The organism is Rhodococcus sp. T2V, assembly GCF_029269925.1.
GTDB classification, from domain to species: domain Bacteria; phylum Actinomycetota; class Actinomycetes; order Mycobacteriales; family Mycobacteriaceae; genus Rhodococcus_F; species Rhodococcus_F koreensis.
The window spans coordinates 1-113,933 of the sequence record NZ_JARJBD010000014.1 but is presented as its reverse complement, the minus strand read 5'-3'; the positions used below and the strand labels follow the sequence as shown (position 1 = coordinate 113,933).

Genomic DNA, 113,933 nt, shown 5'->3' with positions numbered 1-113,933 from the left:
GAGCCGAGTTCGTCGTCCCGGCCGAGCACCCGGGCCCCGCCGAGCGTGGCGAGTTCCAGCGCGGTGCGCACCGTCATCTCGCGCGGGCCGCCGCGGGCCCGGGCGAACAGCACGGCGTGGCGGGCCTCCTCGAGCATGTTGCAGGCCTCGTTGCTGGCGGCGCCGTCGACACCGAGCCCCAGCGGAACCCCGGCCGCGTGGAGGTCCCGGGCCCGGGCGATCCCGGCGCCGAGGCGGGCGTTGGACGTGGGGCAGTGGGCGACACCCGTGCCGGTGCCGGCCAGGGTGGTGATCGCGACGTCGTCGAGGTGGACGGCGTGGGCGTACCAGACGTCGGGGCCCACCCAGCCGAGTCGCTGCAGGTACTGCACCGGGGTGCAGCCGAACCGGTCGAGGCAGAAGTCCTGCTCGTCAACGGTTTCCGCGAGGTGGGTGTGCAGTCGCACGCCGGCGGACCGGGCGAGGGCCGCGGCCTCGGTCAGCAGGTCGGCGGTGACGGAGAACGGGGAGCAGGGCGCCACCGCGACCCGCAGCATCGAGTCGGGCGCCGGGTCGTGCCAGCGGTCGACGACGTCCTGGGTGCCGGTCAGGATGTCGTCGAGACGCTCCACCACGGAGTCCGGTGGCAACCCGCCCCGGCTGTGGCCGAGGTCCATCGACCCCCGGCTGGGATGGAACCGCAGACCGACGGTCCGCGCGGCCTCGATCTCGGCGCCGAACACGTCGCCGCCGTCGCGGGGCACGACGTAATGGTGGTCGGTGGTGGTCGTGCACCCGTGTTTCGCCAGCCAGGCGAGACCGCCGGTGGCCGCGGTCCGGACGGCGTCGGCGTCGATGCCCGCCCAGATCGGGTAGAGGGTGGTCAGCCAGCCGAACAGGTTGTCGTCGGCGGCGAGCCCGCGGGTGATCCACTGGTACAAGTGGTGGTGGGTGTTCACCAGTCCGGGTGTCAGCAGGCAGCCGCGTCCGTCGACGACCCGTGCGCCCTCGATCACCGGCGCGGGACCGGCACCGACGTCGACGATGCGGTTGCCCCGCACGACGACGTAGCCGTCCGGATGCTCGGTACCCGACGTGTCGACCGTGGCGACGTACGCGCCGGCGACGACGACCGCGCCGGGGACGTCGGACATCAGCTGAGCCACCCCGCGTACGCGGACCACGCGGGCCCGGGGTCCGGGGCGTCGGAACGCTGCACCGTGGCCTGGATCAGGCCGTACGGGCGGTCGGCGGCGTGGAAGACCTCGTTGTCGTTCTCCACGCCGAAACGCGCGAGGTCGTGGGCGAAGTGGTGCTTGTTCGGCGCGGACAGGCGCACCTCCGCGAGCATGGGGTAGCGCTCCAGGATCGCCTTGCCGATCTCGTACAGCGTCTGCTGCAGGGCGAGCGAATGGACGGTCGCGAACGTCGCGACGATCTGCTCCTTGATGCCGGCGTAGACGCTGTTCCAGTCCACGTCGGTGGTGACGAACCGCCACTGCACGACCAGCGACGTCGCCATCACCCGGTCGTGGGTCTCCTCGAGGATCGTGTACTCGTCCTTCAGGAATCCGAAGAATTCGCTGCCCGTGGACTTGAGGATCACCAGATCCTTCAGCCCGCCGACCACCCACGTGCCGTCGGCGTCGACGGTGATCGCCGCGGTGCGCACCTCCTCGCCCTTGCGCACCCAGGTGTGGTCGTGTTCCGCCCCGTCGACCACCGCCCGCTGCCAGGCGTACTCCTCGATCTCGATGCGGGCACCCTCGACCGGGGCCACGTCGTCCACGAAGTGCCGTGCCAGCGTGAGCCCGTACTCCTCGATGGAGTCGAGTCCCTTCTCCTTTGCGTAGGAGTACGCCGTCTGCTTCTGGGTGTCGGTGGGCAGCACCGAACTCTGGTCGCCGGCGAGGTGCGCGGCCGAGAAGTCGCCGCGCAGGCACGTCGACACGCTCACGTCCCGGATTTCGTGCCGCGGGGTGTCGCGGTAGATCCGCACGATGCGGTTCTCGGCCTTGCCGTACTGGTGCTCGCCCAGGACGATGGCGCCGGTGAGGTCGGTCATTCTTCAGCTCCCGCGGTAGGTGGAATAGGCGAACGGGGACAACAGCAACGGGACGTGATACCCCCGCTGCGGGTCGTCGAGGACGAACGTGACGGTCACCTCCGGGTAGAACGTCTCCCGGCCGCGGGCGGCGAAGTACTCGCCGGTGGCGAAGACCAGCGAATAGGTGGCCGCGGTCAGATCGTCCGGCGCGATCTCGGCGATGCGGCCGTCCGAATCGGTCGTCGCGCTCGCGAGGACCTCGCCGTCCGGGGACACCAGTTGCACCTGCACCCCCGTTGCGGGTGTGCCGTCGGTGGCGTCCAGCACGTGGGTGCTCAGGATCTTGGACATCAGGGGACCGTGTCTCCGATCTCGCCGAGAAGGCGTTCCAGGCGCAACCGGTTGATGGCGGCCAGTTCGGTCCGCAGGATCCTGCGCTCCGTCGCGGCGTCGTTGCCGAGACGCGCGTGCAGCACGTCGAGCAGTTCCTGCGCCGACCGACCCGACGCGCACACCAGGTAGACGTGCCCGAACTTCTGCTCGTACTCCTCGTTGCCCGACCGCAGGCGCGCGCGGACGTCGTCGTCGGCGGACGCGACCGCCGACTGTTCGCGGGCCGACGACGGGTTGTCCGCGCGGTCGCCGATCCGCGGATGACCGGCCAGGGCCGCGTCGACCTCGGACTCGGTCAGGTCGGCCAGGACGTCGTCGGCGGCGGTGTGCAGCGCGTCGGCGGACGGGAACGGCCGGCCGGCGGCCATCCGCTGCGCCCACACCGTCGACGCGCAGCACTGCACCAGCAGGTCGGCGGCCCGCGCGTCGCTCAGTGCGTTGAACGCGATCAGGCCGGGCGGTTCGGTCATGACGGCTCCTCGCTCGTGCGCCTTTTCGGTACCTCTGGCTACCACTATGGCGCACAGGGCGCAGCCATTCGGGGTCAGCGACCGAAACCCTCGAGCAGTCCGGTGTACTTCTTGGGCAGGGGAGCCGCGAACTCGCCGCGCGCGCCGGTCCGCAGACCGAGCGTCACGAGGGACTGCACCATCAGGGTCGCGGCTGCCACGCCGTCGACCACCGGCACGCCGAGTTCCGCCGAGACGACCGCGCACAGGTCCGCCATGCCCGCGCAGCCCAGCACGATCGCGTCCGAACCGTCCCGGTCGAGGGCGACGCGGCAGGCCTCGGTGATCACCTTCACCGCGTCCGGGTCGCGGTCGAGGTCGAGGACGGCGATCTCGCATGCGTGCACCCCGAGGCAGAAGCGTTGCATGCCATACCGTTCGGCGAGTTCCCACGCCCGCCCCCGGGTGCGGCTCAGTGTGGTGACGACGCTGAACCCGCGACCGAGGAAGCTCGCGGTGTGCATGGCCGCCTCGGCGATGCCGAGCACGGGGCCGGAGGCCAGTTCCCGGGCCGCGTCGAGGCCCGGGTCGCCGAAGCAGGCGATCACGTACCCGTCCACGCCGGCCTCCTCGCCGCGCGCGATCTCCTCGAGAAGCCCGGGGACACTGAGTGCTTCGTCGTAATGACTCTCGATCGAGGCGGGGCCCATCTGCGGGCTCACCGCTTCGACAAGCGTCCCGGGCCCGGCGACGGAGCGGGCGCAGTCGCCGATCTTGTCGGTCATCGCCCGGGTGGTGTTGGGATTGACGATCTTGATGTGCACGTTCCTCGACCTACACCTCGGCCGGGGCCGTGCGGTGCGCACGACGCGCGCCGGTGGACAGCGCGAAATAGCAGAGGAATCCGATGCCCATGCCCAGGAACCACGAGTACTGGGCGGCGCCGGCCATGCCCCACACGTCGAGTCCGAACGGCTGGGCCTTGAGGATCACGGGAACCATCGCGACGAGCGCGCCGACGACGGTGGAGATGATCGCGGCCGGGTTGTAACCCTTCTTGTACCAGTATGTTCCGTCGTGCGACATGGTGAACATGTCGTCGAGGATGATCCGCTGCCTGCGCACCAGGTAGTAGTCCGCGATGAGGATTCCGAACAGCGGCCCGATGAAGGCGCCGAGTGTCTCGAGCGTGTAGTGGATCACCTCCGGGTTGTTGTACAGGTTCCACGGGGTGATCAGGACGGATCCGACGGCGGCGATCATTCCGCCCGTGCGCCAGCTGATGCGCTGCGGGCTGACGTGCGAGAAGTCGAAGGCCGGGGACACGAAGTTGGCGACGATGTTGATGCCGATGGTGGCGACGATGAAGGTGAGCAGGCCGAGGACGACGGCGAACAGGTTGTCCATCTGCGCGACCGTCTCGACCGGATCGGTGATCAGGCGGCCGTACACGGGCAGGGTCGCCGACGCGGTGACGACGGTGAGGATCGAGAAGAACAGGAAGTTCACCGGGAGGCCGAGGAAGTTGCCGCGCTTGACCGCGGCGAACGTCTTTCCGTACCGGGAGAAGTCGCCGAAGTTGAGCATCGGGCCCGAGAAGTACGACACGACAAGGGCAATCGCGCCCAGTACCACGGGCACCGCCGACCAGCCGGTGTAGTTCACTTCGCCGAGGTTCAGGCTGATGTTCGACCAGCCGGCCTCGCTGATCAGGTAGATGGCGAGCATCAACATCACGACGTAGACGGCGGGGCCGCAGAAGTCGATGAACTTGCGGATGCTTTCCATGCCGCGCCAGAAGACCAGCGCCTGCAGGACCCACATCGTCATGAACCCGGCCCAGCCGAGCGCCGACAGTCCGAGGAATCCGTGCTCGTGCACGTCCGCCCAGGGCGCCAGGCCCGGCCAGATCTTCAGACCGAGGATCACGAACGCGTGCGACGCCAGGTAGGTCTGGATTCCGTACCAGGCCACCGCGATGAGGCCGCGGATGACGGCCGGGACGTTCGCGCCCAGGACGCCGAAGGCGCTGCGGCACATGACCGGGTAGGGGACACCGGTGACCTGGCTGGGTTTGGCCACCAGGTTCGCGAACACGTTGACGATCGCGATGCCGACCACGAGGGCGACGAGGACCTGCCAGCTGGTCAGCCCGAGCGCGAACAGGCTGCCCGCGGTGACGTATCCGCCGACGCTGTGCACGTCGGACATCCAGAACGCGAAGATGTTGTACGACGACCACGACTGGGTCTTCAGCGGCGCGAGGTCGTCGTTGGTCAGTCGCGGGTGGTAGCCGGGTTTGATCAGCCCGGCGCCGGCCAGGTGTGCACCGGGGACGGTTTCCCCTTCGGAGGAGGAGGGCGCTGTCTGAGTCATCGTTTTGCTCCCTGGTGCAGTCCGGAGACGACTGCTTCGACGTGAGGGTGCCTCGGTGAAAAGCACACCACCGAAGCGCTGGGAGCAAAAGTAGTTTTCGGATATTTCCTGACTGTGACGGCGAAGATATATTCTCGCGGGCGCCCGGTCGGGCCGAGAATATATCTTGCCGCGCGGCCTACCCGGGCGTGTCCCGGAAGATTCCGGTGTCCGTGGGCAGGGCGGCGATCACCGTGTCGAGTTGTTCGTTGTGCCGATCGGTGGCCGCCTTCAGCGCGGCGGCGTCCCGGGCGAGGAACGCCGCGAGCATGTCGCGGTGTCCGAGGTGCAGCCGCAGCCGCTCCGGGGTGTCGACCTGCGACATCGGCTGCACCGGCTCGGTGATGTTCCACGCCGCCTCGAACATGTGCAGCAGCCGCTGCATCCGGCACGGCGACGCCAGGGCGAGGTGGAAGTTGCGGCTCTCCCGGTGGTACGCGGTCAGGTCGTCCTCGAGAACCGCGCGGTCGAGCGCCGCGTACGTCTCCCGGGCCCTCGTGTCGTCGGCCTCGTCGGCCAGGGTGATGGCCACCGAGTGCGCCGCCGACTCGAGGACGCCCCGCACCAGGTAGAGCTCCTCGAGTTCGTCGACGGTCAGCCGGGCGACGGTGTACCCGGCGTTGGCCCGGTGATCGACGAGACCCTCGCCGATCAGCGTCTTCAGCGACTCCCGGATCGGGATGCGGCTGACACCGAAATGCTCGGCCACCTCGTCCACCGGAATCGGGGTGCCCGGCGGGGCGCCGCCGCTGAGGATCACCCGGCGCAGTTCCTCCAGGATCACGGTCTGCGAGCTGCCGGGATCCCGGTTGGCCAGGTTCGTGACCAGCAAGGACGGTCTTCGCGGGGGCATCGGGCCGTCCTCAGGCCGGGTGGACGGCGCGCCAGTGGCGGGCGATCTCGATGCGGCGGGCGACCCAGACGTCGTCGTGGGACTGCACGTGGTCGAGGAAACGCTCCAGCGCCGCGGTGCGGGCGGGCCTGCCGACGATGCGGCAGTGCAGACCCACGGACAGCATCTTCGGCGCCCCGGCCGTGCCCTCCGCGTACAGAACGTCGAAGGCATCTCGCAGGTGCGCGAAGAACTGCTCGCCGCTCGGGAAACCGCCGGGCGACGCGAACCGCATGTCGTTGGTGTCGAGGGTGTACGGCACCACCAGGTGGTCGACGAGGCCCTTCCCGGGGGCGTCGACCTTCACCCAGTAGGGCAGGTCGTCGGCGTACGAGTCGGAGTCGTACTCGAAGCCGCCGTGCTCGACCACCAGTCGCCTCGTGACCGGGGAATCGCGGCCGGTGTACCAGCCCAGCGGCGCCTCGCCGGTGAGGTCCCGCAGGATCTCCACCGCCTCGGCCAGGTCCCTGCGTTCGGCGTCCTCGTCGGACAGCTGGTACGACTTCCACCACAGGCCGTGGCAGGCGATCTCGTGACCGAGTTCGCGAAAGGCGCTGACGGCCTCCGGGTTCCGCTGCATGGCCTTGGCCACCGCGAAGATCGTGAGCGGCAGTCCGCGCCGCTCGAACGCCCGGAGCACCCGCCACAGTCCGGCGCGGGAACCGTATTCGTAGATCGATTCCATGCTCATGTGCCGGTTCGGGAACGGCTGCGCACCGACCATCTCGGACAGGAACGTCTCCGACGCGTCGTCGCCGTGGAGGACGTTGTTCTCGGCGCCCTCCTCGTAGTTGAGGACGAACTGGACGGCAATCTTTGCGCCGCCCGGCCACTGCGGATCGGGCGGGTGCGGCCCGTATCCGACCAGGTCACGTGGATAGCTGTCGTCGAAACCGTGGGTCATGCCGTCAACCCTGCCCGACCCGCCTCGGTCAGGGAACCCCACAACCGCAACCGCGCCATGCCGCCGTCCGGGAAGATGTCGAGCCGGGCCTCCGTGACGGGCCGGTCGCTGTCGATGACGAAGCGGTGCCTCGTGTCGGGCTGCAGGCGCGTCCGCGGCAGCAGTTCCGTCCACTCGCCGTCGCCGTCGCCGTCCCGGCCGAGGAGGCTCGCCTCGCCGGGGGCATTGCCGAGGAAGTAGGAGGTGTCGAGTTCGGCCAGCGACACCGTGCCCTGGGCGGCGAGCCGGATCTCGACCCAGTCGTTGCCGTCGTCGCGGCGGCGGGACGTCTCCCAGCCGTCGCCCATCACCCGGGCGAGACCGGGGAGCAGCATGTTCTGCGGCGACCCGTAGAACATGTTGGAACAGGACGTGACTCGGGCGCCGTTCTCGAGCGCCGCGAGATCGACGGGGCCCGCGTCGAGGAAACGGGGGTCGGGACGGCCCTCGCCGTGCACCCGGAGCCGGGCGACACCGCCGTCCGGGTGCATCGTGAGCTTCACGTGCGTCCACCGTGCGCCGGAGTCGACCGCGAACGGATTCTCGGTGTCACCCTGAACGGGGCTGCGCTCGACGATCGTGGTCCAGTCGGCGGCGACCAGTTCGTCGGCGGACGGGTAGCCGTCGACGGCCGCGGCCTGCACGGAGATCTCCGGCGGGAAGTTGCCCTTGAACCATGCGGTGTCGACCACGACGCCGCGCACCACACCGGGAACCCCGAGCCGGACGATCGCCTCGTCCGTGCCCGCCACCCGGCGACGGCGGGTCTCCCAGCCGTCGTACACCTGACCCTTGTGCCCGAACGTCGCCGGCTGGTACACGGCGGCCGTCGGGCGGATGAGGTTCTCCCGCTCGGCGAACAGCTCGTCGTTGGCCCACACGACGGCGCCGCCGAGGGTGCGTACGGCCAGGTCCGGCAGACTCCGGAAGCTGGGCGGGGTCAAGGCGTTCGGGGTCACGGGTGCTGGTACCTCCTGATCGGGCGTGGGGCCAGTGTAGGACCTCGGAGGGGGTGGTGCGGGTGGTCCTCGTGGGCGAGGAGGCGCTCAGATCTCCGGAACCACCGCCCGGGTGAGGAGGTCGCGGAGCGTGTCCACCGTGCATCCCGGGGCCTGCGCGCGGACCGCGTCCTCGTCGAACGCTCCGCACGCCAGCCCGCGCAGCACCACCGTCGCGAGGGCCTGCGCGGTGGCCGGTTCGTCCATCACCCCGCCGCCCTGGCGGTCGAGGTAGGCCTGCAGGCGGGTGGCCGCGGCGGGCAGGGCGTCGCGGTAGAAGTCGAACGTCGCGAGCCAGCGGGTGACCAGATGCCCGGGATGCATGTCCCATCCCTGGTAGTACCCGCGTTCGAGCGAACGGGTGACGAGCCGGTAGTGCCGGGCGAGTGCCGCGCGGATCTCCTCGTCGCTGCCCTGCGGGACCACCTGGGTGGATCCGTCGCACACCCACACCCCGGTTTGCGCCGCCGCCACCAGCATCACGGACTTGGCGTGGTCGGCCACCGGGTGCTCGAGCGACTGGAACCGGGAGGCGATTCCGCAGGCCGCGCTGTAGTCGTAAGTGCCGTAGTGCAATCCGGTGCAGCGACCTTCCGCGAGCTGGATCGCCTTCGCGGCGGTCACGGTGCCGTCCGGACCGAGGACGGCCTGCGGGCTCTCGATCTGCAACTCGAAGCGCAGCGACCCGTCGGGGAGCCCGTACGCGCTCTCCAGTTCCTCGCACAACGCGACGACGGCGGTGACCTGCTGGGCTGCACGCAGTTTCGGCACGGTGAACACGAAGCCGTCGGGAACCCCACCCGCGCCTTCGAGGACGAGTTCGAGCGTGCGGATGCCGCGGCGGCGCTCGTGCGGCGCCAGGCCCTTCGCGCGGATCCCCAGCGACCGCGGTCCGGACAGGTCGGACGACAGCTGTCGCAGCGTGCGACCCGTCTCCAGTGCGGCCGCGTCCTCGACGTCGTCGCTCCGCCAGCCGTAGCCGTCCTCGAAGTCGATCCGCAGATCCTGGATCGGACTGCGCCCCAGCGTCGCGCGCACGTCGGGAAGTGCACCGGTCGTGCCGATTTCGGACAGTGCTTCGGCGTACCTGTCCAGCAGTTCGACAGCCTGCTCACCCCACACCCTCGGGGTGTCCGGGCCGGCGTCCGCCGCGCTCACGTAGACGGTGTGGATGGGCTGCGGTTGCTGCCGATCACCCGGAAACGCCGCCGCGAGGTCGTCGTCGACGGGCGCGAGGAGTGCGTCGACGCGGTCGAAACCGCTGTCGGGGAGACGGCTGAGGTACTGGGGGTTCACGTCACGATCTTCGCAGAAATGCGGGCTTCTCGTCGCCTCACTTGCCTGCTTCGGGCCGTCGCGCCGCGCAGTCTCCCTCCTCACATCTGCTTGTCGCCCGAGACCCTCCGTTCGTAGTGTCTCCTTCCGTGGATGTAGAGGTTCTGCTGGACGACGCGCAGCGCTCGGCCGCGGCAGTCCTGGACGAGACCGCCGACGGCCTGGCGCAGGGGAGACCCGGGGTTCGCGGCGTGTACCTGTGGGGGCCCGTCGGACGTGGCAAAACCTGGCTGCTGGATCGCTTCCACGCGGCTTCCGAGGTCCCGAAACGGCGCGTGCACTTTCACTCGTTCTTCCGGGGCCTCCACGCCGACACGCACGCGCTGGGGTCCATCGACCTCGCGATCGACGCGGCGCTCGGCGACGTCCGGCTGCTGTGCTTCGACGAGTTCCACCTCCACGACGTCGGGGACGCGATGCTGGTGGCGCGGCTGCTGAAGGCGCTATTCGCCCGCGGCATCACGCTGGTCGTGACGTCGAACTATCCGCCCGAAGGCCTGCTGCCCAACCCGCTCTTCCATCACCTGTTCGCGCCGACGATCACCGTGCTGGAGCAGAATCTGACCGTCGTGAGGGTGGCCGGACCCGTCGACTACCGCACCGCGGGAGCGCGGGATGCCGGATTCGCTGCCGGCCGTTTCGTCAATGCGTCCGAAGTGGAGGTTCCGGCCCCGTCCGAGCGGGTCGCCCTGACCGTCGGCACGCGGTCCGTGACGGCAGCGGCGGTACGCGACCGGACGGTCTGGTTCGAGTTCGCGGCGCTGTGTGGTACCCCGACCGCGCCCGCCGACTACCTCGACCTGTCCGAGCGGTACGGCTGCTGGGTGATCACCGGTGTGCCCCGGCTGCGGGAGGCCGGCACGGACACCGTGCGACGGTTCGCGAACGTCGTCGACGTGCTGTACGACCGCGGCACCGCGCTGACCGTCTTGGCGGACGCGCCGTGGGAGGGCATGTTCAGCGGACTCGCGGGCACCCTCGACGTCGACCGCCTGGTGAGCCGATTGTCGGCGCTGAACCGGTGACCGCCGAGGCCGACCCGGTGGTCTGCCTGGGCGGTCATGGATCGATCAGACGTACCGGCTGTACGCGGGCAGATCCAGCTGGCCGTTGCCGGACAGTCCGATGACCACGACCTCCGGTTCGGTGACCGTGCGGGCGTGCGCGATGGCCGCGGCCACACCGTGCGTGGATTCCGGCGCGGGAATGATGCCTTCGGCGCGGGCGAACAGCAGGCCCGCGGTGAGTGCGTCGTCCTGTTCGATCGCGGTCGCCTCCATCAGTCCGAGGGCGACGGCGTGCGAGACCATCGGCGACATGCCGTGGTACCGCAGGCCGCCGGCGTGGATCGCGGGTGGAACGAAGTCGTTGCCGAGTGTGTACATCTTCAACAGCGGAGTCAGACCGGCGACGTCGCCGAAGTCGTAGCGGTACTCGCCCTGCGTGAGTGACGGGCAGGCCGCCGGCTCACACGCGACGAGGCGGGTGGTGGTGCCCTCGCGCAAGTTGCGGCCGAGGAACGGGAAGGTCAGACCCGCAAGGTTGGAACCGCCGCCGGCGCAACCGAATACCGTGTGCGCGACCGGCTCGCCCGCCTCCTCCAGCTGGGCCATCGCTTCCTGGCCGATCACGGTCTGGTGGAGCATGACGTGGTTGAGCACACTGCCCAGCGAGTAGTGCGCGCGCGGGTCCTGGGCGGCCACCTCGACGGCCTCGCTGATCGCCATGCCCAGCGAACCCGTCGTGTCGGGGTGCTCGGCGAGAATCGCCCGGCCCGCCTCGGTGAGGTCGGACGGCGACGGATGGCAGATGCCGCCGTACGCCTCCATCTGGAGCCGGCGGTAGGGCTTCGCGTCGTAGGACGCGCGGACCTGCCACACCTCGACGTCGAGACCGAGCAGCGCACCGGCGAACGACAACGACGCGCCCCACTGGCCGGCGCCGGTCTCGGTGGTGAGCTTGGTGGTGCCCTCGAGGGCGTTGTAGTAGGCCTGCGCGACAGCCGTATTCGGCTTGTGCGAGCCGACCGGGCTCACACCCTCGTACTTGTAATAGATCCGCGCCGGGGTGCCGAGCGCCCGCTCGAGCCGATGAGCCCGCACCAGCGGCGACGGGCGCCACATGCCGTAGATCTCTCGAACCGTCTCGGGGATCTCGATGTAGCGGTCGGTCGCGACCTCCTGCTCGATCAGGCTCGCCGGAAACAGCGGCGCCAGGTCCTCCGGTCCCAGCGGCTCGCGAGTGCCCGGATGCAGATGCGGTGGAACGGGTTCCGGGAGATCCGCCGCCAGGTTGTACCAATGAGTGGGGACGGCCGAGGGAACCGCAACCCCCAGAGGTTCCAATGAACGAGCCAGTTCTGCTCCGGTTACCGGGGACATGGTCGAGTAACTCTCCTTCGTCGATGGGTGCGTCCGGAACGTGCTGCGCTGCAATCGGTGCCCCGACGGATGAGCCTGCTGGATCACCGTGCGGGCGCCGGCCGGCACGGTGACGCGGGTGGCCGTCAGCGATAGGGCCACCAGATAGCCGCCGGCAGGTTCACAGCCCAGATCGTACCCGTCGACTTGCCGCAGGGGCCTGAATGCTCATCCGGGCACCCGCGCATTCTCCCAGTGCGGCGTGCGCAGTTCCCGTTTGAGGATCTTGCCTGCCCCGGACATCGGTAGTGCGTCGACGAACGCGATGGAGCGGGGCACCTTGTAGCCCGCGATTCGTTCCCGGCAGTGCTCCCGCAATCCGTCCGGGCTCGCCTTTTCGCCCGGGTGAACCACCACGACGGCATGCACCCGCTCGCCCCAGCGGGTGTCGGGCACGCCGATCACCGCACACCCCGCCACCGCGGGGTGCTCGGCCAACGCGTTTTCCACCTCGACCGAGTAGACGTTCTCGCCCCCGGTGATGATCATGTCCTTGAGACGGTCGACGACGAAGACGTATCCGCGGTCGTCCATGTATCCGCCGTCGCCGGTGTGCATCCAACCACCCCGCACAGCGTCGGCGGTGGCCTCGGGTTTGTTCCAGTACCCACGCATGACGTGGTCGCCACGCGCGACGATCTCGCCGATCGTTCCTCGGGGCACCTCGTTGTCCTCGGTGTCGACGATGCGTACCTCGGCGTGGGGTACCGCGCGTCCCGTTGCGCGGCGCAGGGCCGGGTCGTCGTGGTCGGAGGGTCCGAGCAGGGTGGTGATCGGCGAGAGTTCGGTCATGCCGTATGCCTGGGTGAATCGGGCGGTGGGAAAGAGTGTGCGGGCACCGTCGAGTAGTGCTTCGGAGATCGGTGAGGCGCCGTAGACGAAGTGCTCGATGCTGGTGAGGTCGATGTCGGACCCCGACGGGTCGTCCACGAGCATCTGGATCATGGTCGGTACCAGTAATGCATCCGTGATGTGGTGTTCGGAGATGGCGTTCAGGGTGGCGGCGGAGGTGAACGTCGGGATGATGACGTGGGTGGAACCGGCGAGATTGCCGATCGTCCACATCGCGATGTCGGCCATGTGGAACATCGGGGCGGCGTGCAGTATCCGCCCGCCGTGTGTGACCACCTGGCCGGTCGCCAGAGATCCGAGCCCCGACGTGACGAGGTTGTCGTGGCTCACCATGACGCCCTTCGGGTGCCCGGTTGTTCCGCCCGTGTAGAACAGACCCAGCAGTGAGTCGCCGCCGGTCCGCGTGTCCTCCACCGCGTCACTGCCCCCGATCAGGTCCTCGTATCCGAATGCCGTGTCCGGGACTTCGCCCTCCCCGGCGAAGATGACGATCTGCAAGTGTTCGACCTGATCCCGAAGCGCTGGAACAATTTTCGCGAAGGCATCATCGACCAGCAGGACACGTGTGCCCGAATCGGTCAGGGAGTAGGCGATCTCGGCGGGGCTCCACCGGATGTTGACCGGGTTGACCACGCCCCCGATCCACGGCACCGCGAACAGATACTCGTGGTAGCGATCGGAGTTCAGACCGAGAAATGCGACGCGGTCGCCGGCCTGGACTCCGAGTGACCGCAACGCCCCGCCGAGTCGGGCGATGCGATCGACCGACTCGGCGACCGTGCGGACCCGGTCCCGGAAGATCGTGGCGATGCGGTCGGGCTCCTGCTGAAGCGCGCGGTGCAGTGATTGGGTGAGATACATCGTGGATTCCTTCGGGAAGTGGGCGTCGGGTGTCCGGGTCACGGCCGCGGCCTCGGCCGTTCCGATCGATCAGCTGGTGGCCGGTGCGCACCAGTCCAGCGCGAGCGCCGCATAGGTTCGCGCGGCTGTGTGCACCTCGTCGAGCAGGCAGTATTCGTCGTCCGCGTGCGAGACCCGGAGATCACCGGGGCCGTAGCTGATGGCCGGGACGCCTGCGCGGGTGAGGAAGGAGCAGTCCTCCACGGCGCAGAATCCGGTGACCGTCGCCGGGCCGGCGTAGGGGGTGTCGCCCGCGGCGGCGACGTGGGCGGCCGAGACCGCCGCGGTGATGTCGACGGCGGCCTCGCCGGGATCGTTGGCGGGCCAGTTGAGCTTCCACGCGACTGTGGGCGGGTGGTCCCGCAGCCAGCCGTCGGTCTGCGCGATTGCTGCGATCTGGGCTTCGATCTCGCGTTTGACGTCCTCCGGGTCGTCCTGCGGTGGATACCAGACGCAGTACTCGGTGGTCATCGACTCCGACAAGAAGAACGGCACCTGGACACCGTGAGGTCCCCCGGCGACGACTCCCGGATGGATGGTGAAGTGTCCCGGGGCGAACAACGGATGGGTTTTCGTGAACGCCCACTCCTCCTCGAGACGCTGAATGGCCTGGTAGACGAGGAAACCCTTGTCGATGGCGTTCACGCCCACGCTGGACCCGCCGCCGCCCGCGCGGATGGTCTGCCCGCGCATCGAGGAGTGGGTGGTCTTGCCGCCGACCGTGACCGAGAACCACAGCAGGCCGGGACTGACCGGAATGACGCCGAGCCGGGTCGGGCCACTCGGTTCCGCGACCACCGCGGCGTCCGCACGGTAGCCGCGCTCCAGGGTGGACGAGATTCCGCACTCGTGGTCCATCACCTCCTCCCCGACCACGGCTTGGATGATCAGGTCACCCTGTAATAGAACTCCGGCGCGGGCAAGGGCTTTCACCGCGAAGGCTTGCGCCACCAACCCGGCTTTCATGTCGCTCGCACCGCGGCCCCAGATGCGGTCGTCGTCGATTCGGCCGGAGAACGGCGGTCCCGATTCCCACCGGTCGGAGTTGCCCGGCGGAACGACGTCGACGTGACCGTTGAATATGAGGGATCGACCGGGGCCGCCGCTGCCGAAGATCGTGCCGACCGCATTCGTCCGCCCCGGCTCGACTGCCCATTTCTCGACGTCGGCACCGGCATCCTGGTAGATCTCGGCGAGCACTTCACTGACACGCCCCTCTTCACCGACGACGGCGTCATACACCTGACCGGGATATTTGGGATTGACGCTGGGAATCGCGATCACGTCGGACAGCACGGAGACCATGTCGTCGCGCAGAGCATCGACCGCATCGAAGACGGCGTTCAGCTGTGTTCTTCCTGTCGGTTGCCGGGACATTGCGATCTCCCTCATTCCGCGATCGGTGTGCGTGCGGGCGCCGGTGCCAGCACGATCGCCACACCACCCGCGATGAAGGCGAGAATCCCGATCAGTACGAGTGCTGCCCCGAGGAGGAGATCGGCGTACAGCGCGGCTACCGAGCGGGAGACGGCCCGGACGAGAAGGGCCGCGGTGCCCGCGAAGGCGCGCCGGGTCGCGGCGCCGGCCTCCGCATTCGTCGGTTCTGCACAGATTGCGTTCATCGCGTGAAACCTCTCTGGTTGGGTGTGCTTCGCTGTCTCAGCGTGCCGACGACGGACTCCGAGCGGAATCCGTCATCGTGCGGATCGCATGCGGAGTTCGGAGTTCGGCGCACTTGCATCCGGTGGTCCGAGCGCGCGAATCCGTAGCCGGATACGTACAACGACCGATGGCAGGCAGGCAGCCGCGTCCGAGAATGTGAAGTGCCAGCCTGAACCGATCCCACGGGAGTGCATCGCCATGACGACGATCTCCGAGCCCTTCGACCAACGGACCCTGCGAACCTTCTTCGGACGGATCCCGAGCGGCGTTCTCGCGCTCGGTGCGATGGTGGACGGTGAACCCGTCGGCATGGCGGTGAGTTCATTCACCAACGTCTCGCTCGACCCGCCGCTGATGGTCGTGTCCATCCGCAACGAATCTGCCACCTGGCCGCTGATCGCCCGGGCGGAGGCGATCGGCGCGAGCATCCTGGCCGAGTCGCAGGGCGCGTGCGGGCTGCAACTGTCCGCGAAGGAGGCGGACCGGCGCTTCGACTCGGTCGGTTACCGCGTGACAGCCTCGGGGGCGGTCGTCATCGACGATGCGTCCGCATGGTTCGAGGCCACGGTGTCGGAGGCCATCCCCGCCGGCGACCACTTCCTCGTACTGCTGGCGCTGCGCCGTATCTCCAACGGTGTCGACCGGTCGCCCCTGCTGTTCTTTCGCAGCACATTCGCGGCGGTGCGCCATGCCTAGTCAGGTGTCCACTGCGCGTCGAATCGCAGTGTTCGTCGTGGGCCGCCACGCCGATCCGGTGTTCACCTCGACCGGTGCGGCCTGCGACCACTATCCGCACCTCCTGGACGCGGACAACCTGCGTGAGGCGGCGCTGGACACCGGCAGGCTCGAGCCCGACGAGACCGGGAGAACCCCGCTGCCGCTTCTGCGCATCGACACGACGGCTTCGGTACCGACCGGCCCGTACCGTCCCCTCGACGACCGGGCTGTTCCCTTCCCGGATTCGCCGCGGCTGCTGGCCGGCCTGATCGCGGACGCGGTACGGGTGGGTGTGGCCTCCGGCGCGCTGATCGCGGTGGACGGCCCGCCGGCTCGGCAACACCGACTGCGGGGCGCCGTCGTCGAGTACCTCCGCCACGCGGGCTTCGATGTCGTGCTCGACCTCCCCGGCTGGGTCCTCGAAGAGGGGCTCCTCGCGCGGACGAGCTGAACTGACCGGCGCCGATATCGAATCCAGTCGATCGTTCCCGAGCAGGAATAAACTCGGATGACCGGGATCGCCGACCGATGCACACCTTCGCCGAGCAGGGGACGGACATGGCCAATGGATGACGTCGACCCGCTGGCCACTCAGCGCGGATCGGCGGTCGATATCGCCGCCGAACTCGCTGCCGACGGTTTCTGCAATGCGCGGGAGATCGCACGTGGCGGCTTCGGAGTCGTCTACCGCTGTGAGCAGACGCCACTCGAACGCACAGTGGCAGTCAAGATTCTGACCGCGGATCTCGACGAAGAAAGTTTCGAACGGTTCATCGAGGAACAGCACGCGATGGGTCGACTGTCCGGACACCCGAATATCGTCACGATCCTCCACGCAGGAGCAACCGAAAGCGGCCGGCCCTACCTCGTGATGCCCTACCACCGGCAGGAATCGCTGGAGACACACATCCGCAGGCACGGCCCGATCGGATGGACCGACGCGCTCCGGCTGGGCGTGAAGATTGCGGGTGCGCTCACCGCCGCACACCGCATCGACATTCTGCATCGCGACGTCAAGCCGGGAAATATCCTGCTGACCGAGTACGGCGAACCTGAGCTGACCGACTTCGGGATCGCGCGGATCACCGGCGGATTCCGCACCGCCGCCGGCGTCGTTCTCGGGTCGCCGGCCTTCGCCGCGCCCGAAGTGCTCCGCGGGCAGCCGGCCAGTGCCGCATCCGATGTCTACGGTCTCGGAGCGACGCTCTTCAGCGCGGTAACCGGCCATGCCGCGTTCGAACGCCGCAGCGGAGAGGACCTCGTCGCGCAGTTCCTGCGTATTACGAACGAACCGATTCCGCCTCTGCACGAGTACGACATACCTGCCGACGTCGCCGCCGCGATCGAGCGTGCCATGGCGCAGAAACCGGAGGATCGCCCCGTGTCGGCGACGGAGTTCGGTGACGAACTGCGGAACATCCAACGGCGCCACGGACTGCCGGTCGACGAGATGGCGACGCCCAGCACGCTCGGTGTCACACCACGGCCCGCCGCGGCGCCGTCCCGCGACACCCGTGCGAAAGACGCCGGGAAATCACCGCTGCGCCGACACAACATCTCCGCCGACGTGACGAGCTTCGTCGGCCGGAATCACGAACTTCGCGAGATTCGAGAACTGTTGCGGCGGGCACGATTGCTGACGTTGACCGGTATCGGGGGCGTGGGCAAGTCACGGCTCGTGAAATCCGCGGGCCTCGGATTGCAGCGGGCGTTCCGAGACGGGGTGTGGCTGACCGATTTCAACTACGTCCAGGACGGCAGATTCGTCCAACAGGCAATTCAGGACTCGATACCGGGGCCCGGCACCGTGTTGTCGCTCGCCGAGCAACTCGGCGACAAGAACACCCTGCTGATATTCGACAACTGCGACACCCTCACCACCGAGATCGGGGACATATCGGCGAGCGTGCTGGCACAGTGCCCCAATGTGAAGATCCTCGCGACGTCGCGAACCTCCCTGGGCATCAGCGCCGAATTCGTATTGACGGTACCGCCGTTCGCCCATTCCGGTCACTCGGACGCCGAGAACGACGCCGTCGTGCTGTTCCGGGAACGCGCGCAGGCGGCAGGCGGGTGGGGGCAGGGAACCTTCGATGAAAGCTCCGTCGTCGAGCTGTGCAACAGACTGGACGGCCTGCCGCTGGCCATCGAGCTGGCCGCACTGCGGACCCGGACGATGTCGATCGAGGACATCGGCACCCGGCTGGCCGATCGATTCGGGCTTCTCCGTGGCGGTCCCCGCGACGTGCACCCGCGCCATCGCAGCCTGTGGACGCTACTCGAGTGGACCTGGGATCAGTGCAGTACCGCCGAGAGATCCCTGTGGGCCCAGTTCTCCGTCTTCGTCGGTTCGGCCTCGCTGGACGCGGTGCACAGCGTCTGCACACTGGATGGTGGCGGCGACATCGCCGATGCCGTCGACGGTCTCGTGCAGCAGTCCATTCTGTCGCGGCGGCAGGCGGGGCACGTTCTCCGATTTCAGATGCTCGACACCATCCGTGAATTCGGCCAGTTGATGCTCGAGCGGGAGGCGGCGTCCCTCGGACTCACCGCGCCACATGCTGATCTGCGTGATCGACACATGCGGTTCTATTCGGCGTTGGCGAAGAGTTCGGAGCACGACTGGTTCGGCCCGGAGCAACACCGAGCCAGTTCGACGGTGTCCGAAGAGATTGCGAACATGCGCGCCGCCTTCGAATGGGCGCTCGAAACCAGCGAACACTGTGGGACCGGCGCCGCGATGGTCGCGGATCTCTGGTTCTACTGGCTCGGTTGCGGGCATTTGAAGGAGGGCCGGCTGTGGTCGGAGCATGCGTGGGACCGCGTGCACCGCCTCGGCATACCGCACGAAGCCAGGTCGCTGTGGACGCTGGGATGGAATCTGCTGATCACGGGGGAAATCGATCGTGCGGAACAGCACCTGCGGGAGTGCCTCGCGCAGGCCCGGCAGCAGGACGACGCACGCGCGGCCTCCTTCGGCAGGGCGATGCTGGGTGCGGTGTACTTCTTCCGAGACGATTTCGACGGGGGCGTCGAGCTGTACCGGACCGCGATTTCGGAAGCGCGGCAACGCGGCGACGGACTCGCCACCGCCATGTTCGCGTATCAGCTGGGGGAGGCGTATTGCCTGTACCGAGAGTTCGATCTCGCGGAGGAGTGCTGCCGGGACTGCATCGCGGTCTGCGAGAAGAACGGTGACCACTGGTGCATCTCGTACGCCCGATGGGTGCAGGCCCTCGCCGCCTACCTGCAGGGATCGTACGAATACGCCGCGTCGATCGCGAAACACGCGCTGGCGGCGATGGCGACCATCGACGACCAACTCGGGATGGCGCTGATCGGCGAACTGCTCGCCTGGCTGGCCGCGGAGGACGGCAGATACCTCGAGGCGGCGCGAATTCTCGGTGCGACGCAAGCGTACTGGTCTGCGAGCGGTTCCTCCGTGATGGGATTGCACCGGTTGATGCAGCACCGCGACGCCTGTGTCGCGAAAGTCCGGGCTCATCTCGCCGAGCGCGACGTCGCGGACGCCACCGCGAGCGGTGCCGCACTCGGGATCGAATGGATCGCTACACTGCCCGGTGCGGACGCCGCCGACTCCGCGGCGGCCGATCGCGGCGGCCGGGTTCCGGAGGTGGATGCGAGATCTGCGGTCCTTCAGCACTTGACGAATCGGGAGCGGGAGATCGCCGGCCTCGTGGCACGCGGGATGACGAACAAGGAGATTGCGGCCCAGTTGATCATCGGAAAGCGCACCGTGGATACCCATGTCGCGCACGTCCTCGCGAAATGCGGTCTGCGCCGGCGGTCGGAGATTGCCTCTCTGATGGCCGCGAATCCGGAAATGCCGTGATCCACTGCCACCGGTGAGGCAATCTCCCACCTGACCACTCACTTCCAGCGGATGTGGGCGCGCACCCGGCCGCTGCCGGAGTCGGTCCACCCCTTTCCCGCGGCATAATCGACCATCGCTGCGAGAGCGGCGTTCCACTCGTCGGTTCCGCGCCCACGCCCGCGGAGAAAGTCGACGTCGATCCAGAGATGATCGCCGTCCACGGCGCCCGCTCCCGTCGACACGGCGACTGCGGTCACCGCTTCCCGCGACAGCCCGACCGCGTCGACCGCCAACTCCGTGAAGTTGTCCCTGTCGTCGAGTCGGATCACTCCGTCACGACGTGCATCATCGGTGGTGACGACGACGATCATGACCCCTCGCTCAGATTCGTCACGTGCAGCGCCGGTCGACGCTCGGCCCACGGTCGCGCCTGCTCCAGTTGCGCCGCGAGACCGAGCAGGAGGTCTTCCCGGTACACGTCGGCGCCGAACTGCACGCCGACAGGTAAGCCGTCGCTCGTGGTGCCGAGCGGCAGGCTGATCGCCGGCGCACCCGTGACGTTGTACAAGGCACACACCGGATGCGGTGTGATGACGTGACGCACCCACTCCTGCGCGGAGAACGATGCGTCGTTCGCGTCGAACGTCCCGAGATCTACCGGCGGCGTGATCGCGGTCGGTGTGACCAGGATGTCCCAGTCCGCCATGAACGCCGCCACCTGCCGGCTCACCCGGTTGTTCGTCGCGAACGCGCGGGCGAGGTCGACCGGTGTCAACGCGCGGCCGGCCTCGGCGCACGCGATCGTCGTCGCCTCGAAGTGGTCCGGGCTCAACCCGACACCGATCGCCTCGCCGAGCGGTATGACGTCCGCTGCGGTTCCCGCACAGAACGTGGTGGTCAGAGCGTCGAGGAACTCCTCCCACGTCAACGTGGGCGTGACGACATCCACCTCGTGCCCGAGGTCGGACAGCAACTCGATCGTCGACGTCAACGCGCGCCGGACATCTTCGTGCACCGGGCGGTCGCTCCACGAATCGAGGCACACCGCGATGCGCAGCGGCGATCGTGGTCCTCGCATCTCGTCGCGGTAGGGCCGGACCGGACCGGGCGCGCCGTACTTTTCCCCGGGGAGGTTCCCGTGCACGGCATCGAGCAACGCCGCGGCGTCGCGCACCGACCGGGTGACGGCGAACTCCACCACGTTGCCGTAGAAGGCCTCCTGGATGCCGGGACCGATCGGGATCCGCCCGCGACTGGGTTTGAGGCCGACGGTGCCGGTGTGACACGCCGGAATGCGGATCGACCCGGCACCGTCGTTGGCGTGCGCGATCGGGACCGCTCCCGCCGCCACCAGCGCGGCAGATCCGCCGCTGGATCCGCCGGGACTCTTGGCCGGATCCCACGGGTTGTGGACCACCCCACCGAACTGGGGCTCGGTGGTGGGGCACAACGCGAACTCGGGGATCTTCGTGCTTCCGACGGCGGCGAGTCCGGCGCGACGGAACCGGGCCATCAGTTCGGAGTCGTGGTCGAGCACGATCCCCGCCGCGAGTGCCCGGCTGCCCAGGTGCAGCGGCACCCCGGCGGCGTGGCAGCAGAGGTCCTTGAGCACGAAGGGAACTCCGGCGAACAGGCCATCGGTGGACGCGTCCAGCGGCGAATCCCACGGCCCCTCCACGGTGGCGTGCAGCCGCTCGTTCGCGAGTTCGACTGCCTTGATCCCCGCCTCGTGAATCTCCGCCGGCTCGACCTCACCGGAACGCACCAGGTCGGCCAGCCCGGTGGCGTCGTAGGACGCGTATTCCTCGATCGTCACCATCAGTACGACACCTCCGCGGGCACATCTGCTCCGACGTGAGTCCAGATGTCGCGGTGCATCAACCACGATCCGTCGTCCTGCCGGACGTGGACGACGAGGTAGTTGCTGTGCACCTCGGATCCGGCGGCGAACTCGCCGATCGCGCGGCCTTCCTCGACTGCGACGGTGTCGCCGATGGTCAGTTGGACGTTCTCGAGGGCCTGCGTGACGAGCCCCGCCCTCAGCCAGTTGCCGAACTCCTCGGCGATCGCGTCGCGCCCGTGTACAGATCGCCCGTCGGGCGTCAGCAACCTGCCGTCGCTGGTGTACAGCGACGCGAACAACGCCGGGTCGCGATCCTCGATGGCACGGACCACGCTGCAATGGAGGTCGGCCAATTGCTCACGATCGAACGTCGACATGCTCACCCCGCCAGTTCTTCGGCGGTGTCGATCTCGTAGCTCGGACGCTGCCGCGGGTCGCCGGGAAGCAGACCGACCGGCCCCGTGCGGACCACACCCGCGGGATTGCCGAAGTACGGAATCACGTACCTGCCGAAGTTTTCGATCGACTGCATCCGCTCGTCGTGGGTGCCTCCGTCGATACGCAGCACGATCTCGTCCGCCCCCATGTCGGCGGTGCGCTGAACCTGCTCGACGCAGTGCTGCGGATCGCCGACCAGGACGGTCGGGCCGCAGGTACGCAGCCAGTCCGCGTCGTCGGCGTGCTTGCGCAGCAATCCGATCCGGGAGAATTCGCCGTACTGTTCCGGTGACCGTTCGGCGAGCTGCACGTAGACGTCGTTGATGATCATCTGCGCGAACTTCAGCAGATCGGCCTCCGCGTGTGCGAGTGCCTCGTCGTTGGTCTTGGCGCATCGTGCTGACATGACGCTGCTGGCCGCCGACTTGATCGCGTAGCGGCCGATGGGCGAGACCTCGTCCTCGGACACCGCGTTGTAGGCGTCGAGGTTCGCTTGCAGAACCTCCCAGCCCAGGTAGGCGTCGGAGGTGATCATGCCCAGGCCCTTGCGCCGGGCGTCGGCGGCAGACTCCACACTCTGGACGATCTTGTACAGCGGCGGGTGCGGCTCCTGCAGAGACTTGGGGCTCAACCGGCGCTCGGGGATCGTGCCCCAGTGCGGGCCGTCGTGGCTGAATGTGTCATCGCTCAACGCCCGCACGATGAGGTCGAGTGCCTCCTCGGATCGGTCGCGGGTTTCCTCCAGGGAGACGCCGAACGCGTCCAACTGCAGCAACGTATTTCCACGGGCGGTGGTCAGCTCGACGCGGCCGTCCGACAGCAGGTCGGTGGTCGCGGTCTGCTCCGCGACGAGGATCGGATGAATCACGGAGGTCAGCCGGCTCATGTACCGCAGACGAATCCGGTTCGTGCGCATCGCGACAGCGGTGAACAGACATTCCGGCGCGGATGTGACGCACATGTCGTTGAAGAAGTGGTGCTCGGAGGTGCCCCAGCCGTAGAAGCCCATCTCCTCGGCGAAGACGGCTTCGTCCACCATGTCCCGATAGCGCCGGTGGTGCGTGGTGCCGGGCTCGGTTGCACATTCGCTCATCATGATGAATCTCATCGCGACTTCCTTCGGTTCGGGGGAGTGCCTCTGTCGGCACGTTCCAGCGTCCGCCATCGAGTCCCACCGCAAATCCGTCATCATGCGGAGGAGATACCGAACTTTGCTGCGCATACGGCGTCGTGACATCGAACCGCGAGGTACGTGTTGCTGCGCTGCCTGCCGCCGTGAACGAGTGATTTTCGCGGTCTCCGCGTGTCACGATGGAGGGGCAACTCGGGAGTGAGGATGCCGGACCGTCGGGTGATGAAGAGGGTCGTCCACACGGTCGCCCTGCTGGCGGCCGTCGTGACGGTCACCCTTGTGGTCAGGGCGGTCCCCGCAGCAGACACCCCCGCCACAGCGGCCGAGCCGGGTGCGGGGGCGACGCGGGCGCTGGTCGTCCTGTCCGCGATCGCCGTCGTCGTCGCGGCCGTGGCGCTCGCGTCGGCCGTGCGCGGCGGACGGCCACGGGTCGCCCCCGACCCGCCGACGGTCGGGCCGACCGGGAACACCGGGTCCTCGGTCTCGCGCCGGCACGTGGTCGGATGGGCGGTGTTCGCCTCCCTTCTCGTGGCCGCGGCGTTCCTCCTCGGATCCGTCCGCGGCGACGAATCCCCGGGCCGTCAGCGCTCGACGACGACCCAGACCGCCGACGAGGGGGCCGACCGCACCGACCGGGTGGTGCCCACCGAGACGGTCCCGCCGCCCGACACGGTCGCCGAGGCCCGCGAGGATCTCGCGGAATTGTGGACCGCGGCAGCCATTGTCGGACCGATCCTGGTGACGGTGCTGATCCTCGGCGCCGTGGCGCGGCGTCCCCTCAGGTCCCGGGTCGGCGCCTGGACCGCGGCGAGTTCCCCCGACGCTCCGGCAGGCGCGCACTCGCTGGCCCGGGCCGCGGAGGAAGGTCTCGCCGTGGTCGTGGCCACCGGTCTGCCGCCGCGCGAGGCCATCATCGCCAGTTACGCCGCGATGGAGGACGCGTTGCGGACGGCGCCGGGCGCCGAGCCGCGGGATTCGGACACACCGTCCGAAGTGCTGGCTCGCGCAGTGCAACTCGGAGCGCTGCGATTCGAGGCAGCGGCGCCGCTGGTGCGGCTGTTCTCCGAGGCGCGGTTCAGCCTGCATCCGATGGGCGAACAGCACCGCGACGAGGCCGCGAACCTGCTCCGGCGCGTGCTCGACGACCTGGGGAGCGACGCGTGCTCGCCGTCGCGGTAATCGGGGTCGGAGTGGTACTGGCCGTGGAGGTCCCGCTGGTGGCCGCGGGCCGGTACGGCGCAGCCGTGCTGATCGCGGGGGCGGTGACGGCGCTGGTGCTTTTCGAGATTCGGCGGCGGATGGCACCCGCAGACGTCGACGGCGACACGTCGGGTCCGGAAGCGGAACGGGCCGAGGCGACGGCCCGCTGGATGGCGCGGACGGAATCGTTGATCAGCTGGGCGGACGGCACCCGCGGCGACTGGGATCACCACCTGCGTCCGTTGCTGGCGCGCGAATTCCAGCAGTCCACCGGACAGCGGCAGGGACTCGACCCCGCCGACACCGCCGCCGCGGGTGAAGTGTTCTTCGGCGACCTGTGGCGGTGGGTCGATCCCGACGGCGTCCAGCGCGTCGACAGGACGGAGCCGGGTCCGGGCCGAGACGTCCTCGACCGGATCCTGCAACGACTGGAGCAGCTGTGACGATGCCCGCCGAGGTCACCACCGCGCGCGCCCACGCCGTGCTGGCGGAGGTCGAGCGGGCGGTGGTCGGCAAGCACGACGAACTCACGTCGATTCTGCTCGCCGTGCTCGCGGGCGGACACGTGCTCATCGAGGATCTGCCCGGGCTCGGAAAGACGTTGGTGGCCCGCTCTTTCGCCGCCGCGCTCGGGCTCGACTTCACACGCGTCCAGTTCACCCCCGACCTGCTGCCCGCCGACCTGCTCGGCGCCACCATCTACGACATGCCGTCGGGACGGTTCGAGTTTCGTCCGGGCCCGATCTTCACCAACCTGCTGCTGGCCGACGAGATCAACCGCACCCCGCCCAAGACCCAGGCCGCTCTGCTCGAGGCCATGGCCGAGGGTCAGGTCAGCGTGGACGGCACCACCCGGATCCTGCCGCGTCCCTTCGTCGTGCTCGCCACCGACAACCCCATCGAATACGAGGGCACCTACCCACTGCCCGAGGCGCAGCTGGACCGGTTCACGCTCCGCCTGAGGCTGGGGTACCTCACCGAGACCGACGAGCACGAGATGCTGCGCCGCCGGCTGGACAGGGGATCCGCCGCCGTCGTCGTCCAGCAGGTGGTCGATGCCGCCGACCTCTTGGCGATGCGGGAGTCGCTCGAACAGGTCAGTGTTCATCACGACGTCCTTGGGTACGTCGTCGCACTCGCGAACGCCACCCGGCATCACCCGCAGGTGGAGGTCGGGGCCAGTCCCCGCGCGGAACTCGACCTCGTCCAACTGGCGCGGGCACGCGCCCTCCTCTCCGGCCGGGACTTCGTCATTCCCGAGGACATCAAAGCGCTGGCCGTTCCCGCTGTCGCGCATCGCATCAGCCTGCGGCCGGAGATGTGGGTGCGCCGTATCCGCAGCGACGACGTCCTCGCGGAACTGTTGCGCCGCCTCCCCGCGCCGAGGGCACGATGACGCCGAGAGCACGATGACCGAGCACCCGCTGACGTGGCGGGCGTCGCCGGCGGCCCTCGCCCTGGCGACCTGCGCGGCCGTGGCACTGACCGTGGGCGTCGTGGGGCGGTGGTGGGAACTGATGGTGTTCGCCGCCCCGATGCTGGGCGCGCTCGGCGCGCTGACGTGGTTGCCGCGACCGGCCACCGGAGTGCGCGTCGACAGTTCGGGCGGCACGCTACGGTGCTTCGAATCCGAGTCCGTGCGGTTCTCGGTGGACGTGACGACGTGCGGCGGCGCGGCGGAGCTGACGGTGACACCGGTGCCGTCCGACAGCTACCGGGTCGAGCAGACCGGCGTCGGCGAGTACCTGGTGTCGGCGGACCGGTGGGGTCGATACGAACCCGCACTGATCGTCACGGCGCGCGCGGGCGGCGGCCTGCTGACCGCGACGGCGCGGGTTCCCGTCACGGAACTGCGGATCTTTCCGCTCGCACCGCCGATGCCGACGCCGCTCCCGCACGCCCCGCTTCCGGACCGCATCGGCGCGCACCGCACCCGCCGATTCGGATCGGGAGTCGAATTCGGCGACATCCGGCCGCACGCCCCGGGAGATCCGCTGCGCAGCGTCAACTGGCCCGTCAGTGCCCGCCGCGGCAGGCTCCACGTGACCGAACGGATCATGGACCGCGCCGCCGACGTCGTCGCCGTACTCGACACCACCCCGCAGGCGCCCGGACCGGCGTCGGAGAGTCTGCACCGCACCGTCCGCGGGGCGACGCAGGTGGTGCAGACGGCCCTGCAACGCGGCGATCGGGCCGGGGTCGTCGCCCACGGTCTGCGGCTGCGGTGGCTCGGCGCCGACATCGGGCGCAGGCAGTTCTACCGGATCCTCGACACCGTCCTCGACTCCGAGGAGGGCGCGTCCGAAGGCACGCTGGTCCCGCGGGTCGCGTTGCCGCCGCGGGCGGTGGTCATCGCGTTCTCCACCATGCTCGACACCGGGTTCGCGCTGTCGCTGCTGGAATTGCGGCGGCGCGGTCACGTCGTCGTGGCCGTCGACGTCCTCCGCGGTCCGCCGTTCGAGCACGAACTCGATCCGATGACCGGCCGGATGTGGCGGCTCGAGCGGCGGAACATGTACCGGAACATGGGGGTCCTCGGGGTCCCGGTGGTCGCGTGGGAGGACGATTCCGCACTGGATCTGGCACTGGCCCTCGCGGACCGGGCCCGCAGGCCGTCGGGAGCGCACCGATGAGGTGGGTTGCTGTGCTCGCGGTGCAGGGGGCGCTGGTGGCGCTCGTCCTGGGGGACGCGTCCGCGCCCGCAGCGGCCGCTGCCGGGGTGGCGGCGACGGCACTGCTGCTCGTCGCCTACGTCGGCCCCGCCCGGGGAATCCCGACGCTCCTGCTGGGAGCCGTCGCCGCCGGCGCCGTGGCCGTGCCGGCGGCGGCACTGCCGGATGCGCCCGCGTGGGCGGCCCTGCTCGGACCGGTCGCGGTGGTGATGCTGTTCGTCGTCGCGGTGTGGCCCTACGTCGGCGACCGTCAGAACCGGCGGATGCTGTAGATGTGGAACTGCGACAGCGGCGCCAGACCCACCGGCACGCCGCGCCCGTACGCGTTGAAGACCTGACCGAAGCCCGCGTAGATACCGATGTGCGACGCGTCGTCGTTGAGCACCACGATGTCGCCGGGAGCCAGCGCCCACAACGGAATGGGGGCACCGACCTCGGCCTGCTCCCAGGTGGTGCGCGGCAGGTTCACCCCGGCCTGCCGGAATGCCCATTGCACCAGACCCGAGCAGTCCCACGCGTCTGGACCCGTCCCACCCCACAGATAGGGCTTGCCCGTCTGGGTCGTCGCGGCCGCGAGCGCGGCCAGCCCCGTCGGAGTGGGAATGGGCGTCGGGAGGACGGACGAACCCATCGAACTGCCGCCGGTGCTGCCGCTGTCGGAACTGCCCGCCACCGGTGCGGCATTCGCGGGAAGAGCGACGAGAGCGGTCGCACAGAACGCGAGAGCACCGGCAACGGCGGCACGGCGCACGGGACGGAGAGGTCTGCGCTGGGACACGAGGTCCCCCCTTTGTTCGCTACTGCTCGTGAAGAGCCGTGGAACCGCCCCGACCATCGGTTGACACGTCTCGATGAGGTCACGGACAGCGTACAAAGTGTTGCGGCGTCGTGCCTGAGAATTGCGAATATCCGCCCGAACTGGGCGAATTCGGTCAAGTTTCGGTAACTGTCACCCCTCGGCCAGGGTCAGGACCACGTCGGTCAGGGCCGGGGCGTGATCGCGCTCGGGGACCGTCGCCGAGATGAGGAGTCTGCCCTGTTCCTTCCAGATCCGCGTGTGCAGGGTCTCGCCGGGGAACACGACGCCGGCGAACCGGACCCGGAATCCCGCGACCCGCGCTGCGTCCGAGTCGAGGACCGCGTCCACGGCCGCCTTGCACACCATCCCGTACGTGCACAGGCCGTGCAGGATGGGGGCGGGAAACCCTGCGGCGGAAGCGAACTTCGGGTCGGAATGCAGGGGGTTGCGGTCACCGCACATCCGGTACAGCAGTGCCTGCTGCGGAAGGACGGGGGTGTCGACCTCGGCGTCGGCGGGCCGGTCGGGCAACGCGACGGACTGGGACGGTCCACGCTCACCGCCGAAACCGCCTTCGCCGCGGGCGAAGATGGACGACCGCCCGGTCCACAGGGGAGTGCCGTCGAGGTCGGTGGTCGCCGATTCCTGCACGATGACGGCGGCCTTGCCCTTGTCCCACACTTCGGCGATGCGGGTGGTGGTGCGGGCCTTGCCCTCCGGCGGAATCGGCCGGTGCACGGTCACTTCCTGGGTGCCGTGGACGACCTTGGCGAGGTCGATCTCGACTCCCGGGAACGACACGCTCGGCGCCTCGGTGGCATGGAAGTTCGCCGCGACCGTGGCGAACGTCGGAAGCACCTGCGGTGTCCCGTCGGTCAGGTAGCGCAACTCCTTCTCGTCGAGCGGACGCGACCCGGCGCCGAGAGCGAGGTGGTAGTGCTGGACGTCGGAACTGGTCCAGGAGAACTCCTGGGTCGGCAGTTCGGCCCCGATGGCGATGTTCGGATCAATGGGCATTGGTGGCGTCTCCGGTCAGTGACGTCGGCGAGTCGGACTGGGCGGACTTGTCGAGGATATCGAGAACCGCGAGGTAGCCGAACGTCATCGCCGGACCGATGGTCGCGCCGGGGCCGGCGTAGGTGTGGCCCATCACCGGACCGCTGGCATTGCCCACCGCGTAGAGGTTCTCGATGGTGCTGCCGTCCGCCCGGAGCACGCGGGCGTTGCGGTCGGTGCGCAGCCCGCCCTTGGTGCCGAGGTCGCCCGGAACCATCTTGACGGCGAAGAACGGCGCCTTCTCGAGCGCGCCGAGGCTCGGGTTCGGTTTGTTGCGGGGATCCCCGTAGTAGTGGTCGTATCCGCTCTCGCCGCGGCCGAAGTCCTCGTCCTTGCCGCTGCGGGCGAAAGTGTTGAAACGCGAGACCGTTTCGGTGAGTGCGTCGACGGGCACGCCGATCTTCCCGGCCAGCTCGGCGACGGTGCCGGCCTTGACGATGACACCGGCCTTCAGCCAGCGGCCGGGGAACGGAGACCGCGGGGTGACGCCGGCGAACGCGTACCGGTCGCGGTACCGCTGGTCGAGGACGAGCCAGCACGGGACGTTCTCACCCGGTCCGTCGCCCTGGCCGTACGTCCCGCCGTACATCGCGTGCGTCGCCTCGACGTACGGTGCCGATTCGTTGACGAAGCGCTTGCCGGACTCGTTGATCATGATGCAGCCGGGCAGGCTCCGCTCGGACAGCGCGAACCACGGCCCGCCGGTGAGCGGGATGGACGGCCCCCACCACGCGTCCTCCATCAGATCGAGCGCGGCACCGAGCTTTTCGCCCGCCCAGATGCCGTCGCCGGTGTTGGCCTTCGCGCCGACGGTCCACTCGGTGCCGATCGGCGCCCGCTGGTACTTCTTGCGGGCCTCGTCGTTGTGCTCGAATCCGCCCGACGCGATCACCACGCCGCGGCGCGCCCGGAACACCTGCGGCTGTCCGTCCACCGTGGCGTTGACGCCCCTGACCACTCCGTCTTCCACGTACAGGTCGGTGAGCGGGGTGTCGAGCAGGATCGGGACGCCGGCGGCCTTCAGTCCGGCCTGCAGTCCGGCGACGAGGGCCTGACCGCGGACGAGCAGGCGCTTGCCGGTGAGTTTGGCGCCGAGGAACCGGAGCCCGACCCGGGCGGCCCGCAGCGGACCGCGCGGGTTGCGCATCAGCAGGTTCAGCCAGCGGTAATCCGCCTGGGTGATCACGAAATTCGACGGGGCCTTGACGTAATCGGGTTCGAGCTTCGCGAGGTCGGCGCCGAGTTTCCTGCCGTCGAACGGGGTTGGCTCGACGGACCGTCCGCCGAGCCGTCCGCCGGGAGCCTCGGGGTAGTAGTCGGAGTACTCGGGCACCCACTGCAGTTTCAGCGGGCTGTTCTTCAGCACGAACGACAGCATTTCGGGGCCACGGTCGATGTAGGCGTCGATCCGGTCCTTCGGGACGACGTCGCCGATGATGCTGTGGAGGTAGGTCCGCGCGGCGTCGGTGGTGTCCTCGACGCCCGCGGCGATCAGCGCCTCGTTGTTCGGGATCCACACGCCACCGCCGGAGCGCGCGGTGGAGCCACCGAAGTGCGCTGCCTTTTCGAGGATGACGACGCTGAGTCCCTTGTGGGCCGCGGTGAGGGCCGCGGTCATTCCACTGGCACCGCTACCGACGACCACGATGTCGTATTCGTGCTTGCTCATGTAGAACACGTTATAGAATGATGGGGTTGTCAGTCCATCGTTTCTGCCAGGAAGTATTACTGACGCCAACGAAGAAGAACGAAACACGTTGCAGTAGAAACCGGTGGTGTGCGCACGCACACGAACTTCAGGGAAGGCCTCACACCATGCTCTCGACGCAACTACGCACCGAGTTGGCGGATCGGCTCGACACCGCCGAACGCGGCCGCGCTCCCATCGGCCCCCTGACCGCGGACCATCCCGACATCGACGTCTTCGATGCCTACGAGATCCAGCTCATCAACATCCGCCGTCGGCTCCGGGACGGCGCGAAGGTCGTCGGGCACAAGGTGGGTCTGTCCTCCCTCGCCATGCAGCAGATGATGGGCGTCGACGAACCCGACTACGGCCACCTGCTCGCCGACATGGAAGTGTTCGAGGACCAGCCCGTCGACACCGCCCGGTTCTGCTTCCCGCGCGTCGAGGTGGAGGTCGCGTTCGTACTGGGCGCCGACCTCCCCGGTGCAGGCTGCACCGAACAGGACGTCCTCGACGCCACCGTGGCGTTCGCGCCGTCCATCGAACTGATCGACAGCCGGATCACCGACTGGAAGATCACCCTGCCGGACACGATCGCCGACAACGCGTCGTCCGCCGGCTTCGTGCTCGGCAAGAACCGGGTGCGGCCGGCGGACATCGACATCACGGCCATCGACGCCGTCCTGACGAGCAACGGCGAGACCAAGGCCGAGGGCCGCAGCGACGCGGTGCTCGGCAACCCGGTGACCGCCGTCGCCTGGCTCGCGCAGAAGGTCGAGAGCTTCGGCGTGCGGTTGAAGGCCGGCGACATCGTGCTGCCCGGCTCCTGCACCCGCGCCATCGACGCGCACCCGGGCGATCACTTCCGCGCCGAGTTCAGTGGGCTCGGCACCGTATCCCTGCAGTTCAAGTAGGAGTTTGTTCATGACCAAGGCAAGTGTGGCGATCGTCGGCTCGGGCAACATCAGCACCGACCTGCTCTACAAGCTGCAGCGATCCGAGTGGCTCGAACCCCGCTGGATGATCGGGATCGACCCCGAGAGCGAGGGCCTGGCACGGGCCCGCACGATGGGACTGGAGACGTCCGCCGAGGGCGTCGACTGGTTGCTGAACCAGCCGGAGAAACCCGACCTCGTCTTCGAGGCCACGTCGGCGTACGTGCACCGGGAGGCCGCGCCGAAGTACGCGGCCGCGGGAATCCGCGCCGTCGACCTCACTCCCGCCGCCGTCGGACCGGCCGTGGTCCCGCCCGCCAACCTGCGCGAACACCTCGGCGCACCCAACGTCAACATGATCACGTGCGGCGGGCAGGCCACGATCCCGATCGTGTACGCCGTCTCCCGCGTCGTCGACGTGCCCTACGCCGAGATCGTCGCGTCAGTGGCGTCCGTCTCCGCGGGCCCGGGCACCCGCGCCAACATCGACGAGTTCACCAAGACCACCAGCCGCGGCATCGAGACCATCGGCGGAGCGCGGCGCGGCAAGGCCATCATCATCCTCAACCCCGCCGACCCACCGATGATCATGCGCGACACGATCTTCTGCGCGATCCCCGAGGACGCCGACCACGCCGCCATCACGGAGTCCATCCACCGCGTCGTCGCGGACATCCAGCAGTACGTCCCCGGCTACCGGCTACTGAACGAACCCCAGTTCGACGACCCGAGCGTCGTGTCGGGCGGGCAGGCGACGGTCACGACGTTCGTCGAAGTGGAGGGTGCAGGCGACTTCCTGCCGCCGTACGCGGGCAACCTCGACATCATGACCGCGGCGGCAACCAAGGTGGGCGAGGAGATCGCCCAGAAGCTCCTGAGTGTGGAGGCATGAGCACTATGGTCCATTTCGAAGGGGCGAGCGGAGCGACGGGAAATATGCGCAGCAGCTGGGACATCCGCGTCACCGACACCTCCCTGCGGGACGGTTCGCACCACAAGCGGCACCAGTTCAGCGGAGAGGAGGTCCGGGCCATCGTCGGTGCCCTCGACGGCGCCGGGGTCCCCGTCATCGAGGTGACCCACGGCGACGGACTCGGTGGGTCCTCGTTCAACTACGGATTCTCGAAGGTGCCGGAGCAGGAACTCATCTCGATCGCCGTCGACACGGCGAAGAACGCGAAGATCGCGTTCCTGATGCTGCCCGGGCTCGGCATCAAGGACGACATCATCGTCGCCCAGGACAATGGTGCGTCGATCTGCCGCATCGCCACGCACTGCACCGAGGCCGACGTGTCCGTCCAGCATTTCGGGCTGGCCCGCGACCGCGGACTCGAGACCGTCGGCTTCCTGATGATGGCGCATTCCATCCCACCGGAGAAGCTCGCCGAGCAGGCCCGCATCATGGCCGACGCCGGCTGTCAGTGCGTGTACGTCGTCGACTCCGCGGGCGCCCTCGTGCTCGAGCAGGTGTCGGACCGCGTCGAGGCGCTGGTGCAGGAACTCGGCTCGGACGCGCAGGTCGGCTTCCACGGTCACGAGAACCTCGGCCTCGGCGTGGCCAACTCGATCGCCGCGATCAGGGCGGGTGCCAAGCAGATCGACGGCAGCACACGACGATTCGGTGCCGGTGCCGGAAACGCGCCGGTCGAGGCAATCGTCGGCGTGTGCGACAAGATCGGTGTCAAGACGGGCATCGACTTCTTCGCCATCGCCGACGCCGCCGAGGACGTGGTGCGTCCCGCGATGCCCGCCGAATGCCTCCTCGACCGGCAGGCCCTGATGATGGGGTACGCGGGCGTCTATTCGAGCTTCCTCAAGCACGCCGAACGCCAGGCCGAGCGGTACGGCGTCTCGTCCGCCGAACTCCTCGTCCGCGCCGGCAAACGCAAACTCGTCGGCGGCCAGGAAGACCAGCTCATCGACATCGCGCTCGAACTGCAGCGGCTGCGCCGCCCGTGAGTACTTCTTAACGTCGGGCGGTTAACAAGTACTCACGGGTCAGCGGGCGGTCTCCCACAGCCCGACGACGTTGCCCTCGGAATCGGTGAAGTACGCGGCGAAACCCATGTTCCCGACGGGGGTCCTGCCGGTGACGGTCTTCCCGCCGAGGGATTCGATCCGTTCGAGGGCGGATTCGATGCTCTCGACGTCGACGGTGACCACGGGGGAGGTCACCTCCCCGCGCTGCATCATGCCGCCGTTGATGTAGCCGGGCTCGTCGGGCATGCCGCTCTCGCCGACGGGGCCGGTGGTGACCATGCTGTATTCCATGTCGGGGATCTCGGCGATGGCCCACCCGAATGCGTCGCGATAGAACGCTCGTGCGCGGTCACCGTCGTCGAAGGGGATCTCGAAGTGCACGATTCGGCCTGTCATGGCACGCCTCCGGTGGTTCGGCTGACGCCGCCGCGTCCGACGGCACATTCCAGCCTAAGCGCCCGATGTGACATTCGTGCAGCTCCTGACTGCACGAATGTCACATCGGGCGATCTACCCGGGCGCGCAGGCGCCGGCGACTATTCGACTCGATCTCGCACGTCGATGAACCCCTCCATCACCGCGTGATCGATGCTGTCCCACAGCCGCGGGCACCCTTCCCGGAGCGCGGTGGACTTTCCCTCGCCGACGGCGTCCCGGAAGGTCGGGCACGTCTTCGCGGGGTCGTCCGTCCACTGGACGCTTGTGTGCTTGAGGCTGTTCTTGCGCACCAGCACACAGGTTCCGCACGTACGGCACTCGACTTCGTTCATGCCGTCGTCGAGGTAGGTGGCCTTGTCTGCCACCGTCTGCGCATGAATGGCCTCGAGCCGAGCAGGCTGCCCGGCGAAGTCGGGAGCTTTGGCCCATTCGGTCGAGGCACTCATGATCAGACCTGCGCTTCCCTGCTGTCGGACCGCGCCGCGGTCGTATTCACGGACCCCTCGGCAGTCGCATTCTCGGACCCCTCGGCAGCCTCACGTTCGGCCTTCTGCCGGGCCAGGTTCTCGTCGACCTCGTGCTGCCAGGCCTCGTTGGCCTTGGTGGTGTCGACCTCGAACTCGAAGCGCTGCGTCATCTTGTCGGTGACGTCGGCGACGTCGACGTAGAACTGGTCGTACCAGCGTCGCAGCTGGTAGACCGGACCGTCCTCGTCGCAGAGCAGGGGATTGTCGATCTTGGTCTTGTTCTTCCAGATCTCGACGTCCTGCAGGAAGCCCTCGGCGATGCCCTCGGTGAACTTCGCGGCCAGCTTGTCGGCCGCCACGTCGTCGATGCCGGTGGGTTTCTTGACGGTGACGCCGTACTGGAGCACGAACGAATTGTTCGTCACCGGATAGTGGCAGTTGATGAGAACGCTCTCGACCTCGTACCCGCCGTAGCTGTTCCACAGCGGATTGATCATGTAGGACGGGCCGTAGTACGCGGCCTCGGAGCGCAGCAGCGATTCCATGCCGTACTGCGTCGCCATTCCGACGTCGGGGCGGCCCTTCGTGTTGAGGTACTGCGTCGCGATGTGGCCTTCGAAGACGTTCTTGAAGTACGTCGGAAACGCGTAGTGGATGTAGAAGAAGTGGGCCATGTCGACCACGTTGTCGATGATCTCGCGGCAGTTGGAGCCCTCGATCAGCATCGAGTTCCAGGTCCAGTCGGTCCAGTCGTCGCTGTATGCGCCCTCGATGCGGGGGATGGTGACGTTCTCCGGCGGGGGATTGCCCTCCGGGTCGTTCCAGACGAACAGCTGACCGTTCTGCTCGAGCGTGATCCATGCCCGGGTGCGGGCGATCGGGGGAACCCGGCGCGCGTAGGGAATGCTGGTGCACTTGCCGTTGCCGCCCCAGCGCCAGTCGTGGAACGGGCAGGCCACGGAATCGCCCTTCACGGTGCCCTGCGACAGGTCCCCGCCCATGTGCCGGCAGTACGCGTCCAGAACCTTCAGTTCGCCCTTGCTGTCGGCGAAGACGACGAGTTTGGTGCCGAATGCCTCGATCGAATGCGGTTTGCCGTCCTTGAACGTCTTGGTCAAACCGAGGCAGTGCCAACCACGCGCGAAGCGCGTCTGGACCGTGCCCACATCGATCTCGCGAATCTGCGCCATTGTGCCCTCACATCCCTTCATGCTGTTAGTAGAACACGTTATAGAACTTCGACACGATCCGCCAGATTTTCTGGGGCTTTCTTCCAGACCCGGGCCGTCAAACAGCACCTTTGCCGGTATCTCGACATAAATGGGAACGTGTTCTAATCTCAGAAGGCAAGTGAACCATCGAACGAGACAGGAGCGTCCTGTGGGTGACCATGACAGTCACGAGGTGATGCAGCGGCTCGACGCACTACTGCCGACGCTGCGAGAGCGGGCGCAGGAGACCGAGGATCTCCGTCGTATCCCCGACGATTCCATGAAGGCGCTCCAGGAGGCCGGATTCTTCCGGCTGCTCCAGCCCGAACAGTGGGGTGGTTACCAGGCGGATCCGGTGCTGTTCTACTCCGCGGTGCGGAAGATCGCGAGCGCGTGCGGTTCCACCGGGTGGGTCTCGTCGATCATCGGTGTCCACAACTGGCACCTCGCGCTGTTCTCTCAGCAGGCGCAGGAGGACGTGTGGGGCAACGACACCGACGTTCGCATCTCGTCGTCGTACGCGCCGATGGGTGCAGGGCAGGTCGTCGACGGCGGATACACGGTCAACGGCGCGTGGGCCTGGTCGTCCGGCTGTGATCACGCCACCTGGGCGGTGCTCGGCGGTCCCGTCATCAAGGACGGCCGCCCCGTCGACTTCGTCAGCTTCCTGATCCCCCGCGAGGACTACCGGATCGACGACGTGTGGAACGTGGTGGGGCTCCGCGGAACCGGCAGCAACACCGTGGTGGTCGAGGACGTGTTCGTCCCGCGGCACCGCGTCCTCAGCTTCAAAGCGATGAGCACTCTCACCGCGCCCGGGCTCGAGCGCAACACCGCGCCCGTCTACAAGATGCCCTGGGGAACAATCCATCCCACCACTATCTCCGCGCCGATCGTCGGGATGGCCTACGGCGCCTACGACGCCCACGTCGAGCACCAGGGCAAGCGGGTTCGCGCGGCGTTCGCCGGCGAGAAGGCGAAGGACGACCCGTTCGCGAAGGTCCGCATCGCCGAGGCCTCGAGTGACATCGACGCCGCGTGGCGCCAGTTGTCCGGCAACGTCGCCGACGAGTACGCGCTGCTCGTCGCCGGTGAGGAAGTGCCGTTCGAGTTGCGACTGCGGGCGCGCCGCGACCAGGTGCGCGCCACCGGCCGCGCCATTTCGTCCATCGACAAACTGTTCGAGAGCTCGGGGGCCACCGCGCTGGCCAACGGCACCCCGCTGCAACGGTTCTGGCGGGATGCGCACGCCGGACGCGTCCATGCGGCCAACGATCCCGAGCGCGCCTACGTCATGTACGGCACAGGCGAATTCGGGCTGCCCATCACCGACACGATGGTCTAGGAGAACACGTGACGACGACCGAAGAAGCCCTCACGTTCGAGTCCACCTCGAAGTTCGCCCAGGTGCGGCCCGACCTGACGTTGCACTACCACGAGGCCGGCGTCGGCAACGACACCACGATCGTGCTGCTGCACGGTGGCGGTCCGGGTGCGTCGTCGTGGTCGAACTTCGCCAGGAACATCCCGGTTCTCGCCGAGAAGTTCCACGTGCTGGCCGTCGACCAGCCGGGGTACGGGTTGTCGGACAAGCCGACCGAGCACCCGCAGTACTTCGTGCACAGTGCGTCCGCACTGAAGGACCTGCTCGACACCCTCGGCATCGGCGGACGCGTCCACCTGCTCGGCAATTCTCTCGGTGGCGGTGCCGCAGTGCGTTTCGCGCTCGACTATCCGGACCGCGCAGGCCGGCTGGTGCTGATGGGACCGGGCGGGTTGAGCGTCAACCTGTTCGCCCCGGACCCGACCGAGGGCGTGAAGAACCTCGGCAGGTTCGGCTACCAGCCCACCCGCGAGAACCTCGAGGCGTTCCTGCGCATCATGGTGTTCGATCAGAAGCTGATCACCGACGAACTGATCGACGAACGGTTCGCCGCCGCGAGCACCCCCGAGTCGCTCGCCGCGGCGAAGGCGATGGGAAAATCGTTCTCCTCGGCCAATTTCGAACTGGGCATGCTCTGGCGCGACGCCTACAAGCTGCGCCAGCGGGTGCTGCTGATCTGGGGCCGTGAAGACCGGGTCAACCCGCTCGACGGGGCGCTGGTGGCGCTGAAGATGATCCCGCGGGCGCAGCTGCACGTGTTCGGCGGGTGCGGACACTGGGCGCAGCTGGAGAAATTCGACGAGTTCAACCGTCTGGCAACCGATTTCCTCCTGGACGGGGGTAAGTGATGAGTATTCGTTCTCTGGCGTACATGCGCATCGAGGCCACCGACATGGCCGCGTGGCGCGAATACGGCCTCAAGGTGCTCGGCATGGTCGAGGGCAAGGGTTCCGACCCGGACGCTCTGTATCTGCGGATGGACGATTTCCCGGCTCGTCTCGTGATCTTCCCGGGGGAGCACGACCGGCTGTCGGTGTCGGGCTGGGAAACGGCGAATGCGGCGGAGCTGCAGGAGGTTCGCGACAACCTGTCGGCGGCCGGCGTCGCGTTCAAGGAGGGCACGGCGGAACAACTGCAGGACCGCAGGGTCGACGAGCTGATCACGTTCGAGGACCCGTCCGGCAACACGCTCGAGGCGTTCCACGGCGCGGCCCTCGAACATCGGCGGGTGGTCAGCCCGTACGGCCACAAGTTCGTCACCGGTGAGCAGGGGCTCGGGCACGTCGTCCTCTCGACGACGGACGACGACGCGTCGCTGCACTTCTACCGCGACGTCCTCGGCTTCCGCCTGCGCGACTCGATGCGGTTGCCCCCGCAGATGGTCGGGCGACCGGCCGACGGCAAACCGGCGTGGTTGCGGTTCTTCGGCTGCAATCCGCGGCACCACAGCCTCGCGTTCCTGCCGATGCCCACACCCAGCGGCATCGTGCACCTCATGATCGAGGTCGAGAACTCCGACGACGTCGGGCTGTGCCTCGACCGCGCACTCCGCAAGAAGGTCAAGATGTCGGCCACGCTCGGCCGTCATGTCAACGACCTGATGCTGTCCTTCTACATGAAGACGCCCGGCGGGTTCGACGTCGAATTCGGTTGCGAGGGGCGTCAGGTCGAGGACGAGAGCTGGATTGCGAGGGAGAGCACGGCCGTCAGCCTGTGGGGTCACGACTTCAGCGTCGGGATGCAGCCGTGAGCGAGGTGACCGGGGACGGGGCCGTCGCGGCCGAGGCGATCGATCCGCGACGGTTCCGGACGGTGCTCGGCCAGTTCTGCACCGGTGTCACCATCATCACGACCGTCGACGACGGCGAACCGGTGGGGTTCGCCTGCCAGTCGTTCGCCGCGCTGTCGCTGGAACCGCCGCTGGTGCTGTTCTGCCCGACCAAGTCGTCGCGGTCGTGGGCGGCGATCGAGCGCAGCGGCGTGTTCTGCGTCAACGTGCTCGCGGAAGAACAACAGTCGACGTGCGCCCGATTCGGGTCCCGCGAGCCGGACAAGTTCGCCGGAATCGACTGGACGGCGTCGCCGCTGGGATCGCCGATCCTCACCGGTTCACTCGCCCACATCGACTGCTCGCTCGAAAGCGTGCACGACGGCGGCGACCACTGGGTGGCGTTCGGCCGGGTCTCCTCCCTGAGCGAGATCAAGGAGGAGCGGCCGTTGCTGTTCTACCGCGGGCAGTACACCGGCATCGAACCGGACAAGACCGTGCCCGCGCCGTGGCGCGACGACCTCGAGGCGTTCCTCACCACGTCGTCGGAAGACACCTGGTTGTAGATCTGCGGTCGACTGCAATCGAGAACCATGCAGGCCAATCGACAATTCAGACCGGGTTCAGGTCCCGCCAGGATCATGATGGTGGCGAGGAGTTGAAATGCGAGTACTGGTGGTCGACGACGAGAGACGGCTTGCCACTGGCCTACGCAGGGGTCTCGAGGCCGAGGGATTCGCGGTCGACGTCGCCTACAACGGGACCGATGGCCTGTGGATGGCCCAGGAGAACGACTTCGATGCCATCGTTCTCGACGTCATGTTGCCGGGGCTCAACGGCTATCGGGTATGTGCGGAACTGCGCACCCAGCATATTTGGACGCCGATCCTGATGTTGACGGCGAAGGACGGCGAGTGGGACGAGGTAGAGGCGCTCGACACCGGCGCAGACGACTACCTCACGAAACCGTTCTCGCACGCGGTGCTGGTTGCCCGGTTGCGGGCGCTTGTTCGGCGCGGTGCACCCGAGCGGCCCGCGACGCTGTCGGCCGGCGATCTGTGGCTCGACCCCGCAGCGAGACGGGTCCGGCGGGGAGATGTGGACGTCCCCCTGACCGCTCGCGAGTTCGCACTGCTGGAGTTCCTGCTTCGCAGATCCGGCGAGGCGGTGACCAAACAACAAGTACTGGCACACGTGTGGGACGACAATTTCGAAGGGGATCCGAACATTGTCGAGGTGTATGTCGGGCGGCTGCGCAACAAGCTCGACCGCCCGTTCGGTCGTGCTGCGATAGAGACGGTCCGGGGCTTTGGCTATCGTCTGGTGTCCGATGGCGGATGACCGTGGTTCGGTCCTGCGAAGGCTTCGTGCGCGGCTCGGCACGGTTCGGTTCCGCACCACCCTGGCAGCGGTCGTCATCGTCGGTATCGCACTGCTCGCCGGTGCGATCGTGCTGGTCGCTGCGCTGCGGAACACGCTGATCGCCGAGGTCGTCGATGTTTCCGGGGAACAGGCTCAGGAGTTCGCGTCAGCGCTGGAATTCGGCCTCGGCCAACCTGACCTCGATATCGCGGCGGCGGACGAACAGCTGGTGCAGGTTCTCGACGCGTCCGGCGCGGTGGTGCGATCGAGCCGAGCCATCGCCGGTGAGCCCGCCGTGGCACGGTTGCAGCCTGGCGCGTGGACACGATTCACGCCGTCGGTAGACGAGGACGAGTTCATCGCCGTCGCCGCACCGGCGAATACTACGGACGGTCCTCTCGTCGTCATCGTCGCCAGGCCTCTCGTCGGGGTCTCGGAGACGACGAGGCAGGTTGAGCGAATGCTTCAGATCGGCCTCCCGGCGCTGCTCGCGCTCGTTGCAGCAACGACCTGGTACATGAGTGGGCGGGCGCTGGCGCCGGTGGAACGCATACGGAGTGATGTCGACGAGATCTCTGCGGCGGCGTTGCACCGCCGGGTGCCCGTACCCGCGGGAGGAGACGAGATCGCTCGTCTCGCCGCGACGATGAACCGCATGCTCGGCCGCCTCGAGCACGCGGCGCAGACCCAGCACCGGTTCATCTCCGACGTCTCTCACGAGCTGCGGTCACCCGTTGCCGCCATCCGGCACCGTGCCGAGGTGGCACTGGCCCACCCGGACAAGACCGACGCCACCGAATTCGCCGAAACGGTGCTCGCCGAGAATCTGCGCGTACAGCGCCTCGTCGAGGACCTCCTGTTGCTTGCCCGCGTGGACGAGAACGCATTGCGCCTGCATCGTGAACCAGTCGACCTCGACGACCTGGTGTTCGAGGAAGCCGATCGGCTCCGGTCCGACACCGGCATCGAGGTCGACACCAGCGGCGTATCGGGTGGACAGCTCATCGGCGACAGCGCCGCCCTGCGCCGGCTGCTGCGCAACCTCGGGGAGAACGCGACACGTCATGCTCGTCACAGGGTTGCGCTGCGCGTCGTCGAACACGGCGGCACGGTGCGGCTCACCATCGACGACGACGGTCCGGGGATCGCCGAAGAAGACCGCGGGCGGATCTTCGAACGATTCGTGCGGCTCGATGACGCGCGGGCTCGCGACGACGGCGGTAGCGGACTCGGTCTCGCGATCGTCGCCGAACTCGCTCGCGCACACGGCGCCGAAATCACCGTCGGGCGTAGCGATCTGGGGGGAGCACGGTTCGAGCTCGTGTTTCCGGCCGCGACCTGAATCCCGTCGGCGGCATTCAGCTTCTGGTCAGCACAGGCGGAGCAGACTCGGAGCCGACCGCCGGACCTCGGCGATTCTTCAGCAGAGGAGCGCGTCATGAAGCGAACGACCAAATGGGTCGTCGGGGCGGTGGCCTCAGTGGCCATCGCCGCCGGGAGCGTGGGCATCGCTGTCGCCGGCGGCGACGACAGCGAGACGCCCATTCCGCCCGGAACGGCGCTGGATCAGGCCACTGCGGCGGCGTTGGCGCACACCGGTGGCGGCACCGTTACCGCTACCGAGATCGGGGACGAGGAAAGCCAGTACGAAGTGGAGGTCACTCTGGCCGACGGCAGGCAGGTGGACGTGCAACTCGACGCCGCGTTCAACGTCGTGGGCGACAAGACCGACGCACCGGGCGCGGACGAGGAAGCGCCGGGCAACTGAGCCGTGGGCAAGGGTCATCTCGCGAGCGCATCAGGGAGTCCCGTCACATCGCGACACCGATGTATTTGGTCTCGAGGAACTCGTCGATGCCGGTGGTCCCGCCCTCGCGTCCGAGCCCGGATTCCTTGACGCCGCCGAACGGTGCGGCCGGGTTCGACACCACACCCTGGTTGAGTCCGACCATGCCCGACTCCAGCGCCTCGCACACGCGGATGCCGCGCTTGAGGCTCTCGGTGTACACGTAGGCCACCAGCCCGTACGGGGTGTCGTTGGCGCGCTCGACGGCCTCGGCCTCGGTCTCGAACGTGCTGATCGCGGCGACCGGGCCGAAGATCTCGTTGTGGCACATCTCGGCGTCGTCGGGGACGCCCGTCAGCACCGTCGCCGGGTAGAAGTTGCCCGGGCGGTCGAGTGCCTCGCCTCCGGTGAGTACGGTGGCGCCGCGGTCGATCGCGTCCGCGACGAGGCTGCTCACCTTGGCGACGGCGGCCTCGTCGATCAGCGGTCCGACGACGACGCCGTCCTCGGTGCCGCGCCCGACGGGCAGGGCCTCCATCCGCTGCGTGAGCTTGCGGGTGAATTCCTCGGCGACCGAACTGTGCACGAGGATACGGTTGGCGGCCGTGCAGGCCTGGCCGATGTTGCGCATCTTCGCGGCCATCGCGCCGTCGACGGCGTCGTCGAGATTCGCGTCGTCGAACACGAGGAACGGCGCGTTGCCGCCGAGTTCCATGGACGTGCGCATCACGGTGCGGGCGCACAGTTCGAGCAGATGCTTCCCGACCTTGGTCGAACCGGTGAACGAGAGCTTGCGGGCCCGGCCGTCGAGGATGAGGGGGGTGATGACCTCGTCGGGGCTGGACGTGGTGACGACGTTGACGACGCCGTCCGGCAGCCCGGCCTCGGTGAGGATGTCGGCGAGCGCCAGGATCGACAGCGGCGTCTGGGCGGCCGGTTTGATGACGGACGTGCACCCGGCGGCGATCGCGGGCCCGATCTTGCGGGTGCCCATCGCCATCGGGAAGTTCCACGGGGTGATGAGCAGGCTCGGACCGACGGGCTGTTTGGTGACGAGGAATCGCGATCCGCCGCCCGGCGCCGTCGTGTAGCCGCCGTCGATGCGGACGGCTTCCTCGGCGAACCAGCGGAAGAACTCTGCGGCATAGGCGATTTCACCACGGGCTTCCGTGAGCGGTTTGCCCATCTCGAGCGTCATGACGAGCGCGAGCCGGTCGACGTTCTCGAGCAGCAGACGGTGCGCGTTCATGAGGATGATGCTGCGTTCGCGGGGCGTGGTGGCCGCCCACGACGGTTGCGCGGCCACCGCGGCGTCGAGCGCCTCGCGGGCCTCCGCGGCGTCGGCGTCGGCGACCGTGCACAGGAGTTGTCCGGTGGACGGGTCGTGGACCGGCATGGTGCGCGCGCTGTCACGCCACTTGCCGCCGATGAACAGGCCGGTCTGCACCGATCCGATTGCTGCGTCCTCGAGCATGATTTTTCCCCGTTCTCCGTTGCCGTAGGGACGGTCCCCATGTTATACAGATTGTCAACAATCTGACAATGCACTTGCCGACATTCGAAGGCATCTACGCGTGGGAGGGTTACCCGTGACTCGGCTATCTCCACTGCTCGCTCAGGCCACACCCGTGACGGTCGATCACGGTGAAGGTTGTTACCTCTACGGCACCGACGGCCGCCGCTATCTCGACTTCACCGCGGGTATCGGCGTCACCAGTACCGGGCACTGCCACCCCCACGTCGTCGAGGCCGCCCGCAGGCAGGTCGGCTCCCTGATCCACGGCCAATACACCACGGTCATGCACCAGCCGATGCTCGAACTCGTCGACCGCCTGGGGTCGGTGCTGCCCGAAGGGCTCGACTCGCTGTTCTTCGCGAACTCCGGAAGCGAGGCCGTGGAGGCGTCGCTGCGACTGTCCCGGCAGGCGACCGGCAGGCCCAACGTGATCGTCTTCCACGGCGGATTCCACGGACGCACCGTCGCGACGGCGACGATGACCACGTCCGGTACCCGGTTCTCGGCCGGCTTCAGCCCGCTGATGGGCGGCGTGCACGTGGCACCGTTCCCCAACGCGTACCGCTACGGCTGGTCCGAGGAGGAGGCCACCGCGTTCGCGCTCAGGGAACTCGACTACATCTTCGCGACGCTCACCGCGCCGAACGAGACGGCCGCGTTCGTCGTCGAACCGGTGCTCGGCGAGGGCGGGTACGTGCCCGGCAACACCACGTTCTTCCAGGGGCTCCGTGAGCGCGCCGACCGCTACGGCATCCTGCTCGTCATCGACGAGATCCAGACCGGGTTCGGTCGCACCGGCGAGTTCTTCGGGCACCAGCACTTCGACGTCCGCCCCGACATCATCACCATCGCCAAGGGTCTGGCCAGCGGCTTCCCGCTGTCGGGTATCGCGGCGTCCGAGGAGCTGATGTCCAAGGGCTGGCCGGGGTCGCAGGGCGGGACGTACGGCGGCAACGCCGTCTCCTGCGCGGCCGCGATCGCGACGCTCGAGGTGATCGAGAAGGAAGACCTCGTCGCCAACGCCGCTGCCCGGGGCGCGCAGTTGCTCGACGGTGCCCGCCGGAAGGCCATCGACGGGATCGGTGACGTCCGCGGCCTCGGGCTGCTCGTGGGCAGCGAGTTCACGGCCGCCGACGGCACCGCGGACCGTGCGAAAGCGGCTGCGGCGCAGCAACTGGCAGCGAAGAAGGGGCTGCTGCTGTTGACCTGCGGCGCCCACATGAACGTGGTACGGATGATTCCACCGCTCATCGTGACGGCAGACCAGATCGAGGACGCCCTGAAGATCTGGTCCGAGGTGCTCGACGAAGTGTGACCAGCACCCGTGAGTACTTGTTAACCGCGGGCGGTTAACAAGTACTCACGGGCTCCGAAGGAGGCATACATGGCTCGCTACATCACCATCACCCTGGACAAGCGCGGCGTCACGTGCCGCGCCCGGCTTCTCGACGAGGACGCACCACTCACGTGCGACGCGGTGTGGGACGTCCTTCCGCAGAGCGGCGACGCGTACCACGCCAAGTACGCGCGCAACGAGGTGTACACGCTGATCCCGCGGATCACGGCGGCACCGCGGCGGGAAAATCCCACCGTCACACCGATTCCCGGTGACGTGTGCCTGTTCGACTTCGAGCCCTGGGAGATCGGCAATTCCGCTTACGGGTACGAGCCCGGCTCCGAGGCGCACGCCGCACAGGGCGCCACCGACCTCGCGATCTTCTACGGCCGCAACAACCTGCTGCTCAACGGCGACGTCGGCTGGGTGCCCGGCAACGTGTTCGCCGCCATCGAGGAGGGGCTGCCGGAACTGGCGGCCGCGTGCAACGACCTCTGGATGCGCGGCGTCGAGGGCGAGACGATGAGCTTCGCGCGGGCCTGACTCGACCGGTCCAGCGTCTGCGGGATGGCCCTCGACGACGTTCGGGGGCATCCGCCACCATCGGACGGTATGAAGCTGGACATCCATCAGATCGACGCGTTCGCCGCCGGACCGTTCGAGGGCAACCCGGCGGCGATCATGCCGCTGACCGAGTGGCTGGACGACGCGGTTCTCCAGCAACTCGCCGAAGAGAACAATCTGTCCGAGACGGCGTTCTACACCGCGCGCCTTCCCACGGACGCGACGCCTCACGACCCGGAACGTCCGGCGTATCACCTGCGGTGGTTCACGCCGGCGGTCGAGGTGGATCTGTGCGGTCATGCGACGCTCGCCGCCGCCGCGCAGATCCTCGAGGACGTGCATCCGGACGCCGACCGGATCCAGTTCTGGACGCGCAGCGGCTGGCTGACCGTCGATCGGGGACCGGACGCCACGCTGGTGATGGATTTCCCGGCCGAGGCGCCGGTGCCGACCGCCGCCGATCCCCGGGTCGTCGCAGCACTCGGCATCCCGATGCGGGAGTGCCTGAAGGCCACCGACCTCGTGTTCGTCGCGGAATCCGAACACGACATCGCGTCGATGACCCCCGACTTCACCGTGATCAGCCCGCTGAAGGTGCGCGGCGTCGTCGTCACCGCGGCATCGGACGCGGGCGGGGTCGACTTCGTGTCGCGATGGTTCGGTGCCGCGGCCGGCGTGAAGGAAGACCCGGTGACCGGTTCCGCGCACTCGCAGATCGCGCCGTACTGGGCTGCCACGCTGGGGCGTGGCAGCCTCGTCGGACGGCAACTGTCGGCGCGCGGCGGAACCGTTCACTGCGACGTGCGCGGCAACCGCGTCCACCTGTCCGGGGCGTACCGGCGGTACCTCAGGGGCACCGTCGAGTTCTAGCGCTGGCTGAAGACCTCCGCGTACAGCGTCTCGATCTGCTCGGCGGTGGGCGCGACCGGGTTGTTGCCGGGTGATCCGGACGCCAGCGCCTGCTCTGCCATCAAGGGGACCAGGCCGTCCCAGGCGTCGCGATCGATCCCGTATTCGAGCGGGGTCGGCACCTTCAGATCGTGACACAGCGTGCTCAGCGTCTCGACGAGGAACTGCGCGGCCACGGAATCGCCGGCCGATTCCGATGCGGCGCCGAACGCCCGCGCGCAGTCGGCGTAGCGGCTCTCCGCGCCCTGCACGGAGAACGCCGTGATCGCGGGAAGAAGCATGGCATTCGACAGTCCGTGTGCGACATGGAAATGCGCACCGATCGGCCTGCTCATCCCGTGGACCAGCGCCACGCTCGAGTTGGAGAACGCCATGCCGGCCTGGGTGGACGCGACCATCATCGCTTCTCGCGCGGTGCGGTTCTCACCGTCTGCGTAGGCCGTGCGGATGTGCTTGCCGATGGTGTGGATCGCGGCGAGAGCGAGCCCATCGGTGAACGGCTGGGCCTTCTTGCTGACGTATGCCTCGATGGCGTGGGTGAGTGCATCGATTCCGGTGTCGGCGGTCAGCCGTGGTGGCATCGACATCGTGAGTTCGAAATCCACGATCGCGGCGATCGGCAGGAACGACAGTCCCGGACACAGCATCTTCTCGTCGGACGCACTGTCGCTGATGACGGTGAACTGCGTCGCTTCGGAGCCGCTCCCGGCGGTGGTCGGGATCGCGATGATCGGTAGCGCCTTCCCGGTGTACACGTGAGGTGCCTTGTACGAGCGCATCTCGCCGCCGTTCGCGGACAGCACGGCCAGCGCCTTCGCGGTGTCCATCGGACTGCCGCCACCGAATCCGATCACCGAATCCGCCCGGTGTTCGGCGACGATCCTCAGCCCGTCCGCCAAGGAATCGGTGGTGGGGTCGGGCACCGTGCCGTCGAACAGGGCCGGATCCTTGCCCGCCGACCTCAGGAGGGCCATCACCCGGTCGGCTGCGCCGGTGCCGACGAGGTAGGAGTCGGTGACGAGAACCGGTCTCTGCAGACCCAATTGGTCGACGACCGAGCCGATCTCGTCGACTGCTCCGGCCCCGATCCGGGCGAACCGGGGGAGTGAGAGGTGTGCGCTCATGCGAGAGGTTCCTTACGCGTTCTGGGGGAATCCGAGGTTGAGTCCGCCGTGGCTGGGGTCGAGCCAGCGGGTGGTGACGACCTTGCCGCGGGTGAAGAAGTGGACGCCTTCGGCGCCGTGGGCGTGGGTGTCGCCGAACAGGGAGTTCTTCCAGCCGCCGAAGGAGTAGTAGGCCATCGGGACGGGGATGGGGACGTTGATGCCGACCATGCCGACCTCGACCTCGTTCTGGAATCGGCGGGCGGCGCCGCCGTCGTTGGTGAAGATGGCGGTGCCGTTGCCGAACTGGCTGGAGTTCACCAGTTCGAGGGCCTCGTCGTAGGAGTCGACGCGGATGACGGACAGGACGGGTCCGAAGATTTCGTCGGTGTAGACGGACATGTCGGTGGTGACGTGGTCGATGAGGGTGGGTCCGAGCCAGAACCCGTCCTTACCGCCGTTCGGCTGGACCTGTCGGCCGTCGACGACGATGGTGGCGCCGGCGCCTTCGCCGGCATCGATGTAGGAGGCGACCTTGTCGCGGTGCACCTTGGTCACCAACGGGCCCATGTCCGAGTCTTTGGTGCCGTCGCCGATCTTCAACGTGTTGGTGCGCTCTTCGATCTTGGCGACGAGTTCGTCGGCGATGTCGCCGACCGCGACCAGCGCGCTGATGGCCATGCACCGCTCACCCGCGGATCCGAAGCCGGCGTTGACCATGGCGTCGGCGGCGAGGTCGAGGTCGGCGTCGGGCAGGACGATGGCGTGGTTCTTCGCCCCGCCCAATGCCTGGACGCGCTTGCCGTGGGCGGTGCCGGTGGCATACACGTACTGGGCGATGGGGGTGGACCCCACGAAGGAGATCGCCTTGACGGCGGGGTTGGTGAGGAGTTCGTCGACGGACGTCTTGTCGCCCTGGAGGACGTTGAACACGCCGGCGGGGAGTCCGGCTTCGGCCCAGAGTTCGGCCATCCAGATGGCGGCGGTGGGGTCTTTCTCCGACGGCTTCAACACCACCGTGTTGCCGGTGGCGATGGCGATGGGGAAGAACCACATCGGGACCATGGCGGGGAAGTTGAAGGGGGAGATGATGCCGACCGGGCCGACGGGTTGACGGATGGAGGCGACGTCGATGTTGGTGGAGGCGTTTTCGGTCATGCCGCCCTTGAGCAGGTGCGCGATGCCGCAGGCGAATTCGACGACCTCTTGACCGCGGCTGACCTCGCCGAGGGCGTCGGAGACGACCTTGCCGTGTTCGGAGGTGATGATCTCGGCGAGTTCGCCCTTGCGTTCGTTGAGCAGTTCGCGGAATTTGAAGATGATCTGGGTGCGCTTGGCGAGGGAGGTGTCGCGCCAGGTGGGGAAGGCGGCGGCGGCGGCGTCGATGACGGTGCGGGCGTCTTCGACGCTGGCCAGGGCGACCTCACCGGTGACGGCACCGGTCGCCGGGTTGGTGACCGGCGCCGTGTTGCCGCTGGTACCGGGGAAGGTCTTGTTGTCGAACCAATGGGAGATGACGGCCATGGGATGTACTCCTGGAAAGGTGGGGTGACCACGAGTCTGCTGGGCAACAATGCCTGCGTCAACGGGTAAAATGGCACTTCGGACTGCAGATTTGCACGAGGGTGAGGGCGATGTTTACCGCAGACAACATGCGTTACCTCCTGGAGTTGTCGAGAACCGGTCGCCTCGCCGACGCGGCGAAGCGGCTCGGTGTCGATCACACGACCGTCTCGCGGAGAATCACCCGCCTCGAGAAAGACACGGGCACGAGGCTTTTCGACCGCGGGGTGTCGGGATGGCAGCTCACCGAAGCGGGCAGACGGCTGGTACCCCACGCGGAAGCGGTGGAGACCGCGGTGCTCGCCGCACTCGACGAGACGTCGTCGCGGGGCGGGCTGACGGGTACCGTCCGGATCATCACGCCCGACGGTTTCGGGTCGTTCGTGCTGGTGCCGGGTCTCGCGGCGGTGCGGTCCGAGCACCCCGATCTGTTCACCGAACTCGTCACGTCGACCACCCACGACCTGCTGACCGGGCGTGACTTCGACATCGCCGTCACCCTCGAACGACCGTCGCCGCGGTCCGTCGTGGTCCGCAAACTGGCGGAGTACGACCTCCGCCTGTACGCGTCACGGCACTACCTGAGCGAGCACGACCCCATCACGGCCCTCGAGGATCTGCGCCATCACACGCTGATCTGGTACGTGGACGCGTTCCTCGACGTCGAACCGCTGCGCATCCTCGACGCGCTGATTCCGGATTTCCAGGCGCAGATCCAGACCAACAACATCGCCGGCCACTACCAGGCGGTGAAGCACGGCGTGGGGATCGCGCCACTGCCGAGTTATATCGGGGCGCTCGACGAGGATCTCGTGCCGATCCTCACCGGCGACTTCATCGCCCACCGCACCTACTGGCTGGTGGTGCCGCGGGAACTGACCCGCCTGGCCCGGGTCAAGGCGATCACCGAGGCGCTCTACTCCATCGTCGACGGCAATCCCGAACTGCGCGGCGCAGCAGGGTAAGTAGCCGGTGGCGCACGAACGACTGGTCCGCGACGGCGATGCCGAAGACGCGGGCCAGGTCGTGGAGATCAGCCCCAGCGGGGTCGCGTCAGCGGCCGCTGGCGTAGTTGAGCAGTCCCCGCGGGCTGATGCCTGCGCGCATCTGGCCGTCCCTGGTTCGGGTCACGGCACTGGTCATTCCGAGTGACCACTCTTCGGAAACATCGATGATGTGGCCGCGTCGTTCGAGTTCGTTGCGAGTGGCGAGCGGTATCCGAGCCTCGACGCGCACGACCTTGGGGCTGGAGGCTCTCGCCATGAACGAAGAGGGGAAATGCAGACTGTTCCAGGTGGGGGAATCGACGGCCTCCTGCAGGTTCATGCCGTGGTGGATGTGATTGAGCAGGAAGATGAGGGGCCATTGGTCTTGCATGTCGCCGCCGGGCGTACCGAATGCCATGTACGGCTCGCCGTCGCGAAGCGCGAGCGAGGGTGAGAGTGTGGTGCGCGGGCGCTTTCGGGGTTCGATGGAGTTGGGGAGCCCGGCCTCCAAGTTGAAGATCTGTCCGCGGATACCGACTGCGAAGCCGAGGTCGGGAACGAGTGGTGCGCCCCACAAGAATCCCCCGCTGGGCGTCACCGAGGCCAGATTGCCCCACCTGTCTACGACGTCGATGTGTACGGTGTCGCCGTTGGTCCGACCTGAGCCGGGAACGATGTACGGGATAGGGAGGTGCTCGCCGCCCGGGTCGAGTGGTTCGTGAACGAACCGGGGCAAGCGGGGAATCTTCCCGTTGATCCGCCCTGGAACCAGTTCGCCGCTGGCGGTGCCGGTGATGAGACGTCGACGGTCGTCGTTGTAGGCGGCGCTGAGTAGGTGATCGATTGGGACATCGGTGAAATCGGGGTCACCGTAGTACGCCTCCCGATCTGCGAAGGCCAGCTTGGCAGCCTCGACGAACGTATGGATGAAGTCGGGCCCCAGCGGATCCATCGCAGCGAGATCGAAACCCCGGAGCAGCGCGAGCTGTTGGAGCAACACGGGCCCCTGGCTCCACGGCTGAGGCTTGGCGAGGGTGTAGCCGTGATAGTCGTAGGTGACGGGCCGTTCGATGGTGGGTTGCCATTCGGCGACGTCTTGGCCGGTCAGGAAGCCACGGTGCTCGGTGCCGGTACTGTCCATCGCCGGCACCGAGAGGTGCTTGTCGATGGCATCGGCGACGAACCCGCGATACCAGATGTCGCGGGCGGCGGCGATCTGGCCGTCGCGATCCGGGGTGCGGGCTTCTGCCTCGTGCAGAACACGTTCGAACGTCGCGGCGAGCGGCTTGTTGGTGAAACGCTCACCGGCAGCGGGGACCCGGCCGCCGGGCAGGTAGACCTCGGCGGTGGAATGCCAATGCGTACGGAATCGATCCTGGGCATCGTTGATGACCAGCGAGGTGAGCGGGGTGGTGGGGAACCCGGCGCCGGCGTATCCGATGGCATAGTCGAGGACATCGCGCAGTCGCATCGTGCCATAGCGCTCCAGCAGTAGGGTGAGCGTGCCGAACATGGCGGGAACGCACGCGGGAAGGTGGCCGTCCTGTGGGACGTAGCCGACACCGAGATCGCGGAGGGCATCACCGGTCAAGGTGGCAGGGGAGGGGCCCTGGCCGTTGACGACGAACGTGTCACCGGTAGCGGCATGGTGGGCGACAATCGGCACTTCGCCGCCCGGCCCGTTCTGGTCGGGTTGGACTACTTGCAGCACGAACGCGGCCGCGACGGCGGCGTCGAAGGCGTTTCCGCCGCGCTCGAGGACGGCCATGCCAGATTGTGAGGAGAGCCAATGGCTGGCTGTGACCATGCCGAGAGTGCCGGTGAGTTCGGGGCGAGTGGTGAACACGATGATCCTTTGGTCGGCGGTTCGATGGGAGCGCGCTGAGCGGACGATGACGGCTAGAGGGTCACGGGTCGGCCGTGAAGTTCGGCGTTGAGGTCGCGGCCCCGCACCTCGGGCAGGAGCAGAACGGAGCCGACGTTGAGTACGCCGAGCACCGCAAGAAATCCGGCGAGCAGCCACGGCTCACCACCGGTGGCGGCGACCATCGCGGCGGCGATGAAAGGCATCGCCCCACCGAGGATGGTCTGCATCTGATAGACGAAGGAGATTCCACTGCAGCGAATTGCGGTGGGAAACAGCTCGGTCAAGGTGGCGGGCATCGGACCTTCGATGAGCGCGCCGGCGATCGGCCAGGCGATGATGACTCCGAGGATGATCGAAGGACCGGTGCCGAGGTGCATGAGGGTGAAACCGACGGTCGGCGAGATGGTCATGATGGCCGCTCCGGCGAGAAGGACCGGTCGTCGACCGACGCGGTCCGACAAGGTCGCTGTCAGGGGCATCAGGGCGAACAGGACGGCATTCGCGATCAGACCACACAGCAGTGCGACAGTGCGTGAGCCGCCGATCTCGGTGGTCACGTACGACACAGCGAAGACTGTGAATACATTCGCCACGGGTGCGTCCACTAGGCGCGCACCCAGCGCGCGCAGCATGAGCCATTTGTGGTGACGCATCAGTTCTGCGACGGGGACATGGTCGGGCTCGCGGTGCATGGCCTCTTTGAAGACATCGGAGTCGTCGAGCTTGCGGCGGAAGTACAGACCGAAGCCGACCACGACGATGCTGAGCAGGAACGGGATTCGCCATCCCCAGTCGAGGAACTGCTCTTCGGGCATGGCAGCGAAGGCGAAGAACACCAGCGATGAGAGCACCGATCCGGCGGGGCCACCCATGATGGCCGAACTGGACCAGAAGCCGCGGCTGCGAGCGGGTGCTTCCTCTGCGGCGATCAGGGCTGCTCCGCCGAATTCCCCTCCGACCGCGACGCCTTGGATCACTCGGCACAGCACCAAGGCGACGACGGACCAGATGCCGATGGACTCGTAGGTGGGCAGGAGACCGACCGCGACGGTGGCAACGCCCATCAGCGCCATGGTCAACAGCAGCATGCTCTTGCGTCCGACTCGATCGCCGATGTGGCCGAAGACCAGACCGCCGAGCGGGCGTACGACGAAGCCGATGCCGAAGGTGGCGAATGCCGCCAAGAGCCCGACCGTTGTGCTGCTGGAGGCGAAGAAGAGCGGCTGGAAGACCAACGAGGCGGCCCAGCCGTAGAGGCCGAAGTCGTACCACTCGAGCAGCCCACCCATGAAGGCGCTGAAAGAGTTGCGGCGCATCAGTCGCCGGGTTTCGTCGGGGCTTCTTACGGTCGTGCGAGCTGCGTCGGGTGTGTCGGTCACGGGAGCGCTCGGCGGTGAGTCTGGCATGGTTCACTCCGTTCTGAGACCTCCGCCACATCGGGCGGGGTGAATGCAACTCTTGATCACCACCGTCTATGCGTCAAATGAGCATTTTTGAGATATACATGCATCATGCGCATGGAGTTGGGTCAGGTCGAGGCAATGGTGGCGGTCGTGGAGCACGGCTCCTTCTCTGCAGCGGCCCGCGCGCTGCATCTGACTCAACCCGCGTTGTCGCGACGGATTGCCTCATTGGAGTCGGCTACCGGTTTGCGTCTTTTCCACCGTGTGGACCGCACTGTGCGGCTGACCGCAGAGGGACAGGCGCTTCTCCCTTTTCTGCGCCGGATCATGGGTGTGCAGATCGACGCCGAAGCAGCAGTCGCGGCGTTGCACGGTGGCGATTCGGGTGAGTTGCAGGTGGCGGCATTGCCGTCCATGGTGGTGACCGATATGGCGCCGATCGTTGCGGCGTTTCATCGTGCGTACCCTCAGGTGGATCTGCAAATCAGTGCCGTGACCGACACCGATGAAGCCGCCAAACTGGTCGCCGAGGCGCGCTGTGACGTGGCGCTGTCCGACCTGGAAGTCCCCTACCCGGGGCTGGCGACCGTGCCACTGCGCCGAACAACCCTGATGGCTGTATTTCCGCCCGGCACCACGCTTTCCGGGGCCGGGGCCGGGGCAGGCTCAGGCCCGCCTGTCGTGCAAGCAGTGGATCTGCAGAAGCACACCCTGGTGACATTGCCTTCCGGGACACTGACGCGGACGATCACCGACATGCTGTATCAGCATGTCGGAGCAACCCCGCCGCGCGTGGTGACCACCTCCCAGCGGGATGCCTTGGTCTCGTTCGCCCTGCACGGCGTAGGCGTCACCTTTGTCCCCGACGTCATGGCTGCGAGCGCCGCGGCGGCCGGTGCGGTGGTGGCGGTCAGCGACGCGGGTGTGACACGCACCGTGGGACTGGTGTATCGAGCAGAGGGCCTCGCCCCGACGTTATCCGCCTTCCTGGAGGTGGCGGCCCGCGCGATTGCACCTTTGCCGGGCAGTATGGTCGCGCCCTCGCCCGGTGGATCCACCGCAGACGCCGATCGCGAGGCACCACCTCGCGAGTCGCCGCATCGCCGGCTACCGTGATTCGCAACGCACGCGGCGCATGCCGGGACGACACCATCGCGAATTCGCCTCTCGTTATCCGCGCGCGCCTGTCCGGGCAGGCGGCGTAGCCTCGTTCGAGGTCGTGCAGTGCTCGCGGCGGATTCGGCGGGCGTGCCGGCGTCGATCATTCTCGGTCATGCCTCCCCAGATACCGTAAGGTTCGCGTGTTGACAGAGCGTGATCACGGCACGACCTCAGCACCGGGCAGTTGCGACAAATCTGCTGCGCCCTCTTCTCTCGCTTCTCGCGGTCCTGACCCCGTTCTTGGTCGGGGGAGAAGAAGACGGTCGATTCGAGCCCGCGGCATGCGGCTGTTTGTCGCCAGTCACCCGGCGTCGATGGTGTGCGTGCGGGCCGCGAGACGGATTCTGCGGTCAGCATGGTTACTCCTCATGTTCGGGAGGCAAACAAGATGGGCGCGGTCGCTCGAGCGGAGGCGGCGAATTAAGTGTTGCCTGTGAAAATTGCTCTGCAATAACGGCTTTTGGTGCCGGGCCGGTGGTGGAACGGACCACGAGTTCGGTGGGCAGTGTGACGTCCCGACCCGTGGCGCCGCCGATGATGTCGAGTAGTAATTGTGCCGCTTCTCGTCCCTTATCGACGAGAGGCTGCCGAATGGTAGTCAGCCCCGCGGCTTTCGCGGATGGGATATCGTCGAATCCGACCACCGACAGGTCCTCGGGCACCCGCAGTCCGCGTTCGTGTGCGACGTCCAGAGCCGCCAGCGCCAGCAGGTCCGATGCGGCGACGATCGCCGTCACCGGCGCAGTGTCCAGCAGCGTTTCCGCAGCCGTCCGCGACAGCTCGTCGTCGAACCCACCGGCCTCGACGACTACAGTGGTGGACCAGGGGACGTCGAATTTTTGGCAGGCGGATCGGTATCCGGTGAGTCGTTCTCGCATCACATGATCACGGGTCATTTCGAAACGCGCAGCATCGACAAGTCCGCCTGTGCCATCGGGGACGAGCCGATCGACGAGGAAACCGATGCGTCGATGATCGAGCGCGAGCAGGTACTCCGTAGCCTGCTGGGCCGCCTCCCGATCGTGAATGCCGACCCGTGGCAGGTCGCCGGGGTTTGGGCCGTCGATGACCACGAGGGGGAGATTCCTACTGAGCACCGTCCGCATTCCTGGGTGTCCTTCCGGCATGGCGTAGGCGAGAAAGCCGTCGACCGCGCCGCGCACCAGCACCCCGGAACCTTCCGTTACCCGGGATGATTCGAGAGGGCATGGCAACAGCGACAGTGTGACCTCGGCCAGTTCGCCGATCTCGGAGATACCCTTGAGCAGTTGAGAAGTCGCCGGGTCGTCGAAGGCGTACCGGAGCGAATCGGTGATCATCAGCCCCAACGCACCCACCTGACCAGTCCGCAGATTCCGTCCGGCCGGATTGGGGCCGGCGTACCCGAGGCTTGCGGCAACCTGGAAGATGTGGGCTCGACGGGCCGCCGACAATTTGTGCGGTTGGTTGTACGCATACGAGACCGCAGCCTGAGAGACACCAGCCACTCGTGCGACGTCGCGCATCGTGGTCACCAACGCAGGTCCCTTCCTTGCGCGTCCGGCGTGGTTCAGCAATGCCCGAGTGCCGTCCGACCCCCGGTGAGGAGGGGCCGGACGGCCGAGCGCAACTCGTCGTCGGCACGAATGTCGGTTCAGGACCAGACGCGAGTCGCGAGATCACCCGCGGGGCCACGGACGTCGTTGTCCGCTCCCCATGATGCGGGCGATCAGGTCGGTGATCTTTTCGGGCCTCTACCGTGGATCAACGGGTCGAAGGCGCCGGGACAAGGGGCAGCGAGACAGAACGTGTCAGATTTCCGGGATGCATGACGCTGTCGAGTTGCTCCTTGGTCAGCAGGCCCCGCTCGAGCACGAGTGCGGCGACCGTGCGACCGCTCACAAGCGCCTCGGCGGCGATCGCGGTGGCCGCGGTGTACCCAATGTGCGGGTTGAGTGCGGTCACGACTCCGATGGACGCCTCCACAGTGCGCGCGAGATGCTCGACGTTCGCCTCGATCCCGGCGACGCACCGCTCACGCAGCACGGTGCATCCGCGGGTGAGCAACTCGATCGTTTCGAACAGGCTGTGCGCGATGATCGGCTCGAACGCGTTGAGCTGCAGTTGCCCGCCCTCGGCCGCCATCGTGACGGTCAGGTCGTTTCCGATCACCCGGAAGGCGATCTGGTTCACCACCTCCGGGATCACCGGATTCACCTTGCCCGGCATGATCGACGAGCCGGCCTGCACCGGCGGCAACGTGATCTCGCCGAACCCGGCGCGGGGGCCCGACGACAGCAGCCGTAGGTCGTTGCAGATCTTCGACAGCTTCACCGCGGTGCGCTTGAGCACCCCGGATAGTTGCACGAACGCGCCGACGTCCTGCGTAGCCTCGACGAGGTTCGACGCGGTGATCACGTCGAGTCCGGTGATCGCCGCGAGGTGATCACGCACCCGCCGCGCGTACTCCGGATGGGCGTTGAGGCCGGTGCCGATCGCCGTGCCGCCGAGGTTGATCTCGGAGATGAGCAGTGCCGCCTCGCCGAGTCGCTGGGAATCCTCGTCGATCATCAACGCGAACGTCGCGATTTCCTGCCCGAGGGTCATCGGGACGGCGTCCTGCAGTTGGGTGCGCCCGATCTTGAGAACGTCGGCGAACTCGGTCGACTTCGCCGCGAATTCCTCCGCGAGTTCGGTCATCGCCGCCCGCAGCCGGGTCAGCGCCACCTGCAGCCCCACCTTGAGTGCGGTGGGGTAGACGTCGTTGGTGCTCTGTCCGAGGTTGACGTGCTCGAGCGGGTGCAGGTGCTCGTAGCTGCCGCGGGCGTGGCCGAGCAGTTCGAGCGCCCGGTTGGCGACCACCTCGTTGGCGTTCATGTTGCTGGAGGTACCGGCACCACCCTGGACGACGTCGACAACGAAATGATCGTGCAGGGCGCCGCCCCGGATCTCCGCACATGCTTGGGCGATCGCTTCGGCTTCGCGTGGCGGCAGCAACCCTAAATCGGCATTAGCTTGTGCTGCTGACTGTTTCACTGCAGCCAGCGCCACCACCATATCGGGATGGTTCGACAGTGGAATGCCGGTGATCGGAAAGTTCTCCGTTGCGCGCAGGGTGTGGATCCCGTAGTACGCGTCGGAGGGCACCTCCCGATCACCGAGCAGGTCGTGCTCGAGGCGGCTCATCGGTCCGAGGTCACCCGGGTCGGGATGTTGCCCCACGGCAGCGGCGCGTTCCCGAACTTGGCGGCGCGGAGGTCGCCCGATCGGGCATGGCCCTCGAACTTCTCCAGTCGCGAGACCCGGCCGCAGACCTCGCCCAACTGGGCGCTGGTCTCGAGGTTGCGGACCTCCTGGTAGGTGAGCGTCTTGAGGAACTTGCCCACCCACAGACCGCCGGTGTAGTTGGCGGCTCCCAGGGTGGGGAGGACATGGTTGGTGCCGATCAGCTTGTCGCCGTAGGGGACGCACGTGCCCTCGCCGAGAAACAGCGCGCCGTAGTTCCGCATGGCGGTGAGCGCCTCGCGGGGCTCTTCGGTGAGGATCTGGACGTGCTCGGACGCGAACTTGTCGGCCAGTGCGTACGCCGACGCGAGATCATCGACGACGTGCACCTGGCCGTGGTCGCGCCACGCGGGGCCGGCGATGGCATTGGTCTCCAGGCCGGGAAGCAGTGCCTCGATGTGGTCGAGCGTCGCGCGCCCCACTGCCTCGGACGTGGTGATCAGCACGCACGGTGAATCGGGGCCGTGCTCGGCCTGGCTGAGCAGGTCGACGGCGATGGTGAACGGGTCGGCGTGGTCGTCGGCGACGATGAGCGTCTCGGTCGGTCCGGCGAAGAGGTCGATCCCGACCTCACCGAACAGCTGCCGCTTGGCCTCGGCCACGTACGCGTTGCCGGGGCCGGTCAGGATCGACACCGGGGCGATGGTTTCGGTGCCGAGCGCCAGGGCGGCGATCGCCTGCACGCCGCCGAGGACGAAGATCTCGTCGGCGCCGGCGAGGTGCATGGCGGCGACACTGATCGGCGGTGCCTCGCCGGCGTTCGGCGGCGTCGTCGCCGCGACCCGCTCGACGCCGGCGACCTTCGCGGTCAGAACCGTCATGTGCGCAGACGCGGTGAGTGGGTAGCGCCCGCCGGGCACGTATGCGGCCGCGGCATCGATCGGGACGTTGCGGTGGCCGAGGAAGACGCCCGGCAGGGTTTCGACCTCGATGTCCTGAATCGAATCACGCTGCGCCTGAGCGAAGCCCCGGATCTGCCGCTGCGCGAATCGCAGGTCGTCGAGGACCGTCTCCGGAACCGAGCCGATGATCGAGCGAACCTGATCCTCGCTGAGACGGAACGATTCCGGGGACCAGCCGTCGAACTTCTCGGAGTACTTGCGCACGGCAGATTCGCCGTTGGCACGAACGTCGGCAATGACGGCCGCGACGGTGTCGACGACGGCGGAATTGCTGGACCGCTGTGCCGGTTCGCCGACGGCGGCCTTGAGAACGAATGACATGGATGCTTCCTTGGCGTCGCGGGGATGGAACTGCTTGGTCCAAGCATCCTGGTGTGACACCGAACGCAACAGGCGCAAAGCGGGCACACTTTGTGGATGGAAGTGCACATTGTGTTTAGTCTCGACGCCAGGTGCCCTCGCCTGAGCCGGAATTGGATGTACCGCCTGCTCGGGATTCTGGGTAATCTCGGCCGCACGAGCGCCGATGCCGTCAGCCGAGGGCAACGTCTCGGCTGCCATGGTGCGCGGTCCGGGGATCAATGCGCGCAACCATTCACCTCTGCGCTGCATACTCTGTGCATTCAGTGGAGGCGTGACCTCTCCTACTCTGTGAACTGATGGCGCGGCCCGGACGAGCGCAAACTCGGCCATTCGACCCAGGAATATGCATCACACCGCCCGTGGGACCGCGCTGACCTCGACACCACAACGTAGGGATGGATATGAAAGTGGATGCTGCGCGTACGCACGCCCGGTCCGGAATCGACTTCACTGCCGCAGGTTTCGGCGGCGCCCCGATCGGAAACTTCAACCATCCGTTCACCGATACCGCTGCGCGCGACACCGTGGTCAACTCCTGGAACATGGGGATTCGGTACTTCGACACCGCCCCCGGCTACGGAAACGGCCTCAGCGAATACCGGCTGGCACACGCTCTGCGCGAGTACGACAGGTCCGAGTATGTGCTGTCCAGCAAGGTCGGACGGGTGGTCAGTCCGCGACTCAACGCGCCGACGAGCGACGGCCAGTACAAGGACATCCCGCCCTTCGTCGCGGAGTTCGACTACAGCTACGACGGCGTGATGCGTTCAGTCGAACGGAGCATGCAGCGCATGCTGTGCGACCGTTTCGACATCCTGTTCATCCACGACGTGGATCGTTACACCCACGGCGCGGCTCAACCGGAATTGTTCAAGCAGGCAATCGAAGGCGCCTACCCGGCGCTCGAGTCACTGCGCGATCAGGGGGTGGTCAAGGCGATCGGGTTCGGGATCAACGACACCGATGTCATGACCGACGCAGTACGCAGCACCGACGCCGATCTTTACCTACTTGCAGGACGTTACACCCTCCTCGAGCAGGAACCGCTGGACGAAGTGCTGCCGCTGTGCGAAAAGCGGGGTATCGGCATCGTCCTGGGAGGCGTGTACAACAGCGGAATTCTGGCCACCGGGCCGATCCCGGCTGCACGGTTCAACTACGCGCTCGCACCGGAGTCGGTGAAGGAGAAGGCGGGCCACCTCGAACGTATCTGCAGCGACCACCACGTTCCACTGGCCGCGGCCGCACTGCAGTTCGCGTATGCGCACCCTTCGGTCCTGAGCATCTGCATCGGCGCCCGCAATGTCGAACAGCAGAAGCGGAATGCCGAACTCTTCGACACTGTGATCCCGCAACAGCTGTGGACGGATCTGCGCGAAGCCGGCCTGGTGCGCGACGACGCGCCGACACCCGAGTCCTGATCTGAACGAACGGCCTCCGCACAGCGCCGCCGAGTGGTGAACGCTGTGCGGAGGTCGTTTTCGTGTGTGCGGAACCCTGGATTCCCGTTCCCGATGTCCTACGTCGTCAGGTGTGGTGCCTTGAAAGGTGTCATGGCCCCGGCGTCGATGACCTGAGCTGTGCCGGTGATGTACCGTCCATCGTCCGAGGCCAGGTAGACGACGGCGTTGCTCACATCGACGGGGTCGAGGAAGGGAACCGGCAGCGCGTGCATGGCCTGCAGCGCCGGGAGCGCGTCGGCCTGGGTAGCGCCGGCTTTGCCACCGGCGAACATCTGATTGTACTCGGGGTTGTTGATCATCAGGGTGTTCACGTTGGTCGGGTTGATCGAGTTGACACGGATCCGATAAGGCGCCAGTTCCCCCGACAGCGTGCGCATCAGCCCGTTCACGCCATGTTTCGATGCCGAGTAGTGCCCGACGTTCAGTTCGGCGGTCAGGCCGGAGATGGAGCTGATCAGGATCACCGAACCGCCGTTGCCGCGTTCGAGCAGCGCCGGGACCGTGGCCTTGATCGTCTTCCAGACACCGGTCAGATTCACATCGATCTGATCCTCGAACTGGCGCTCGGTCAGTTCCCACATCGGTGCGACACCGTTGAGAGTGCCCGCATTCGCGACGACGACGTCGAGCCCGCCGAGCTCCGATACACCCTCCTGTACCGCCTTTTCAAGGCTAGGAAGGTCACGGACATCGACCGACCGGGCGACGATGCGTCGACCGAGTCCCTCGACTAGGGCCACCGTCTCGCCGAGATCGTCGGGGGTCGACATCGGATAGGGGACGGTGTCTATCTGGCCGCACAGGTCGAGCGCAATGATGTCAGCGCCCTCCTCGGCAAGTCGGCGGACGTGGGATCGCCCCTGGCCGCGTGCGGCACCGGTGACGAGCGCAATTTTTCCTACTAGACGTGACATTGAGTCCTCTGCTTTCGAGTCGCACTGGGGTGGGTGGGGTCTCGTGCGCGGAACCCCGGAAACGAAAACCGCCGCCGCGGGCGAAAACCCACGGCGGCGGTTCGAGGAACTACTGGTGCTGCTCGTTCGCGCGTGCCTCGCGGTACTCGTCCGCACGCTCATCGGTGATGTGCGGCAGCGGTGGGAAGTCGAGCCATCCCGGCACGAACGGGCTTGCGAGGTCGCGGTCGGTCGGAACCTCGACGAGCACGGGGGCCTTGGCGTCGAATGCCCGCTTGAATGTCGGCTCCAGGTCGGCGGGGGAGTCGACGCGGAAGGACTCGAGTCCGAAGGACTTGCCGAGATCCTTGAAGCTCGGGCTGTACGGCGTTCCGTCGGGACGGTTGAACTCGGTGCCGATCATGCGGTCCGTGGCGTTCCGCTGCCCGCCGCGGATCGAGATGTAGCCCGAATTGTCCTGCACCACAAACACGACAGGGATGTCGTGCTGGATCGCGACACCGATCTCCTGCGCCGTCATGAGGAAGTCACCGTCACCGGTGATACACGCGACCTGGCGTTCGGGTGCAGCGAGCTTCGCGCCGAGCGCGGCAGGCACCGGCCAGCCCATCGCGGAGAACCCACCGGTGGTGAGGTGGGTGCGGGGCTCGTACACCGGGAAGGTCTGTTTGACCGCTCCCTGAGTGTTGCCCGAACCGACGAGCACGATGCCGTCGCGGTCCATGACGTTGCGCAGTGCACCGAGCGGGCGCTGGAGCGTGAACGGGAAGCGGTCCGACTCACGGCGGGCGGAGAGCTGCTCTTCCCAATCGGCCTTGCGCTCCGCGATCTCGGCCACGTACTCGGAACGAGCCGGGGTGGAGGAGGGGAGGCTGTCGACGATCGCGGCAACCGTGGGCTTCGCGTCGGCGACGATGCCGACCTCCGCCGGGTAGATCTTGCCGATCTCGTGGGGGTCGATGTCGATATGGATGAGCTTCGCCGGCGGGAAGGAGAAGGACTTTCCACGGCTGTAACTCGAGGCGGACCAGTCGGTGAAGCGGCAACCGATGGAGATGACGACATCGGCATTGGCAGCGAGGTAGTTGCCGTGGATCGTGCCCGTCTGTCCGACGCTGCCGACGAAGAGCCGGTGATCCTCGGGGAAGGCGCTCTTGCCGTTCCAGGTCGTTGCTACCGGGATGTTCTGGGCCTCGGCGAGCGCGAGAACCTCGTCGGTCGCGTTGGCGCTGATGGCGCCGCCACCCACGACGATGACGGGCCGCTCGGCGCCGGCGAGCAGCGCTGCGGCTCGGTTGACGGCCTCGGGATCGGGGTACTGCAGACCGACGGGAAGCCGGCGCGCGAGATCATGGAAAGACACGTCGGCGGTCTCCGCGTGCAGGTCCCACGGCACCTCGATGTGCGCAGGACCACGGCGGCCGGTCAGCATCGCACTGAACGCGCGGTGCATGATGAACGGCAGATCCTCGATGCTGTTCGCCACCCAGCTGCGCTTCGAGACGGCCTCGGCGACCTGCGGGAAGCCGTTGTCCTTCTGGCGGTCGAGTTCCTGCAGCACTCCGCGGCCGCGCATGTGGCGCGGCGGACCGCCGGTGATGACGAGAACGCTGGTCGAGTCGCTGTATGCGGTGGCGAGACCGAGAACGGTGTTGGATGCGCCGGCGCCGATGGACGTCACAGCCGCCATCGGCTGACCCGAGGCACGGTAGAAGCCGTCGGCGAGATGCACGGCGCTCTGCTCGTGGTACGTCTGGATGAAGGGAATCTTCGATTCCTCTTCGTTGAAGGCATCCATGAGCCCCCAAATTCCATGGCCGGGGATGCCCGCGACGTAGGGCACCCCGTACTGCTTCAGAATTCGGCCGATGACTTGTCCGCCGTTGAGCCTAGGCATTGAAAATCCTCTCTAATGGGTAGTTCCGCACCGTTGTCGGCGGCACAGAGTCCCTTCGCTTGCATCTATTCGGCTGAATTCCGTGCCGGACGCCGCGGACGGTGGCCGGTGCGGACGCCGGTCCGGGGCGACGCACCACAGCGCGGGCGCGCGTCCTGTCGACATCAGTTCAGTGATGTGACCACCTTCACGGGTAAGTGTGCACCGGCGTAGATTGCATTTAGAAGATGCATCGTGTGCAACAGTTACGGTTACTTGTTCACAGTCTGTACTGCGAAGGTGGCGACGCCGATGACAATGACCGTTCGAGCAGCCCTCGGCCTCGAGGTGTTTCGCCGTACGAACCTGAAGGTGTACGCCGGGGAGGCCGCGCTGAACCGGGTGATCCGCTGGGTCCATCCCACAGAGGTCCCGGACATAGCCCGGTTCCTGAGCGGCGGCGAGATGCTCCTCACGGCGGGTCTCGGTATCGGCGCTTCGCCGGACCGGCAGCGTCAATATATCGAGGAGGTTGCGAAAGCGGGAGCAGCGGTTCTGGTGATCGAGCTCAGCGGCCGGGCATTCGACCACATGCCCCAGGCGCTGATCGACACCGCACAGGCGATGAACTTCCCGCTTGTGGGACTCGATGGTGAAGTCCCCTTCGTGGAGGTCTCCGCTCAGGTCCACGAGTCCATCGTCGACCAACGAGTGGTGGACCTCATGGCCTACGAACGACTGAACGCGGCATTCATGCAGCTGCTCCTGGCCGGCCGCGACTACGTGCATTTCACGGATACCCTTGCGCGCGAAGTGCAGTGCCCGGTCGTGCTGGAGGATTCGACACGGCAGGTGATCGCGTACTCGGGCATAACAGATGTTGCGGACCGGATGCTGTCGGACTGGGAGCGTCACTCGCGGATCGAACACGACCAGCCGGGCACCGGCAGCTCGAACGAGGCGGCGAACTGTACGCGTCGCGCCGTTGTGCTCCGTGGTGAGCGGTGGGGATGGCTCCACGTCCTCCACGAGGGAGCGACTTTGGCGGGCACCGGTACGTATGCCTTGGATCGCACGGCAGACGGGATCGCCATTGCCCTTCTCGGTATCCGCGAGAGCGGTGCCAAGGCCGCCCAACGGCAGAACGCCCTGGTGAGTCGACTGCTTCTCGGAGACATCTCCGGCGACATGTTCGTCCAACGTGCCCTCCGCATCGGCCGTGACCTCCGTGATCGCGCCCTGATCGCAGTCCTCGTCCTCAAAGAGACGCCGCTGGGAGCGACGAGCGAAGACGCGATGGACGATTTCTGTCGAACACTGCACGTCCCGGCGGTGGTGGCCGACCTCGGCGAATACACGTTGGCTGTGATGGGCCTGACGAGGCCTGATGTGGAGAAACAGATCATCGATCGACTCACGGAGCTGGGAGTCAGTGCGGGGATCAGCCGGCAGGTCGAACCTGCGCAGCTGCCGACCGCGATCGAACAAGCGCGAAGCGCGGTGTCTGTGGCGTCGGCGCGGCCTGAGAAGGCGGTGCACCGATTCGACGATCTGGGGGTGCTACGACTGCTCGCCTCACTCGCGCAAGGATCCGAACTGGCCCGGTACATCGAGGACGAGCTCGGACCCCTGCTCAAGCACGACGCCAAGGGGGTGAATCCGCTGCTGCCCACGTTGCGAACGTATCTCGCGTGCGACGGCAACAAGTCCCAGGCTGCGCAGCTTCTGTTCGTGCAGCGTCGCACCCTGTACTACCGTCTCGACCGCATCACTGAGCTGCTCGGACGCTCGCTGGATGATACGGACGCTCGCCAGGCACTGATCTTCGCCGTCCGCGGGCACGATCTGCTGCACAGGCAGGATCGATCGACGTTCGAGTGATGTCGGACGCATTGTATTCACCGGGGATGACAAGGGTAGCCTCCGCTAACTAACCTGGACGGCGACCTGCGTGGTCCGGAATTCGTTGCACGCAGTGCGCAAATTGGGTGCCTACTTCTGCTCACTGTGCCCCTCTGAACAGCATCGATGCCGCACTAGATTCAATTCTCAACCCACAATTCTGGGCGACGGCTGATGGTTTCAGGGAGACATGTATGTCGAATGCGATTACAGCGTTGCAGTCACAGGTCATTACCGATCCAGCGGACATCCTCGAGTGCGACATCGCGATCGTCGGATCGGGAATGGGCGGTGGAACGCTCGCCTACGCGCTCAAGGACTCGGGAGCGAAAGTCCTGATCATCGAACAGGGGGACTTCTTGCCTGCCGAGCGCGAAAACTGGTCGGCGGAAGCAGTTCATGCCGAAGGACGGTACAAGAACTCGGCCGCATGGCACGACAGGACGACCGGCAACGATTTCGTACCGGGCAACTACCACTACGTGGGCGGCAGCACGAAGCTGTACGGCGCGACGCTTCCCCGATTTCGCGAGTGCGATTTCAGGGAGATCGAGCATCCCGACGGTACCTCGCCGGCGTGGCCGTTCACCTACGACGAACTCGAACCGCACTACGGCGAGGCCGAGCGGATGTTCTGGGTGCACAGCAACAAGGGAGAGGACCCGACCGACCCTTGGCGCTCAACGGATTACCCGTTCCCTGGCGTCCCGCACGAGGGTGCCATGGCGAGGTTGGTCGACAGCGCGCGGCAACAGGGTCTGCATCCGTTCGCGGCCCCGCAATCCATCAACTGGAAGCCGGGCGGGCCCTGTGTCCTGTGCGACACGTGCGACTCGTTCGCCTGCATGGTTGACGCCAAGGGGGATGCGGACGTCGCGGCCGTCCGCCCGGCCCTGCGCAGCGGAAACGTACAGTTGCTGACCAACGCGGAGGTCACCCGTCTTGACACGGACGCAAGCGGGCGCACCGTCACGCACGCGCGGATCACCCACAACGGCAGGAGCATTGCGGTCAAGGCCGGGCGATTCGTAATCGCCTGTGGCGCAGCTAATACCGCTTCGCTGTTGCTTCGCTCGGCATCGAGCACCCACCCGAACGGGCTGGCCAACACATCCGATCAGGTGGGCCGCAACTACATGGCCCACGTGACGACCTTCTTCCTGGCCATCGACCCCCGCCGAAAGAACGAGGCGGTGTACCAGAAGACGATCGGCATCAACGACTGGTACGAAGCCGGGCCCACGACCAAGTACCCGCTCGGAAACGTGCAAGGCCTAGGCAAGCTGCGCGGCCCGATGGCCAAGCGGGGCAAGCCCTGGGTGCCCATGCCGATCCTCGAGGAGGTCACCAAGTACACCCTCGACCTCTTCATCCAGACCGAGGACCTTCCGCTGCCCGAGAACCGCGTGACCGTCAACAGCCGGGGACAGGTCGAGATCGAGCGGCGGGAGACGAACCTCTCCGCACACCGTGAACTCATCAAGCGGATGAAGAAGGTCGTTCGCCGGGCAGGCTTTCCCGTCGTTCTCACTCAGAGTCTCGGAGTCGAAGCCACCTCACACCAGTGCGGGACGGCACGGATGGGTCACGACCCCGCCACCAGCGTCGTCGACGAAAACCTGAAAGCGCACGACCTGGACAATCTCTGGATCGCCGACAGCTCGACCTTTCCGTCGTCGGCAGCGGTCAACCCGGCGATCACCGTGGCGGCACTGTCCCTTCGACTCGGCCGGTCCGGTCAGCTCACGCCGGGTGAACAGTGCTCCCCGGTCACGGCACGTTCCGCGGCAACGAATTCCCGCGCCCACTAGATACCTCCGACTACAGAGCTAGATCCTCACAAGGAGACACGGAATGACGTCCACGATCGCCAGTACCGCAGCAACAGTGGATCCTGCGCTGGCGCCGCTCTTCGAACCGATCACCCTCGGCAAGGTGGAGATTCGCAACCGCGTGGTCATGACCGGGCACGGCACCGGTATGGCGAAGGACCACCTGCCCTCCGACCAACACGTCGCCTACTACCGTGAGCGAGCCAAAGGCGGCGCGGGACTGATCGGCATGGCCTTCCCACAGGTCCACCCGTCGTCGCAGAACGTCCCGAACGAGGTACGCGCGTATTACCCGGAAGTCGTCCCCGGCCTGCGCAAGATCGCAGATGCCGTGCACGAGTACGGGGCGCGCATCGTCATGCAGCTCGGCCACACCGGACGGCAGAGCAGCTCGACCTGGACGGGACGTCCGCTGTGGGGACCCTCCAACACCCCGTGTCCGTTCAACCTCGAAATGCCGAAAGAGATGGAAGTCGAGGACATCGACGAGATCGTCGCGGGCCACGCGCTCAGCGCTCGTCACGCCAAGCAGGCAGGAATCGACGGAGTCGAAATCCACTCGGGCTACGGCGGATATCTGCTGGCCGCGTTTCTGTCGCCCTTCTCCAACCAGCGCACCGACGAGTACGGCGGATCGCTCGAGAATCGGATGCGGTTCCTGCTCCGTGTCATCGAAGCAGTACGCAACGAGGTCGGACCCGACTACCTCATCGGCATGAACCTGCAGGGCAGCGACTTCAGCCCCGGCGGACTCGAGATCGACGATGCGAAGAAGATCGCCCTGGCCTGCACCGCAACCGGTGCCATCGACTACATCATCGTCAAGGGTGCGACCTACCTGGAAGCCCACCAGAACGTCCCCGACATGCAGCACCCCAAGCGCATCTGGGAAAGCCTTGCTGCCGCGGTCAAGGAAGTAGTCGACGTTCCGGTGATCGCCGTCGGCCGCGTCAACGTCCCCGAGGACGCCGTCGACATCATCAATCAGGGTCATGCCGACATGGTCGCCATGACCCGTCAGCAGATCGCCGACCCGGAGACGGTGAACAAGATGAAGGAAGGCCGCATCGACGAGATCCGTCGGTGCATCGGCTGCAACCAGGGGTGCATCGACCGCCTGTTCAAGCCCACACACAGTTCGTGCGTCCACAACCCCGCCGCGGGGTTCGAACGGGAACTGGGTTCCGACACATTGGTTCAGGCGACGATCCGGCGCCGCGTCGTTGTCATCGGCGCAGGCCCGGCCGGCATGAAGGCAGCCGAGGCATCCGCACGTCAGGGCCACGAGGTCATCCTCATCGAACGACGCCCCATCACCGGCGGCCAGCTGCGGATCGCGGACAAGATCAAGGGACGTGGCGAGATCGGGTTGGTGATCGACCACCTCGACGTCATGATCCGCAAGTACGGCGTCGACCTTCGCCTCGGGTGGGCAGCAACGGCCGAGGAAGTGCTGGCGCTGGCACCGGACCACATCATCGTCGCGACCGGGTCGGCTCCCGGCGACGACATCGTTGGCAACATCTCTCTCGGCATCAAGTCCACGCCGGGACTCGACCAGGACCACGTGCTGTCGGTGTGGGACGTGCTCGAAGACTCCAAGCCTGTGGGCAACCATGTAGCCGTGGTCGACGACGGAGAAGGCGGCTGGAAGGGAATCGGCCTGGCCCTGCAGTTCGCGGAGGAAGGACGTGAGGTGGAGTTGCTGACGGTGCTGCCGTTCGCCGGATCGAAGCTGGGTCCGTTCAGTGCCAATCTCGCGGTGCCGAGGATCCACGACGCGGGCATCAAGACACATCCGTTCACCAGCCTCACCGCCGTCGAGGGATCGACTCTTCACATCAGCGAAAAGGGGCGGGAGGAGACACTCCGCGACATCGACACGGTTGTTCTCGCCGGTTGGCACCGACCCGTCAACGACCTCTACTTCGCACTGAAGAACAGTGGGATACCGGTCGAACGCATCGGTGACGCGGTGGCGAGCCGAACCATGCTCGAGGCGGTTCACGAGGGTGAGCGCGCCGCACGCCGTGTCGGCGTGCTCGCCTGACAGCGGTAGGCGGCGAGCCGCGACTGCCGGTCCGTCCGGCCCGGGGCCCGGACGGACCGGCAGGAACCTGCACTGCGATCCCTCACCTGCCCAGTTGAAATCAGAATCGAAACGGAAATCATGGCTTCAGTCACACAGACGATTTCTCCAGCCCTTCGCAGGGCGCGAGTCTCGGTGTTCGCGCTCTTCGTCGTCTTCGGGCTGGCCGTGTCCACGTGGGCTGTCCACATACCTTCGATTCAGCAGCAGACAGGCATCTCCACGGCGATGCTGGGAACGATGCTGCTCGTGCTCGGAGCAGGGGCTCTCGTCGGCATGCAGGTAACGGGACCGCTGATCACCCGATTCGGTGGCGGCACCACGGGGGTCGTCGCCGGGGCGGCGATGTCGATCCTGTTGGTCGGACCCATGCTGGCCACCGACAAGACCGAACTGCTCGTCGGTCTGACGCTCTTCGGGCTCGCCATGGGCGGCACAGACGTGTCCATGAATGCGCAGGCCGTGGTGGTCGAGCAGGACTACGAGCGGTCGATCATGTCCGCGTTTCACGCGGTCTTCTCGGTCGGCAGCGTCATCGGATCCCTGATCGGGGCGGCGACACTTGCCCTCGAATGGAGCATGACGACCACAGCGGTCGTGATGTCCGGGACGTGTTTGCTGCTCACGCTGGCGGCAGCGACGCACCTGGTCCGATTCAGCCGCCCCACCCGGCCGGTGGACGGGGCTGGTTCCACTCCCGTCCGCACCCGTACCGTGCAACGCCGCCTCGTCGTCCTCGGCGCACTCGCCTTCCTGCTGTTCCTCTCCGAGGGCGCCGCAATGGACTGGGGCAGCATCCATGCGCAGGAGCACCTGGGTGCTTCCGAGGCGGTCGGAGCACTGACATTCGGTGCATTCGTGACGACGATGACGGTGGGCCGGTTCAGCGCCGACCGTGTCGCCCAGCGCCGGGGCGGACAGTGGGTGGTGCGCGTCGGATGCGCGGTCGCCTGCGTCGGGATGGGAATCGTCCTACTCTCGCCCGTCGTACCTCTGACAATGGTCGGCTGGGCTATCTTCGGACTCGGACTGTCGGGAAGTGTTCCCCAGGTCCTGTCCACCGCAGGCAACCTCGACGGAACGTCGGGAACCGACTTCTCCCGCGTCGTCGGCCTCGGGTACGGGGCACTGCTCGCCGGGCCGGCGCTGATCGGATGGCTGGCCGAGCACGTGCCGATCAATACAGCCATGCTGATTCCGCTGTGCGCCACCGCGATCTGCTGCGCGGCGGCCCGGAACGTCGGCCGCTAGCAGGCGGCACGGTCGGCAAGCCGCGTCCAACCGAAGGTACCTATGCCCGAACTATCCAACCTATCCACCCGTTCCGCTGCGCTGGGCGCGGTGGTGCTCAGTGGCGTGTCTTTCCAACTCGGTGCTGCAGTCGGCGCACTGATCATGCCGACGGTCGGATTCGTGGGTGTCGTGGCGATCCGCATGATGGTCGCTGCGCCTGTGCTACTGCTGGTGGGGCGTCCGCGACTTCGAGAGTTCTCGCGGAGACAGCTGATTCAGGTCATCGCACTGGGTGTCGTGATGGCCACCATGAGCCTGACCCTCTTCGCCGCGATCGAACGCGTCGGTTTGGGACTCGCGGTAACCATCGAGTTTCTCGGACCGCTCACGATCTCGCTCTTCGCATCCCGACGCATGAGAGATGCGGTTGGTGCTCTCGTCGTCGCCGTTGCCGTGGTACTGCTGGCAGGCGCTGACGGGCAGGTCGACCTCGTTGGCATACTTCTCGCATTCATCGCGGCGACGTGCTGGGCGACCGCAATCACCCTCAACGGATCTGTCGGCAAATCGATTCCCGGAAACGCGGGACCAGCGGTAGCCATGACGGTGGGCGCCGTATTCGTCGTCCCCGTCGGCCTGGCGGCCACGGGAACCAACTTCTTCGACTTGCACGTGCTCTGGGCGGGTGCCGGCACTGCCCTTCTGGCATCGGTGTTTCCGCCCCTGTTGGAGCTGTTTGCGATTCGGCGGCTCAGCCGCGCGGCCTACGGCACCTCGATGGCGCTGTACCCGGCAGTAGCGGCTCTGTGCGGGTGGGTCGTCCTGGACGAAGGTCTCGGCATCGTCGAGTGGTGCGCGGTGTCGACGATCTGTGTGGTCAGCGCTCTCACGACATACTCGGCCTCCCGGCCGGGCGACCTACTGGCTGTGCCCGGCACGTACTCCCGCTCGACTCAGACATCGAGTGCATGATGCGGACGGAGCGTTGCACGGTCTGTGTATGCATTCTCCCGGCCTGAGGTTCTAGGATCGAACGTGAACGGATAGCGGAGCGCCGCACTCGATGAGGACACTGTGAATCTAGTTCAACTACAAGGTAATTGGAGATACAATGGGCACTTCACAGCCTGCGCGAGTACCCACGTTGCGGTCCGTCGACCACGTGGCGTTCACCGTCCCCGTTCTCGCCGACGCGGTGGCGTTCTTCGTCGACCACTTCGGCGGTGAACTGGTCTACGAGGACGGGCCGTTCGCCGACTCTGCGTCGGACGGGATGTACAGACGTCTGCACGTGGATCCGAAGGCGGTCTGTCGGATCGCGATGGTTCGGGTCGGTCTGCACATGAACATCGAGCTCTTCGAATACGAAGCTCCGGAACAGGCTGCGGAGCCGCCCAGGAACAGCGACATCGGTGGACACCATCTGGCCTTCTACGTCGACGACATCGACCTGAGCTACGAGTATGTGCGGGCGATTCCGGGCGTCGAGGTGATGGAGGGTCCGAACGGTGTCGACGACCGGGCCCCAGTCGCGGGCCAGCGGTGGTTCTATTTCCGAACACCCTGGGGCATGCAGATGGAACTCACCACCTGCGCGACCGGAGGATTCTACGAGGGACTTCCGGGCTCACACATGGCGCCGCCGGCCGACCGCTGGCGATAGCGACCGTCGCGGAACGACGGGGCCGGGAGTGCGCCTCATGGTGCGCTCCCGGCCCCTTTCCCGAACTCATTGTCCGCGGTGCTCCCGGAGCACCTCGACCACCAGTGCGTGGTCCTCTTCTTCGGCCAGCCCGGAGACGCCCACCGCGCCGATCAACGATCCCCGGACCCTCAGCGGTACCGCGCCTCCGGCGACAGCGAACTTGCTACGGTCGTATCCGTTGTCGGCAAAATAGTCGCCACCAACTGCACGCTGAGCGCAACCGATAGCGTACGACGCCGCGTTGTGTCGGCGCACCACCTGGAACTTGCGGTCGAGCCAGTCGTCGTTGTTGGCGGACGATCCGGGCAAAGCCGCGTGGAACACTCGCTGTTCTCCGAAAACGACGGCGATGGCGACCGGATGGTTGCGTTTGCGAGAGATGTCTACGAGTCGCCTTCCGACCGACCACGCATCGTCGTATCCGAAACGCTCGAATGAGAGCTCGTCAACCTCTGCCATCACATCGGCGTGGATCAAATCCCACTGAATTTCGGACTGAACCGTGTTCTCGATCAATGCTTACAGCCTTTCTCGACTGACTTCTCGGACGGCAGCGGACGCCTGACGTAGTGCCATCTGGCGGACGCCCTCGTGGAATGGCCGGAAGACCATACGTGCGCGATATCGAGTCGCGACATCGCCATGGTTCGTCAGCGCGGCTGGACCGTGCGGCCGGTATTCTCGACGAGGCTGAGAACATACCACCAAAGGGAGAGTTGCGCTGGACAATTCGGCCTGTTCGGCCGTCTTTAACAAAAGCGGTCTCTCGGTGTAACAGACCGAACAATGGGTGAAGAGCGGCGCCCGCGAATTGCACAGATTGGGTATGCCGAAGGCGCCAGCGGCAATGCGAGATTGAACAAGTGACACCCGTCATATGCGTCAGCACCGACGAATCGCCAACCGATTCTGCGCGAGCACGAGTAGGCGACGCTACCGCGCAGGACGGAAACCGGCACACGGATCAATCTCGGTGTCGGATCCCGTTGGCCCTCAACGCACGCCGCATCCATTCATGAGGAGCAAGATGTCAACCAGTAGTTCAGGACAGCCGCTGTCCGGTGATGACGCGCATCTGCGCGTGCTGGGTTACGAAGAGAATTTCGACCGTAAGATCGGCATGTGGTCGAACTTCGCCCTCGGATTCCTCTACCTGTCACCGTTGGTGGCAGTGTTGTCCATGTTCACGCAGGCGCTCACCACTGCAGGGCCGCCGTCGATCCTGTGGCTTCTCATCGCCGCCGGTGGCCAGCTACTCGTCGCCATGGTGTTCGGCGAGATCGTCTCCCAGTTCCCCATCGCGGGCGGGCTGTACCAGTGGGCCAGGCGGCTGTGGAACGGGAAATACGCCTGGATCCTCTCGTGGATTTACATCTCCGGGGTCGTGGTCGGATGCACCACGACGGCGATGTTCAGTGCGGACTTCGTCCTCGCACTGTTCCACGGAGATTCGGACATCTCGTCGACTCCGGGGCAGAAGCTCGTCATCGCGACGATCATGGTGCTCATCGCCCTCGCACTGAACTCGACCGGAAGCAAGACGTTGGCGACGATTGCGAAGGTGGGTCTGGCGGCGGAACTCGCGGGGATCATCCTGGTCGGGCTGTTCCTGCTGATCTTCCATCGCGAGAACGACTTCTCGGTCCTCTTCGACACCATGGGCGCGGGCGACGGTGACTACTTCAACGCATTCGTCACCGCGGCGATCATCGGTTTGGTCCTCTACTACGGCTTCGAGGCCTGTGGTGAGGTCGCAGAGGAAACACCCAACCCGAGCCGCATGATTCCCCGTTCGATGATGTTGACGGTGATTCTCGGTGGTGCCGCAGCCTTCTTCTCGTTCGTCGGTTACATCCTGGCGGCACCGAATCTGCAGGGAGTCGTTGACGGCGAGGTCGCCAACCCGATCACCGCGATCTTGAACGACACCCTCGGCACGTTCGGAACCAAGGTCTTCCTCGTCGTGGCACTGACGTCCTTCCTTGCGTGCGTTATGGGCCAGCAGGCCGCCGGCAGCCGGTTGATCTTCTCCTTCGCTCGCGACGACATGTTCCCGGGAAGCCGCGTTTTCAAGAAGATCTCCGCGCGCAAGGTGCCCGTCAACGCCACCATCGCCGTCGCCGGACTGCCGATCGTCCTGTTCTTCCTGCTGTACTTCCTCCCCGATGCGTTGTTCCGCGTGGCGGCGTTCCAGATGCTCGCCGGCTACTTCGCATTCCAGATGGTGGTGTTCGCCGCGCTGCGTGCGCGGACCAAGGGATGGAAGCCCGGCGGAAACTGGACTCTCGGCAAGTGGGGATGGCCTGTGAGCATCGGCGCGCTCATCTATGGTGTGGCCTCCATGATTCTTCTCGCTCGACCGAACGGCGACACCAGCCTGCCGTTCTACGATCGCTGGATCGCGCTGATCGGCTTCGTGATCGTCGCAGTCATCGGACTCGTCTACATGACGATCGCAAAACCGTACGAGCAATCGTCGGCCCCTGAGGGCGACGCCATCGAGATCGCCAATCGGCTTCGCGCGCATCATCACAACAGGAGCGACGAACCCGATCGCGATCAGGAACTGGTCAGAGACTGAAGGCAACAGCGCGCTTCCGGCCCGGACATTCCGTCCGGGCCGGACGCACGCTCGACTCATCGCCGACGTCGGAAGCCGTTCTAGCGGGGTGGGGTCCGGCGCGACACGACGGAGGACCCCTCCAACAGGTCGAGACCCTTGACCGCCAGCAACAAGCTCTGGCGGGTTGCCGCGTCATCGAGTGACTTGCCGAGGATCTCCGAGATTCGCGTGAGTCGGTTGTAGAGGGTGCGGCGCTGGATGAACAGGCTCTCTGCCGCCTCGGTCTTGCGACCGTCCACCTCGAGGAATGCGCGCAGTGTCGGCAGCAGGGGAGCGGAGGAGCGAGCGTCCTTCGTCAGCAGCGGGCCGATCTCGTCCTCGACGTAACTCGCCAATTCCGGCCCCTGGGCAAGAGCGACCAACAACCGTTCCACTCCCAGGTCGTCGAAGTCGAGAATGGGGGAATTCGGCAACGATCGGGCGACCGCGGCGGCACTCTTGGCCTGCGCGACTGCGACGGGAAGCATCTGTGCCGCCACTGCACGACTCACTCCGCCACCCTGCGCTGCGTTACCCAGGTAGCCGAGCAGGTTCTCGCGGTCGGTCTTGGCGGACGTCACGGCCACGGTGTACTCGCCCAGGTCCGCGCTGATCACCGCGACGTCGTCGTGGCGGGGGATCCGGGTGCCGGTCGAGGTATCGTCTCGGTGATCCTTGTTCGCGATGGCGACGACGATGCGGCCGGAGCCGAGTTGATAGCCGAGGCGGCTCGCCTGCTCGACGAACTCGATGCCCGTCAGGTCGCCCAGCAGCAGCCGCGTGATGAGCGACGTACTACGTTGGTCGTCGCGTGCCTCACGGCTGCGATCGGTCAATAACGAGATCGCGACCGCGGCCGCTCCCCGTTCCACCGCGAACACCACGCCGTCGCGATCGGTGGACGGACCGAGCAGTACGTGGATCCACCCCCACGGCTGGCCGCGCATCAGCACCGGCCGGCGTACGCATTCGGCATCATCGCTGTGGAGCCCACGCGCGTGGCGCTCCCACTCTTCGATCTCCACCCCGTTCAAGTCCCCGACGTAGGCCGTCACCCGGTTCACGATGTTTTCCAGCACGACCGCGCCACCTGTGAGGCGGGACAGTGTTTGAACGATCGCGAGTGAGTCCGCCCCCATCAGCAGAAGCTCGGAGAAGGTCGACTCCACTTCTCGCTCACGCGTAAGAGCGCTCAGCCGAATGTTGGTGAGGATCTCGTGGACCTGAGCCGAGACGCCTGCGAACGGGACCTCCTGGGACAGTGCCACAATCGGAAGCCCACAGGTGGCGCCTTCCTGGATGACGGCGTCCGGGACGCGGTCGAACATCCGCCCCGACTCTTCGATGACGAGGGCAGCGGCCCCCGCTCGCGCCACGGCACGAACGAAGACCTGCTGGAGGGCGGCGGTGTTCCCCATCCCGAGTCCGGCGGTGAGTAGGAGCTCGCCGCCGCGAAGGAAGCGCGCGATGTCCGAGATCTCCGACGAGTGCACCCAGCGGACCTCGCGATCGAGGTTGTCACCACCCGTCAGTACTCGCGCACCGGCCTTCTTCAGGAGGTCGAGTTCGAGTGCGTCGGCGACCGTGAAATCCATATCTCACCATATACAAAGTGTGTATTCAGAAAACGAACTTGCCTCTGCTTGCGCCCGTTCGAAGCGTCGACGCTGCCGCGAGAGCCGGACTGGGTGGCGCGACTGCGGCCGGGGGACCAGAGTGGTCACACGATCCACCCCGGACCCAGTCCCGTACTCGCGGACTCGCCGTCGTGCTCGTTACTCGTTTTCGGACGGCTTCGTCGCGCGGGCGGCGTAGCGCAATCCCTGCTTGGTCAGACGGCGGATGTTCGGGTCGGCGAGGTCGGCGGGGGTGTGGCCGATCGAGTGGTAGAAGACCCGTCCCGTGCCCCAGTCGCGCACCCAGGACACAGGGCTGCGCAGTCCCTCGAGCCACGGCAGGTGCTCGCCCGTGAACACCGTTTCGGCGAGAACATGGTTGTTGGGATCGACATGCATGTAGTACTGCTCGGACGCGACGTCGAAGTCCTCGACATCCGCGGTGACTTCGTGGTCCCGGTCGGTGATCGTCACCCGATACGGCTGCGGGTACGCCTCGCCCCCAGGGTGTTCGATGAAGTCGCCGCCGAGAAGGAAGTGGTACTTCAGGCTTGCCCGGAACGCGGCCGCAGCACCGTGCCAGGCGGCCACGCCCGTCCCGGCGGCGACGGCGTCGAGCAGGTTCTTCTCCTGGGAGTCGCTGAGGTCCTCGGTGGTCAGCGCGTTGTTCCATCCGAGCACGATGAGGTCGTAGCCCGACAGATCGCGGTCCAGAGTGAAGATGTCCTGCGACTCTTCGACGTCGAAGTCGAGTTCATCGAACAGGTCGCGGGACCAGGCCGCGATGTCGTAGGGGTAGTGGCCGGGCCAGCCGCCGTACAGGTACAGGACGTTGGTCATCGTGCGAGCTCCTCTAGTGATACGGTTCACCTTGATTGGTGAATCGTATCACCTTGGTGGTTCGAGTCAACCCCATCAGCGCTCGCCCGGCGAAGATTCATTGTGCTGCAGCGTGAATGGACACCGATCGGAGAATCGGGTCGAGCCTTACGGGACTGGGGGACGGTCAGCGGCATTCTGATTCGACGTCGAGTCGACGTTGTTCGACGACTGCCAGTGCAGCGAGGAACAAGTACACGACCAGAACGATGACGATCGGGACACCTACGAGAACAGCGATGATTCCCGATGCTTCCATGAGCTACTCCACCAGTGGATCGGACGGTAGTCGAGGGAGGAGCGACGAGCCCCTACCGGGCCGCGGCGGCGATCTCCGGGGCCACCCGGAGAGCGTTGGCGGCGATGGTCAGCGCCGGATTGAGTGCGGCGGACGAGGGGAAGAACGAGCCGTCCACGACCCACAGATTGCCGATGTCGTGGCTGCGGCAGGTGGGGTCGAGGACGCTCGCCGCCGGGTCGGTCCCGGCGACCGCGGTCCCGCACATGTGCGAGTTCGTCGCGATCCCCATGCGTTCGGTGAGGATGATCGGATACCCGGCCTTCCGCACCGCCGACGATACCCGGCGTACCAGTTCTCGATGCGGGGCAACATTGTTGGGAGTCCAGTCGACGATGATTCTGTCGCCGTCGATGCGGACCCGGTTGGTCGGGGTAGGAAGGTCCTCGGTGGTGAGGTAGATGTCGAGGCTGCGGTCGGTGACCATGCCCAGTGCCCACATCGGCGCCCATGGACGAGCGCTCTTGACGTGCGCGGCCTGAAGCTTGCCGAGCATCTGTAGGTTGCCGAGCGGGTACTCGTTCGCCGGACCGGCGACGTACCAGTCGTTGATACCCAGCGTCTTCTGCCATGCGGTCGCGTTCTTCCGGAACGGGTTGAGGCCCATGAAGAACGTGCTGTTGTGCACCATGTAGTTTCGCCCCAGCAGACCGGACGAGTTGCCGAGCCCGTCCGGATTCTGTTCGTTCGCCGAGCGGAGCAGTAGCGCGGCCGAGTTCACCGCACCCGCCGAGACGACGAACTGGTTCGCCACGATCCGGAGAGTACGTCCACGGAACGCCGCTTCGGCGGCGACGATTCGCGAGCCGCTCGGATCGGTGAGTAGCCGTGTCACCTTTGCCTCGGTGAGCAGGCGCACCTTCTCCGATTCGAGGGCTGGGCGCAGCGCCCGGTTCTCCGCCTCGCTCTTGTGGTCGGTCTGCGACGGCGTGCCGTCCGCCGCTGTCGCCTGTCGCCGCTGTTCCTGCGTCGTCAGGTTCATTGCGTTCGGTGTGTGGAACGGATGCAAACCCTGCGCGCGCAGCGACGTCGCGAACCGCTCGATCACCGGTTCGTGCGGCAAGGGCGGGAGCGGGTACGGCGACGACCGGGGCGGTTCAGTCGGATCCTCGCCGTCGATCCCGTGCACCTGGTACAGCCGTTCGGCTTCCGCGTAGAACGGCTCGAGGTCGTCGTAGCAGAACGGCCATTTCGGGGAGATCCCATCGTAGTGCTGCGTTTCCTCGAAGTCGGACACGCGGAACCGCGGCAGGCTGCCGCCGTAGAACTTGGTGTTGCCCCCCACCCAGTAGTAGACCCCCGGTTGGAACGACTCCCCAGTTTTCCCGTCGAACCACGGTTCGGCAGTCTTGTAGCGGCCGGCGAGGAACATCTCGGCGGCCTGCGAATTCTCTGGTTCGCGGGGAAGGAACCGCCCGCGTTCGACGACCAGGACGTCGAGGTCACGGTCACGCAGTTCCCATGCGAGCGTGGACCCGCCCATGCCGGATCCGACGATCACCACGTCGGCGGTGACGGTGTCGGTATCGCCCACCTCGAGCACCGCACCGGTGCGGAGTGGGTCGTACGCGTCGATCTGATCGTGCCCGGTGGTTCTCACAAGTGCAGTTCCTTGTCTCGGATGGCTTGAGTGTTCGTCCTACGCCTCGACCGGGAACCTGCGGTGCGCGCCGGCATCTCCTCGTCGAGCGGGTGTCGCGACAAGGATCGGTCTCCGCAATGCGGGGGATGGGAACCGAGACGCGATTGGTTAATCGTATCACTAGCGTAGTCGGTGTGAATGGGGCGCGGCTGGCCAAGTCGCGCGCAACGCAACCATCCTTCGTTGAATACGATCGGCGTAATACGGTCTGGGGGAACATTACTCGCGTCAGAAGTTCCGGGTGGTCAGTCCCTGCCGAGCCAGGTGCCCTTGTCGAACCGCTACAGCGTCGACGAGACGGACCACATGTTGAGTTCAGTACTGTCGACGGCGTACTCGTCGATGGCGGTCAGCTCGTCAGCGGTGAAAGTGGTGTGCGCTGCGGCCGAGATGTTCTCGTCGATCTGCTCGACGGTCGAAACACCGACGAGTGCGGAGGTGACACCTCCTGGGCGCAGCGCCCACGACAGTGCCATCTGCGCGAGCGTCTGGCCTCGCTCATGGGCAATCCCGGAGAGCGCGCGAATTCTCTGCAGCATGTCGTCGTTGAGCATCTCGGAACGCAGGGTCGGACGGTTGACGGCGCGGCCCGGTCGAGTGTTCTCGACGTAGCGGTCCGACAGTAGACCCTGTGCCAGCACGCTGAAACCTATGGCGCCGAGGCCGTTGTCGCGCAGGACTTTCAGGAGGCCGCGTTCGACCCAGCGGTTGAGCAGCGAGTATGCGGGCTGGTGCACGACCAGTGGCGTGCCGAGTTCTCGAGCGACTTCGATCGCCTTCTCGGTCCGCGCGGCCGAGTATGACGAAATCCCGACATAGAGGGCTTTGCCCTGCCTGACCGCTTTGTCGAGCGCGCCGACGGTCTCCTCGACGGGGGTGTCGGGGTCGGCGCGGTGGGAGTAGAAGATGTCGACATAGTCGACGCTCATCCGGTCCAACGACGCGTCGAGGCTGGAAAGCATGTATTTGCGAGACCCGCCATTGCCGTAGGGCCCGGGCCACATATCCCAGCCGGCCTTGGTGGAGACGATGAGCTCGTCGCGGTAGGACTTGAAGTCCGTCCGCATCATCCGTCCGAGGTTCTCTTCGGCAGATCCGTACGGGGGGCCGTAATTGTTGGCCAGATCGAAGTGAGTGATGCCGCGGTCGAAGGCGTGCCGAAGCACCTCGCGCTGGCTGTCGAATGTCCGGTTGTCGCCGAAGTTGTACCACAGCCCCAGGGAGATTGCCGGAAGCAGGAGCCCGGTAGTTCCCACACGCCGGTAGTCGAGGTGTTGGTATCGGTCTGCGGCCGCCGCATACAGTCGGTGACTCTCGGGAACATCTGCGGCGTAATACGGTCGGTCCACTTTTGGCTCCAACGGTGATCGGAAGCGCCCGGCCGCGTGCAATGGCTTGCTCCGCGACCGGGCATCAGGTGATTCGCCCGAGAAGGACGGGCTCTCAGGATTTGATGATGAAACCGGCGTCGATCGGCAGGGCGGTAGCGGTGATGTACCGGCCGGCGTCCGAAACGAGGTACAGAATGGCCTCGCTGACATCCTTGGGCTCGATCCACGGCACGGGCAGAATATGCGTGCCGGTGAATGCGCCCTCCACATCTGCACGGGTGGGCTTCTCGAGGTCCGGCCGGAAGAGACCGTAAACGAAGTCGTTGTTGATCATGTTCGTGTCGACGCATGTCGGGTTCACCGAATTCACCCGGATGTTGTACTCACCGAGTTCGCGCGCCAACGAGGTCATCAACCCGGTCACGCCGTGCTTGGAAGCGGAGTACGACGAGATGTTGGCGGCGCCCTTCAGTGCCTCGGTCGACCCGGTGAAGACGACCGAGCCGCCTTCACCCTGCTCGATCATCGTGGGTACCGCGGCCTTGATGGCGTGCCACACGCCCGTGAGGTTGATGTCGATCATCTCCCGCCATTCGTCCTCGCCGAGTTCCCAGGTCAGACCGCCTGAGCAGATGCCGGCGTTGGGAAGGACGATGTCGACACGGCCGAACCGCTCGATGCCGGCATCGAAGGCGGCCTTGACCTGGTCGAAGTCTCGCACGTCTGCCTGCGTGACGACGATTTCCTGTCCGGTCTCCTTGATCAGGCGGACGGTCTCCTGCAGATCCTCATCCGTCGCGCCCGGGTAGGCGGTGGAGCCGAGTTTGCGACACAGATCCAGGCCGATGATGTTCGCACCCTCGCGTGCCAGTGTGAGGGCGTGCGATCGTCCCTGGCCGCGAGCGACACCGGTGATGAAGACGACTTTTCCATCCAGCTGACCCATGGTCTTCTCTCATTCGTTTGTTGCGAGTTGTGGTGGCGGGCGTTGGATGCCCGCGGGTAATCGGAGTCCGCCTCGACGGCCTCCGGGCCCCGGATTCCTCGAAAGGCTGACTACCGGAACGTAATTCGAGAGTGAATCGTATCACCAAAAGATGATTCGTCAATGGGGGTCCGTCGAATCGGTAACGGCATTGACAGGCTCACCAGTGGTGATACGCTTCACTAGCACCAGGTGAAGCGTATCACTAGGACGCGGCAGCGAGCTAGCACAATCTACAAATGGAGCGAAACTCTCGGATGGCGATCCGTCGGCGCACTGCTGGGTTGTCATCTGCCGACCATCCCGCTGGGCGGAGCAACCGTCCCTGTTAGGAGTGACGATGTCGAAACTACTTCTGGTCGACTCTTCGGCCGACCTGGACGCGTCGGTGTCCAGGCAGCTGACTCAGCTGTTCGCCGAAACCTGGGCGACGGCCGATACGGCGAACACCGTCGTGCGGCGAGACCTGCATCGGCAGCCACCACCGCACCTGCCGCACCCGGCATTGCACTGGGCGCCTCGCCTTCGCCCGGCGCAGCCGGAGGTGGACGCCGGTATCGACGCGCTGCAGCACGAGCTGATCGACGAACTCGTCAGCGCTGATGTGGTGGTGATCGGAGCGCCGATGTACAACTGGTCCCTGCCGTCCACGTTGAAAGCGTGGATGGACTACGTGCACGTTCTGGGCACGACCACTCCCTTCGGTGACGAGTCGCAGCCGTTGGCGGGCAAACCCGCCGTCATCATCTCCAGCCGCGGCGACCAGTACGGGCCCGGCACCGCCAACCCGGATGCCGATCACACGGTCCCTCCTCTGGTGCTCCTCCTCGAGGAAGCCTTCAAGATGGAGGTCGAGGTGATCACTGCCGAGCTGACCCTTGCCGAGGCCATCCCGGAGCTGAACGTCTTCGTCGCAGACGCGCAGCGCAGTCTTGCTTCGGCATGCGAATCGGTCGCAGCCGCAGCGACGAGGCTGGTGAAGAGCTGATCGATCTGCCAGTTGGTGAGCAAGTGAACGCTCGAGTGCCTGTTCCCGACCCTCGCGGCGACCCGCGAGTCGGCGTCCAATGATTGGACAGTCGTCCATATGTAACAATCGGCAATACGATGGACTCAGGCCGGTAGGTGCGTTCGGCGACCGAACACGCCCGGCTGCCGAGAAACATCGTTGTCGACCATCGGCAAGGAAGCGAGATAGGGGACTGCAGCTGTGGTCACGATGAAAGATGTTGCAGCCGCGGCAGGAGTTTCGCTGGCCGCTGTGTCGTACGCCTACAGCAACTCTCCGAAAGTGTCCCCGCAACGGCGAGCGCACATCTATGAGATCGCCAGCCAGATCGGCTACACGGGCCCCCACATCATGGGTAGCAGTCTGCGGTCCGGACGCGTGGGAGCCGTCGGCGTCATGGTCACCGACTCACTCGTCCACGCGCTCGACGACCCGTCGTCCACGCTGTTGATGAAGGGCATCGTCGAGATCGGGGAACTCGCGGACGTGGCCTTGACGCTGCTGCCGCTCGCCGGCGGAGACCAGTTGATCACCGAGCACAAGTCGCCGGCAGTGCGCGGGTTGGTCGACGGGGTCGTCATCCACAACGTCCCGACAGCACATCCGATGATCGACGTCTTGATCGAGCGGGGCATTCCAGCCGTGGCCATCGACTCTCCGAAGTCGAGCAAGTTGCCGTACGTGGGTATCAACGATCGCAAGGCCGGTTGCAGCCAGATGTCCCATCTCCTCGAGCTCGGTCACCGCAGGATTGCGGTGATCGCGGACCGGCTTCACTACGGGGACGGTCCGGGACCGATCCTCTCGGGGCACGTCAAGGGCGCCACAGAGCGAGTGGTCCAGGAACGACTGCTGGGGTACTTCGACGCTTGCCGTGAGTACGGGGTCGCAGTCGAAGACCTGATCATCGAAGGGGCCGGGGGTATCGACCGGAGCAGTGGCATGCAGGCCGCCGAGCGGATCCTCGCTCGTGCTGAGGTGACCGGGGTCGTCGCCACGTCCGACGTTCATGCGGCAGCTGCGCTCGAGGTACTCCACCGGCAACAGATCAAGGTGCCGGAAGAAGTCTCCGTCATCGGATTCGACGATGCGCCGATCGCCGAAATGTGGCGTATGACCACCATTCGGCAGCCTCTGGTGGAGAAGGGGCGCAGGGCCGCTGCCATGCTTCTGGAACAGATCGACGGAACCGGATCCCGCCGACGGGTCACCCTCGACACGGAGCTCGTCGAGCGCGAGACCACGGGGAAGCCCCCGATCGGCTGATTCGGGCGCCGCCCTGGAGTGTCTGGGCGCTCGTAGCTCCGTCGAGTGCACACAATGTGCATAAGTCCGCAGAGCGCCACCCGGGTTGTGTCTAGCCTTGTTGCCCGGAATGGTTGAGGCTTAGGTCACAAGGTGAAACGATTATCTTCTGTCCTGATCGGATCACCCTACGCAAGAAATCCATTCGCCATGATCCTTCCAGGCGACAACTAGCTGGAGCACATCAATGACTAGTCCTGACATTTCGCCGTCAGAGGCGAAGACCCTCGACGCTGACGAGGCGTATCTGAAATCTCTCGGATACGACCAGACCTTCGAGCGGAAGATCAGCCTGTGGGGCAACTTCGCTCTCGGATTCGTGTACCTCTCGCCGATGGTCGGCGTGGTCGCTATGTTCGGCGTGGGACTCGCCATCGCCGGCCCGCCGGCGATCTTCTGGATCATCCTCGTCGGGATGGGGCAGTTCCTCGTCGCCTTGGTCTTCGGTGAGATCGTGTCGCAGTTCCCTCTCGCCGGTGGTATCTACCAATGGGCGCGGCGCCTGTGGGGTGGGAGGTACGCGTGGCAGATGTCATGGCAATACATCTGGTGCATCATGATCGCCATCGCGACCACCGCCCTCTTCGGGTCGGACTTCGTGGTGAGCCTCTTCAAGGGCACCGCGGACGAGCCCAGTGTCACGGCCACGCCCACAGAAAAGCTGTGGATCACGCTCGCCATGCTCGGAATCTGCCTTCTGTTCAACCTGACCGGTACACGCACCCTGGCGCTGATCGCGAAGATCGGACTGGCCGGCGAGCTGATCGGCATCATCGTGGTCGGGCTGTACCTGCTGGTGTTCGAACGTAAGCAGGAATTCTCCGTATTCTTCGACAGCTTGGGCGCCGGCGGCTCAGACGGATACATCAAGGCGTTCCTCGGTGCATCTCTCGTGGGACTCCTCCTCTTCTACGGCTTCGAAGCGTGTGGTGAAGTCGCCGAAGAAACCCCCAACCCTGCACGGAGCATCCCCCGCGCAATGCAGATGACCGTGGGGATCGGTGGTGCTGCGGCACTGCTTGCCTACGGCGGCTTCGTTCTGGCGGCACCCAATCTCCCGGCGATCATTTCCGGCGACGACAGCAACCCGATCCCCACGATCATGCAGGACTCCATCGGCACAGTCGGCACCAAACTCTTCCTCGTCGTCGCGCTGACTTCTTTCCTCGCCGGGGTGATGAGTCAGCAGGCAGCTGCCAGTCGCCTGGTCTTCTCGTTCGCTCGCGACGACATGTTCCCCGGTAGCCGCATCTTCAAGAAGGTCTCGGTGGCCCGGCACCACCTGCCGGTGAACGCACTTCTGGCGATCAACGTCGTCCCGGTCCTGCTGACACTGTTCAACTACTTCTCGCCCGACGGGCTGCTCCGCATTGCGGCCTTCCAAGTACTGGCGGGGTACGTCGCCTTCCAGATGGTGGTCCTGGCCGCACTGCGTGCCCGGATCCGAGGGTGGCGCCCTGCGGGCACCTGGAACCTCGGCCGATTCGGGATGGTCATCAACATTGCTGCACTCGCCTACGGGATCCTGGCCTGCATCATGCTCGCAAAGCCCTCCGGTGACGCCGCTCTTCCGTTCTTCGATCGATGGACCGCGCTGATCGGCTTCATCATCGTCTCAGCGTTGGGCTTGACCTACATGCTCATCACCAAACCTGAACTGAAGTCGACTGCTCCCGAAGGTGACGCGAGAGAGGTGGCGGACCGAATTCGGCTCGCTCGTCAGCACATCACGGAGAATGCGGCAGCCGGCTAGACCGGCGGCAATCCGGAAGGCCTTCACTGAGCCGGGTCACCAGTAGCACCCTGGGGCCCGGCTCCCTTCCATCGACGATGATCAGTAGGTCTCGATGCCAGAACCTGGAACTTCCGAGGGTTTGCGCAATGATTACCTTCGCCAGGCCCTGAGAGCACCCAGATGACGCACCACGAGCCACTGCCTCCAGCATCTTTCGATTCCGACAGAGACCTCGATGAAGAGGATGTGTCGACGAGAGATCGATTTGCCACACGAGCCGGTGCCGGATCCGACACCGGACGCACCGACGCACTACTGCAGTTGATTCGCGTGCTCAGGGACCATGAACTTCCCGACAACGAGGCTCGCGAACTCGCGTTGACATCCGCTCTGCGACTCCTCGCCGAATCACCGACTCCACGGAGAATCTCCCAATGGAAGTCGCGGCGGGAACTGTCCGCAGTCGCACTCGAGTCGCTGCGCACCGAACTGCAGCCTTTGCAACTCAGCCAGCAGGTGCGCATCGACTACCTGCTGGATTCAAAATCGGTGAGCACAGTCGACAGGCGAGCTGCGGGCACGGCAGGGCGCTTCGTCACTCAGGCGATCTACCTGCTCTGCACTCAACCGCGGGTCAGGCGGTTTCACGTCACGTGGTATGTCGGTACAACCCAGCTGATAGTCACCGTTCGGGATGATGGTCCCGGCGAGCTCGACGAGCATTGGCTACGCAACGAAATCGATCTCGGCGGTCTACCCCGGCCTGACCGCACCGATGTTCGCTGCACACCCCGGTGGGGCACAGAAATCGTGATGACCCACACCATCGGACAACAGACACTCAGTCGTGCGCAACTTCCGCGCGAGCACCCACTGGCCATTCTGAACGAACGGGAATGCGATGTTCTCAACATTGTCGCCCGAGGGGAGCGGAACAGATCCATCGCCGAGAAGCTGGGCATCAGCGAGAACACTGTTCGATTTCACGTCGCCAACATTCTCAAGAAACTGAACGTCACCAGTCGGCAGGAAGCAGCCGCGAAGCTGATCGACGTGCGATGAGCGCATTCTCACACTCAAAACGCTGATTGTCGATATTCGACTACGGAGGTGTCTGACGATGGTTCACGATGGTGACAAGCTCAGCGCAGGGGCTGCCGGCAGCCGTGAGCCTGCGGATGCCGGCCCATCAGGTAGGAGTATTCACAAGGTAGCTCTCGGTGCCGGCGGAGGTACGGTCCTCGAGTTCTACGACTTCAGCATCTACGGCTATCTCGCTGTCGTGATGTCGCCGCTGTTCTTTCCGTTTGATGACCCAGTACTTTCGCTCCTGGCCGCCTTGGCTGTATTCGGTACGGCATATTTCATGCGGCCGCTCGGCTCAGTGGTGTTCGGTCATGTTGGCGACCGTTACGGTCGCAAAACCGCGCTGGTTGCGACTCTGTTGTGCATGGGGTTGGCGAGTACAGCCATGGGGCTCTTGCCTACCTACGGCCAGGCTGGGTTCCTCGCACCATTCTTGTTGGTTCTGGTTCGCATGATCCAGGGCTTCTCAGCCGGTGGGGAAAATGGCGGCGCCGCAACATTCGTATCGGAAGTTGCGCCACCGTCTCGACGCGCCCGCTACGGGTCGGTCATCGGACTCGGCGGCAATATCGGGTTCGCCTCGGCTGCTGCCATGGCCGCGCTGATGACGGTGGTGACAACCGACGAGCAGATGCAGTCCTGGGGTTGGCGAATCCCATTCCTCCTTTCGCTTCCCCTGACTCTGCTGTGCCTGTGGATCCGGCGCACACTTCAGGACAGTCTCGCCTCGGTGACCGATGGAGCCGTCGACGAGTCGCCGCTGCGGGCAGTGTTCCGGGACGAGCGCCGCTCGTTGCTCCGGCTGGCGGGGTTGTCGATTGCAGTGAACGGCACGTCGTACTTCGGATTCACTTACCTCAGTATCCATCTCACGAAAACTGATGGGTATGACACGGTTCCCGTGTACTGGATCGCTGTCGGCGTCATTGCACTCACCGGTCTGCTCATGCTGTTGACCGGAATACTCGCCGACCGCATCGGAACACGCGCCGTTGGATGCATCGGACTCGTCGGCTATCTGATTCTCACGTACCCGGCAATGACGCTGCTCGACGGCGGTCTCGGGTGGGCTGCGCTCGGATTCTTCCTCATCATGGTCAATACCTCGTTTCTTCAGGTGGCAGTCTTCACCATGGCCCCCCGACTGTTCGCCGCCCGCCACCGCTACACCGGAGTCGCGGTCGGCTACAACATCGGCGTCATGATCGCAGGCGGGACCGCTCCATTCGTGTCCGTCGCGTTGGCTGAAGGGACCGGGCACGCCCTGGCACCGGCATTCTTCGTTCTGGGCGTGGCGCTGCTGGGACTGTTCACGATGGTTCTCACGCCCCGGAAGGCGCTGGTCGCGGACGATGCGTATGCGGTTGCGCCTATTCCGAGGGCTCGAGACCACGCCTCGTGTGGGGATCTCCTCGAAGAATAGGTGCGGCAACGAGGTTGGGGCAACGAGCGGAGAACGACACGATGACCATATGTGACGACGAACCAGAGCCTGGTGAATGGGTCGAGACGACCGTCGAGGCTCTCCTCGATCGATTGCGTGGACGCCGCGACGCAGATGGTCTCACCATCGCAGGAATTGATGGCCGCAGTGGCTCAGGTAAGTCCACGATCGCGGCACGACTGGCCGCCGCGGACAGCACCGTCGCGATCGTGCACACCGACGATATCGCCTGGCACCACTCATTCTTCAGCTGGCACGAGATCCTCGCCGAGAAGATTCTGCGTCCACTCCGGACGGGCGGACCTCCCGTGTCGTTCCGCCCCTCAGCCTGGTCGGAGCGAGGGCGGCCCGGCGCCATCGATATCCCGAGTACGGCAGCGATCGTCGTGGTCGAAGGAGTGGGCGCGACGCACCGTGAAGTCGCGCACTGGCTCGACGTCGCGATCTGGGTCCACACGGATCCTGCAGTAGCCCACCGTCGATGTGTCGATCGCCGCATCGACCCACTCGATTTCATCGACGACTGGATGGCACAGGAGAATTCGTTCCTTGCTGACGACCGCCCCTGGGCGCGAGCATCGGTCACCATCTCAGGAGAGCGGATGCCGGGCGGGACGTCAATCGACTGCTCGATGCGACCGTCAAATCCCACGTGAGTGGGAAAGCGTGTCCCGGCACACTTTCCCACTCACATGGTCAGTGTGCGGTCGGCCAGTTGTCGGACAGTGTGTAGCCGGTGGGGAAGGGGTCGGCGGGGTCGAGGCCGACCTGGCTGAGTTCGGTGATGTAGGCCTGCCCGGTGACGCGGGGTACGACCGCCTCGTAGTCGCCCACGCTGGTGAGCCGGTCGATGCGGCTGGTGAATCGGGTGCCGATCACGGATTCGTGGACGAAGGTCTCACCCACCTCGATCAGGCCTTTCGCTTTCAGGACCGCAAGACGGGCGGACGTGCCGGTGCCGCAGGGCGAGCGATCCAGGCGCCCCGGTGAGACCACGACCGCGTTACGCGCGGTCAGGACGCCCTCGTGGCGGGACAGTGGACCGACGAATTCGGTCTGGGTGATGCCGGCGAACTCCGGGTTGGTGGGGTGCTGGGCCGGAATTTGCTCCGCTGCTGCGGTTTTCAGTTTCTGGCCGAGTTCGCACAGGTCGCGGGCCTCGTCGGGAACCAACTTCAGGCCGAGGGCCTCGGCGTCGGCGAGCACGTACGCCATGCCGCCCCAGGCGACGTCGACGGTGAGGGTGCCGTATCCGTCGAGTTCGAGCGGTACCTCGACCGCATAGGCGAACGCGGGCTGATTTTCGAACTCGACGCCGGTGACCTTGCCGTTCTCGCAGGTGCACCGGATGCGGATGAGCCCGGCGGGTGCCTCGAGGACGATGTCGGTGACGGGTTCGACCATGGGGATCATCCCGGTCTCGAGCAGTGCCGTCGCCACACACATCGTGTTGCTGCCCGACATGGCCGGATACTCGGTCGACTCGGCGATGACGTAGCCGAGCTGGGCCTGCGGATCGGTGGCCGGGACGATGTAGTTGACGCAGTGGGTGACCGCACCGCGGGGTTCGTGCAACAGCAGTTGCCGCAGGTCGTCCTGATTGTCCCGGAAGTGCTTCATCTTCTCGAACACGGTGGCGCCGGGAACGTCACCGATCCCGCCGGTCACGACGTTGTTGATTTCCCCACCCACGTGACACTTGACCACGTTGACGACTCGGCTCCACCGCACGACTTCCTCCGATCCGATGCGCTTCGATGGCGTTCATCGAAGCAGTGTCAGTAATTGTTCTGTGCCGCGACGAGCGGCCTTCCCTTCGAGCGTTGCACAGCCGGGTATGCGCCCGCGGCGTCGTCGGCGAACATCGCCGGCACACCACCGGTGTGCAGGAACACGATGGGCCCGGTCAGGCGGGGGTCGGACAGTGCGGCGACGGCCTTCGCCGTGTACACCGGGTCGGTCACGATGCCCTCGTCGCGGGCCAGTTCGGTCATCGCCGCCTGCGACCGGTCCGAGGCGAGTGCGTATCCCGGACCGCGGTACTCGTCGAACACGGTCGGGGTCACTGCGGGCGGGTCGAATCCGAGCTCCGCGGTGGCGGCCACCAGGTCCCGGACCCGTCCGCGAAGGTCGGAGTGGATCTGCGCGACGTCGACGCCGACGATGTTCGCCGGGGCGCCGAGCAGTGCGGCGCCGAGTTCGAGCCCGGCCTGGGTGCCGCCGGTCGAGGAGGCGTGCACGATGGTGGCGTCGGTGCGGTCGACGAGTTCGAGTTGGTGGTGGATCTCGAGGAAGGCAGCGGCGTAGGCCAGTACTCCCGAGCTGGTGCTGCCGCCGGCGGGAACGAGGTACGGGCGTGTGCTGCGGTTGCCCTGATCCCGCAGCCGGGCACACAGCTGTCGGGCGTGCTCACTCATCGAAGTCCAATCGAGGCCGTCGACGAAATGGGTTTCGGCGCCGAACAAGTCGTCGAGTAGCAGGTTGCCGCTGGGGCGTTGCGGGGCACGGCCACCCAGGATCAGGTGGGCGTCGATGCCCGCCGCTGTCGCGGCCGCCGCCACGGTGCGGGCATGGTTGGACTGCTGCGCCCCGACGGTGACCAGACTGGTCGCGCGGGCGTTCATCGCATCGGCGAGAATCAGCTCCAGCTTCCGGGACTTGTTGCCGCCGGCAGCGAACCCGGTCAGATCGTCCCGCTTGATCCAGACCTCACGGCCCAGGCGTTCGGAGAAGTTCGGCAGCAGATGCAGCGGTGTCGGGGTGGCGGTGAGTCTGATCCTGCACCGCCACCGCCGCGCGAGGATCTCTCGGGCGCCGGCGTCGGCGATGCAGGGCATCAGGTACGAGACGGGATCGGTGACGGAGACGTTCGCCACCGGCCTCTGCGCGCGTGTCATGGGAAGGGTCGCTCCTTTCGAAACGCGTGCGATTCGGGTCGGCGATGCCGGCCGCGGTGGGCCGACATCGCCGACAGTCGGTGAGGGGCCGGTCTACTTGCCGTAGTTCAGGCCGGTCTCGGCGATCAGCTTGGTGAGCTCTTCCTTCTTCTCCGCGGGCAGTTCGCCGTAGGGCGCGCGGGGGACGCCGAGGTCGACACCCACGGCCTGTGCGGCGGCCTTGGTGGCCACGGCGTAGCCTTCCTTGCCCAGGAAGTCGAGGACGTTCCACAGGCGCTTGAAGATCTCGAGGGCCTCGGTGTACTTGCCGGCCTTGGCCAGTTCGTAGATCGCCACGGTCTCCTTGGGTGCGAAGTTCGGTGCACCCCAGATGGATCCGGCGGCACCGGCGGAGAAGGCGGGCAGCACGATGGTGTCCCAGCCGACGAACGTGTCGATGGCGTCACCGAGGTTGAAGATGAGGTCGAAGGCCTGCTCGATCGAGCCGGAGGTGTCCTTGATGTACTTCACGGCGTCGGTGCGCCCCAGCAGCTCGCGGTAGAACGGGCGGTCGAGGTTCATTCCGGTGACACCGGGCAGGTTGTAGGCGATGACCGGGATGTTCGCGGCCTCGCCGACGGTGGCGAAGTATTCGATCACCTCGTGGCGGGTGGGCGCCTCGTAGAACGGCTGGACCAGCAGGACCGCGTCCGCTCCGGCGTCGGCGGCGTGCTTGGACAGTTCGATCGCGTCCGCCGTGCGGGTCGAGCCGGTCTGCGGGGCGACGGGCACCCGGCCTGCGGCCTGGTCGATGACGACCTTGTTGACGAGCTTGCGCTCGTCGAGGGACAGTGCCGCGAACTCGCCGGTGCTGCCACCGGGAACGAGACCGTGCAGACCGTTGTCGATCAGAAAGTCGACGTGGTTGCGCAGTGCGCCTTCGTCGACGGAGCCGTCGGCGGCGAAGGGAGTGGAAACGGCAGCGAGGATGCCACCCAGCTTCTTGGTCATGTTCGTGTCCTTGTGTCGTGGTTGGTCGGCTACTCGAGTGCCGTGGATTCTCCGAGTCGATGGCCCGGATCCCGCTCGTCTCCTCGATCGTCGTAGATTGACGATTGTCGACAAGTGAACGATAGAAATTTAACTGTGGCGCGCGGTGCTTGTCAAGGGTTCGGGTGGTGGGGTTCTCATTCGCCGACCCGAACCGGGTCGTACTCCGCCGGATGGGCGGCGATGACGGCGTCGGTCCTGCGTCCGGCGGTTTCGTGGAGGGTGGTGGCGGCGACGATTGCGGTGACCCCGGTGACGATCAGGATCACCGAGGGGGACACCGGGCTTCCGGTGGCGGAGATCAGCCAGGTCGCGGCGTAGGGTGCGGTGCCACCGAAGAGTGCGACGGAGATGTTGAAGCCGATGGAGAAGCCGGCGTAGCGCACTCTCGAGGGGAAGATCTCCACCATCGCGGCGCCGGAGGCCGACATGAACATGGCCAGGCACACGCCCATGGCGGCGTGGGCGACCATGATGGCGGCGATGTTGCCGGTGGAGAACGCCACGAAGGAGGGGAAGACGATCAGTGTGCTCGACACCGCGCCGAGGATGATGACCGGCTTGCGGCCGAAGTGGTCCGAGAAGCGGGCGAAGACGAAGATCGACACCGCGGCCGACACCAGGCAGGTGACCGTCGACGCGGACGCCATGCCGAACGAGAATCCGACCTCGGCCTGCAGGTAGGTCTCCATGTAGACGAAGATGAAATAGAAGGCGGCGGCCTGGAAGGCGATGCAGCCGACGACTTGCATGATCTGGCGCCGGCTGGTGGCGAGGGCGTCCTTGATGGGAGACTCGCTCACCTCGCCGGAAGCCTGCAAGCGCTCGAATTCCGCTGTGTCGCTGAGCTTGAGTCGGATGTAGAGGCCTACCAGTCCGAGTGGACCGGCGATCAGGAACGGTATCCGCCAGCCCCAGGCGAACATCGCGTCGTCGCTCAGGGCCGCGTTCAAGCTCAGGACGAGGATCGAGGCGGCGGCGTTGGCGAGATAGCTCGAGCAGTGCCAGAAGCTCACCGTGCGTGCCCGTCGTCCCCGCGCGGCGGACTCGACCAGGAACGTTGCGGCACCGCCGGGTTCGCCACCGGCGGCGAAGCCCTGCAGGATGCGCAGAGCCACCAGCAGGACGGGCGCGGCGATGCCGATGGAGGCGTACCCGGGCAGCAGGCCGACCGCGAAGGTCGACGCCGACATCAAGATGATGACGGTGGCCAGGATCTTCTTGCGGCCCACCTTGTCGCCGAGGCGGCCGAAGACGAATCCGCCGATCGGATTCATCAGGAAGGCGACCCCGAATGCGGCGAAGGTCGCCAGCAGGCTGGTGGCGGGGTTTTCGGAGGGGAAGAAGATCTGCCCCAGGAGTACGGCGAGGAACCCGTAGGCCGCGAAGTCGAACCAGGTGATGAAGTTTCCGATGGCCGCCGCGGTGATGGCTCGACGCATCTCCGAGCCGTGCAGATGGCCCTGGTGTTCTGTCATGGATGCTTCCGATCGATTCGTGGGCACCCGCACAAGGTGAGTGCGGTCTATTGTCGACAAGTGACGTCCTGATTGTTGTCCGGGTCACACGCAATGTCAACGTCGAGTAAAGCGCGCTTCGCGCGCGCTCAGTCAGCTGCTTGCGGGGTGAAGGTGAGGGCTGCCGGGCTCCCGGGACGTGCGAAAGCCGCCCTGCCGAATCAGGCACCGCGAGAGGATGACTGGTTCGGCAGGGCGGGCAGGAAGTGATCGCGGGTGTGTGTCAGGAGCAGCGGGCGGGGATGAACTGCCCGACCCCGTTGAGCGTGGGCGCGGTCTGGGTTGCGTTCGCCAGGCCGACCGTCACCGGTCCTCGGGACGGGTCGACGTCGCGCATGATCGACCACGGCACCCGGAACACGCGGCCGGGGGAGGCCGCCCAGGGCAGTGTCTTGGTGGTCACGACGCGGCCGTTCTGGGAGAGGGTGACCTTGGGGAACCGGACGAGCGTGTCCGTCCACAACAGCAGGCGCTCTCGCGGCGGAGCCGGGTCGCCCGGGCGCAGCAGGCCGGGAGATACCCACCGGAACGGCTTTTCGGCGAGAATGCGCAGAGCCTCCCCGGTGGGAGCGGGCGCATGCGAGTCGAGGTAGCCGGCCACCTGATCGGCGACGAAGGTGCCGTCGAGTGCTGCGATGTCCGCGGTGTCGACCGGGTGCAGGACGTTGCCGGCGGCGAAGACGCCTCGAGCGCTGGTACGCAGGGCGGTATCGACCAGCGGCCCCTTGGTTCCGGGATCCAGTTCGATGCCTGCGGTGCGGGCCAGTTCGTGGTCGGGGATCCAATCGCCGGTGAAAATGACGGTGTCGCAGTCGATCTTCGTCCGGACTCCGGTGTCGAGGTGCTCGATCTCGATGGCTTCGACGTTCTTGCGGCCGATGATGCCGACGACGCGGGTGCGGGTGGCGATCGCGAACCGGAACAGTGCCTTGCCGGGGATGTTGAAGGCGGCGTACGACTCCGGTGAGGGGTATTGCGTGGTCATCAGCACGGTGTCGCAGCCGGCGTGGCGCAGTGTCATTGCCGCGGACCAGCTCACGAGTTCGCCGCCGACGATCACGGCCCGTGTGCCGACGCGACCGTGGTGCAGATGCACGAGATTCTGCAACTGCCCGGTGGTGTAGACGCCGGCGGGTCGGTCCCCCGGGATGAGGCGGGCCGGGCGGGCCCGCTCGCGGGCACCGGTCGCGAGGACGAGTGCCTTCGCCTCCACCCGCAGCAGCCCGGCCGGGCTGGTGACATCGAGCGCGCCGTCGGGGTGGACGGCGGTGACCGTCGCGTTGGTCCGGATGTCTGCCCCGGCGTCCGTCGCCGACCGGACCAGGCGCTCGGCGTACGCGGGACCTCCGATGAAGGTGTGGAGGTCGCGGATGCCGTAGCCGGGATGGTCGCAGTGCCTGGGGATTCCGCCGGCACGGCTCTCCCGGTCGAGGACGAGGGTGCGGCGGCCGTGGACCTTGCCGAGCCGGGTGGCGGCGGACAGGCCCGCCGGGCCGCCACCGACGATCGCGATGTCGGTCTTGATCACGGCGCGTGGTGAGGTAGGGACGCTCATCGGTTTTCCTTCGGTGTCGTGGCGGCGGAGCGGCCGGCGCATCGGTAGCCCTCGGCCAGGGCGCCCACCTCTGCTCCGCAGAAGAAGCCCTGGCATCGGCCGTTCATGGCGCGGGTGCGTCGGCGCAGACCCTCGAGCCCGGCCGGGGGAATGAGCGAGGCGTAGGCATCGCGGATCTCACCGGCCGTGACCCGCTCGCAGAAGCAGACGACCTTGCCGTATTCGGCGTCCGCGGCGATGCGCGCACCGTCCTGGTACGGGCGGGTGAAGGCCTCACCGATGTTCGGCATCGCCGGCGGGTCCGGCAGCTCGGCGCGGGGTTCGCCGAGAGCATCGGCCTTGGTGAGGAGTTCACCGACATACTCGGCGACGGCCATTCCGGACGTCAGGCCGGTCGACCGGATGCCGCCGACCAGGACGTACCGCTGATCGGTGTCGACCTCGATGAGGTAGTCGCCGTAGTCGGCGGCGGCCCGGAGCCCGGCATAGGTGGCGGTGACCTCTTCGTCGAGTAGCCGGGGCAGGAGCTTGGCGCCCTTGCCGAGCAGGAATTCGAACCCTTTCGCCGAGGTGCCCGTCGCCGACCGGTCGGTGAGGTCCTCTGCGGTCGGGCCGAGCATGACGTTTCCGTAGATGGTCGGCGATACGAGCACACCCTTCCCCCGGGAGGTGGGAACGGGCAGCACGATCTTGTCGACCAGGGGGCGGGCCAGCTTGTCGTAGACGAGAAGTTCGCCGCGGCGCGGGGTGATGTGAAAGCGGTTGTAGCCGAAGGCCTGATCGAGGAAGTCCGCCCCGAGCCCGGCCGCGTTGATCACCCAGCGGGCGGTGATGTCGCCTGCCGAGGTGTGCAGGACGGTGCGGTCTGCTTCGACCGTCACCGACGCCGCACGCGTGTTGGTCCGCAGCGTCACCCCGCGGGCGACCGCGTCGGTGGCCAGCGCGAGGTTGGTCGTCCAGGTGCAGATGATGGACTCGTCCGGCACGGTCAGACCGCCGAGGACGCCCTCGCCGAGATCGGGCACCATCCCGTACACGGTGGCGGCGTCGACGATGTCGCACTCGGTGTAGCCGTTGGCGGCGGCCTTGTCCCGCAGACTCGGCAGAGCGTCGTACTCCTCGTCGTTCCAGGCGACGAGGATTGCCCCGGTGTGTTCGACGGGAATTCCGGTCTGCTCGGCGTATTCCGACAGCAGCGTGTAGCCGCGGCTGACCATCCGTGATTCGAGGGTGCCGGGTTTCGCGTCGAATCCGGTGTGCAGGATCGCGGTATTCGCCTTGCTGGTGCCGTCGCCGACATCGTCACGGGCCTCGACGAGCGCGATGGTGAGGTCGTATCCGGCCAGTTCGCGGGCGATCGCCGAACCGACGATACCGGCACCGAGGACGACGAAGTCGTAGTCGGTGGGCGTGGGTGAGTCAGTCATCGTTTCTCCTGGGGAAGCGTCGCGTGTGCCGCCGACGTCCAGTGGTGTCGGAATTCTGCTGCGCGGTCGGGTGACCAGCGTGGTTCGTAGGTGGTGGCGGGAGTCCAGTCGGTGACCGCGTCGGTAAGGGACAGGCCGGGATTCATCGCCAGGCGCGCGCACGCGGCCGCACCGAGAGCGGTCGCATGCGATGAGGGATAGACGTCGATGGGGATCTGGGTCAGGTCCGCGGTCGCCTGCATCAACCGCCGCGACTGGGTGAGTCCACCGTCGACGCGCAGCCGGGTGAGCGGGCCGCCCAGGTCGACCTCCACGGCCGAGACCAGCTCGGCGGTCTGCGCCGCCAGGCCCTCCAGTACCGCGGCCACCAGCTGCGCGCGATCGGTGGACAGGGTCATCCCGGTGAACGAGGCGGTCGCGTCCGGTCGCCACCACGGTGCGGCCAGTCCCGCCAGCGCCGGGACGAAGTAGGTGCCTCCGGAATCCTCGGCGGCGGTGCTGTCGAGGTCCCGCGCCGACGTGATCAGCCCGAGGTCCTGTATCCACCGGATCGCCGACGCCGCGGTGTACGCCTGCCCGTCCACACAGTAGGAGGTCTGCCCCCGCACGTTCCACGCCGCGCAGGAGGCGAGCTGGGACGCCGAGCGCACCGGGCGTCGGCCGGTGTTGGCGAGCAGGAACACTCCGGTGCCGAAGGTGCACTTGGCGGTGCCGGGTTCGAGGCACCGCTCCGCCAGCAGCGCCGCCTGCTGGTCGACGATCAGCCCGCCGACGGCGGTGCTCCCGCCGAAGGCATCGGTCTTGCCCACCAAGGCGTCGTTGCCGACGATCTCGGGCAACCGCTCCTCGGCGAGCTCGAACAGCTCCAGCAGTTCCCGATCCCACCCTCCGGTGTCGAGACCGGTCAGCAGCGAGCGGCTCGCGGTGGCGGTGTCGGTGACGAATTCGCCGGTCAGGTGATGCACGATCCAGGTGTCGGTGGTGGTGACCACTCCCTCGCGGGAGACGTTGCGGCGCAGCCACTGCATCTTGGGCGCCGAGAAGTACGGGTCCAGAATCAATCCGGTCCGCTGTTCGACCCAACTCCGGGCCGCCGCCTTGTCGCGGCAGAGCATTTCCGATCGGCGGTCCTGCCAGACCACTGCCGGGCTCAGCGGTCGTCCGGTCTCCGGATCCCACACCAGGACGGTTTCGCCCTGGTTGGCGAGGGAGATGGCCGACACCGGCACTCCCGCCTGGGTGACCGCCTTCCGGCCCGCATCCAGGACGGAGTGCAGCAGGTCCATCGGATCCTGCTCGACGCCACCGGCCGCGAGATAGGTGGGGCGCACGGTGTTCTCGGCGATGGCGAGGACGTCGCCGTCGTCGGAGACGACGACCGCCTTGGTCCCGGAGGTGCCCTGGTCGATGGCAAGGACTGCCACGATCTCTTCCTTTCGAGAGTGTGAGCGCCGGGATCAGAACAGCGCGGATGCGCCGGCGGACTCGATGGTGCCGCGGAGCCGGCCGGGCGGACACTCCTCGGTCATCCGGCGGTGACGTGCTGCTGCGAGCATGATGACCCTCCTCGTTCTGTGGATTATGCGCCACGCCAATGCTTTCGGCATGGCGCGGCGCACTCCGGCACTCAACGGGCGATCACGAGGAACGGGTCAGGAGAGGCTGACGATGACCTGCTTGACTCGCGTGAACTCCTCGAGCCCCGCGGCGCCGCCTTCCTTGCCGTAGCCGGAGCCCTTGAAGCCGCCGAGCGGGCCTTCCGGTCCGACGGCCATGTGGTTGTTCACCCAGACCACCCCGGACTCGATGGCGTTGACGTTCCGCAGAGCGCGGCCGATGTCGCGGGTCCACACCGAGGCGGCCAGTCCCTGCTCGACCGCGTTGGCCTTGGCGAGGGCGTCGGCTTCGTCGGTGAAGGTCTGCACCGTCGCGACCGGTCCGAAGATCTCCTCCTGGACCAGCTCGTCGTCCTGCTGCAGCCCGTCGATCAGGGTGGCCTCGTAGAAGTAACCCGGACCGTCGACGGCCTTGCCGCCGGTGACGACGCGGGCGTGGGCGGGGAGCCGGTCGACCAGCTCGGCGACCCGGGCACGCTGGCCTTCGGAGATCAGCGGTCCGAGGACGGTCGACGCGTCGGCCGCGTCCCCGATCTCGGTGGCGGCCAGGCTGGCCGCGAGCGCCTCGACGAACCGGTCGTGGATCTTCTCGCTCACCAGCAGACGGGTGGCGGACATGCACTCCTGGCCGGCGTTGAACAGGATGCCGTTGGTCAGGATCGGCAGCGCGGCCTCGAGGTCGATGTCGTCGTAGATCACGACCGGAGCGTTGCCGCCGAGTTCGAGCACGAGACGCTTGGGCGCCGCGCCCGCCGCCTCCGCGATGCGCTGACCGGCCGAGGTGGAGCCGGTGAACGAGACCAGGTTGACCTCGGGGTGGCGTACCAGGTGATCGCCGACGACGCTGCCCTTGCCGTGGACGACGTTGAGGACACCGGCGGGCAACAGCTGCTGCGCGAGTTCGGCGAACCGGGTGGTGGCGATCGGGGTCAGCTCGGCCGGCTTGATCACGACCGTGTTGCCGGCGACCAGGGCGGGGGCCAGCTTCCAGACCGCCTGCCACAGCGGGAAGTTCCACGGGGTGATGCCGAGAACGACGCCGAGGGGCTCACGCCGGACGAAGCTGGTGTTGCCGGCGACGAATTCGCCGGCGGCCTGGGCGGCCAGTGCCCGGCCCGCCCCGGCGAAGTGCCGGAACGCCGCGACGATCCCGGGCAGTTCGTCACCGGTGGCCGCGGTGGTGGGCTTGCCGGCGTCGATCGTTTCCAGGTGGGCGAGTTCGTCGAGGTTGGCCTCGAGCAGATTCGCCAGTTCGTGCAGGATCTGCGAACGTTCGCCGGGGGTCTTGGCGGACCACGCGGGGAAGGCGGCGCGGGCGGCGGCGACCGCCCGGTCGGCGTCCTCGATCGTGGACTCGGTCAGCTCGGCGATCACCCCACCGGTGGAGGGGTTGAGGACCGTGCGGATCGTATCGGACGATCCCGTCACCGCCTTGCCGTCGATGATGTTGGTGAGCTGGATGGGGGACGACATGTGAAACCTTTCCTCGGTTGCAATTTATCGGCGGGTGGGGTTACAGGTGGCCTTGCAGGGTGTCGATGGACTTGCCGCGTCGGCTCTTGGGGATGGTCATGTACACGACTGCGCCGGAGAGGATCACCAGCAGCATGCCGATTCCGACGTGGGTGGGGTCGGAGTAGATCAGCAGCGCGCACAGCACCACCGACCAGACGATGGCCAGGACGAAGATGAGCGGGCTCAGGAATCCGTAGTGCCACGGGTGCTTCGGCAGCTTGCGCTGGAGCAGACCCCAGAGACCGACGGTGACGACGACGCCGTACGCCAGTCCCCAGGCCAGGGCGGTCATGGCGGCCAGTACCGACAGCAGCGACGACCACAGGGCGAAGATCACCGACAGGGCGAAGATGGTGAGGGTGGCGTTGATCGGGATGCGCTGCGCACTGACCTTGCGTAGCCAGTGCGCGGCGGGCACCTGACCGTCGCGGGCCTGCGACCACAGCACCCGGATTCCGGTGAGCTGCAACATCACCAGCGCAGCGAACAGGGCGATGATCGCGACGGCCTCGAAGATGTTGGCGAACGCGGAGCCGACGGCGGTGTCGAGGATCAGCTTGACGGGGGTGTCGCTGTCCATCACCGCGGGCAGGTCCTGGATTGCGAGCATGATCAGGGCGACCATGAACACGCCGACCACGTAGGACGACACGTTCGCCATGACCGAGGCCATCGGGGCCTTGCGGGCAGCGTCCTTGGTCTCCTCGGACGCGTTGCCGGTGGCATCGAAGGACGAGATCGCGTAGGCGGGCAGGATCATCGCGAACAGGAACGGGACGAACCAGTTTCCGCCGGAGGCGGTCCCGGCCGAGTCGCTCAGGAAGGACAGCGGCTGGGTGGGATGCTTGACGACCAGCAGGACGCCGACGAGTGCAACGACGCACAGCACCTCGGCGACGACGCCGATGTTGTTGAGTACCGCGGCGACCTTGACGCCCGCGATGTTGATGATCGTGCCGAGGACGATCAGGCCCAGCGCCCAGGGCAGGGTGTCGGCGGGACCGTCGAACGTGACGCCGAACCATCCGGCGATGAACGGGGAAATACTGACCGCCACGGTGGTGACGGCGACGGTGTGGGCGATGAGCAGCCACCATCCGGTCTGCCAGGCAAGCCACGGCTTGCCGGTGATCCGGCCGGTGATCTGGTAGACGCCGCCGGCCAGCGGGTAGGCGGACACCAGTTGTGCCACTGCCAGGCCCACGGTGAACACCTGCAGGCCGCCGCCGACGAGGAAGGACCAGAACGAGGCGGGGCCGAAGAATCCGAATCCCACGATGAGGGTGGTGAAGATGCCGGAGGCGATCGCGATCGAGGTGAACTGCACTCCGAACGCGGAGAAGAGTCCGAGTGTGCGGTTGAGCTCCTGCTTGTACCCGAGCTTCTCCAGGTACGCGGCGTCGGAGTCCGCGGGCGTCCCGGTGGGCGCGGACTCGAAGTCGGGTCCGGGCGCGGGTGGCTGGGTGGACACGGTCGGCTCTTCGGGTTTTGTGGCCATGCTGACCTCACTGGTCGGTGTCGAGAAAGCCTCGGCAGTGCGGCGAGGCTGGGGTCGGGGGTAGCCGCACAAGGGGAAGTCTATCCGCTCTTTGAGCAACTGTCGACAATCTACCATAGATGCGTGTGATCTCAATCACTGGTTGTTTCGGCTGGGCTACCGCCCGCTCGGAGGGGACAACAGACCCCGGTCCCCGCAGGTCAGATCGACCAGGGATCGCGCGGTGTCGTATCCGCGGCCGCTCAGGCGGGAGGCCAGCACCAGAAAGACCTGCGCCGTGGTGACGGCGTCACCGAGTGCGTGGTGCGGATCGACGACCGGTAGTCCCAGCGCGGTGGCGAGCCATTCGAGACCCGCGTCGCCGCGCTGACCCGCGGGCGCAGTGCCGCACGCGCGGGCCAGGGCCGCGGTGTCGATCAGCGGGACCCGAAACCGGATGCCGGCGTCCCGGAACGCGCGGGTGAGGAAGGCCTGCTCGACCCACGCCGAGTGTGCGACGACCACCCGATCGGTCATCAGGGCGGCGAGAGTGTGCACTGCGGCATCCGGCGGTGGGGCATCCGCGACGTCCGCCGGGCGCAGGGTGTGGACGGCGATCGCCTCCGGGGACATCGCCGACCGCGGACGGACCAGGTCGTAGACGCTCTCGGCGGTGATCACCCGGCCGTCTCGGATGACGACGGCGCCGTACGAGACGATGGTGTCCTTCTTCAGGTCCAACCCGGTGGTCTCGAGGTCGACGACGAGGTATTCGCTCTGCCGCCACGGTTTTCGCAGAGGGTCCTCGCGTCTTCGTCTCCAGTGCACCGTCATGGCAGCCGCGCCACCCACTCGCTCTCGAGCCGATTCTGCACCTCCGCGACGGCCCGGAACGCCTCCCGCAGGTAACGACGGGTCAGGGAGTCCAGTTGATTCGGCGCCACCCAGGTGGACGCGGGGGTGGTGGTCTTGATCGCGTCGATCTCCCGGCCCAGGATCAGCCCGTAGATGTACTCGAAGGCCTGCACGAGGACCTCGGTCTCGTCCGGCGTGAGCAGGTTCGACGCGCCGCCCCGCCGCAACCGGGTGATCGTCGAGCCGCGGTCGTCGCCGGTGACCACGGCGATCCACCGCCCCAGCGAGGCGATCGGGACCAGTCCGCGGGCCTTGAGGTCGAGGTGGCCGCGGTTGGCGCCGGACTGCTCGACGACGAAGTTGCGGACGAAACCCACCGGCGGGCGGCTCGAGACGGTGTAGCGCAGCAGCGCCGCAAGGTACTCGCGACTCCGGGTGGTGGCCAGCATCGCATCCGACACCGAGCGGCCCAGCGACAGCCCGGTCACCGGGCGGCTGTCCGCGATCATCGACGACAGCAGCAGTGCGTTGTGCTGGGTGGGGTTGCGGATCCACGACGTGGCGGTGGAGACGGCGTCGGCGCGGGAGCGGGCGAACTGCGGGTTGGTGGCATTGGCGCCGTCGACGCAGCGCTGCAGCCCGCACCGCTCCATGTTGTCGAGGACCCGCCCGGCCCACCGCTGCAAGTTCCGCGCCGGATTGCGTTCTCCGGGTAGGTCTTCCCAGACCAGGCTGGTGTCGACGTCCGAGCGGGGGAGCGGCTCCCGGCGTGCCACCGAGCCCAGCAGCAACCAGGACGTCCGGTGGGGCACGCAGTCGTCTCCGATGTCGGTGAGTTCGACCAGCCGCTGCAACAGGGCGTCCACGACCGCCGAGAGCAGTCCGGCGATGTGCATCGGTGCCACGCCGGTGTCGTACAGCTCGACCCAGGTGCCGGGCAGCAATGCGGCCGCGGCGGCGAGTTCGTCGATGGTGTGGGCGTCGTCCACGGCGCGGCGGATGACGAGGGGATTGCGTACCTCGGCGGAGGCGAGGTCGACCACCCGCAGCACGCCCACGGGCCGGTCGGCGCCGCCGCGGACCACCAGGTGGTGCAGTCCGCACTCGATCATGCGCAGGAAGGCGTCACCGACCAGGGCATCGGCGCCGATGGATTCGGCCGGGAAGGAGGCGATGGTGGTGACGGGGGCGTGCGGATCGAACGAGGCCGTCGCGAGGGCGCGCCGGAAGTCGCTGTCGGTGACGATCCCGATCTCCCCACCACGGTCGAGCAGGGCGTAGGACTGGGCGGCGTCGGTGATCACCGACGCGGCCTCGGACACGGTGGCCCCGGCGGGGCACCACACGGCCGGGCGCATCTGATGGCGGGCGGCGCGCAGGGCCTGATCGACCAGGCCGGACCGGGTGAGGCGTTCGCGGGTGACGAGGGTGTTGTAGTGCTGAAATTGCAGACGTTCGGGGTGAGCGAGGATGGGTCTCGGGTCCGGGAACCGGTAGCAGAGGCTGTCCTCGGCGGCCCGCACGTCCAGGGGCGGCGGCAGCCCGGACAGGACCGAGATCTGCCCGAAGGTCTCCCCGGACCCGAGCAGGTCGATCACCCGTCCTCGGTCGACGACCTCGACCTCCCCGGTGCGCACCACGTAGAAGTGCGACAGCGGGGATTCGCCGGCCTCGATGATGCGGGTCCCGGCCGGGAAGAACTCGACCTCGACGAGGCGGGCCAGGGCGTCGAGGTCGGTCGAGTCGAGTTCGTCGTACGGCGGCTGACCGCCGAGGAAGTCGACGTACTCACGCATGCGTGGCGGAAGCGGCCTCGCGCACGGTGTCGACGGCGTCCAGGGCGGATGCGGGACCGTGCACGTGACGATCGATCTCCCGGGTGATCGCGTCCATGTCGCCGGTGTCGATGATCGCCAGGAGCCGCTCGTGCTCGGCGACCACGTCGTGCAGGTCGGCGAAGGACTGGTGATCGGCGGACAGGAACAGCTGCAACTGCGATTCCCAGCTGCGCCACAGGTCGAGCAGCAGCCCGTGCTCGGAGAGCTCGTAGAACACGCGGTGAAAGCTCATGTGGGCGTCGATGGTTCGGGTCATGTCGCCGTCGTCGGCGCCGCGGGCCATGTCCTGCAACGCGCGGATGACCTTCGTGCGGCCACCGGCCGCCAGCCGTGGCATCGCCAGCTCGATCGCATACGGTTCCAGGCGCTTGCGCAGGCTGGCGATCTCCGCCATGCCCTGGGCGCTGACCTCGGCGACGAAGGCGCCCTTGTAGGCGATCTTCACCACGAGACCTTCGTCGGCGAGGATGCCCAGGGCTTCGCGGAGAGGTGCCCGGCTCACTCCCAGATCGGCGGCGATGTGTGCCTCCCGCAGCTGGCTGCCGGGGGCGAGGGTGCCGTCGAGGATGGCGGTGCGCAGCACGCCCGCGACGGTGCCGGGCGTGGTGCGCTGCTGGATTCGTCCGAGGGAAATCTCCCCCTCGTCGCGGCCCACTGTCGACCCCGGACGATTCGGTGACAGAGTCATCCCGTTGTCCTTTCTTGCTTCGGCCTCGTGGTTGCTCACTCGACGAGGTGGTATCAGTCCTACTCGGGTTGCAGGTGTCTTGTCGACAGTAGATCAGCTGGTGACCCGCCTGGGGGCCTCACTCCCCGGTGGCGGAGACGTAGATGGATCCGCGTTCGATCACCGGGTCGAGGATGCCGGTCGACAACTCGTTGGCGGCGTCCTCGAATCCGGCCGCGTCCCGGTGCTGTCCGGGGTACCCGATCAACGCCTTGACCTGCGGGGTCATGAAGTAGGCGCCGGCCACGATCGAGGAGAGCGGGTCGAAGGTGACCTTGTCCTCGGCCCACATGCGCTTCAACCGGGCGTGGAGTTCGTCGCCGTGGAGATCCGCGACGTCGTTGATCGCCGTGACGACCCTGTCGAAGACGTCGGCGCGGGCGGCCAGCGCTAGATCGAGATACCGCAGATAGTCCTGCGCTTTGCTGGCGGCGGGATTCTCTCCGGATTCGGGGATGAGGCTGTCCGCGATCCGCAGCAGGACGGTCAACTCGTCCTCGGACAGCTGCCGGGGCGGGCGGAGCGTGCGGACCGGCACGGACAGACGCCGCGGCGCCGAGGTCTTCAGTTCGATGGGTGTGGTGCTCATGCCTGGGCCTTTCCTGCGGTGACGTCCTCGACGACCTTGCGGCCCACCCGCAGTGCCAGAGCGCTGATGGTGCAGGTCGGATTGGCCGAGCCCGAGGTGACGAAGATGCTGCCGTCGGCGATGAAGAGGTTGTCGACGTCGTGGCTGCGGCCGAAGGAATCGACGACCGAGGTGGCCGGGTCGTCGCCCATCCGGGCGGTGCCGAGCAGATGTCCGGGCTGATCGACCCACAGTTCCTGGGTGATGATCTGCTTGGCTCCTGCCGCTTTGTGCAATTCCACCATCCGCTCGACGGTGTACTTCAGGATCTTGCGGGTGTTCTCGCTGACCCGGTATTCGACCTTCGGCGCGGGCAGCCCGTCCGAATCGAACTCCTCCGTGGAGAGGGTGACCCGGTTGTGTTCCTCGGGTAGATCCTCGACGTTGGCCGCCCACAGGATGCCGTTCGACGACGCGCGTGCCACGTCGTGGACGGCCGGTCCCCACAGCTCGTCGAAGTCGAGCTGGCGGTGGGTCTCGATGGTGTTCAGCGGTCCCGGGGTCGGCAGCGCGTGCAACTTCGCACCACGGACGAAACCGCGGGAGGTGTCGGTGTCGTAGAACTGCATCGAGTGGATCAGCTGCCCGGCCGGGCCGCGCCAACTCTCGAGGTTCTCCTCGTAGTAGCCGACCGCGGTGCAGTTCGGGTGCAGCATCAGGTTCTTGCCGACCAGCCCGGAGGAGTTGGCGAGCCCGTCCGGGTTGCGCTCGTCCGCTGACAGCAGCAACAGTCGGGGTGTGCCGATTCCGTTGGCGCACAGGACGACCGACTTCGCCGGTTGGAAGTGGACGGTGCCGTCGCGGTCGATCCACTCGGCACCGGTTGCCCTCCCGGTGTCGTCGGTTCGGATCCTGCGCACGCGCGCCCCGGTCTGCACCCGTGCACCGGCCTGCTGCGCCTGCGGCATGTAGATCAGATCGAACGAGGCCTTCGCGCCCTGCGGGCAACCCCATTCGCACACGCCCCAGCGGCCGCACTGCTCGAGGGTCTTGTTCTTCTGGCTCGGGATCGCGTTGGTGCCGGGCCACCAGTGCCAGCCCAGTGTGTTCGCCGCTTCGGCCGCCTTCATTCCCGGCTTGCCCAGTGGATGCGGCGGCAGCGGGTACTCGAGCCCGTCGGGGTAGGCGGTGTCACCGTCGACGCCGGACACGCCGATGAACGCGTCGACCTCGTCGTGGTACGGCTTGAGGTCGTCGTAGGCGATCGGCCAGTCGTCGGCGACGCCGTCGAGTGTCTTGACCCGGAAGTCCGAGGGCAGCAGCCGCGGCCACTCGGCGCCGTAGTAGATGGAGCTGCCGCCGACGGCGTTGAACATCACCGGCCACATGTCCGAGTCGCGGATGTCCACCGGATAATCGGAGGGCAGTGCGCGCACGTTCGGGTCGTGCGCCCAGTCGTGCTGGATCAGCAATTCCCATTCCGGGTGGTTGGCGGGGAAATCGCTGGGGTTGACCCAGTCGCCCTGTTCGAGGCACAGGACGTTCAGGCCGGCGGTCGCGGCCGTATGGGTGACCACTGCGCCGGACGGACCCGCGCCGATCACAAGCACATCGACCGAATCGTGCTCGGTGACATCGTGGCTGGTGGAAGTCATCGGAGTCGACCTCATTTCGTCTAATTGTCGACATTTTGTCATAGTGGCGTGCGTCACGTCCGCTGTCAAATGGAAGTGCGGTGGAGGCCCGAGGCTCTCGGGCCTCCACCGCACGTCAGGTGTGATCAGGCGCCGGCGAGGACACCGCCGTCGACCACGAACGCCGTGCCGGTGATGGCCGTGGAGTGATCCGAGAGCAGGAACGCGACCGAGTGGGCGATCTCGATGGGGAGGATGGCGCGTCCGATCGGCTGGAAGTCGGGGAGCCCGGCCTCGAGCTCGTCACGGCCACCGAGGGCGGTGTAATGCGGGACGTTCAGCGGGGTGTCGACGAAGCCCGGGCACAGGGTGTTGGCCCGAATGCCCTGCGCGCCGAAGTCGAGGGCGACCGCCTTGGTCAGCGTCAGCACTGCACCCTTGCTCGCGGTGTAGGTGGTCAGCAGCTTCTCCGCGCCGATCGAGTTGATCGAGCCGAAGTTGACGATCGATCCGCCGCCGGCCTTCAGCAGCTCGGGGATGGCGTACTTCGTCCCGAGGAACACTCCCTTGACGTTCACGTCGAACGTCTTCTGGAAGTCCTCGACGCTGGCGTCGAGGATGGTCCCGGGCTTGAGGACGCCGGCGTTGTTGACGATGCCGTCGAGCTTTCCGAAGGTCTGCACGGTGAAGTCGACAATGCCCTTGACCTGCTCTTCGTCCGTCACGTCCACGACCTTGGCGATCAGGCGGTCGTCGTCCACCTTCAACTGCGGCAAGCTCGCCTCGGAGTGGACGGTGGCGACCACCTGGGCGCCCTCGTCGTGCAGATGCAGCGCGGTGGCCAGGCCGATCCCGCCTCCGGCACCGGTGATGATTACTGTCTTGCCTTCGAGCAGCTGGCCCATAGTTCGCTCCTTCAGGGTGGTTTTCGCGGAAACAGGTCGCGCCGCGCAGGGGATTGATCCTTTGTCGACAATCGACCGACACGTTTAGTGTGCGTGCTTCGGGCGGCCGGGTCAAGCCTCGATTTGCCGGGCCGAACACCTCTTGACGGATGCCGTCGTCCGGCTTACGTTTCTAGTCGATTGTCGACTAGAGCACATTCGGCAGTCAACGGGCCGAGGTCGATCGGTCGTTCCGACCGCGGATCGCGGCGTTTCCACCACGAGGAGAGGACACATCCATGGCACCGAAGGTCCGTCTGTTGCACGAGCGGTTGGCGGCAGTGGTGAGCCAGCTACGCCACGGCGAGATGGTCTACATCGCCGATGCCGGAAGCGGCACCTCGGCGGCCAGTCTGGTGCCGCTGTCGCCGCAGGTCGAGACGATCGATCTGGGCATCGCGCCCGGGCTGCCCTCGGTCGGTGACCTGCTCTCCGTGCTGTGCGAGGCCGGAGATTTCGAGGCGGCAATCGTCACCGAGGACATGATCGGGGCCAACCCGGAGGGCCGGAAATTCGTCTCCGAACTGGTGGGGGAGGAGAACGTGCACGAACTGCGCTATCTGCCCGAGTTCTACCAACTGCGCGACCGGGTCAAGGTTTTCGTCCAGACCGGGGACTACTCGGTGCACGCGAACACCATCCTCGTCGCCGGCTACCCGAGCCCCCCGATCCCGTTGCAGTGGCTGACGTCGCCGACCTGGTTCCAGGACCTGTCCGACGGGCAGGCCCCCGACTCGACCGCACCGGAGGCGTGACGTGCCCTTCTTCGACGGCGTACGCAACACGATCTACTACCGGCACTGGGCTGCCCGGTCCCCCCACGCCCAGGTGCTGCTTCTGCACGGCTTCGGGGAGCACACCGGGCACTACCACCGGCTGGCCGGGCAACTGACCGATGCGGGCATCGAGGTGTGGGGCCCGGATCATCTCGGACACGGCCACACCGGCGGCCGCCCGGGAATGTTCCCCTCCGTCGACGAACTCGCGTCCAACGCCGGCATCCTGCTCGATCTCATGACGAGCACTCACCCGGACCTGCCCGTCGTCATCGTCGGGCACTCGCTGGGCGCGTTGACCGGGGCGCTGCTGGCGATGCGCACCGCGACCGCCCGCACCGGCCTGGTGATGACCGGTGCGCCGCTGTGGGGGCTGCCTCCCGAGGTGGAGGGGCGCACCGACCTGATCATGGCGAAGGACGAGGCATACCTCGACGCGCTCGCGAACGATCCGCTCGGATTCGACACCGCCCCAGCCGAACCGAACCTGTGGAGCGCGCTCGCCGTGGCCGGATGCAAAGTCCGCACGGGCCTTCCGGCCCTCATCATGCCGATCCTGTTGATCAATGGCGAGCACGACGCATTCGCCGCACCCGGTAAAGCGTCGGAGTTTGCGGGCGAACTTCACCAGTGCCGCGCCGTCGCGATCCCCGGTGGCTACCACGACATTCCCAACGACCTCGCGCACCGCGAGGTCGCAGGATTGATCATCGAAGTGACCACCCAGTGGTGCAGCGCGGGTCCCGTATTGTCGGCGAGTTCGCGGTGACCACCGCGGTGGAGGCGTTTCGCCTGGAAAACCGGCCGTTGCGGGAACGAATCGGGGTGGCGATCGACCGCTGGCTCGACCGTGATCCCGCAGCGCTGTGCTCCGAGCAGGCAGAGGCTCGCACCCCGTTCCGCACCCGTGACGGACGAAGAAGCCTCGAGGTGGGTGTGAGTGCACTCGTCGACCCCTGACTTCCGGCGCACACCGCTGACCGGACACCGGCCAGGCGCCGGTTCCGGTCGGCCCTCGCAATGCCTTCGTCCCGCGGGCGGTTCCGACACCGGACCTCCGTCAGCGGGGCGGGAAAGCTGACGATGACCACGATTCGGGCGTTGATTCTTCCCAAACCTATTACTCCGGAATGGGATTGGCAGATCCATGCACAGTGCCGGCAGATGGACACCGAGCTGTTCTACTCTCGTGACGGCGAAGAGCGAGCTGCCCGTGCCCGCCGAGAACGAGCGGCCAAGGAAATCTGCCTGGGCTGCCCCGTACGGCGAGCATGCGCACACCACGCCGTCACTGCCGGCGAGACGTACGGCGTGTGGGGTGGAACCACCGAGCGCGACCGGCAGACGATGATCCCGCGTGCTCGACGGGACGAGGCACGCCGACGCCGCTCTCTGCGTGTGCTTCCCCGCTCACGCCCACCGGGCACTGGGATGCGTTGGGAGTCCGAGCCTTCGGCCTGATGTGCGCATGGACGGTGGTGCCCGTCGGTGGACGGCGGCCGGTACCCGACCGCCGTCCGTGACGGGACGGACCGAGGCACTGCCTCAGGCGCGGGCGGTCTCCGCGTCGAACTCTTCCGACGCCTGCGACCACAGGCTGACGCGTCGGCCGCGGCTCTGGAAGAACTCGATCTCTCGCTTGATCCCCGAACTCCGATCCCACCCGTCCACGTCGAGAATGATCAATTCCTCCATCGATTCCATGAAGTGGGCGTCGATGGGTGCCCACAGCTTGCCGACCTCCCTGGGGTCGATTGTCTTGAAGGCCAGATTGATCGGGTGCGACATCGACACCTGACTGAAGACGACGTTGCCCGACTCGACGATCGTCGCGGCGACCTCGTTGCAGGCGAGGAAGCGCTCGTGAACGACACGTTCGTCCGCGTGGCTGTACGGGCAGGCCAGGAAAATCTTTCGCATGGGAAACCTATCCATTCGGCGGGATCGACTGTCCCGCAGGGTGTGAGAACACCGCCCTCGGCAAATCAGCGGGCGCGTGACGTGCGCAAGTCCGCTGCGATCGGGCGATCTGTCGACAATAAACCAGGGATTGCATTGTTGTCGACAGTCGCGGAGCTCGCTCGGTAACTCGACACGGTCGGTCGCGAGGTTCTACGTTCGGGATCTTCGTCACCCGGGTCTCAGTTCCGATCTGATGTAACCTGAGCCATACTTGTCGACAATCGACAGCATTGATCCAATGATCGACGGTTCTGGAGGGCATGTGCGCAACGCAACGGACGACTCGATCGGCAATCTCATCACGGTGAGGAATGCGCGGTTGGCTACCTTCGCCTCGTTCTTCCTCGGTGGGTACACCGTCGCAATGTGGGCGTCCAACGTTCCGCTGATCCAGGGCCGCAACGACGTCAGCGACGGCCAGTACGCGATCGTCGCCCTCTACATCGGTATCGGGGCCACAGTCGGATGCATCGCGGCGGGTCGTGTCGTCGACCGGTGGGGGCCGAAGTGGACACTGCGACTGTCGGCGGCGTTGTACGCCGTATCGCTGCTGCCTGTCGGATTCGCAACAGGGGCAGCGTCACTGGGGGTGGCCGCGTTGACGATGGGGTTTCTGCGCGGCGCCACGGACACGAGCGTGAATGCTCATGGTGTAGCAGTCGAGCGTCGTCTCGGGCGGTCGACGATGCTTGCATTCCACGCGGCCTGGCCGGCTGGTGGCTTGGTCGGCGGCCTCGTGAGTGCCCAATTCATGAGGATGGCGCCTGAAAGTCCGGTGCTGTGCCTGACCGTCAACGGGATCGGCGTCGCCGTTGCGGTGATCGTCCTGAGCCGGTGGTACCTCCCAGGGTCTCCAGAAGGCCACGGTGGCAAGATGATCGACGATCGCGCAGGCGCTGGTGGGCCGGCCGCCGCAACGAGTGCGGCACGGTCGGCGAGCACACTGTTGGCCGTCGCACTCGGATGCACCGGTCTGTGCGCCATGCTCGGCGAGGCGTCATCGGATTGGACCGGGAAGTACCTGCACGAACAACTCGCAACCACCACCGCAGTCGCTGCGCTCGCCTTCGCGTTCTTCTCGGCAGGTCAACTGATCGGCCGACTCGGCGGCGACGCGCTCACACGGAGATGGGGAGCGACGGCAGTGACCGCGACCTCGGGACTTCTGGCTGCCCTCGGCCTCGCGTTCACCCTCGCGCTACCCCATGCGTACACCGCGTTGCTGGGGCTCTTCGTCTTCGGCCTCGGGCTCGCTCCCATCGTCCCGCTGGTGCTGGCCACGGCCGGTCGCATCGACCCGGCCCGAAGCGGCACCAACATCGGAATCGTCAACATGCTCGGGTACGGCGGACTGCTTGTCGGACCAGTCCTCATCGGCACTGTCGTAGTCCACGCCGGATTGACTCTCGCACTCCTGATCCCGGCCCTGCTGGCACTCGTGGTCGCGGTCATCGGACCACCGGTCATGCGAAAGGCGCGCCTCGGTGCGAGTCATTCCCTCGTCGCGCCAGTCCCGAACGAGAAGGAATCGGTCAGACGATAACGGGCCCGGAATAGTTCAGGCACCGTGGCCGCTACACGCACAGGAATGTCTTCACCACCTCGCTAGCACCTCGAGTGAACTGCCGAGTTTCGGGGCCAGCAGCCCGGTGATCGCACCGGCCGCCATCCCGACGAGCACCCACACATACAGTCGCCGATACCACGGCTGACTGGCATGTGGTTCCGGCGAAATCGATTCGGGTGGCCTTCGTCCGCCGACCGTGGGCTCTCGCTTGAACATGTGTCTCCTCGCCTCGGGGATGCGGATATCGGCGACACGAATGGCCGGTGCGTCCAGGCATCGAGCATGTGCACCGAACGACTCCGCATTGTGAATCGGCCGCTACGGCAACGCTGAACATCAGCAGTCGCGGACTCGACCGGTCGATGACGCCGATCGGCAACAGCGATCGGTTCAGCGCCCGCGCACTTGTCATGATCGATCGTGATCTCAACCGTGTGTCGTGTTCGTCCATGTTCACCCTATTCTGACCCAGGTGGTACGCGGTACACTGCTGGCACAAACGGAGGTGATGGGAATGCTCGTCGACCGAGATCGGGCCCGTGACTCGATCCATGCCTTGTCGGATCCGGACCTCGTCGAGCTGCTGGTCGAGGAGTTCTCCCGCCGCCCGGCCCTGCGCCCGGTCCGGGATGATGTGACGGCGTTGCTGTCGATGAGCCCGGCGCTGGCGCGTCAGCAGGAGCGTGCGGTCGCCAACCCGGCCGCCGCGGCGGTGGCGCGCACGCGGATCGTCGCGTCCGCGCTGAGCTCGATCGTCGATCAGCACGAGATGTTCGACTCCACCGCAGTCAGCCGTGTCCTGGGGAAGGCGGCCACCAGCCGCAACACCGCCAGCCGCCTGTCGGCGGCCGGCACGGTGATCGCGCTGCCGGTCTCGGGCCACAAGCTCTACCCCGCGTTCCAGTTCGACGCCGAACGCCGGCAGGTCCGCCCGATCGTCGCCGAGATCAACCGGACCCTCGGCGCGAAGGACGACCCGTGGGGTGTGGCGTCCTGGTGGCTGAACCCGACCGACTTCGCCGACGACCCACGATCCCCGGCCGCACTCGCCGTCGACGGCGGGCACGAGCAGGATCTGCGGGACATGGCCGACGACCTCACGCAGGACTGAACCGACCGTGACCTACCCGGATCCACCCACCCCGCTGCCGCCTGCCCTGATCACCACAATCCCCGCCGACACCTCGCTGTGGCGCATCCACAGCGCCACCCGCGGCGCCGCGGAGTTGAACCCCACCGCCCGGCCGAGGACCCGGGCCGGGGGCCGGTTCGACAGTCTCGACGGCTCCTACGCCTACCTGTATCTCGGGGACAGTCCGGCCGCGGCGGTCGCCGAGACGCTCTGCCGCAACCTGCCGGTCGACCAGTCCCCGCGGCTGATCCCGCGGGCGACGATCGCCGGCCGGGTCCTGAGTGAACTGCGGACCACCCGCACGGTGCAGGTCGTGGATCTGACCGGGACCGGGGCGTCCCGGATCAACGCCGGTGCCTGGTTGTCCAAGTGCGACCCCTCCGGGTATCTGCACACCCGCCGGTGGGTCGCCGCGATCCTCGCCGAGAACCCCGATGTCGACGGCGTGCAATTCCGGCCGCGGCACGACGAGAACACCCTCTCCTGGATGTTGGCCGATGACCCGGCCACACACACTCACCCCGCCGTCACCGCTGTCGGTGGGGTGATCGCCCTCGACTCCGCCGACGGGCACTACCTGTTGGGTGCGATCCTCACCCCGCACAACGCCGCACTCGGACCCTGATCAAGCCCGGTCCGGTAGGTCAGCTGCGCGGCGTGGGTGATCCCGCGGTGGTGGACGAGTAGGAGCTGGTGCAGGTGAATTCGTCCGCCTCTGCATGGGAGGATGTGGCCGGTGAGTTCTTCGCCTGGGCGGGTTGGCGCCGAGGCGCTTCTCAGCCTCGCGGGCCGAGCTGAGCACGAATTCCGAACCTGTTGCGCGAAATACACAGTGCTGCAGACTCATTGACCTTGATCGCAGAATCGCGATTCCGCCATTCGAGCGTGAGGACAATGTGACCGATGGCAGAGCACGCGAGATGAATCTGCACGCGCTCCCCTGGCCGCGTACAGAACTCGAAGCACTACCGGGGCTTCGCCCCAGCCCGACGAGTCGTGTCGCGGCCGCTGCGGTCCGG

General features: G+C 66.6%; 104 protein-coding genes (1 of these 104 running past the window's edge). 45 read left to right on the top strand and 59 right to left on the bottom strand.

Going from position 1 to position 113,933, the window contains the following annotated elements; all coding sequences use genetic code 11:
- The 10 genes from P3H15_RS14785 to P3H15_RS14740 all read right to left on the bottom strand — a co-directional run.
- A protein-coding gene (locus P3H15_RS14785) for an 8-oxoguanine deaminase (RefSeq protein WP_276137922.1) crosses the window boundary here: on the bottom strand, positions 1–1,133 show its 5' portion. 235 nt of this gene lie to the left of the window's left edge; only the first 1,133 of its 1,368 coding nucleotides appear in the window; its start codon is at positions 1,131–1,133; the stop codon falls past the left edge of the window.
- Entirely contained in the window at positions 1,133–2,044 is a 912-nt protein-coding gene (pucL, locus tag P3H15_RS14780; protein ID WP_276137921.1) for a factor-independent urate hydroxylase, read from the bottom strand. The genes P3H15_RS14785 and pucL overlap by 1 nt, the downstream gene beginning before the upstream one ends.
- A 3-nt stretch (positions 2,045–2,047) precedes the next feature.
- Positions 2,048–2,377 carry a hydroxyisourate hydrolase gene (gene uraH, locus P3H15_RS14775; RefSeq protein ID WP_276137920.1) on the bottom strand — a complete coding sequence of 110 codons (330 nt, stop codon included), beginning with the start codon at positions 2,375–2,377 and terminating at the stop codon, positions 2,048–2,050.
- On the bottom strand, positions 2,377–2,889 hold the full coding sequence (gene uraD, locus P3H15_RS14770; RefSeq protein WP_276137919.1) for a 2-oxo-4-hydroxy-4-carboxy-5-ureidoimidazoline decarboxylase: 513 nt from the start codon (positions 2,887–2,889) through the stop codon (positions 2,377–2,379). The genes uraH and uraD overlap by 1 nt, the downstream gene beginning before the upstream one ends.
- 74 nt (positions 2,890–2,963) lie before the next feature.
- Positions 2,964–3,692 (bottom strand): aspartate/glutamate racemase family protein, encoded by a 729-nt coding sequence (locus tag P3H15_RS14765; protein WP_276137918.1) that lies wholly within the window; start codon positions 3,690–3,692, stop codon positions 2,964–2,966.
- Positions 3,693–3,702: 10 nt separating this feature from the next.
- Complete coding sequence (locus P3H15_RS14760; RefSeq protein WP_276137917.1) at positions 3,703–5,244, bottom strand: NCS1 family nucleobase:cation symporter-1; 1,542 nt, start codon at positions 5,242–5,244, stop codon at positions 3,703–3,705.
- A 178-nt stretch (positions 5,245–5,422) separates the two neighbouring features.
- Positions 5,423–6,136, bottom strand: a complete 714-nt coding sequence (locus P3H15_RS14755; RefSeq protein WP_276137916.1) for a GntR family transcriptional regulator — start codon at positions 6,134–6,136, stop codon at positions 5,423–5,425.
- Between the two features lie 10 nt (positions 6,137–6,146).
- Entirely contained in the window at positions 6,147–7,079 is a 933-nt protein-coding gene (gene puuE / locus P3H15_RS14750) for an allantoinase PuuE (RefSeq protein WP_276137915.1), read from the bottom strand.
- A complete protein-coding gene (gene alc, locus P3H15_RS14745; protein ID WP_276137914.1) occupies positions 7,076–8,077 on the bottom strand; it encodes an allantoicase in 1,002 nt (333 codons plus the stop codon). Before alc ends, puuE begins: the two co-directional genes overlap by 4 nt.
- 87 nt (positions 8,078–8,164) lie before the next feature.
- Entirely contained in the window at positions 8,165–9,412 is a 1,248-nt protein-coding gene (locus P3H15_RS14740) for an aldolase/citrate lyase family protein (protein WP_276137913.1), read from the bottom strand.
- A 128-nt stretch (positions 9,413–9,540) separates the two neighbouring features.
- On the opposite strand from P3H15_RS14740, the gene zapE reads away from it, so the two are divergent.
- Complete coding sequence (zapE, locus tag P3H15_RS14735; protein WP_276137912.1) at positions 9,541–10,476, top strand: cell division protein ZapE; 936 nt, start codon at positions 9,541–9,543, stop codon at positions 10,474–10,476.
- Between the two features lie 45 nt (positions 10,477–10,521).
- On the opposite strand, the gene P3H15_RS14730 is transcribed toward zapE, so the two are convergent.
- The 4 genes from P3H15_RS14730 to P3H15_RS14715 form a co-directional block, all read right to left on the bottom strand.
- Positions 10,522–11,832, bottom strand: coding sequence for a TrpB-like pyridoxal phosphate-dependent enzyme (locus P3H15_RS14730; protein ID WP_276137959.1), 1,311 nt, complete (start codon positions 11,830–11,832; stop codon positions 10,522–10,524).
- A gap of 207 nt (positions 11,833–12,039) precedes the next feature.
- Positions 12,040–13,584 (bottom strand): long-chain-fatty-acid--CoA ligase, encoded by a 1,545-nt coding sequence (locus tag P3H15_RS14725; protein ID WP_276137958.1) that lies wholly within the window; start codon positions 13,582–13,584, stop codon positions 12,040–12,042.
- A gap of 69 nt (positions 13,585–13,653) precedes the next feature.
- Positions 13,654–15,000, bottom strand: a complete 1,347-nt coding sequence (locus tag P3H15_RS14720; RefSeq protein ID WP_276137911.1) for an ArgE/DapE family deacylase — start codon at positions 14,998–15,000, stop codon at positions 13,654–13,656.
- Between the two features lie 11 nt (positions 15,001–15,011).
- The gene (locus P3H15_RS14715; RefSeq protein WP_276137910.1) at positions 15,012–15,245 is read right to left on the bottom strand and encodes a hypothetical protein; all 234 of its coding nucleotides are present in this window, start codon (positions 15,243–15,245) and stop codon (positions 15,012–15,014) included.
- Positions 15,246–15,483: 238 nt separating this feature from the next.
- Here P3H15_RS14715 and P3H15_RS14710 point away from each other — a divergent pair, with 238 nt between their 5' ends.
- The 3 genes from P3H15_RS14710 to P3H15_RS14700 all read left to right on the top strand — a co-directional run bounded on the left by P3H15_RS14710 (position 15,484) and on the right by P3H15_RS14700 (position 19,855).
- On the top strand, positions 15,484–15,981 hold the full coding sequence (locus P3H15_RS14710) for a flavin reductase family protein (RefSeq protein ID WP_276137909.1): 498 nt from the start codon (positions 15,484–15,486) through the stop codon (positions 15,979–15,981).
- Positions 15,982–15,985: 4 nt separating this feature from the next.
- The gene (locus P3H15_RS14705) at positions 15,986–16,453 is read left to right on the top strand and encodes a hypothetical protein (protein ID WP_276137908.1); all 468 of its coding nucleotides are present in this window, start codon (positions 15,986–15,988) and stop codon (positions 16,451–16,453) included.
- A gap of 114 nt (positions 16,454–16,567) precedes the next feature.
- Positions 16,568–19,855, top strand: a complete 3,288-nt coding sequence (locus P3H15_RS14700; protein ID WP_276137907.1) for a protein kinase — start codon at positions 16,568–16,570, stop codon at positions 19,853–19,855.
- A 38-nt stretch (positions 19,856–19,893) separates the two neighbouring features.
- Here P3H15_RS14700 and P3H15_RS14695 read toward each other — a convergent pair whose 3' ends face one another.
- Genes P3H15_RS14695 through P3H15_RS14680 form a run of 4 tightly spaced genes read right to left on the bottom strand, consistent with a single transcriptional unit; the run spans position 19,894 to position 23,226 of the window.
- The gene (locus P3H15_RS14695; protein WP_276137906.1) at positions 19,894–20,208 is read right to left on the bottom strand and encodes a hypothetical protein; all 315 of its coding nucleotides are present in this window, start codon (positions 20,206–20,208) and stop codon (positions 19,894–19,896) included.
- Entirely contained in the window at positions 20,205–21,656 is a 1,452-nt protein-coding gene (locus P3H15_RS14690) for an amidase (RefSeq protein ID WP_276137905.1), read from the bottom strand. The genes P3H15_RS14695 and P3H15_RS14690 overlap by 4 nt, the downstream gene beginning before the upstream one ends.
- Entirely contained in the window at positions 21,656–22,057 is a 402-nt protein-coding gene (locus P3H15_RS14685) for an SgcJ/EcaC family oxidoreductase (RefSeq protein WP_276137957.1), read from the bottom strand. Before P3H15_RS14685 ends, P3H15_RS14690 begins: the two co-directional genes overlap by 1 nt.
- A gap of 2 nt (positions 22,058–22,059) precedes the next feature.
- Complete coding sequence (locus P3H15_RS14680; protein ID WP_276137904.1) at positions 22,060–23,226, bottom strand: LLM class flavin-dependent oxidoreductase; 1,167 nt, start codon at positions 23,224–23,226, stop codon at positions 22,060–22,062.
- A 228-nt stretch (positions 23,227–23,454) separates the two neighbouring features.
- On the opposite strand from P3H15_RS14680, the gene P3H15_RS14675 reads away from it, so the two are divergent.
- From P3H15_RS14675 to P3H15_RS14655, 5 genes are read left to right on the top strand one after another with little or no spacing between them, the layout of a single operon-like run.
- The gene (locus tag P3H15_RS14675) at positions 23,455–24,429 is read left to right on the top strand and encodes a DUF4129 domain-containing protein (RefSeq protein ID WP_346348777.1); all 975 of its coding nucleotides are present in this window, start codon (positions 23,455–23,457) and stop codon (positions 24,427–24,429) included.
- The gene (locus P3H15_RS14670) at positions 24,411–24,893 is read left to right on the top strand and encodes a hypothetical protein (RefSeq protein ID WP_276137902.1); all 483 of its coding nucleotides are present in this window, start codon (positions 24,411–24,413) and stop codon (positions 24,891–24,893) included. The genes P3H15_RS14675 and P3H15_RS14670 overlap by 19 nt, the downstream gene beginning before the upstream one ends.
- Positions 24,890–25,846: a MoxR family ATPase gene (locus tag P3H15_RS14665; RefSeq protein ID WP_276137901.1), complete on the top strand. Its 957-nt coding sequence runs from the start codon at positions 24,890–24,892 to the stop codon at positions 25,844–25,846. The genes P3H15_RS14670 and P3H15_RS14665 overlap by 4 nt, the downstream gene beginning before the upstream one ends.
- A 13-nt stretch (positions 25,847–25,859) precedes the next feature.
- Positions 25,860–27,083, top strand: a complete 1,224-nt coding sequence (locus tag P3H15_RS14660) for a DUF58 domain-containing protein (RefSeq protein WP_276137900.1) — start codon at positions 25,860–25,862, stop codon at positions 27,081–27,083.
- Positions 27,080–27,394 (top strand): hypothetical protein, encoded by a 315-nt coding sequence (locus tag P3H15_RS14655; RefSeq protein WP_276137899.1) that lies wholly within the window; start codon positions 27,080–27,082, stop codon positions 27,392–27,394. Before P3H15_RS14660 ends, P3H15_RS14655 begins: the two co-directional genes overlap by 4 nt.
- On the opposite strand, the gene P3H15_RS14650 is transcribed toward P3H15_RS14655, so the two are convergent.
- From P3H15_RS14650 to kstD, 3 genes are all read right to left on the bottom strand, one after another.
- Positions 27,373–27,873, bottom strand: coding sequence for a C40 family peptidase (locus P3H15_RS14650; RefSeq protein WP_276137956.1), 501 nt, complete (start codon positions 27,871–27,873; stop codon positions 27,373–27,375). The two genes, P3H15_RS14655 and P3H15_RS14650, sit on opposite strands and share 22 nt — an antisense overlap.
- Positions 27,874–28,071: 198 nt before the next feature.
- Complete coding sequence (locus tag P3H15_RS14645) at positions 28,072–28,938, bottom strand: MaoC/PaaZ C-terminal domain-containing protein (RefSeq protein WP_276137898.1); 867 nt, start codon at positions 28,936–28,938, stop codon at positions 28,072–28,074.
- On the bottom strand, positions 28,928–30,646 hold the full coding sequence (gene kstD / locus P3H15_RS14640; protein ID WP_276137897.1) for a 3-oxosteroid 1-dehydrogenase: 1,719 nt from the start codon (positions 30,644–30,646) through the stop codon (positions 28,928–28,930). The genes P3H15_RS14645 and kstD overlap by 11 nt, the downstream gene beginning before the upstream one ends.
- Before the next feature lie 146 nt (positions 30,647–30,792).
- On the opposite strand from kstD, the gene P3H15_RS14635 reads away from it, so the two are divergent.
- From P3H15_RS14635 to dmpG, 3 genes are read left to right on the top strand one after another with little or no spacing between them, the layout of a single operon-like run.
- Entirely contained in the window at positions 30,793–31,578 is a 786-nt protein-coding gene (locus tag P3H15_RS14635; protein WP_276137896.1) for a 2-keto-4-pentenoate hydratase, read from the top strand.
- A gap of 10 nt (positions 31,579–31,588) precedes the next feature.
- Positions 31,589–32,491: an acetaldehyde dehydrogenase (acetylating) gene (locus tag P3H15_RS14630; protein WP_276137895.1), complete on the top strand. Its 903-nt coding sequence runs from the start codon at positions 31,589–31,591 to the stop codon at positions 32,489–32,491.
- 44 nt (positions 32,492–32,535) lie between these two features.
- On the top strand, positions 32,536–33,558 hold the full coding sequence (gene dmpG / locus P3H15_RS14625) for a 4-hydroxy-2-oxovalerate aldolase (RefSeq protein ID WP_276137955.1): 1,023 nt from the start codon (positions 32,536–32,538) through the stop codon (positions 33,556–33,558).
- Between the two features lie 39 nt (positions 33,559–33,597).
- Here dmpG and P3H15_RS14620 read toward each other — a convergent pair whose 3' ends face one another.
- From P3H15_RS14620 to P3H15_RS14610, 3 genes are all read right to left on the bottom strand, one after another.
- A complete protein-coding gene (locus tag P3H15_RS14620) occupies positions 33,598–33,975 on the bottom strand; it encodes a VOC family protein (protein ID WP_124396304.1) in 378 nt (125 codons plus the stop codon).
- Positions 33,976–34,115: 140 nt separating this feature from the next.
- Complete coding sequence (locus P3H15_RS14615; protein WP_160102913.1) at positions 34,116–34,463, bottom strand: hypothetical protein; 348 nt, start codon at positions 34,461–34,463, stop codon at positions 34,116–34,118.
- 2 nt (positions 34,464–34,465) lie between these two features.
- The gene (locus P3H15_RS14610) at positions 34,466–35,674 is read right to left on the bottom strand and encodes a Rieske 2Fe-2S domain-containing protein (RefSeq protein ID WP_276137894.1); all 1,209 of its coding nucleotides are present in this window, start codon (positions 35,672–35,674) and stop codon (positions 34,466–34,468) included.
- A gap of 190 nt (positions 35,675–35,864) precedes the next feature.
- Between P3H15_RS14610 and hsaA the strand changes: the two genes are divergently transcribed.
- The 7 genes from hsaA to P3H15_RS14575 all read left to right on the top strand — a co-directional run bounded on the left by hsaA (position 35,865) and on the right by P3H15_RS14575 (position 41,977).
- A complete protein-coding gene (gene hsaA / locus P3H15_RS14605) occupies positions 35,865–37,040 on the top strand; it encodes a 3-hydroxy-9,10-secoandrosta-1,3,5(10)-triene-9,17-dione monooxygenase oxygenase subunit (protein ID WP_276137893.1) in 1,176 nt (391 codons plus the stop codon).
- Positions 37,041–37,048: 8 nt separating this feature from the next.
- Positions 37,049–37,927, top strand: a complete 879-nt coding sequence (hsaD, locus tag P3H15_RS14600; RefSeq protein ID WP_276137892.1) for a 4,5:9,10-diseco-3-hydroxy-5,9,17-trioxoandrosta-1(10),2-diene-4-oate hydrolase — start codon at positions 37,049–37,051, stop codon at positions 37,925–37,927.
- A complete protein-coding gene (gene hsaC / locus P3H15_RS14595; RefSeq protein ID WP_276137891.1) occupies positions 37,927–38,829 on the top strand; it encodes an iron-dependent extradiol dioxygenase HsaC in 903 nt (300 codons plus the stop codon). Before hsaD ends, hsaC begins: the two co-directional genes overlap by 1 nt.
- Entirely contained in the window at positions 38,826–39,413 is a 588-nt protein-coding gene (gene hsaB / locus P3H15_RS14590; protein ID WP_276137890.1) for a 3-hydroxy-9,10-secoandrosta-1,3,5(10)-triene-9,17-dione monooxygenase reductase subunit, read from the top strand. The genes hsaC and hsaB overlap by 4 nt, the downstream gene beginning before the upstream one ends.
- A 97-nt stretch (positions 39,414–39,510) precedes the next feature.
- Positions 39,511–40,188: a response regulator transcription factor gene (locus P3H15_RS14585; RefSeq protein WP_276137889.1), complete on the top strand. Its 678-nt coding sequence runs from the start codon at positions 39,511–39,513 to the stop codon at positions 40,186–40,188.
- Positions 40,178–41,551: a cell wall metabolism sensor histidine kinase WalK gene (locus tag P3H15_RS14580; RefSeq protein WP_276137888.1), complete on the top strand. Its 1,374-nt coding sequence runs from the start codon at positions 40,178–40,180 to the stop codon at positions 41,549–41,551. Before P3H15_RS14585 ends, P3H15_RS14580 begins: the two co-directional genes overlap by 11 nt.
- Before the next feature lie 96 nt (positions 41,552–41,647).
- Positions 41,648–41,977: a PepSY domain-containing protein gene (locus P3H15_RS14575; protein WP_276137887.1), complete on the top strand. Its 330-nt coding sequence runs from the start codon at positions 41,648–41,650 to the stop codon at positions 41,975–41,977.
- Positions 41,978–42,020: 43 nt separating this feature from the next.
- Here P3H15_RS14575 and P3H15_RS14570 read toward each other — a convergent pair whose 3' ends face one another.
- A complete protein-coding gene (locus P3H15_RS14570; RefSeq protein ID WP_276137886.1) occupies positions 42,021–43,469 on the bottom strand; it encodes an NAD-dependent succinate-semialdehyde dehydrogenase in 1,449 nt (482 codons plus the stop codon).
- 115 nt (positions 43,470–43,584) lie between these two features.
- Here P3H15_RS14570 and P3H15_RS14565 point away from each other — a divergent pair, with 115 nt between their 5' ends.
- The 3 genes from P3H15_RS14565 (at position 43,585) to P3H15_RS14555 (ending at position 46,281) form a co-directional block, all read left to right on the top strand.
- Positions 43,585–44,826, top strand: a complete 1,242-nt coding sequence (locus tag P3H15_RS14565) for an aspartate aminotransferase family protein (protein ID WP_276137885.1) — start codon at positions 43,585–43,587, stop codon at positions 44,824–44,826.
- A 69-nt stretch (positions 44,827–44,895) separates the two neighbouring features.
- Positions 44,896–45,390 (top strand): DUF3830 family protein, encoded by a 495-nt coding sequence (locus P3H15_RS14560; RefSeq protein ID WP_012691631.1) that lies wholly within the window; start codon positions 44,896–44,898, stop codon positions 45,388–45,390.
- Positions 45,391–45,459: 69 nt separating this feature from the next.
- Positions 45,460–46,281, top strand: coding sequence for a PhzF family phenazine biosynthesis protein (locus P3H15_RS14555; RefSeq protein WP_276137884.1), 822 nt, complete (start codon positions 45,460–45,462; stop codon positions 46,279–46,281).
- Here P3H15_RS14555 and P3H15_RS14550 read toward each other — a convergent pair.
- Entirely contained in the window at positions 46,278–47,444 is a 1,167-nt protein-coding gene (locus P3H15_RS14550) for an iron-containing alcohol dehydrogenase (protein ID WP_276137883.1), read from the bottom strand. The genes P3H15_RS14555 and P3H15_RS14550 overlap by 4 nt on opposite strands.
- A 12-nt stretch (positions 47,445–47,456) precedes the next feature.
- Complete coding sequence (locus P3H15_RS14545; RefSeq protein ID WP_276137882.1) at positions 47,457–48,947, bottom strand: CoA-acylating methylmalonate-semialdehyde dehydrogenase; 1,491 nt, start codon at positions 48,945–48,947, stop codon at positions 47,457–47,459.
- 110 nt (positions 48,948–49,057) lie between these two features.
- On the opposite strand from P3H15_RS14545, the gene P3H15_RS14540 reads away from it, so the two are divergent.
- Positions 49,058–49,951 carry a LysR family transcriptional regulator gene (locus tag P3H15_RS14540; protein ID WP_276137881.1) on the top strand — a complete coding sequence of 298 codons (894 nt, stop codon included), beginning with the start codon at positions 49,058–49,060 and terminating at the stop codon, positions 49,949–49,951.
- Positions 49,952–50,039: 88 nt separating this feature from the next.
- On the opposite strand, the gene P3H15_RS14535 is transcribed toward P3H15_RS14540, so the two are convergent.
- Entirely contained in the window at positions 50,040–51,818 is a 1,779-nt protein-coding gene (locus tag P3H15_RS14535; RefSeq protein WP_276137880.1) for a gamma-glutamyltransferase family protein, read from the bottom strand.
- A 53-nt stretch (positions 51,819–51,871) separates the two neighbouring features.
- Complete coding sequence (locus P3H15_RS14530) at positions 51,872–53,245, bottom strand: MFS transporter (protein WP_276137879.1); 1,374 nt, start codon at positions 53,243–53,245, stop codon at positions 51,872–51,874.
- A gap of 105 nt (positions 53,246–53,350) precedes the next feature.
- On the opposite strand from P3H15_RS14530, the gene P3H15_RS14525 reads away from it, so the two are divergent.
- Positions 53,351–54,358, top strand: a complete 1,008-nt coding sequence (locus tag P3H15_RS14525; RefSeq protein ID WP_276137878.1) for a LysR family transcriptional regulator — start codon at positions 53,351–53,353, stop codon at positions 54,356–54,358.
- A 54-nt stretch (positions 54,359–54,412) separates the two neighbouring features.
- Here the strand turns inward: P3H15_RS14525 and P3H15_RS14520 are convergent, their stop codons facing one another.
- The 4 genes from P3H15_RS14520 to hisD form a co-directional block, all read right to left on the bottom strand.
- Positions 54,413–54,760 (bottom strand): WhiB family transcriptional regulator, encoded by a 348-nt coding sequence (locus tag P3H15_RS14520; protein WP_276137877.1) that lies wholly within the window; start codon positions 54,758–54,760, stop codon positions 54,413–54,415.
- Between the two features lie 2 nt (positions 54,761–54,762).
- A complete protein-coding gene (locus P3H15_RS14515; protein ID WP_276137954.1) occupies positions 54,763–55,908 on the bottom strand; it encodes a LacI family DNA-binding transcriptional regulator in 1,146 nt (381 codons plus the stop codon).
- A gap of 238 nt (positions 55,909–56,146) precedes the next feature.
- Positions 56,147–57,568 carry an aspartate ammonia-lyase gene (locus tag P3H15_RS14510; RefSeq protein ID WP_276137876.1) on the bottom strand — a complete coding sequence of 474 codons (1,422 nt, stop codon included), beginning with the start codon at positions 57,566–57,568 and terminating at the stop codon, positions 56,147–56,149.
- Positions 57,565–58,890 (bottom strand): histidinol dehydrogenase, encoded by a 1,326-nt coding sequence (gene hisD, locus P3H15_RS14505; RefSeq protein ID WP_276137875.1) that lies wholly within the window; start codon positions 58,888–58,890, stop codon positions 57,565–57,567. Before hisD ends, P3H15_RS14510 begins: the two co-directional genes overlap by 4 nt.
- A gap of 443 nt (positions 58,891–59,333) precedes the next feature.
- Between hisD and P3H15_RS14500 the strand changes: the two genes are divergently transcribed.
- Positions 59,334–60,353 carry an aldo/keto reductase gene (locus P3H15_RS14500; RefSeq protein ID WP_276137953.1) on the top strand — a complete coding sequence of 340 codons (1,020 nt, stop codon included), beginning with the start codon at positions 59,334–59,336 and terminating at the stop codon, positions 60,351–60,353.
- 98 nt (positions 60,354–60,451) lie between these two features.
- Here the strand turns inward: P3H15_RS14500 and P3H15_RS14495 are convergent, their stop codons facing one another.
- Together P3H15_RS14495 and P3H15_RS14490 are read right to left on the bottom strand one after the other, a co-directional pair.
- The gene (locus tag P3H15_RS14495) at positions 60,452–61,309 is read right to left on the bottom strand and encodes a mycofactocin-coupled SDR family oxidoreductase (RefSeq protein ID WP_276137874.1); all 858 of its coding nucleotides are present in this window, start codon (positions 61,307–61,309) and stop codon (positions 60,452–60,454) included.
- Between the two features lie 109 nt (positions 61,310–61,418).
- Complete coding sequence (locus tag P3H15_RS14490) at positions 61,419–63,206, bottom strand: thiamine pyrophosphate-binding protein (protein ID WP_276137873.1); 1,788 nt, start codon at positions 63,204–63,206, stop codon at positions 61,419–61,421.
- 291 nt (positions 63,207–63,497) lie between these two features.
- Here P3H15_RS14490 and P3H15_RS14485 point away from each other — a divergent pair, with 291 nt between their 5' ends.
- From P3H15_RS14485 to P3H15_RS14460, 6 genes are all read left to right on the top strand, one after another.
- Positions 63,498–65,066 (top strand): PucR family transcriptional regulator, encoded by a 1,569-nt coding sequence (locus P3H15_RS14485; protein ID WP_276137872.1) that lies wholly within the window; start codon positions 63,498–63,500, stop codon positions 65,064–65,066.
- Between the two features lie 215 nt (positions 65,067–65,281).
- A complete protein-coding gene (locus P3H15_RS14480; protein WP_276137871.1) occupies positions 65,282–66,898 on the top strand; it encodes an FAD-dependent oxidoreductase in 1,617 nt (538 codons plus the stop codon).
- A gap of 43 nt (positions 66,899–66,941) precedes the next feature.
- Positions 66,942–68,969: an FAD-dependent oxidoreductase gene (locus P3H15_RS14475; RefSeq protein ID WP_276137870.1), complete on the top strand. Its 2,028-nt coding sequence runs from the start codon at positions 66,942–66,944 to the stop codon at positions 68,967–68,969.
- A gap of 120 nt (positions 68,970–69,089) precedes the next feature.
- Positions 69,090–70,259 (top strand): MFS transporter, encoded by a 1,170-nt coding sequence (locus tag P3H15_RS14470; protein ID WP_276137869.1) that lies wholly within the window; start codon positions 69,090–69,092, stop codon positions 70,257–70,259.
- Between the two features lie 42 nt (positions 70,260–70,301).
- The gene (locus P3H15_RS14465) at positions 70,302–71,213 is read left to right on the top strand and encodes a DMT family transporter (RefSeq protein WP_276137868.1); all 912 of its coding nucleotides are present in this window, start codon (positions 70,302–70,304) and stop codon (positions 71,211–71,213) included.
- A gap of 139 nt (positions 71,214–71,352) precedes the next feature.
- Positions 71,353–71,904, top strand: coding sequence for a VOC family protein (locus P3H15_RS14460; protein ID WP_276137867.1), 552 nt, complete (start codon positions 71,353–71,355; stop codon positions 71,902–71,904).
- A gap of 66 nt (positions 71,905–71,970) precedes the next feature.
- Here the strand turns inward: P3H15_RS14460 and P3H15_RS14455 are convergent, their stop codons facing one another.
- Positions 71,971–72,405: a heme-degrading domain-containing protein gene (locus P3H15_RS14455; RefSeq protein WP_276137866.1), complete on the bottom strand. Its 435-nt coding sequence runs from the start codon at positions 72,403–72,405 to the stop codon at positions 71,971–71,973.
- 568 nt (positions 72,406–72,973) lie between these two features.
- On the opposite strand from P3H15_RS14455, the gene P3H15_RS14450 reads away from it, so the two are divergent.
- Positions 72,974–74,527: an APC family permease gene (locus P3H15_RS14450; protein ID WP_276137865.1), complete on the top strand. Its 1,554-nt coding sequence runs from the start codon at positions 72,974–72,976 to the stop codon at positions 74,525–74,527.
- A gap of 80 nt (positions 74,528–74,607) precedes the next feature.
- Here P3H15_RS14450 and P3H15_RS14445 read toward each other — a convergent pair whose 3' ends face one another.
- The 6 genes from P3H15_RS14445 to P3H15_RS14420 form a co-directional block, all read right to left on the bottom strand.
- Positions 74,608–76,143, bottom strand: a complete 1,536-nt coding sequence (locus P3H15_RS14445; protein ID WP_276137864.1) for a PucR family transcriptional regulator — start codon at positions 76,141–76,143, stop codon at positions 74,608–74,610.
- Positions 76,144–76,323: 180 nt separating this feature from the next.
- The gene (locus P3H15_RS14440) at positions 76,324–77,004 is read right to left on the bottom strand and encodes a ThuA domain-containing protein (RefSeq protein ID WP_276137863.1); all 681 of its coding nucleotides are present in this window, start codon (positions 77,002–77,004) and stop codon (positions 76,324–76,326) included.
- A gap of 166 nt (positions 77,005–77,170) precedes the next feature.
- Positions 77,171–77,302 carry a hypothetical protein gene (locus P3H15_RS14435; RefSeq protein WP_276137862.1) on the bottom strand — a complete coding sequence of 44 codons (132 nt, stop codon included), beginning with the start codon at positions 77,300–77,302 and terminating at the stop codon, positions 77,171–77,173.
- A 52-nt stretch (positions 77,303–77,354) separates the two neighbouring features.
- Entirely contained in the window at positions 77,355–78,941 is a 1,587-nt protein-coding gene (locus P3H15_RS14430; RefSeq protein WP_276137861.1) for an FAD-dependent oxidoreductase, read from the bottom strand.
- Positions 78,942–79,264: 323 nt separating this feature from the next.
- Entirely contained in the window at positions 79,265–80,332 is a 1,068-nt protein-coding gene (mgrA, locus tag P3H15_RS14425) for an L-glyceraldehyde 3-phosphate reductase (RefSeq protein WP_276137860.1), read from the bottom strand.
- Positions 80,333–80,426: 94 nt separating this feature from the next.
- Positions 80,427–81,260: a mycofactocin-coupled SDR family oxidoreductase gene (locus tag P3H15_RS14420; RefSeq protein ID WP_276137859.1), complete on the bottom strand. Its 834-nt coding sequence runs from the start codon at positions 81,258–81,260 to the stop codon at positions 80,427–80,429.
- Between the two features lie 379 nt (positions 81,261–81,639).
- Between P3H15_RS14420 and P3H15_RS14415 the strand changes: the two genes are divergently transcribed.
- The 6 genes from P3H15_RS14415 to P3H15_RS14390 all read left to right on the top strand — a co-directional run bounded on the left by P3H15_RS14415 (position 81,640) and on the right by P3H15_RS14390 (position 88,534).
- Positions 81,640–82,287 carry an FMN-dependent NADH-azoreductase gene (locus tag P3H15_RS14415; protein WP_276137858.1) on the top strand — a complete coding sequence of 216 codons (648 nt, stop codon included), beginning with the start codon at positions 81,640–81,642 and terminating at the stop codon, positions 82,285–82,287.
- A gap of 231 nt (positions 82,288–82,518) precedes the next feature.
- Positions 82,519–83,574 (top strand): substrate-binding domain-containing protein, encoded by a 1,056-nt coding sequence (locus P3H15_RS14410; protein ID WP_276137857.1) that lies wholly within the window; start codon positions 82,519–82,521, stop codon positions 83,572–83,574.
- 226 nt (positions 83,575–83,800) lie between these two features.
- Positions 83,801–85,366: an APC family permease gene (locus tag P3H15_RS14405; RefSeq protein WP_276137856.1), complete on the top strand. Its 1,566-nt coding sequence runs from the start codon at positions 83,801–83,803 to the stop codon at positions 85,364–85,366.
- Positions 85,367–85,864: 498 nt separating this feature from the next.
- Positions 85,865–86,410, top strand: a complete 546-nt coding sequence (locus P3H15_RS14400; protein WP_276137855.1) for a helix-turn-helix transcriptional regulator — start codon at positions 85,865–85,867, stop codon at positions 86,408–86,410.
- Positions 86,411–86,468: 58 nt separating this feature from the next.
- Positions 86,469–87,857, top strand: a complete 1,389-nt coding sequence (locus P3H15_RS14395) for an MFS transporter (protein ID WP_276137854.1) — start codon at positions 86,469–86,471, stop codon at positions 87,855–87,857.
- A 41-nt stretch (positions 87,858–87,898) separates the two neighbouring features.
- Positions 87,899–88,534 (top strand): uridine kinase, encoded by a 636-nt coding sequence (locus tag P3H15_RS14390; protein ID WP_276137853.1) that lies wholly within the window; start codon positions 87,899–87,901, stop codon positions 88,532–88,534.
- Between the two features lie 40 nt (positions 88,535–88,574).
- On the opposite strand, the gene P3H15_RS14385 is transcribed toward P3H15_RS14390, so the two are convergent.
- From P3H15_RS14385 to P3H15_RS14315, 15 genes are all read right to left on the bottom strand, one after another.
- Entirely contained in the window at positions 88,575–89,609 is a 1,035-nt protein-coding gene (locus P3H15_RS14385) for a proline racemase family protein (RefSeq protein WP_276137852.1), read from the bottom strand.
- Positions 89,610–89,656: 47 nt separating this feature from the next.
- Positions 89,657–90,775, bottom strand: a complete 1,119-nt coding sequence (locus P3H15_RS14380) for a 1-aminocyclopropane-1-carboxylate deaminase/D-cysteine desulfhydrase (RefSeq protein ID WP_276137851.1) — start codon at positions 90,773–90,775, stop codon at positions 89,657–89,659.
- A 93-nt stretch (positions 90,776–90,868) separates the two neighbouring features.
- Positions 90,869–91,765 carry a dihydrodipicolinate synthase family protein gene (locus P3H15_RS14375; protein WP_276137850.1) on the bottom strand — a complete coding sequence of 299 codons (897 nt, stop codon included), beginning with the start codon at positions 91,763–91,765 and terminating at the stop codon, positions 90,869–90,871.
- 176 nt (positions 91,766–91,941) lie between these two features.
- On the bottom strand, positions 91,942–93,282 hold the full coding sequence (locus P3H15_RS14370; RefSeq protein WP_276137849.1) for an MFS transporter: 1,341 nt from the start codon (positions 93,280–93,282) through the stop codon (positions 91,942–91,944).
- A 262-nt stretch (positions 93,283–93,544) separates the two neighbouring features.
- Positions 93,545–94,876 carry an NAD(P)/FAD-dependent oxidoreductase gene (locus P3H15_RS14365; protein ID WP_276137848.1) on the bottom strand — a complete coding sequence of 444 codons (1,332 nt, stop codon included), beginning with the start codon at positions 94,874–94,876 and terminating at the stop codon, positions 93,545–93,547.
- Entirely contained in the window at positions 94,873–96,303 is a 1,431-nt protein-coding gene (locus tag P3H15_RS14360; RefSeq protein ID WP_276137847.1) for an NAD(P)/FAD-dependent oxidoreductase, read from the bottom strand. The genes P3H15_RS14365 and P3H15_RS14360 overlap by 4 nt, the downstream gene beginning before the upstream one ends.
- Positions 96,300–97,727 (bottom strand): FGGY family carbohydrate kinase, encoded by a 1,428-nt coding sequence (locus tag P3H15_RS14355; RefSeq protein ID WP_276137846.1) that lies wholly within the window; start codon positions 97,725–97,727, stop codon positions 96,300–96,302. Before P3H15_RS14355 ends, P3H15_RS14360 begins: the two co-directional genes overlap by 4 nt.
- A gap of 228 nt (positions 97,728–97,955) precedes the next feature.
- The gene (locus P3H15_RS14350; RefSeq protein ID WP_276137845.1) at positions 97,956–99,392 is read right to left on the bottom strand and encodes an aldehyde dehydrogenase family protein; all 1,437 of its coding nucleotides are present in this window, start codon (positions 99,390–99,392) and stop codon (positions 97,956–97,958) included.
- Positions 99,393–99,432: 40 nt separating this feature from the next.
- Positions 99,433–100,932, bottom strand: coding sequence for an APC family permease (locus P3H15_RS14345; RefSeq protein WP_276137844.1), 1,500 nt, complete (start codon positions 100,930–100,932; stop codon positions 99,433–99,435).
- 156 nt (positions 100,933–101,088) lie between these two features.
- Positions 101,089–101,745, bottom strand: coding sequence for a PolC-type DNA polymerase III (locus P3H15_RS14340; RefSeq protein WP_276137843.1), 657 nt, complete (start codon positions 101,743–101,745; stop codon positions 101,089–101,091).
- Complete coding sequence (locus P3H15_RS14335; protein WP_276137842.1) at positions 101,742–103,562, bottom strand: putative nucleotidyltransferase substrate binding domain-containing protein; 1,821 nt, start codon at positions 103,560–103,562, stop codon at positions 101,742–101,744. The genes P3H15_RS14340 and P3H15_RS14335 overlap by 4 nt, the downstream gene beginning before the upstream one ends.
- A complete protein-coding gene (locus tag P3H15_RS14330) occupies positions 103,555–104,292 on the bottom strand; it encodes a GntR family transcriptional regulator (RefSeq protein WP_072939211.1) in 738 nt (245 codons plus the stop codon). The genes P3H15_RS14335 and P3H15_RS14330 overlap by 8 nt, the downstream gene beginning before the upstream one ends.
- 118 nt (positions 104,293–104,410) lie before the next feature.
- Positions 104,411–104,920, bottom strand: coding sequence for a hypothetical protein (locus P3H15_RS14325; RefSeq protein WP_276137841.1), 510 nt, complete (start codon positions 104,918–104,920; stop codon positions 104,411–104,413).
- On the bottom strand, positions 104,917–106,554 hold the full coding sequence (locus P3H15_RS14320; protein WP_276137840.1) for a GMC family oxidoreductase: 1,638 nt from the start codon (positions 106,552–106,554) through the stop codon (positions 104,917–104,919). The genes P3H15_RS14325 and P3H15_RS14320 overlap by 4 nt, the downstream gene beginning before the upstream one ends.
- 125 nt (positions 106,555–106,679) lie before the next feature.
- On the bottom strand, positions 106,680–107,438 hold the full coding sequence (locus tag P3H15_RS14315) for an SDR family NAD(P)-dependent oxidoreductase (protein WP_276137839.1): 759 nt from the start codon (positions 107,436–107,438) through the stop codon (positions 106,680–106,682).
- Positions 107,439–107,716: 278 nt separating this feature from the next.
- Between P3H15_RS14315 and P3H15_RS14310 the strand changes: the two genes are divergently transcribed.
- Genes P3H15_RS14310 through P3H15_RS14295 form a run of 4 tightly spaced genes read left to right on the top strand, consistent with a single transcriptional unit; the run spans position 107,717 to position 109,714 of the window.
- Positions 107,717–108,232 (top strand): RbsD/FucU domain-containing protein, encoded by a 516-nt coding sequence (locus P3H15_RS14310; RefSeq protein ID WP_276137838.1) that lies wholly within the window; start codon positions 107,717–107,719, stop codon positions 108,230–108,232.
- Position 108,233: 1 nt separating this feature from the next.
- On the top strand, positions 108,234–109,022 hold the full coding sequence (locus tag P3H15_RS14305) for an alpha/beta fold hydrolase (RefSeq protein WP_276137837.1): 789 nt from the start codon (positions 108,234–108,236) through the stop codon (positions 109,020–109,022).
- Positions 109,019–109,213 (top strand): hypothetical protein, encoded by a 195-nt coding sequence (locus tag P3H15_RS14300; protein WP_276137836.1) that lies wholly within the window; start codon positions 109,019–109,021, stop codon positions 109,211–109,213. Before P3H15_RS14305 ends, P3H15_RS14300 begins: the two co-directional genes overlap by 4 nt.
- A 60-nt stretch (positions 109,214–109,273) precedes the next feature.
- A complete protein-coding gene (locus tag P3H15_RS14295; RefSeq protein WP_346348776.1) occupies positions 109,274–109,714 on the top strand; it encodes a WhiB family transcriptional regulator in 441 nt (146 codons plus the stop codon).
- A gap of 84 nt (positions 109,715–109,798) precedes the next feature.
- Here P3H15_RS14295 and P3H15_RS14290 read toward each other — a convergent pair whose 3' ends face one another.
- The gene (locus P3H15_RS14290) at positions 109,799–110,173 is read right to left on the bottom strand and encodes a DUF1937 family protein (RefSeq protein ID WP_276137834.1); all 375 of its coding nucleotides are present in this window, start codon (positions 110,171–110,173) and stop codon (positions 109,799–109,801) included.
- 304 nt (positions 110,174–110,477) lie between these two features.
- Here P3H15_RS14290 and P3H15_RS14285 point away from each other — a divergent pair, with 304 nt between their 5' ends.
- Positions 110,478–111,758 (top strand): MFS transporter, encoded by a 1,281-nt coding sequence (locus P3H15_RS14285; protein WP_276137833.1) that lies wholly within the window; start codon positions 110,478–110,480, stop codon positions 111,756–111,758.
- Between the two features lie 51 nt (positions 111,759–111,809).
- Here P3H15_RS14285 and P3H15_RS14280 read toward each other — a convergent pair whose 3' ends face one another.
- Positions 111,810–111,998, bottom strand: a complete 189-nt coding sequence (locus P3H15_RS14280; protein ID WP_276137832.1) for a hypothetical protein — start codon at positions 111,996–111,998, stop codon at positions 111,810–111,812.
- 298 nt (positions 111,999–112,296) lie between these two features.
- Here P3H15_RS14280 and P3H15_RS14275 point away from each other — a divergent pair, with 298 nt between their 5' ends.
- Positions 112,297–112,893, top strand: a complete 597-nt coding sequence (locus P3H15_RS14275; RefSeq protein ID WP_276137831.1) for a hypothetical protein — start codon at positions 112,297–112,299, stop codon at positions 112,891–112,893.
- 7 nt (positions 112,894–112,900) lie between these two features.
- Complete coding sequence (locus tag P3H15_RS14270) at positions 112,901–113,539, top strand: RES family NAD+ phosphorylase (protein WP_276137830.1); 639 nt, start codon at positions 112,901–112,903, stop codon at positions 113,537–113,539.
- The last annotated feature ends 394 nt before the right edge of the window (positions 113,540–113,933 follow it).

Coding starts and splice junctions, on each gene's coding strand:
- P3H15_RS14295 (WP_346348776.1), top strand. CDS start 109,274: ATGCCTTCGTCCCGCGGGCGGTTCCGACACCGGACCTCCGTCAGCGGG.
- P3H15_RS14460 (WP_276137867.1), top strand. CDS start 71,353: ATGGGCACTTCACAGCCTGCGCGAGTACCCACGTTGCGGTCCGTCGAC.
- P3H15_RS14470 (WP_276137869.1), top strand. CDS start 69,090: ATGGCTTCAGTCACACAGACGATTTCTCCAGCCCTTCGCAGGGCGCGA.
- uraH (WP_276137920.1), bottom strand. CDS start 2,377: ATGTCCAAGATCCTGAGCACCCACGTGCTGGACGCCACCGACGGCACA.
- P3H15_RS14555 (WP_276137884.1), top strand. CDS start 45,460: ATGAAGCTGGACATCCATCAGATCGACGCGTTCGCCGCCGGACCGTTC.
- P3H15_RS14395 (WP_276137854.1), top strand. CDS start 86,469: ATGGTTCACGATGGTGACAAGCTCAGCGCAGGGGCTGCCGGCAGCCGT.
- P3H15_RS14405 (WP_276137856.1), top strand. CDS start 83,801: ATGACTAGTCCTGACATTTCGCCGTCAGAGGCGAAGACCCTCGACGCT.
- P3H15_RS14530 (WP_276137879.1), bottom strand. CDS start 53,245: ATGCCAGACTCACCGCCGAGCGCTCCCGTGACCGACACACCCGACGCA.
- hisD (WP_276137875.1), bottom strand. CDS start 58,890: ATGTCATTCGTTCTCAAGGCCGCCGTCGGCGAACCGGCACAGCGGTCC.
- P3H15_RS14660 (WP_276137900.1), top strand. CDS start 25,860: ATGACCGAGCACCCGCTGACGTGGCGGGCGTCGCCGGCGGCCCTCGCC.
- P3H15_RS14290 (WP_276137834.1), bottom strand. CDS start 110,173: ATGCGAAAGATTTTCCTGGCCTGCCCGTACAGCCACGCGGACGAACGT.
- P3H15_RS14515 (WP_276137954.1), bottom strand. CDS start 55,908: ATGCGCGACGTCGCACGAGTGGCTGGTGTCTCTCAGGCTGCGGTCTCG.
- P3H15_RS14720 (WP_276137911.1), bottom strand. CDS start 15,000: ATGTCCCGGCAACCGACAGGAAGAACACAGCTGAACGCCGTCTTCGAT.
- P3H15_RS14475 (WP_276137870.1), top strand. CDS start 66,942: ATGACGTCCACGATCGCCAGTACCGCAGCAACAGTGGATCCTGCGCTG.
- P3H15_RS14455 (WP_276137866.1), bottom strand. CDS start 72,405: ATGGCAGAGGTTGACGAGCTCTCATTCGAGCGTTTCGGATACGACGAT.
- hsaC (WP_276137891.1), top strand. CDS start 37,927: ATGAGTATTCGTTCTCTGGCGTACATGCGCATCGAGGCCACCGACATG.
- dmpG (WP_276137955.1), top strand. CDS start 32,536: ATGCGCAGCAGCTGGGACATCCGCGTCACCGACACCTCCCTGCGGGAC.
- P3H15_RS14310 (WP_276137838.1), top strand. CDS start 107,717: ATGGCACCGAAGGTCCGTCTGTTGCACGAGCGGTTGGCGGCAGTGGTG.
- P3H15_RS14325 (WP_276137841.1), bottom strand. CDS start 104,920: ATGAGCACCACACCCATCGAACTGAAGACCTCGGCGCCGCGGCGTCTG.
- P3H15_RS14680 (WP_276137904.1), bottom strand. CDS start 23,226: ATGAGATTCATCATGATGAGCGAATGTGCAACCGAGCCCGGCACCACG.
- P3H15_RS14410 (WP_276137857.1), top strand. CDS start 82,519: ATGAAAGATGTTGCAGCCGCGGCAGGAGTTTCGCTGGCCGCTGTGTCG.
- P3H15_RS14275 (WP_276137831.1), top strand. CDS start 112,297: ATGCTCGTCGACCGAGATCGGGCCCGTGACTCGATCCATGCCTTGTCG.
- P3H15_RS14755 (WP_276137916.1), bottom strand. CDS start 6,136: ATGCCCCCGCGAAGACCGTCCTTGCTGGTCACGAACCTGGCCAACCGG.
- P3H15_RS14675 (WP_346348777.1), top strand. CDS start 23,455: ATGCCGGACCGTCGGGTGATGAAGAGGGTCGTCCACACGGTCGCCCTG.
- P3H15_RS14495 (WP_276137874.1), bottom strand. CDS start 61,309: ATGTCACGTCTAGTAGGAAAAATTGCGCTCGTCACCGGTGCCGCACGC.
- P3H15_RS14585 (WP_276137889.1), top strand. CDS start 39,511: ATGCGAGTACTGGTGGTCGACGACGAGAGACGGCTTGCCACTGGCCTA.
- P3H15_RS14690 (WP_276137905.1), bottom strand. CDS start 21,656: ATGGTGACGATCGAGGAATACGCGTCCTACGACGCCACCGGGCTGGCC.
- P3H15_RS14635 (WP_276137896.1), top strand. CDS start 30,793: ATGCTCTCGACGCAACTACGCACCGAGTTGGCGGATCGGCTCGACACC.
- P3H15_RS14280 (WP_276137832.1), bottom strand. CDS start 111,998: ATGTTCAAGCGAGAGCCCACGGTCGGCGGACGAAGGCCACCCGAATCG.
- P3H15_RS14695 (WP_276137906.1), bottom strand. CDS start 20,208: ATGATCGTCGTCGTCACCACCGATGATGCACGTCGTGACGGAGTGATC.
- P3H15_RS14380 (WP_276137851.1), bottom strand. CDS start 90,775: ATGACACGCGCGCAGAGGCCGGTGGCGAACGTCTCCGTCACCGATCCC.
- P3H15_RS14415 (WP_276137858.1), top strand. CDS start 81,640: ATGTCGAAACTACTTCTGGTCGACTCTTCGGCCGACCTGGACGCGTCG.
- P3H15_RS14440 (WP_276137863.1), bottom strand. CDS start 77,004: ATGACCAACGTCCTGTACCTGTACGGCGGCTGGCCCGGCCACTACCCC.
- P3H15_RS14390 (WP_276137853.1), top strand. CDS start 87,899: ATGACCATATGTGACGACGAACCAGAGCCTGGTGAATGGGTCGAGACG.
- P3H15_RS14715 (WP_276137910.1), bottom strand. CDS start 15,245: ATGAACGCAATCTGTGCAGAACCGACGAATGCGGAGGCCGGCGCCGCG.
- P3H15_RS14525 (WP_276137878.1), top strand. CDS start 53,351: ATGCGCATGGAGTTGGGTCAGGTCGAGGCAATGGTGGCGGTCGTGGAG.
- P3H15_RS14620 (WP_124396304.1), bottom strand. CDS start 33,975: ATGACAGGCCGAATCGTGCACTTCGAGATCCCCTTCGACGACGGTGAC.
- uraD (WP_276137919.1), bottom strand. CDS start 2,889: ATGACCGAACCGCCCGGCCTGATCGCGTTCAACGCACTGAGCGACGCG.
- P3H15_RS14375 (WP_276137850.1), bottom strand. CDS start 91,765: ATGACCAAGAAGCTGGGTGGCATCCTCGCTGCCGTTTCCACTCCCTTC.
- P3H15_RS14370 (WP_276137849.1), bottom strand. CDS start 93,282: ATGACAGAACACCAGGGCCATCTGCACGGCTCGGAGATGCGTCGAGCC.
- puuE (WP_276137915.1), bottom strand. CDS start 7,079: ATGACCCACGGTTTCGACGACAGCTATCCACGTGACCTGGTCGGATAC.
- P3H15_RS14545 (WP_276137882.1), bottom strand. CDS start 48,947: ATGGCCGTCATCTCCCATTGGTTCGACAACAAGACCTTCCCCGGTACC.
- P3H15_RS14760 (WP_276137917.1), bottom strand. CDS start 5,244: ATGACTCAGACAGCGCCCTCCTCCTCCGAAGGGGAAACCGTCCCCGGT.
- P3H15_RS14465 (WP_276137868.1), top strand. CDS start 70,302: ATGCCCGAACTATCCAACCTATCCACCCGTTCCGCTGCGCTGGGCGCG.
- P3H15_RS14345 (WP_276137844.1), bottom strand. CDS start 100,932: ATGGCCACAAAACCCGAAGAGCCGACCGTGTCCACCCAGCCACCCGCG.
- P3H15_RS14435 (WP_276137862.1), bottom strand. CDS start 77,302: ATGGAAGCATCGGGAATCATCGCTGTTCTCGTAGGTGTCCCGATCGTC.
- P3H15_RS14570 (WP_276137886.1), bottom strand. CDS start 43,469: ATGCTCGAGGACGCAGCAATCGGATCGGTGCAGACCGGCCTGTTCATC.
- P3H15_RS14730 (WP_276137959.1), bottom strand. CDS start 11,832: ATGTCCCCGGTAACCGGAGCAGAACTGGCTCGTTCATTGGAACCTCTG.
- P3H15_RS14335 (WP_276137842.1), bottom strand. CDS start 103,562: ATGCGTGAGTACGTCGACTTCCTCGGCGGTCAGCCGCCGTACGACGAA.
- P3H15_RS14630 (WP_276137895.1), top strand. CDS start 31,589: ATGACCAAGGCAAGTGTGGCGATCGTCGGCTCGGGCAACATCAGCACC.
- P3H15_RS14365 (WP_276137848.1), bottom strand. CDS start 94,876: ATGAGCGTCCCTACCTCACCACGCGCCGTGATCAAGACCGACATCGCG.
- P3H15_RS14500 (WP_276137953.1), top strand. CDS start 59,334: ATGAAAGTGGATGCTGCGCGTACGCACGCCCGGTCCGGAATCGACTTC.
- pucL (WP_276137921.1), bottom strand. CDS start 2,044: ATGACCGACCTCACCGGCGCCATCGTCCTGGGCGAGCACCAGTACGGC.
- P3H15_RS14340 (WP_276137843.1), bottom strand. CDS start 101,745: ATGACGGTGCACTGGAGACGAAGACGCGAGGACCCTCTGCGAAAACCG.
- P3H15_RS14320 (WP_276137840.1), bottom strand. CDS start 106,554: ATGACTTCCACCAGCCACGATGTCACCGAGCACGATTCGGTCGATGTG.
- P3H15_RS14420 (WP_276137859.1), bottom strand. CDS start 81,260: ATGGGTCAGCTGGATGGAAAAGTCGTCTTCATCACCGGTGTCGCTCGC.
- P3H15_RS14615 (WP_160102913.1), bottom strand. CDS start 34,463: ATGAGTGCCTCGACCGAATGGGCCAAAGCTCCCGACTTCGCCGGGCAG.
- P3H15_RS14450 (WP_276137865.1), top strand. CDS start 72,974: ATGTCAACCAGTAGTTCAGGACAGCCGCTGTCCGGTGATGACGCGCAT.
- P3H15_RS14445 (WP_276137864.1), bottom strand. CDS start 76,143: ATGGATTTCACGGTCGCCGACGCACTCGAACTCGACCTCCTGAAGAAG.
- P3H15_RS14580 (WP_276137888.1), top strand. CDS start 40,178: ATGGCGGATGACCGTGGTTCGGTCCTGCGAAGGCTTCGTGCGCGGCTC.
- P3H15_RS14725 (WP_276137958.1), bottom strand. CDS start 13,584: ATGTATCTCACCCAATCACTGCACCGCGCGCTTCAGCAGGAGCCCGAC.
- P3H15_RS14350 (WP_276137845.1), bottom strand. CDS start 99,392: ATGTCGTCCCCCATCCAGCTCACCAACATCATCGACGGCAAGGCGGTG.
- kstD (WP_276137897.1), bottom strand. CDS start 30,646: ATGAGCAAGCACGAATACGACATCGTGGTCGTCGGTAGCGGTGCCAGT.
- P3H15_RS14490 (WP_276137873.1), bottom strand. CDS start 63,206: ATGCCTAGGCTCAACGGCGGACAAGTCATCGGCCGAATTCTGAAGCAG.
- P3H15_RS14360 (WP_276137847.1), bottom strand. CDS start 96,303: ATGACTGACTCACCCACGCCCACCGACTACGACTTCGTCGTCCTCGGT.
- P3H15_RS14510 (WP_276137876.1), bottom strand. CDS start 57,568: ATGAGCCGCCTCGAGCACGACCTGCTCGGTGATCGGGAGGTGCCCTCC.
- P3H15_RS14520 (WP_276137877.1), bottom strand. CDS start 54,760: ATGCTGACCGCAGAATCCGTCTCGCGGCCCGCACGCACACCATCGACG.
- P3H15_RS14655 (WP_276137899.1), top strand. CDS start 27,080: ATGAGGTGGGTTGCTGTGCTCGCGGTGCAGGGGGCGCTGGTGGCGCTC.
- P3H15_RS14560 (WP_012691631.1), top strand. CDS start 44,896: ATGGCTCGCTACATCACCATCACCCTGGACAAGCGCGGCGTCACGTGC.
- P3H15_RS14485 (WP_276137872.1), top strand. CDS start 63,498: ATGACAATGACCGTTCGAGCAGCCCTCGGCCTCGAGGTGTTTCGCCGT.
- P3H15_RS14610 (WP_276137894.1), bottom strand. CDS start 35,674: ATGGCGCAGATTCGCGAGATCGATGTGGGCACGGTCCAGACGCGCTTC.
- P3H15_RS14540 (WP_276137881.1), top strand. CDS start 49,058: ATGTTTACCGCAGACAACATGCGTTACCTCCTGGAGTTGTCGAGAACC.
- P3H15_RS14330 (WP_072939211.1), bottom strand. CDS start 104,292: ATGACTCTGTCACCGAATCGTCCGGGGTCGACAGTGGGCCGCGACGAG.
- P3H15_RS14315 (WP_276137839.1), bottom strand. CDS start 107,438: ATGGGCCAGCTGCTCGAAGGCAAGACAGTAATCATCACCGGTGCCGGA.
- P3H15_RS14575 (WP_276137887.1), top strand. CDS start 41,648: ATGAAGCGAACGACCAAATGGGTCGTCGGGGCGGTGGCCTCAGTGGCC.
- P3H15_RS14700 (WP_276137907.1), top strand. CDS start 16,568: ATGGATGACGTCGACCCGCTGGCCACTCAGCGCGGATCGGCGGTCGAT.
- P3H15_RS14645 (WP_276137898.1), bottom strand. CDS start 28,938: ATGCCCATTGATCCGAACATCGCCATCGGGGCCGAACTGCCGACCCAG.
- P3H15_RS14710 (WP_276137909.1), top strand. CDS start 15,484: ATGACGACGATCTCCGAGCCCTTCGACCAACGGACCCTGCGAACCTTC.
- P3H15_RS14480 (WP_276137871.1), top strand. CDS start 65,282: ATGTCGAATGCGATTACAGCGTTGCAGTCACAGGTCATTACCGATCCA.
- P3H15_RS14685 (WP_276137957.1), bottom strand. CDS start 22,057: ATGTCGACGTTCGATCGTGAGCAATTGGCCGACCTCCATTGCAGCGTG.
- P3H15_RS14550 (WP_276137883.1), bottom strand. CDS start 47,444: ATGAGCGCACACCTCTCACTCCCCCGGTTCGCCCGGATCGGGGCCGGA.